At 72.0% G+C, this 102,899-nt stretch carries 96 protein-coding genes and 1 pseudogene (1 of these 97 cut by a window edge); 41 read left to right on the top strand and 56 right to left on the bottom strand.

Going from position 1 to position 102,899, the window contains the following annotated elements; genetic code table 11:
- A pseudogene (locus AB0B76_RS34305) lies at positions 1-746 on the bottom strand (hypothetical protein); the annotation flags it as partial.
- Between the two features lie 77 nt (positions 747-823).
- Positions 824-1,519, bottom strand: coding sequence for a Clp protease N-terminal domain-containing protein (locus AB0B76_RS34300; protein WP_360383153.1), 696 nt, complete (start codon positions 1,517-1,519; stop codon positions 824-826).
- Between the two features lie 161 nt (positions 1,520-1,680).
- Here AB0B76_RS34300 and AB0B76_RS34295 point away from each other — a divergent pair, with 161 nt between their 5' ends.
- From AB0B76_RS34295 to AB0B76_RS34265, 7 genes are all read left to right on the top strand, one after another.
- Positions 1,681-2,856, top strand: coding sequence for an NAD(P)/FAD-dependent oxidoreductase (locus AB0B76_RS34295; RefSeq protein ID WP_360383151.1), 1,176 nt, complete (start codon positions 1,681-1,683; stop codon positions 2,854-2,856).
- A gap of 7 nt (positions 2,857-2,863) precedes the next feature.
- The gene (locus AB0B76_RS34290; RefSeq protein ID WP_360383150.1) at positions 2,864-5,941 is read left to right on the top strand and encodes a BTAD domain-containing putative transcriptional regulator; all 3,078 of its coding nucleotides are present in this window, start codon (positions 2,864-2,866) and stop codon (positions 5,939-5,941) included.
- A gap of 60 nt (positions 5,942-6,001) precedes the next feature.
- Positions 6,002-6,391 (top strand): GntR family transcriptional regulator, encoded by a 390-nt coding sequence (locus AB0B76_RS34285; RefSeq protein WP_360383148.1) that lies wholly within the window; start codon positions 6,002-6,004, stop codon positions 6,389-6,391.
- Positions 6,388-7,260, top strand: a complete 873-nt coding sequence (locus tag AB0B76_RS34280; RefSeq protein ID WP_360383147.1) for an ABC transporter ATP-binding protein — start codon at positions 6,388-6,390, stop codon at positions 7,258-7,260. The genes AB0B76_RS34285 and AB0B76_RS34280 overlap by 4 nt, the downstream gene beginning before the upstream one ends.
- Complete coding sequence (locus AB0B76_RS34275) at positions 7,257-8,312, top strand: ABC transporter permease subunit (protein ID WP_360383146.1); 1,056 nt, start codon at positions 7,257-7,259, stop codon at positions 8,310-8,312. The genes AB0B76_RS34280 and AB0B76_RS34275 overlap by 4 nt, the downstream gene beginning before the upstream one ends.
- A gap of 183 nt (positions 8,313-8,495) precedes the next feature.
- On the top strand, positions 8,496-9,869 hold the full coding sequence (locus AB0B76_RS34270; protein WP_360383144.1) for a hypothetical protein: 1,374 nt from the start codon (positions 8,496-8,498) through the stop codon (positions 9,867-9,869).
- A gap of 77 nt (positions 9,870-9,946) precedes the next feature.
- Positions 9,947-10,090: a helix-turn-helix domain-containing protein gene (locus AB0B76_RS34265; protein WP_360383143.1), complete on the top strand. Its 144-nt coding sequence runs from the start codon at positions 9,947-9,949 to the stop codon at positions 10,088-10,090.
- Positions 10,091-10,092: 2 nt separating this feature from the next.
- Here the strand turns inward: AB0B76_RS34265 and AB0B76_RS34260 are convergent, their stop codons facing one another.
- Both AB0B76_RS34260 and AB0B76_RS34255 read right to left on the bottom strand, forming a co-directional pair.
- Positions 10,093-10,452, bottom strand: a complete 360-nt coding sequence (locus AB0B76_RS34260; RefSeq protein ID WP_360383142.1) for a hypothetical protein — start codon at positions 10,450-10,452, stop codon at positions 10,093-10,095.
- Positions 10,453-10,623: 171 nt separating this feature from the next.
- The gene (locus AB0B76_RS34255) at positions 10,624-11,112 is read right to left on the bottom strand and encodes a nuclear transport factor 2 family protein (RefSeq protein WP_360383162.1); all 489 of its coding nucleotides are present in this window, start codon (positions 11,110-11,112) and stop codon (positions 10,624-10,626) included.
- 138 nt (positions 11,113-11,250) lie between these two features.
- On the opposite strand from AB0B76_RS34255, the gene AB0B76_RS34250 reads away from it, so the two are divergent.
- Complete coding sequence (locus tag AB0B76_RS34250; RefSeq protein ID WP_360383141.1) at positions 11,251-11,772, top strand: hypothetical protein; 522 nt, start codon at positions 11,251-11,253, stop codon at positions 11,770-11,772.
- A 342-nt stretch (positions 11,773-12,114) separates the two neighbouring features.
- Entirely contained in the window at positions 12,115-12,921 is an 807-nt protein-coding gene (locus tag AB0B76_RS34245) for a methyltransferase domain-containing protein (protein ID WP_360383139.1), read from the top strand.
- On the opposite strand, the gene AB0B76_RS34240 is transcribed toward AB0B76_RS34245, so the two are convergent.
- The 3 genes from AB0B76_RS34240 to AB0B76_RS34230 all read right to left on the bottom strand — a co-directional run bounded on the left by AB0B76_RS34240 (position 12,846) and on the right by AB0B76_RS34230 (position 14,522).
- Complete coding sequence (locus AB0B76_RS34240; protein WP_360383138.1) at positions 12,846-13,403, bottom strand: SRPBCC family protein; 558 nt, start codon at positions 13,401-13,403, stop codon at positions 12,846-12,848. The two genes, AB0B76_RS34245 and AB0B76_RS34240, sit on opposite strands and share 76 nt — an antisense overlap.
- Positions 13,400-13,732: a metalloregulator ArsR/SmtB family transcription factor gene (locus tag AB0B76_RS34235; RefSeq protein ID WP_360383136.1), complete on the bottom strand. Its 333-nt coding sequence runs from the start codon at positions 13,730-13,732 to the stop codon at positions 13,400-13,402. Before AB0B76_RS34235 ends, AB0B76_RS34240 begins: the two co-directional genes overlap by 4 nt.
- A gap of 76 nt (positions 13,733-13,808) precedes the next feature.
- Positions 13,809-14,522, bottom strand: coding sequence for a TetR family transcriptional regulator (locus AB0B76_RS34230; RefSeq protein WP_360383134.1), 714 nt, complete (start codon positions 14,520-14,522; stop codon positions 13,809-13,811).
- 99 nt (positions 14,523-14,621) lie between these two features.
- On the opposite strand from AB0B76_RS34230, the gene AB0B76_RS34225 reads away from it, so the two are divergent.
- The 3 genes from AB0B76_RS34225 (at position 14,622) to AB0B76_RS34215 (ending at position 17,154) form a co-directional block, all read left to right on the top strand.
- A complete protein-coding gene (locus AB0B76_RS34225) occupies positions 14,622-15,542 on the top strand; it encodes an NADP-dependent oxidoreductase (RefSeq protein WP_360383132.1) in 921 nt (306 codons plus the stop codon).
- Between the two features lie 35 nt (positions 15,543-15,577).
- A complete protein-coding gene (locus AB0B76_RS34220; RefSeq protein ID WP_360383130.1) occupies positions 15,578-15,826 on the top strand; it encodes a DoxX family protein in 249 nt (82 codons plus the stop codon).
- Positions 15,827-16,119: 293 nt separating this feature from the next.
- The gene (locus tag AB0B76_RS34215) at positions 16,120-17,154 is read left to right on the top strand and encodes a Clp protease N-terminal domain-containing protein (protein WP_360383128.1); all 1,035 of its coding nucleotides are present in this window, start codon (positions 16,120-16,122) and stop codon (positions 17,152-17,154) included.
- On the opposite strand, the gene AB0B76_RS34210 is transcribed toward AB0B76_RS34215, so the two are convergent.
- From AB0B76_RS34210 to AB0B76_RS34195, 4 genes are read right to left on the bottom strand one after another with little or no spacing between them, the layout of a single operon-like run.
- Positions 17,155-20,877, bottom strand: coding sequence for an FtsK/SpoIIIE domain-containing protein (locus tag AB0B76_RS34210; protein WP_360383126.1), 3,723 nt, complete (start codon positions 20,875-20,877; stop codon positions 17,155-17,157).
- 7 nt (positions 20,878-20,884) lie between these two features.
- Positions 20,885-21,568, bottom strand: coding sequence for a WXG100 family type VII secretion target (locus tag AB0B76_RS34205; protein WP_360383124.1), 684 nt, complete (start codon positions 21,566-21,568; stop codon positions 20,885-20,887).
- Positions 21,558-21,878: a hypothetical protein gene (locus AB0B76_RS34200; protein WP_360383122.1), complete on the bottom strand. Its 321-nt coding sequence runs from the start codon at positions 21,876-21,878 to the stop codon at positions 21,558-21,560. The genes AB0B76_RS34205 and AB0B76_RS34200 overlap by 11 nt, the downstream gene beginning before the upstream one ends.
- Positions 21,875-22,165, bottom strand: coding sequence for a WXG100 family type VII secretion target (locus AB0B76_RS34195; RefSeq protein ID WP_360383120.1), 291 nt, complete (start codon positions 22,163-22,165; stop codon positions 21,875-21,877). Before AB0B76_RS34195 ends, AB0B76_RS34200 begins: the two co-directional genes overlap by 4 nt.
- 187 nt (positions 22,166-22,352) lie before the next feature.
- Between AB0B76_RS34195 and AB0B76_RS34190 the strand changes: the two genes are divergently transcribed.
- The 4 genes from AB0B76_RS34190 (at position 22,353) to AB0B76_RS34175 (ending at position 26,666) form a co-directional block, all read left to right on the top strand.
- Complete coding sequence (locus AB0B76_RS34190) at positions 22,353-23,261, top strand: hypothetical protein (protein ID WP_360383118.1); 909 nt, start codon at positions 22,353-22,355, stop codon at positions 23,259-23,261.
- Positions 23,262-23,429: 168 nt separating this feature from the next.
- A complete protein-coding gene (locus AB0B76_RS34185) occupies positions 23,430-24,281 on the top strand; it encodes a protein phosphatase 2C domain-containing protein (protein ID WP_360383116.1) in 852 nt (283 codons plus the stop codon).
- Positions 24,278-25,810, top strand: coding sequence for a hypothetical protein (locus AB0B76_RS34180; protein WP_360383114.1), 1,533 nt, complete (start codon positions 24,278-24,280; stop codon positions 25,808-25,810). The genes AB0B76_RS34185 and AB0B76_RS34180 overlap by 4 nt, the downstream gene beginning before the upstream one ends.
- A 46-nt stretch (positions 25,811-25,856) precedes the next feature.
- On the top strand, positions 25,857-26,666 hold the full coding sequence (locus AB0B76_RS34175; protein ID WP_360383160.1) for a glyoxalase: 810 nt from the start codon (positions 25,857-25,859) through the stop codon (positions 26,664-26,666).
- Between the two features lie 34 nt (positions 26,667-26,700).
- Here AB0B76_RS34175 and AB0B76_RS34170 read toward each other — a convergent pair whose 3' ends face one another.
- The 3 genes from AB0B76_RS34170 to AB0B76_RS34160 all read right to left on the bottom strand — a co-directional run bounded on the left by AB0B76_RS34170 (position 26,701) and on the right by AB0B76_RS34160 (position 28,492).
- Positions 26,701-27,327: a hypothetical protein gene (locus tag AB0B76_RS34170; RefSeq protein ID WP_360383112.1), complete on the bottom strand. Its 627-nt coding sequence runs from the start codon at positions 27,325-27,327 to the stop codon at positions 26,701-26,703.
- A gap of 209 nt (positions 27,328-27,536) precedes the next feature.
- On the bottom strand, positions 27,537-28,040 hold the full coding sequence (locus AB0B76_RS34165; protein WP_360383110.1) for a hypothetical protein: 504 nt from the start codon (positions 28,038-28,040) through the stop codon (positions 27,537-27,539).
- A 254-nt stretch (positions 28,041-28,294) separates the two neighbouring features.
- Positions 28,295-28,492, bottom strand: coding sequence for a hypothetical protein (locus tag AB0B76_RS34160; protein WP_360383108.1), 198 nt, complete (start codon positions 28,490-28,492; stop codon positions 28,295-28,297).
- A 178-nt stretch (positions 28,493-28,670) separates the two neighbouring features.
- Here AB0B76_RS34160 and AB0B76_RS34155 point away from each other — a divergent pair, with 178 nt between their 5' ends.
- Positions 28,671-29,249 carry a dihydrofolate reductase family protein gene (locus AB0B76_RS34155; protein WP_360383106.1) on the top strand — a complete coding sequence of 193 codons (579 nt, stop codon included), beginning with the start codon at positions 28,671-28,673 and terminating at the stop codon, positions 29,247-29,249.
- Here AB0B76_RS34155 and AB0B76_RS34150 read toward each other — a convergent pair.
- Genes AB0B76_RS34150 through AB0B76_RS34140 form a run of 3 tightly spaced genes read right to left on the bottom strand, consistent with a single transcriptional unit; the run spans position 29,227 to position 34,990 of the window.
- The gene (locus AB0B76_RS34150; RefSeq protein ID WP_360383104.1) at positions 29,227-30,396 is read right to left on the bottom strand and encodes an ROK family transcriptional regulator; all 1,170 of its coding nucleotides are present in this window, start codon (positions 30,394-30,396) and stop codon (positions 29,227-29,229) included. The two genes, AB0B76_RS34155 and AB0B76_RS34150, sit on opposite strands and share 23 nt — an antisense overlap.
- Positions 30,397-30,443: 47 nt before the next feature.
- Positions 30,444-32,657 (bottom strand): DUF4832 domain-containing protein, encoded by a 2,214-nt coding sequence (locus AB0B76_RS34145; protein ID WP_360383102.1) that lies wholly within the window; start codon positions 32,655-32,657, stop codon positions 30,444-30,446.
- Positions 32,657-34,990 carry a carbohydrate-binding protein gene (locus AB0B76_RS34140; protein ID WP_360383100.1) on the bottom strand — a complete coding sequence of 778 codons (2,334 nt, stop codon included), beginning with the start codon at positions 34,988-34,990 and terminating at the stop codon, positions 32,657-32,659. Before AB0B76_RS34140 ends, AB0B76_RS34145 begins: the two co-directional genes overlap by 1 nt.
- Positions 34,991-35,163: 173 nt before the next feature.
- Here AB0B76_RS34140 and AB0B76_RS34135 point away from each other — a divergent pair, with 173 nt between their 5' ends.
- Genes AB0B76_RS34135 through AB0B76_RS34115 form a run of 5 tightly spaced genes read left to right on the top strand, consistent with a single transcriptional unit; the run spans position 35,164 to position 40,265 of the window.
- Positions 35,164-36,108, top strand: coding sequence for a sugar ABC transporter permease (locus tag AB0B76_RS34135; protein ID WP_360383159.1), 945 nt, complete (start codon positions 35,164-35,166; stop codon positions 36,106-36,108).
- Positions 36,109-36,134: 26 nt separating this feature from the next.
- Complete coding sequence (locus tag AB0B76_RS34130) at positions 36,135-37,016, top strand: carbohydrate ABC transporter permease (RefSeq protein ID WP_360383098.1); 882 nt, start codon at positions 36,135-36,137, stop codon at positions 37,014-37,016.
- Between the two features lie 36 nt (positions 37,017-37,052).
- Positions 37,053-38,393, top strand: coding sequence for a sugar ABC transporter substrate-binding protein (locus tag AB0B76_RS34125; protein ID WP_360383096.1), 1,341 nt, complete (start codon positions 37,053-37,055; stop codon positions 38,391-38,393).
- A 29-nt stretch (positions 38,394-38,422) separates the two neighbouring features.
- Positions 38,423-39,910, top strand: coding sequence for a glycoside hydrolase family 36 protein (locus AB0B76_RS34120; protein WP_360383094.1), 1,488 nt, complete (start codon positions 38,423-38,425; stop codon positions 39,908-39,910).
- Positions 39,911-39,926: 16 nt separating this feature from the next.
- On the top strand, positions 39,927-40,265 hold the full coding sequence (locus tag AB0B76_RS34115; RefSeq protein WP_360383092.1) for a DeoR family transcriptional regulator: 339 nt from the start codon (positions 39,927-39,929) through the stop codon (positions 40,263-40,265).
- Between the two features lie 24 nt (positions 40,266-40,289).
- Here the strand turns inward: AB0B76_RS34115 and AB0B76_RS34110 are convergent, their stop codons facing one another.
- Positions 40,290-40,988 carry a hypothetical protein gene (locus AB0B76_RS34110; RefSeq protein WP_360383090.1) on the bottom strand — a complete coding sequence of 233 codons (699 nt, stop codon included), beginning with the start codon at positions 40,986-40,988 and terminating at the stop codon, positions 40,290-40,292.
- Positions 40,989-41,187: 199 nt separating this feature from the next.
- Between AB0B76_RS34110 and AB0B76_RS34105 the strand changes: the two genes are divergently transcribed.
- Positions 41,188-41,718: a universal stress protein gene (locus AB0B76_RS34105; RefSeq protein ID WP_360383088.1), complete on the top strand. Its 531-nt coding sequence runs from the start codon at positions 41,188-41,190 to the stop codon at positions 41,716-41,718.
- Here AB0B76_RS34105 and AB0B76_RS34100 read toward each other — a convergent pair.
- The 4 genes from AB0B76_RS34100 to AB0B76_RS34085 all read right to left on the bottom strand — a co-directional run bounded on the left by AB0B76_RS34100 (position 41,715) and on the right by AB0B76_RS34085 (position 46,414).
- Positions 41,715-43,733 carry an APC family permease gene (locus tag AB0B76_RS34100; RefSeq protein ID WP_360383086.1) on the bottom strand — a complete coding sequence of 673 codons (2,019 nt, stop codon included), beginning with the start codon at positions 43,731-43,733 and terminating at the stop codon, positions 41,715-41,717. The genes AB0B76_RS34105 and AB0B76_RS34100 overlap by 4 nt on opposite strands.
- Entirely contained in the window at positions 43,730-44,212 is a 483-nt protein-coding gene (locus AB0B76_RS34095; protein ID WP_360383084.1) for a hypothetical protein, read from the bottom strand. The genes AB0B76_RS34100 and AB0B76_RS34095 overlap by 4 nt, the downstream gene beginning before the upstream one ends.
- 101 nt (positions 44,213-44,313) lie before the next feature.
- Entirely contained in the window at positions 44,314-44,994 is a 681-nt protein-coding gene (locus tag AB0B76_RS34090; RefSeq protein ID WP_360383082.1) for a response regulator, read from the bottom strand.
- Position 44,995: 1 nt separating this feature from the next.
- Entirely contained in the window at positions 44,996-46,414 is a 1,419-nt protein-coding gene (locus tag AB0B76_RS34085; RefSeq protein ID WP_360383158.1) for an ATP-binding protein, read from the bottom strand.
- Positions 46,415-46,631: 217 nt separating this feature from the next.
- Here AB0B76_RS34085 and AB0B76_RS34080 point away from each other — a divergent pair, with 217 nt between their 5' ends.
- Positions 46,632-48,605: a potassium transporter Kup gene (locus AB0B76_RS34080; RefSeq protein WP_360383080.1), complete on the top strand. Its 1,974-nt coding sequence runs from the start codon at positions 46,632-46,634 to the stop codon at positions 48,603-48,605.
- A gap of 414 nt (positions 48,606-49,019) precedes the next feature.
- The gene (locus tag AB0B76_RS34075; RefSeq protein ID WP_360383078.1) at positions 49,020-50,186 is read left to right on the top strand and encodes a D-alanyl-D-alanine carboxypeptidase; all 1,167 of its coding nucleotides are present in this window, start codon (positions 49,020-49,022) and stop codon (positions 50,184-50,186) included.
- A gap of 59 nt (positions 50,187-50,245) precedes the next feature.
- On the opposite strand, the gene AB0B76_RS34070 is transcribed toward AB0B76_RS34075, so the two are convergent.
- On the bottom strand, positions 50,246-55,060 hold the full coding sequence (locus AB0B76_RS34070; protein ID WP_360383157.1) for an NAD-glutamate dehydrogenase: 4,815 nt from the start codon (positions 55,058-55,060) through the stop codon (positions 50,246-50,248).
- Between the two features lie 332 nt (positions 55,061-55,392).
- Here AB0B76_RS34070 and AB0B76_RS34065 point away from each other — a divergent pair, with 332 nt between their 5' ends.
- Positions 55,393-55,827, top strand: coding sequence for a hypothetical protein (locus AB0B76_RS34065; RefSeq protein WP_360383076.1), 435 nt, complete (start codon positions 55,393-55,395; stop codon positions 55,825-55,827).
- A 106-nt stretch (positions 55,828-55,933) separates the two neighbouring features.
- Here AB0B76_RS34065 and AB0B76_RS34060 read toward each other — a convergent pair whose 3' ends face one another.
- The 5 genes from AB0B76_RS34060 to AB0B76_RS34040 all read right to left on the bottom strand — a co-directional run bounded on the left by AB0B76_RS34060 (position 55,934) and on the right by AB0B76_RS34040 (position 62,171).
- Entirely contained in the window at positions 55,934-58,030 is a 2,097-nt protein-coding gene (locus tag AB0B76_RS34060) for a beta-galactosidase (RefSeq protein WP_360383074.1), read from the bottom strand.
- A 4-nt stretch (positions 58,031-58,034) separates the two neighbouring features.
- A complete protein-coding gene (locus AB0B76_RS34055) occupies positions 58,035-58,880 on the bottom strand; it encodes a carbohydrate ABC transporter permease (RefSeq protein ID WP_360383072.1) in 846 nt (281 codons plus the stop codon).
- A complete protein-coding gene (locus tag AB0B76_RS34050; RefSeq protein ID WP_360383070.1) occupies positions 58,877-59,752 on the bottom strand; it encodes a sugar ABC transporter permease in 876 nt (291 codons plus the stop codon). Before AB0B76_RS34050 ends, AB0B76_RS34055 begins: the two co-directional genes overlap by 4 nt.
- Positions 59,749-61,059: an extracellular solute-binding protein gene (locus AB0B76_RS34045; RefSeq protein WP_360383068.1), complete on the bottom strand. Its 1,311-nt coding sequence runs from the start codon at positions 61,057-61,059 to the stop codon at positions 59,749-59,751. Before AB0B76_RS34045 ends, AB0B76_RS34050 begins: the two co-directional genes overlap by 4 nt.
- 89 nt (positions 61,060-61,148) lie before the next feature.
- Positions 61,149-62,171 (bottom strand): LacI family DNA-binding transcriptional regulator, encoded by a 1,023-nt coding sequence (locus AB0B76_RS34040; RefSeq protein WP_360383066.1) that lies wholly within the window; start codon positions 62,169-62,171, stop codon positions 61,149-61,151.
- A gap of 121 nt (positions 62,172-62,292) precedes the next feature.
- On the opposite strand from AB0B76_RS34040, the gene AB0B76_RS34035 reads away from it, so the two are divergent.
- Together AB0B76_RS34035 and AB0B76_RS34030 are read left to right on the top strand one after the other, a co-directional pair.
- Positions 62,293-64,062 (top strand): RICIN domain-containing protein, encoded by a 1,770-nt coding sequence (locus tag AB0B76_RS34035; RefSeq protein ID WP_360383064.1) that lies wholly within the window; start codon positions 62,293-62,295, stop codon positions 64,060-64,062.
- A gap of 76 nt (positions 64,063-64,138) precedes the next feature.
- Positions 64,139-64,354, top strand: a complete 216-nt coding sequence (locus AB0B76_RS34030) for a hypothetical protein (protein ID WP_360383062.1) — start codon at positions 64,139-64,141, stop codon at positions 64,352-64,354.
- A 5-nt stretch (positions 64,355-64,359) separates the two neighbouring features.
- Here AB0B76_RS34030 and AB0B76_RS34025 read toward each other — a convergent pair whose 3' ends face one another.
- On the bottom strand, positions 64,360-65,199 hold the full coding sequence (locus AB0B76_RS34025) for a helix-turn-helix transcriptional regulator (RefSeq protein WP_360383060.1): 840 nt from the start codon (positions 65,197-65,199) through the stop codon (positions 64,360-64,362).
- 85 nt (positions 65,200-65,284) lie between these two features.
- Here AB0B76_RS34025 and AB0B76_RS34020 point away from each other — a divergent pair, with 85 nt between their 5' ends.
- Complete coding sequence (locus tag AB0B76_RS34020) at positions 65,285-66,223, top strand: SDR family oxidoreductase (RefSeq protein WP_360383058.1); 939 nt, start codon at positions 65,285-65,287, stop codon at positions 66,221-66,223.
- Between the two features lie 5 nt (positions 66,224-66,228).
- Here AB0B76_RS34020 and AB0B76_RS34015 read toward each other — a convergent pair whose 3' ends face one another.
- The gene (locus AB0B76_RS34015) at positions 66,229-66,447 is read right to left on the bottom strand and encodes a hypothetical protein (protein WP_360383056.1); all 219 of its coding nucleotides are present in this window, start codon (positions 66,445-66,447) and stop codon (positions 66,229-66,231) included.
- Between the two features lie 19 nt (positions 66,448-66,466).
- Positions 66,467-67,189, bottom strand: coding sequence for an SDR family oxidoreductase (locus AB0B76_RS34010; protein ID WP_360383054.1), 723 nt, complete (start codon positions 67,187-67,189; stop codon positions 66,467-66,469).
- Between the two features lie 154 nt (positions 67,190-67,343).
- Here AB0B76_RS34010 and AB0B76_RS34005 point away from each other — a divergent pair, with 154 nt between their 5' ends.
- Both AB0B76_RS34005 and AB0B76_RS34000 read left to right on the top strand, forming a co-directional pair.
- Entirely contained in the window at positions 67,344-68,192 is an 849-nt protein-coding gene (locus tag AB0B76_RS34005; RefSeq protein ID WP_360383052.1) for a helix-turn-helix transcriptional regulator, read from the top strand.
- A 152-nt stretch (positions 68,193-68,344) separates the two neighbouring features.
- Positions 68,345-69,040, top strand: coding sequence for an RICIN domain-containing protein (locus AB0B76_RS34000; RefSeq protein WP_360383050.1), 696 nt, complete (start codon positions 68,345-68,347; stop codon positions 69,038-69,040).
- Positions 69,041-69,196: 156 nt separating this feature from the next.
- Here the strand turns inward: AB0B76_RS34000 and AB0B76_RS33995 are convergent, their stop codons facing one another.
- Positions 69,197-70,027, bottom strand: a complete 831-nt coding sequence (locus tag AB0B76_RS33995) for a cytochrome c biogenesis protein CcdA (RefSeq protein ID WP_360383048.1) — start codon at positions 70,025-70,027, stop codon at positions 69,197-69,199.
- Between the two features lie 2 nt (positions 70,028-70,029).
- Positions 70,030-70,608 (bottom strand): redoxin family protein, encoded by a 579-nt coding sequence (locus AB0B76_RS33990; protein WP_360383046.1) that lies wholly within the window; start codon positions 70,606-70,608, stop codon positions 70,030-70,032.
- Between the two features lie 175 nt (positions 70,609-70,783).
- Between AB0B76_RS33990 and AB0B76_RS33985 the strand changes: the two genes are divergently transcribed.
- Positions 70,784-71,578 carry a polysaccharide deacetylase family protein gene (locus AB0B76_RS33985; protein ID WP_360383044.1) on the top strand — a complete coding sequence of 265 codons (795 nt, stop codon included), beginning with the start codon at positions 70,784-70,786 and terminating at the stop codon, positions 71,576-71,578.
- A gap of 21 nt (positions 71,579-71,599) precedes the next feature.
- Here the strand turns inward: AB0B76_RS33985 and AB0B76_RS33980 are convergent, their stop codons facing one another.
- The 7 genes from AB0B76_RS33980 to AB0B76_RS33950 form a co-directional block, all read right to left on the bottom strand.
- Positions 71,600-72,427: a carbohydrate ABC transporter permease gene (locus AB0B76_RS33980; protein ID WP_360383042.1), complete on the bottom strand. Its 828-nt coding sequence runs from the start codon at positions 72,425-72,427 to the stop codon at positions 71,600-71,602.
- Complete coding sequence (locus tag AB0B76_RS33975) at positions 72,424-73,380, bottom strand: sugar ABC transporter permease (RefSeq protein ID WP_360383040.1); 957 nt, start codon at positions 73,378-73,380, stop codon at positions 72,424-72,426. Before AB0B76_RS33975 ends, AB0B76_RS33980 begins: the two co-directional genes overlap by 4 nt.
- Before the next feature lie 76 nt (positions 73,381-73,456).
- A complete protein-coding gene (locus tag AB0B76_RS33970; protein WP_360383038.1) occupies positions 73,457-74,767 on the bottom strand; it encodes an ABC transporter substrate-binding protein in 1,311 nt (436 codons plus the stop codon).
- A gap of 66 nt (positions 74,768-74,833) precedes the next feature.
- Complete coding sequence (locus tag AB0B76_RS33965; protein ID WP_360383036.1) at positions 74,834-76,957, bottom strand: glycoside hydrolase family 36 protein; 2,124 nt, start codon at positions 76,955-76,957, stop codon at positions 74,834-74,836.
- Between the two features lie 147 nt (positions 76,958-77,104).
- A complete protein-coding gene (locus AB0B76_RS33960) occupies positions 77,105-78,160 on the bottom strand; it encodes a LacI family DNA-binding transcriptional regulator (protein ID WP_360383034.1) in 1,056 nt (351 codons plus the stop codon).
- A 31-nt stretch (positions 78,161-78,191) separates the two neighbouring features.
- Entirely contained in the window at positions 78,192-78,554 is a 363-nt protein-coding gene (locus tag AB0B76_RS33955; protein ID WP_360383032.1) for a hypothetical protein, read from the bottom strand.
- Complete coding sequence (locus AB0B76_RS33950) at positions 78,554-79,543, bottom strand: hypothetical protein (protein ID WP_360383030.1); 990 nt, start codon at positions 79,541-79,543, stop codon at positions 78,554-78,556. The genes AB0B76_RS33955 and AB0B76_RS33950 overlap by 1 nt, the downstream gene beginning before the upstream one ends.
- A gap of 144 nt (positions 79,544-79,687) precedes the next feature.
- Here AB0B76_RS33950 and AB0B76_RS33945 point away from each other — a divergent pair, with 144 nt between their 5' ends.
- Positions 79,688-80,476, top strand: coding sequence for an NPP1 family protein (locus AB0B76_RS33945; RefSeq protein WP_360383155.1), 789 nt, complete (start codon positions 79,688-79,690; stop codon positions 80,474-80,476).
- Between the two features lie 45 nt (positions 80,477-80,521).
- Here AB0B76_RS33945 and AB0B76_RS33940 read toward each other — a convergent pair whose 3' ends face one another.
- From AB0B76_RS33940 to AB0B76_RS33920, 5 genes are all read right to left on the bottom strand, one after another.
- Positions 80,522-81,478, bottom strand: coding sequence for a hypothetical protein (locus AB0B76_RS33940; RefSeq protein ID WP_360383028.1), 957 nt, complete (start codon positions 81,476-81,478; stop codon positions 80,522-80,524).
- Positions 81,475-81,639, bottom strand: a complete 165-nt coding sequence (locus tag AB0B76_RS33935) for a hypothetical protein (protein WP_360383026.1) — start codon at positions 81,637-81,639, stop codon at positions 81,475-81,477. Before AB0B76_RS33935 ends, AB0B76_RS33940 begins: the two co-directional genes overlap by 4 nt.
- Positions 81,640-81,744: 105 nt before the next feature.
- Positions 81,745-82,527, bottom strand: coding sequence for an ABC transporter permease (locus AB0B76_RS33930; RefSeq protein WP_360383024.1), 783 nt, complete (start codon positions 82,525-82,527; stop codon positions 81,745-81,747).
- Positions 82,524-83,465 carry an ATP-binding cassette domain-containing protein gene (locus AB0B76_RS33925; protein ID WP_360383022.1) on the bottom strand — a complete coding sequence of 314 codons (942 nt, stop codon included), beginning with the start codon at positions 83,463-83,465 and terminating at the stop codon, positions 82,524-82,526. The genes AB0B76_RS33930 and AB0B76_RS33925 overlap by 4 nt, the downstream gene beginning before the upstream one ends.
- 23 nt (positions 83,466-83,488) lie before the next feature.
- Positions 83,489-84,382, bottom strand: a complete 894-nt coding sequence (locus AB0B76_RS33920) for a DUF4097 family beta strand repeat-containing protein (protein ID WP_360383020.1) — start codon at positions 84,380-84,382, stop codon at positions 83,489-83,491.
- Positions 84,383-84,448: 66 nt separating this feature from the next.
- Here AB0B76_RS33920 and AB0B76_RS33915 point away from each other — a divergent pair, with 66 nt between their 5' ends.
- Together AB0B76_RS33915 and AB0B76_RS33910 are read left to right on the top strand one after the other, a co-directional pair.
- Entirely contained in the window at positions 84,449-87,526 is a 3,078-nt protein-coding gene (locus AB0B76_RS33915) for a BTAD domain-containing putative transcriptional regulator (protein ID WP_360383018.1), read from the top strand.
- A gap of 71 nt (positions 87,527-87,597) precedes the next feature.
- Positions 87,598-91,089, top strand: a complete 3,492-nt coding sequence (locus tag AB0B76_RS33910; RefSeq protein WP_360383016.1) for a helix-turn-helix transcriptional regulator — start codon at positions 87,598-87,600, stop codon at positions 91,087-91,089.
- Here the strand turns inward: AB0B76_RS33910 and AB0B76_RS33905 are convergent.
- Complete coding sequence (locus AB0B76_RS33905) at positions 91,044-91,571, bottom strand: isochorismatase family cysteine hydrolase (protein ID WP_360383014.1); 528 nt, start codon at positions 91,569-91,571, stop codon at positions 91,044-91,046. The genes AB0B76_RS33910 and AB0B76_RS33905 overlap by 46 nt on opposite strands.
- A gap of 99 nt (positions 91,572-91,670) precedes the next feature.
- Positions 91,671-92,528 carry a helix-turn-helix transcriptional regulator gene (locus AB0B76_RS33900; protein WP_360383012.1) on the bottom strand — a complete coding sequence of 286 codons (858 nt, stop codon included), beginning with the start codon at positions 92,526-92,528 and terminating at the stop codon, positions 91,671-91,673.
- 101 nt (positions 92,529-92,629) lie between these two features.
- Here AB0B76_RS33900 and AB0B76_RS33895 point away from each other — a divergent pair, with 101 nt between their 5' ends.
- On the top strand, positions 92,630-93,136 hold the full coding sequence (locus tag AB0B76_RS33895; protein WP_360383010.1) for a cyclophilin-like fold protein: 507 nt from the start codon (positions 92,630-92,632) through the stop codon (positions 93,134-93,136).
- A gap of 487 nt (positions 93,137-93,623) precedes the next feature.
- On the opposite strand, the gene AB0B76_RS33890 is transcribed toward AB0B76_RS33895, so the two are convergent.
- From AB0B76_RS33890 to AB0B76_RS33875, 4 genes are all read right to left on the bottom strand, one after another.
- The gene (locus AB0B76_RS33890; RefSeq protein WP_360383008.1) at positions 93,624-94,328 is read right to left on the bottom strand and encodes a DUF998 domain-containing protein; all 705 of its coding nucleotides are present in this window, start codon (positions 94,326-94,328) and stop codon (positions 93,624-93,626) included.
- 13 nt (positions 94,329-94,341) lie between these two features.
- Positions 94,342-94,884 carry a dihydrofolate reductase family protein gene (locus AB0B76_RS33885; RefSeq protein ID WP_360383006.1) on the bottom strand — a complete coding sequence of 181 codons (543 nt, stop codon included), beginning with the start codon at positions 94,882-94,884 and terminating at the stop codon, positions 94,342-94,344.
- Between the two features lie 23 nt (positions 94,885-94,907).
- Entirely contained in the window at positions 94,908-95,693 is a 786-nt protein-coding gene (locus tag AB0B76_RS33880) for an alpha/beta hydrolase (protein WP_360383004.1), read from the bottom strand.
- Positions 95,694-96,030: 337 nt separating this feature from the next.
- Positions 96,031-96,798 (bottom strand): DUF998 domain-containing protein, encoded by a 768-nt coding sequence (locus tag AB0B76_RS33875; RefSeq protein ID WP_360383003.1) that lies wholly within the window; start codon positions 96,796-96,798, stop codon positions 96,031-96,033.
- A gap of 91 nt (positions 96,799-96,889) precedes the next feature.
- Here AB0B76_RS33875 and AB0B76_RS33870 point away from each other — a divergent pair, with 91 nt between their 5' ends.
- The gene (locus AB0B76_RS33870; RefSeq protein ID WP_360383001.1) at positions 96,890-97,525 is read left to right on the top strand and encodes a TetR/AcrR family transcriptional regulator C-terminal domain-containing protein; all 636 of its coding nucleotides are present in this window, start codon (positions 96,890-96,892) and stop codon (positions 97,523-97,525) included.
- Positions 97,526-97,803: 278 nt separating this feature from the next.
- On the opposite strand, the gene AB0B76_RS33865 is transcribed toward AB0B76_RS33870, so the two are convergent.
- From AB0B76_RS33865 to AB0B76_RS33845, 5 genes are all read right to left on the bottom strand, one after another.
- Positions 97,804-98,451 carry a GntR family transcriptional regulator gene (locus tag AB0B76_RS33865; RefSeq protein ID WP_360382999.1) on the bottom strand — a complete coding sequence of 216 codons (648 nt, stop codon included), beginning with the start codon at positions 98,449-98,451 and terminating at the stop codon, positions 97,804-97,806.
- Between the two features lie 118 nt (positions 98,452-98,569).
- Positions 98,570-98,761 carry a hypothetical protein gene (locus AB0B76_RS33860; RefSeq protein WP_360382998.1) on the bottom strand — a complete coding sequence of 64 codons (192 nt, stop codon included), beginning with the start codon at positions 98,759-98,761 and terminating at the stop codon, positions 98,570-98,572.
- 87 nt (positions 98,762-98,848) lie between these two features.
- Positions 98,849-99,430 carry a dihydrofolate reductase family protein gene (locus tag AB0B76_RS33855; protein WP_345128216.1) on the bottom strand — a complete coding sequence of 194 codons (582 nt, stop codon included), beginning with the start codon at positions 99,428-99,430 and terminating at the stop codon, positions 98,849-98,851.
- Positions 99,431-99,493: 63 nt separating this feature from the next.
- The gene (locus AB0B76_RS33850; RefSeq protein ID WP_360382996.1) at positions 99,494-100,384 is read right to left on the bottom strand and encodes a helix-turn-helix domain-containing protein; all 891 of its coding nucleotides are present in this window, start codon (positions 100,382-100,384) and stop codon (positions 99,494-99,496) included.
- Between the two features lie 239 nt (positions 100,385-100,623).
- A complete protein-coding gene (locus AB0B76_RS33845; protein WP_360382995.1) occupies positions 100,624-101,052 on the bottom strand; it encodes a hypothetical protein in 429 nt (142 codons plus the stop codon).
- A 35-nt stretch (positions 101,053-101,087) separates the two neighbouring features.
- On the opposite strand from AB0B76_RS33845, the gene AB0B76_RS33840 reads away from it, so the two are divergent.
- The 4 genes from AB0B76_RS33840 to AB0B76_RS33825 all read left to right on the top strand — a co-directional run.
- Positions 101,088-101,291 carry a hypothetical protein gene (locus AB0B76_RS33840; RefSeq protein ID WP_360382994.1) on the top strand — a complete coding sequence of 68 codons (204 nt, stop codon included), beginning with the start codon at positions 101,088-101,090 and terminating at the stop codon, positions 101,289-101,291.
- Between the two features lie 5 nt (positions 101,292-101,296).
- The gene (locus AB0B76_RS33835) at positions 101,297-102,328 is read left to right on the top strand and encodes a histidine kinase (protein WP_360382992.1); all 1,032 of its coding nucleotides are present in this window, start codon (positions 101,297-101,299) and stop codon (positions 102,326-102,328) included.
- Positions 102,325-102,735, top strand: coding sequence for a response regulator transcription factor (locus tag AB0B76_RS33830; protein ID WP_360382991.1), 411 nt, complete (start codon positions 102,325-102,327; stop codon positions 102,733-102,735). Before AB0B76_RS33835 ends, AB0B76_RS33830 begins: the two co-directional genes overlap by 4 nt.
- Positions 102,736-102,849: 114 nt before the next feature.
- Positions 102,850-102,899: the 5' portion of an ATP-binding cassette domain-containing protein gene (locus tag AB0B76_RS33825; protein WP_360382989.1), read on the top strand. 616 nt of this gene lie beyond the right edge of the window; the window shows 50 of its 666 coding nt (coding positions 1-50); its start codon is at positions 102,850-102,852; its stop codon lies off the right edge, out of view.

Raw genomic sequence — 102,899 nt, 5'->3', positions numbered from 1 at the left:
TCCCACGCCGTCCCCACCACCGACGCCACACCCACCTTGTGCGGATACGCGTACAAACCCCCATCAGCCTTCCGACCGATCAGCTCCGGCAGACCATCACCGTTGAGATCCGCCAACTGCCGGCCCGGCTGCACCTGCACTTCCGGGGTGTCGTCGACGATCTTCTTGTACCGGCGCGCGACGTAGTCCGACATCGGGTGGCTGCCGATCGTGTCGTCGCTGAAGGACTTTCCGGTGTACTTCACGATCGGGGTGCCGCCGAAGCTGTAGATCCAGAAGTGCGTCTTCGCCGCGTCCTCCCAGCCGCCGAAGATGACGACGTGGTCCGAGGACTCGTCCGAGTGGCGCACGACGTCGTCGAGGATGTCGCCGGGCAGGAGCTGGCTCCGGCTGATGGCGACGGTGACGTCGGAGTCCATGAGGCCCGTCGTGTTCGGGTCCGAGCCCAGGTGCCAGGCCATGTCCACGTAGCCGGAGCAGTCCCGGCGGTACTCGCGCGAGTGCGTGCCGTCCCAGGTCTTGAGCCCCTGGTCGTAGGTCAGGTCCGAGTCGTTGCGGCGGTTGTACCAGTTGGTGGCCCGGCTGATCACCTCGGAGCGGGTGATCGTGCCGCCGATGCTGCTGGCCGCGGCGGCCGGCTGGGCATCGATCGTGAACTGCACCACGACGGCGGCGAGGCTCGCCACCACCAGGGCGGTCGTCGACGCGAGCACACGCCGTGCGCGCCGGGGACCGGGGTTGTTCATGTCGTCTCCCTTCGACAGAGAGACGATGTTCGATGCCACTGCAGTTCCGCTGTAACGGCGCTGCAGCGGCATCGCACCTATGCCAGGGCGGCACCGATCGACGCCTCGGCGGTGGCCTTGTCGAGGCCGAGGGCGGTGAGGATGCCGGTACCGTCCTCGAGCTCCAGCAGCCCGAGCAGGATGTGTTCGGTGCCCACGTGCTGGTGGCCCAGCCGCAGCACCTCCCGGAACGCCAGCTCCAGCGCCTTCTTCGCCTGGGCGTCGAACGGGATGAGCGCGGGCAGGGACTCGGCGGCCGGCGGCAGCGTCGCGGTCGCCGCCCGCCGGACGGCGTCGAGCGACACGCCCTGCGCGACGACGGCCCGGGCGCCGAGCGCGGCCGGGTCCGCCACCAGGCCGAGGATCAGGTGCGCGACGCCGATGTGGTCGCTGCCCCGGGTGCGGGCCTCCTCCTGGGACGCCACGACGACCTTGCGGGCCCGGTCGGTGTACCGGCTGAACTGCTGGGCGGCGTCCTCGCCCTTGGCCACGAACCGCTTCTGGGCCGCCTGCTTGGTGACGCCCATGCTGCGGCCGATCTCCGTCCACGAGGCGCCGGAGCGGCGGGCCTGGTCCACGAAGTGGCCGATGAGGTGGTCGGCCACGTCACCGAGGTGGTCGGCGGCGAGCACGGCGTCGGAGAGCTGGTCGAGCACGGCGGGGTGGGTCTTCTTGATGGCCTCGATCAGGTCGTCGAGCCGGATCGCGTTGGTGACGGGTTCGGTGGGCGTCATGCGTCAACCATAGGTTGACGCATCCGAGACGTCAACCCGAGGTTGACGCAGTGACTATGTACTTCTCGGGCCCGAACGTCACGGCCCGGGCGCGGCGTACAACCGACCACGTGTCGGTGCCGTGTCGCCGCCGTGTCGGCGGGACCGTGCACGGTTCCCGCATGAACACACCGGTCACGATCGTCGGCGCCGGGCTCGGCGGCCTCACCCTGGCCCGCGTCCTGCACCTGCACGGCATTCCCGCAACCGTGTACGAGGCCGAGGCCTCCCCCACGTCCCGCGCCCAGGGCGGCATGCTCGACATCCACGAGTACAACGGCCAGGTCGCGCTCGCCGCGGCCGGACTGACGGCACAGTTCCACCGCCTCGTGCTGCACGGCCGTGAGTCATACCGTGTCGTCGACCGGGACGGCACGGTGTTGTACGACAAGCCCGACGACGGCTGCGGTGACAGCCCCGAGGTCCAGCGGGCCGCGCTGCGCCGGCTGCTGCTCGACTCGCTTCCGGCCGGTACCGTCCGCTGGGGTCACAAGGTCGTCGCCGTGAACGCTCCCGGCCGCAGCGGCGCCGCCGTGAACGCTCCCGGTCACCCGGCCTTCGCCGTGAACGCTGCCAGCGAAGGCCGCCACGAGGTGCACTTCGCCGACGGCACGTCAGTCGTCACGGCCATGCTCGTCGGCGCCGACGGAACCTGGTCCCGGGTGCGGCCCCTGCTCAGCGACGCCGTGCCGCAGTACGGTGGCGGCTCGGCGGTTGAGACCTTCCTGTTCGACGGCGACAACCGCCATCCGGCCACGGCGAAGGCGGTCGGCGGCGGGTCGCTGTTCGGGTTCGACCAGGCCGCGAGCGGGAAGCTGTTCCTGGTGCACCGGGAGAGCGACGGGAACCTGCACGCGTACCTGTGGCTGGCCCGGCCGCTGGAATGGTTCGCCGCCATCGACTTCACCGATCCCGCCGCGGCGACCGCCCGGATCGCGCAGGAGGTGGAGGGCTGGGCCCCCGAGCTGACCGCGCTGATCACGGCGAGTGACACGGCCCCCGTCCACCGGCCCCACTTCGGGCTGCCGGTCGACCACCGGTGGGAGCGGAAGGCGGGGGTGACCCTGCTCGGCGACGCCGCCCACGTGCAGCCGCCGAACGGCGAGGGGGCCAACCTGGCCATGCTCGACGGGGCCGAGCTCGGCGCGGCCATCGCGGCGGGCTCCGAGGCGGCGCTCGGCGCGTACGAGGAGGCGATGTTCGCCCGCAGCGCCGCGGCCGCCGCCGAGGGCGTCGCCATGAACGCCGTGCTCCTGGGCGACAACGCCGCCCGGAACCTGATCAACCTGCTGCGATGATGGGAGCGTGCGGATCACGACGCTCGGCCCCCTCGCGGTGGACGGCCGCCCCGTGCGGGGCGACCGGCTCGCCGCCGTGATCCGTGAGCTCCTCGAGGCCCGGGGCCGCGCCGTCTCGACCGGTGCGCTGGTCGCCGCGGTCTGGCTCGGCGAACCGCCCGACGACGCCACCGGCGCGGTGCAGGCCCTGGTCGGCCGGGTACGGCGGCTCGGCGTGCCGGTGCTCACGGCGCCCGGCGGGTACCGCATCCCGGCCGACGAGGTGCAGATCGATGCCGTCACGGCCCGCGGGCTGGCCGACCGGGGACGGCGGGCGCTGGCGGAGGGCGACGCGGCCCGGGCGCGGGGTTGGGCCGACGAGGCGCGGGCGCTGTTCCCGGACGTACCGGAGCTGGACGACGGCGGCACCGCCCGGCTCTTCGGCGACGTTGTGACGCTGCGGGCCGAGGCCGCGCTGGCCGCCGGCGGCCCGTTCGAGGAGGCGGATCTGCGCCGGCTGGCCGCCCGGGTGCCGCCCGACGAGCCGGCCGCTGCGGCACTCGTGCGGGTGCTCGCGGCGCAGGGGCGCGACGCCGAGGCCCTCGACCTGGTCGAGCGGGTGCGGGCGGAGCTGGCCGAGCGGTACGGGGCCGACCCGTCGCCCGCGCTCGCCGAGGCGCACCTGGCGCTGCTGCGCGGCAAGCTGACGCCCGCGCGGCCGCACCTCCCGGCCGCCTGGCGCCGGGCCATGACGCCGCTGGTGGGCCGCGACACCGATCTCGCCGCCGTCGGCCGGGCGCTGCGCGCGGCGCCGCTGGTGACCGTCGTCGCGACCGGCGGGGCCGGCAAGACCCGGCTGGCCGCCGAGATCGCCCGCACCGTCGGCGGGTCCCGGCCCGTCCGCGTCGTCGAACTGGCCGGCCTGCGCTCCCCCGCCGAGGTACGGCCGGCCGTCCTCGCGGTCCTGCCCGACCCCCGCGGGCCCGGCGATCTCGACGGGCTCCTCGTGCTCGACAACTGCGAACACGTCCTCGACGCCGCCGCGGCCGTCGTGGCCGACCTGCTGGCCGCGGCGCCGCCCGAGTTCGGCGTGCTCGCCACGAGCCGGGCGCCGCTGGGCCTGGTCGGCGAGGTCGTCCACCGGCTGCCCGCGCTGCCCGACGACGAGGCGCTCGCCCTCCTCGACGCCCGCGTACGGGCCGGGGGCGCGACGCCGGCCTGGCGGCGCGACCGGGCGCTGGCCCTCTGCCACCGGCTCGACAACCTGCCGCTCGCCCTCGAACTCGCCGCGGCGCGGCTGCGGCACATGCCGATCGAGGACGTACTGGCGGGGCTCGGCGACCGGTTCGCGCTGCTCGACGACGCGCTGCGCGGACTGCCCGACCGGCACACCAGCCTGTGGGCGATGGTCGACTGGAGCCGCGAGCTGCTCGAGCCCGCCGAGCGGGACCTGCTGGAGCGGCTGGCCGTCATCCCGGCCCCGTTCACCACGGATCTCGCCCTCGCCGTTACGGGCGCTCCGGGTGTACCGCGGGGGCTGGCGATCCTGGCCGAGCAGTCCCTGCTGCGTCTCGAAGGGGACCGTTACCGGATGCTGGAGACGGTCCGCGAGTACGGCGAGGCCAGGCTCGACGCCGCCGGCGGGCGCGAGGACGCCTTGGCCGGTCTCGCCGGGTGGGGCGTGCGGCGGGCCGTGGCGCTGGCCGCCGACCTCATCGGCCCCGCCCAGATCGAGGCCCTGCAAGGCTGCGCGGCCGACCAGGACAACCTGGTGGCCGCCCTGCGGTGGGCGCTGGAGCACGACGACGAACCGGCCGCGGTCGACATCGCCAATGCCCTGTTCCACCTGTGGACGGTGCGCGGCCAGCACCTCGAGGCCAGCGCCTGGGCGCGCTCCCTGCTGCACCTCGACGACCCGGCCGCGCGGCGGCGCTCGGCGATCCGGCACGGTGCGGCCGCCGGGCGCCCGCTGCCGCACGCCGACCGGCTCGCGTGGCTGTGCGTGCTGATCGGCGTCAACGCCGGCAACACGGGCCCGCTGCGGCTCAGCGCGCTGACCCGCCGCGCCCTGCGCGTCGTGCTCGCCGAGCGCCCCGGCGACATCTCGCCCCGCACCGCCGCGCTGGCGTCGACGCTGCCGGGGCTGGAGCAGGCGGACCCCGACAAGAGCCTGGCCGACGCCGCGGCCCTCATCGCCCACCCCGACCCGTACGTGCAGGGCATGGGCCACTTCATCCGCGCTGTTCTCATCGAGAACACCGGCCCCCGCCCGGACGCGGCCGGCGACGCCGAGCAGGCCTACCGCCGCTTCGAGGCCGTCGGCGACCACTGGGCGATGGGGATGGCCGCCCAGGCCGCCGGGCACGCGACGAGCGCCGGCCCCGACCCGCGCACCGACGAGTGGCTGCGGCGCAGCCAGCGGCACCTGGAACTGGTCGGCGCGGCCGAGGACGCCCGCTGGGCCCGGGTGTTGCGCGACACCCAGCTGGCCCTCGCGGGCGACACCGAGGCCGAAGGCCGGCTGCTGTCGATCGCCGGTGCGGAACCGGTCGACGAGGTCGACGCCTGCCAGGCCGGGCTCGGCCTGGCCCACCTCGCCTGGCAACGCGGGCGGTACGACGAGGCGCTGGCCCGGGCCGACGCGCTGCTGCGAGCGACCGCGGGCGTGGGCGCGGCCGACCCGGCGCTGCCCCGAACCGTGTTCCGGGTCGCGGCCGCCGTCATCCACCTGTGGGTCGCCGACGCGCGCCCGACGCAGGGGCCGACCGCGGACGCCGACGCGCACGCCACCGACGCCCTGCGCCGCTGTCGCGCCGAAGTCCTCGCCGCCCACGACCGCCCGCTGCTCGGAGCGTGGGCGATGGGCGGCGCCGAGCTCGCCGCCTTCCGCGGCGACGACACCGCCGCTCGCGAGCTGTGGGCGATGGCGACCCGCGTGGGCGCGAACGTCAGCCTGTTCTTCCCGCTGGGCCGCGGCGCACGGCTCGCGGCCGCCCTGGGCGACGAGACGAGCCGCGAGCCCCTGCTGGCCGCGGCGAATGGCGTGACCGGCGCAGTCGCCTACGGCCGCATCGGCGCGCTCACCTGCTCGCGTAAGCCGGCTTGACACACCCCCCGCCCCCGTCCATCCTCATTTCACTAGTAACCTAGTGGAACAGGATTATGGGTGATCGACTTCCACCTCGACGCGCGCTCGGGGATCGCCCCCTACCTGCAGCTCGTCCGGCAGGTGCGGCAGGCGCTGCTCCTGGGGCTGCTCACCGAGGGCGACAAGCTGCCCACGGTCAAGGAAGTGGTCGCGAAGGTGGCGATCAACCCGAACACCGTGAGCAAGGCGTACCGCGAGCTCGAGCACCAGGGCCTGGCCGCGGCCAAGCCCGGCGTCGGCACGTTCATCACCCGATCGCTCGGCCACGCATCGCTCACCGAGCACGGTCCGCTGCAGCAGGAGCTGCGCGCCTGGATGGGCAAGGCCCGCGCGGCCGGGCTGACCGAGCCGGGCATCGAGGCGATGTTCCAGAACACCCTGCGCGAGAGCGCCGAAGAGGAGACATGAACGCGATCCTGCAAGCCCATGCGCTGGGCAAGCGCTACCGTCAGCGCCAGGCGCTGGCCGACTGTACCCTCGAGCTCCCGCCGGGGCACGTGGTCGGTCTCGTCGGGCCCAACGGCGCGGGCAAGACCACGCTGCTGAAGATCGCCTGCGGCATGCTCGCGCCGACCGCGGGGCGGATCGAGGTGCTGGGCGAACAGCCCACCGGCGGCACGGCGCAGCTGGCCCGCGTCGGGTACGTCGCCCAGGACACCCCCACCTACCCGGGCCTGTCCGTCGCCGACCACCTGAAGTTCGGCGCCAAGATGAACCCGGGCTGGGACGCGAAGCTCGCCCAGGACCGCGTCGAGCAGCTCGGCCTCAACCCGAAGCAGAAGGCGGGCAGGCTCTCCGGCGGCCAGCGCGCCCAGCTGGCCCTGACCGTCGCGGTGGCCAAGCGGCCCGAGCTGCTCATCCTCGACGAACCGGTCGCGAGCCTGGACCCGTTGGCCCGCCGCGGTTTCCTGCGCCACCTGATGGAGTCGGTCGCCGAGCACGGCACCAGCGTCATCCTCTCCTCGCACCTGGTCTCCGACCTCGAGCGCGTCTGCGACTACCTGGTCGTGCTGGTCTCCTCCCGCGTCCAGCTCGCCGGCGAGACCGACGACCTGCTCGCGCAGCACCACCGGATCGTGTGCTCGCGGCGCGAGGCGTCCGAGCTGCCGGCCGGGGTCGAGGTCATCTCGGCGGAGCACACGGACCGGCAGTCGCGGTTCGTCGTACACAGCGAGCGCGAGCTGCCCGCCGGGGACTGGTCCGCCGAACACCTCGAGCCGGAGGACCTCGTGCTGACGTACATGGAACGGTCGCAACCGACGGGAGCAGCACGATGATCTGGGTGACCTGGCGGCAGTTCCGGGCCCCGGCCCTCACCGGCGCGGCCCTGGTCGCCGCGGCCGCGATCGGCTTCCTGATCACCGGGCTGCGGATGCACCACAGCTACGCCGCGGACCTGGCCGCGTGTGCCCCGCTGCACGCCTGCGACGGCACCACCCCGGCCGCGCGGGCGCTGGGGGCCCGGTTCTCCCAGCTGCAGCGCGGCTACGAGCCCATGTTCGAGCTCCTGCAGCTCCTCGTGGTCGCGGTACCGGCCCTGCTCGGCCTGTTCTGGGGCGCGCCCCTGGTCGGCCGGGAGCTGGAGACCGGTACCCACCAGCTCGCCTGGGGCCAGACCGTCACCCGCACCCGCTGGCTCGCGGTCAAGGTCGCCGTCGTCGGCGCCGCCGCGGTCGCGACCGCGGGGGTCTTCAGCTGGCTGCTGACGTGGTGGGCCGGCCCGCTGGACGAGCTCAACGGGGGCCGGTGGGCGGCGATGACCTTCGCGTCGCGTGGCATCGTCCCGCTCGGCTACGCCGCGTTCGCCTTTGCCCTCGGTACCACCGCGGGCCTATTGCTGCGCCGGACCATCCCGGCCATGGCCGTCACCCTCGCGGCGTTCGTCGTCATCCAGATCTTCTTCCCGGCCGTCGTCCGGCCGCACCTGCTGCCGCCGACCACCGTCAGCTACCCGATCAACCAGGACGTCGTGAGCCGGGCCCAGGGCATCGACTTCCGCAACGACACGGCGGACATCGCCCTCCTCAACCTGCCGGTCCCACCGGGCACGTGGGTGACCGACGCCCCGCCGATCGAGGACTCCTCCGGTCACGCGGTCGCCGCGGCCGCGCACCCCGAGTGCTTCCCGGGCCTGGGCTCCGACGAGGTGACGACCGACTTCGCCGACAGCGGCACCTGCCTCGCCCAGTACGACCTGCACCAGACCGTCTCGTACCAGCCGGCGAGCCACTACTGGCCCATGCAGTGGGCGGAGACGGGGATCTTCCTCGTGCTCGGCGCGGCACTGGCCGGCTTCTCCTTCTGGTGGATTCGCCGCCGGCAGAACTGAGGTAGCCGGCCCGGCCGGCTGGGCAGTGTTGAAGCAGCGGACGCATCGGCTGGAGCCGTTACGTCCGTGGAACGTCATGTATCTTGTGGCGTGCCCAAACGCCTGACCCCTGCGGCCATGTCCCTTGCGGTGGCGGCACCATTCGTGTATCTGGTCCAAGCCGTGGTCCGGCGGTGGGTCAATGTGCCGTTCAATGACGACTGGGACTTCTACTGGATCGTGAAGGCCCAGCACGACGGCCGGCTCGACTTCGGGGTCTTCTACGCCCAGCACAACGAGCATCGAATCCTGTGGCCCAACCTGGTCATGTTCGGGCTGGCGTCGATCAGCAACTGGGACATCCGGGTCCAGCTGGCGTTCAGCCTGTTCGTCGCCGCGCTGACCTTCGTCCTGCTCGCCCTGATGATCCGGCACACGATGACCGGCCCGGACGGCACCGGGCGGGAGCGGGGACTGCGCTGGTGGCAGTTCACCGCCATGTTCCTGACCAGCGTCATCGTCTTCGCCCCGACCGCGGTGCAGAACTGGCTGTGGGGCTGGCAGATCGAGTGGTTCATGAGCGTCGCCGGGATCGTCCTGGCCGTCTGGGCGCTGGGCTCCTGGCGGACCGCACAGCCGTGGAAGCAGGTCCTGGTCGCGGTGCTCGGCGCCACCCTGGCCACGTTCTCCCTCGGCGGCGGCCTGCTGGTCTGGGTCGTCGGCCTGCCGCTCTTCGCGTTCGCCCGCCGGCTGTGGCGCTGGTCCCTGGTGTGGGTCGCCGCCGCCGCGATCGAGATCAAGCTCTACTACACCGACTACTTTGACATGGGCGGCGAGTCGCCCCTCCACGTGATCCTGACGCAGCCGGTGGGACTGGCCCGGTACGGCGCGGTGTACCTGACCCGCGTGCTGATGGGCCCGTTCGACCAGCACCGCTCGAACGTGCTGGCCCTCGGGCTGGTGCTGCTGCTGATGGTCAGCGTCGGGTACGTGCTGCTGCGACACCGTTCGCAGTTCGTCACCCTGGTCCCGTGGCTGTGCATCGGCCTGGTCGCGACCGGCTCGGCCGTCGTCACCGGAGCCGCCCGGCTGGTCTACGGGTACCACCAGGCGTTCTCCAGCCGCTACACCACGATCTCGCTGCTGTTCGTCGTGGCCATCCTGGTGATCTCGACCAAGGCGGCCCAGCTCGCCTGGACACCGGCCCCATCCGACCAGGCCGATGCGCCGGAGCCGGACGCCGACGCCGAGCCGGCCCCCGCAGGTGCGGGGGTGGCGGTGGCCGTGGCCACCGCCGTGCCGGTCAAGGCCCGCCCGAGCGTCGTCACCCGGACCGCGCAGGTGGTGCCGGCCCTCGGCATCCTGACGATGATGCTGGCGTACGCGCAGTGCCACGGCGCGGTGATGCAGGATATGGACGGGTTCTCCTCCTACCAGCATCGCGCCCAGGACTGCGCGAGGACCGCCTCCAGCCCCGCCGACGGATGCCTCCTGCTCCTCTATCCGGTCCAGGACATGGCCTGGGAACGGCTGGAGTTCATGCGTTCGATCGGCTGGGTGGTACCGAGGAGCCGGTAAAAGTAGCGGGCGGCACGCCCGACGGCATCGCCGCCCGCAGCGGCGTACCCCGCGCCACCGAGCTGCTCGACCGGCGGGTGCTGGCCCTGCTGCTGGCCGGCCTGAGCGACCAGGCCATCGCCGGGCAGCTCGACACCAGCCTGCGCACGGTACAGCGGCGCATCCACGCCCTGACCCGCATCCAGCTGGGCTGGCACGCGGCGCGCAAGGGCTTTCCCTGAAACTACGAGTGCCAGCCGCCCGGCCCCCCGGACCCGGGCCAGCCGGTCGGTGCGGGCGAGATGGGCGGGAAGCTCGGCGCGGGAGAGCCCGGCGGGAAGCTCGGCATCGCGGACCCGGGCGGGAAGCTCGGCATCCCGGACCCGGACGGGAAGCTGGGCATGGTGGACCCGGACGGGAAGCTGGGCACGGTGGACCCGGACGGGAAGCTGGGCAGGCTCGAACCCGGCGGGAAGCTCGGCGGCACGGACGGCGAGGTGACCGGCGGCGCCGACGAAGGACCGCCGGCCCCGTCGATAGGGTCACAGGCCGCAGCCAGCAACAGCAGCGGCGCGAGCACCAGAACAACGGCACGGTTGGGCATCGGAGTTTCTCCCTGCGTCGATGTACTTCGGACGCCTCTTACGACGCGGAGGGACGGGCCCGCGGTTGACGGCTGTCGAGTTACCGACCGATCACCCGACGTCGACCATTACAAGAAGAGGTCTTCGAGGGAGCGCGGCGCACCGGTCAGCGCTCCAGCGCATGCCACGGCTCAGCCGGATGTTCTCCCGGCACCACCACTTGAATCCCTGACCACCGGCCCTCCTCCGCGGGCCAGCGCCGACAGCTGCGCATGGTCGATGGTGTGCACCAGGGCGTCAGCGTGCCGGTGCACCAGCCGCCACTCGCCGTCGTCGCGGCGGAAGACCAGCGTGACCCGCAGCGACCAGTCCTGCGCCGGGAGCCCGCCGACCACGCCGTGCTGCCGTTCGATCGCCACGATCACCGCCATTTCCCCCGCACGGTACGTCTGCACGACCTCGAGCTCCGCCTCGCCGCCCTGGAACCAGGCCGCGGTCGCGTCGAGGGACGCGTCGGAGTGGTCGAAGCCGTGCGCGACGCCGCCGTACGGTGACATGAGCGTGTAGTCATCCGCGTGCGGCAGCAGGGCCACATAGGTACGCATGTCGCCGCGGATAAAAGCAGAGGAAGCGTCTGCGGTACGTCGAACCAGCGCCGCGAGTTCCCCGTCGCCTTCCATCGTCATGCCCAGACGAACGCGCCCGACTCCTCAAGCGTTCAACGACGGCAGGGGCGCGTGACTGCCGGGCGGCGCGATGAGGGATCATAGTTGCATGGAATTCGTCCAGATCGTCCGTTCGTACGCCGGGCAACAACGATGAACGCCCGTGGACGGAGCGTCGACGAACCGGTCAACTGGGTGCCGATCGCCGGGCTCACCGAGCTCGGCCGCGCGCTGCTGGGCGACCGGCGTGGTGATCGAGACGTGATTCCGGAGCATGTCCGCGACCGGGTCACGGCCCTGGCCGAGCAGTGGGCCGCGCACGGGTTCACCGCCGAAACGGTGCACGCCTGGAAGGACCTGAACCCGGCGACCGCCGGGCAGCTCAAGGCCCACGGCGTCAGCCCGGCCGCACTGCAGCGGCACACGGTCGTCACCGCGACGGGCCGCATCAGCCTGTGGCAGGCCGTCAACTCCGGCACGCTGTCGGCCGCCGAAGCCGTCAACGAGATCCAGCCCGCAGGGCCTCCCGAGCCGGCCGCTCGGCCGTCAACGCCCGCACCGTCCGCGCCGCGACCGGCGCCGGCGTTGTTCTCCCACCCGGAGACCGCACTCGACCCCGACACCGGCGACCGTCGCGAAAGGTCGACGCCGCTACATACGCCTTTTCAGACCTGACGCCGGGCGGCACTGCGGGCGCGAGCCACGCCATCCGGCGAAGCTGCGGGTGGATACGCGCCCACGTCCACGTCGCCGCCTGCTCGGACAGTGCGGATCGACCGACATCGGCGATGCCGCGCCACGGCCGGGTCGAATGCGCGAGCAGGTCGGTGATCTCGACGCCGTAGCGGTCGCGGACCGGCGCCGGGCAGATCGCCATCGCGAGGCGGATCAACGTCGCGCGCATCAGGCGGTCGCCAATCGACGCGAGCCCAATCCAAAAACCGCCACTGAACGCGCCGAGTCGGACTGTTCGCGGCCTTCGGCGGTACCTGCCGGCTCGTGGGGTTGAATTGCGCTATGACGGCACCTGAGCGCTACGGTGAATCGGTTCTCAGCCCCGAGTGGGACGGCGAGCGGGAACGACTCGTCGCCATGGCCGAGGTGGCCGACGCCACGACCCTGCGGATTCTGCGGGACATCGGGCTCGGCCCGGACTGGGACTGTCTCGAAGTCGGCGCCGGTGCCGGCACGGTCGCGGCCTGGCTTGCCGGCCAGGTGCCCGACGGCAGCGTCCTGGCGACCGACATCGACACCCGATGGCTGCCGGCGATCGGCGCGCCCACCCTGCGCGTCGCTGAGCACGACATCGTCTCGGACCCGTTGCCGGAGTCGGCGTTCCACCTCGTCCACGCCCGGTTCGTGCTGGAACACCTGCCCGAACGCGATGCGGTCCTGGCCAGGTTGTGCCGGTCCCTGCGCCCCGGGGGCGTGCTGATGATCGAGTCGATCGCGAGCTTCCCGATCGCCTCCGGCGGCACGCCGGCGTTTCGCGACGCCATGCACGCGGTCGAGTCGACGCTGGCCGCGACCATCGGCACGGACGCGCGATGGCCGCGGACCTTTCCCTCGCCCCTGCTGGCGCACGGCCTGACCGGGGTGTCGGCCTCGGTGCATGTCCCGGCGACCGGGGGCCGGAACGCATCGGCGCGATGCTGGGCGTACACCCTCACGCAATTGCGCCCCCGCATCCTCGACCACATGCCCGAGGCCCGGCCGGCGGTCGACGAGGCCCTGCGTCTCCTGGACCGTCAGGAGTTCTTCGAGTTGTCCTTCGCCACCGCGGTCTGCTGGGGCCGCAAGCCGGCAACGGCCGGGGCGGCCTGATAGGACGGCATGAGCTCCTCCCAGCGTGTCTTCGCGTCGCAGCGTTGACGACCGGCGAGGTGGGCGGCGAGATCTTCGACGTGGACCTGGACTCCGGCGCCGTACGCGGCGAGCTGGTCCACGGGCATGCCCCGCTCCTCCCAGACCAGGATGGTCTGGTCGCCGTCGGCGGTCAGTCTGACCTCGATGAAATGCTCGTCGGACTGGCCGGGGTGCATGGTCTGCAGCAGCAGCCGGTGCGGGGGCTCGCACGCCTGCACCCGCCCGGTACCTTTCCAGCCGCTGGCGAAGAAGTGGGCGCGGAACTCACCGCCGAGGCGGAGGTCGCCGTCTATCTCGCCCATCCAGCGGGCGAGGCGGCCCGGATCGGTGAGGGCTGACCACAGGTCGTCGACGTCGGTGTCGAAGCGGTCTTCGACACGCACGACGCCCTTGTCCAGACTGCCCAGGATACGGACGTCCTGGCGTGAGTTGCCGGTCATCTGCTGCTCCTTCGTTCGCGTTTGCCCCGGGCGACTTCAGTGCGCAGGGCGTCGAGCCGCTGCGTCCACAGGGCCCGGTACTGCGCCAGCCAGTCGTCGATCTCGGCCAGCGGTTCCGGGCGGAGGCTGTAGATGCGTCGTTGCGCCTCCTGGCGGACGTCGACCAGCCCCGCCTCCCGCAGGACCCGCAGGTGGCGCGAGACGCCGGGACGGGCGATCGGCAGCAGTGCCGCCAGCTCGCCCACGGTTGCCGGACCGCGAGCCAAGGTGTCGAGCATTTTCCGCCGGCTCTCATCGGCCAGCGCCTGCAGCACCGCTTCCACGAGCATGAATGTAACAGGTCGGGTACGTAACCGACAAGGTACATACCCACGGGCCGGAAGTGCCGACCCCGAGGGCGCCGACCTACGCGCCGGCCTCGTGGGATGAGGCGCCTTTCGCCGGGCGTCGCTCACGTTGATGCCGGGTGGCGCGGAGCATCGCCCGGTACATCTGCCGGGGCTGGGGCGGGTCGGGCAGCGGCTCGGCGGCGTGCGCGGCGCACGCCTGGATCAGGTACCCGACGAGCCTGCGCCAGGTGTCGGGGGCGGCGTCGGCGGTGGCGGTGAGCACACCGGCGTTGGCCATGAGGAACATCGGCATGTCCTCGGTGACGAAGTCCGCGCGAAGCTTCCCGGCGGCCTTGGCCCGGTCGACGAGGGTGGAGAAGTCCTTGTAGGCGCGGTCGCGGTCGGCCTCGAACTGCTTCGCCGTCGGGAACGTCATGGTGAGCACGGTGGTGAAGCCGCGGTCGCCGGCCTGCATGCCGCAGATCCGCTCGACATAGCCGCAGAACCCGCGCCACGGGTCCGGGTCCGCGAGGGCCTGGCGCGCGGCGGCGGCGTAGGCGTGCATCTTCTCCTCGAACGCGGCGGCGATGAGGTCCCCCCGGGTGGGGTAGCGCCGGTAGAGGGTGCCGACCCCGACGCCGGCACGGCGGGCGATGTCCTCCATCGGCACGTCGAGCCCGAGTTCGGCGAACACCTCCCGCGCGGCGGCAATGACGCGCTGCCGGTTGCGTTCCGCGTCGACCCGAAGTCCGGCGGCGGGCGGGGTGCGGGGCGCTGGCGGCGAGGTCACGCACATCACTGTACGTCAAGTGGAAGGCAGCGTCCACTTGCGTGCTACGGTGAGTGAGGTTAGTGGAGGAAAGCTTCCACTTCTTGCCTGGAGGTTGTCATGCGTGCAGTCGTTCTTGCCGAGCAGGGTGCCCAGCCGGCGCTGACCGAGGTCCCCGCCCCCATCCCGGGCGCCGGTGAGGTCCTGGTCAAGGTGCAGGTGTCGTCGGTGAACGGCTTCGACCTGTCGGTGGCCGCCGGGCACCTGGCCGCGATGATGGAGCACCGCTACCCGGTCGTGCTCGGCAAAGACTTCGCCGGCATCGTCGAGGCGGTCGGCGAGGGGGTCACCCGCTTCACGCCCGGTGACGCCGTGTACGGCGTGGTCACCAAGCCACACCTCGGCGAGGGCGGCTTCGGCGAGTACGTCACGGTGCTCGAGGAGATCGGCATCACCGCGTTGCCCGCCGGCGTCGACCCCGCCGCCGCGGGTGCGCTGGGCCTGGCCGGCACGGCCGCCGCCGACTCCCTCACCGCGACGTCCCCGCAGACCGGCGAGACGGTCGTCGTGTCCGGCGCGACCGGTGGGGTCGGCGCGATCGCGGTCCAGTACGCCGCCGCGGCCGGCGCCCGCGTGATCGCCACCGCCCGCCCCGGCGAGGAGGCCGACTTCGTCCGCGGGCTCGGCGCCGCCCACGTCGTGGACTACACCGGCGACGTCGAGGCGCAGATCCGCGAGATCAGCCCCGACGGGGTGGACGTGGTGCTGCACTTCGCCGGCGACGGCGCCGCCCTGGCCGCCCTCCTGACCGAGAAGGGCCGCCTGGCCAGCACCCGCGGCTACGGCGCCGACCAGCACCCGGCCGCCACGTTCATCATGGCCAACCCGACCGCGGACACCCTGGACCGGCTCGTCGCCGACGTCGCCGCCGGACGGCTGAGCGTGCCGGTCGAGCGCACCTACCCCCTCGCCGAGGTCCCGGCCGCGTTCGCCGCGTTCGGCACCGGCACCCGCGGCAAGATCGTCATCTCGGTCGCCTGAACCACCAACCCCTCGGTACGGAGACCACGCTGCTCATGAACGTGACCCTGTGGATCGTCCAGATCCTGTTGGGCGCCGCCTTCGTCCTGGCCGGCGTCATGAAATCGACCCAGCCGAAGGAGAAACTGCAGCCCAACCTGCCGTGGGTGGAGGACCTCTCGCCCGGCACCGTGCGGTTCATCGGCGTCGCGGAGCTGCTCGGCGGCCTCGGCCTGATCCTGCCCGCCGCGTCCGGCATCCTGCCGGCACCGTCTTCAGCGCCACCGGCGCCATCGGATCCCTGACCGTCGCCGAACTGCTGGAACGGGGCCTGGACCGGACCATCATCCGGTTCATCGCCTCGGAGAACATCCCGAAGCAGCCGTACGTCCGCATCGGGTTCTTCGGCACCGACAACCTCGGCTTCGCCGTCAGCCGTGCCGACATCGCCGCGTTCACCACCGCGCAGGTCGACGACACCACCTACGTCCGCCGCGCCCCCGCCATCAGCAACTGAACCCCCTGACCCCACCGGCAAGCTCGGCGGTCTCAAGGCCCGGGTTTCCGTAGGCCGGACCGGTCGGGTAGACAATGCCTCGTGTTCGAACGGTTCACGGCCGAGGCGCGGCAGGTGGTGGCGCTCGTGCCCCACTACGCCGTCGCCGCCGGCCGGTCGGAGATGACCCCGGCCGATCTCGCCGCCGCGCTGGCCGCCCGGCCGGTCGGCAACACCGCCGGCATCTGGACATCGCCCCGGCCCGAGCCCACGAGCACCCGAGGTGGGCGCCGGCCGCCGGAGGCGCCGCACCGGTTCGATGCGGCGGCACGGGCCGTCCTGACGCAGTCGTTGTATGTCGCGATGGCCGAGGCCGCCGCGCACATCGGCACCGAGCACCTGCTTGCCGCGCTTGTGCGCAGCGGGCCGCCGGACGTCGTGGCGGGGCTCGGCGCGCGGGGTGCGACGGCCGGGGCCGTTGATGCGCTGCTCGCCCGGCTGGCCGGAGGGCCGGGCACCGAAGGGCCGCCGGAGGAGCCGCGGGCCGTCGAGGGGGCGGGCTCGGCCCTGAGCTACACGCGCCTGACGGTCGACGCGCGCGCCGTCGTGCGGGAAGGCGCCGCGCTGGGCCGGGCCGCCGGGCGCGCCAACGTGACGCCGGTCGACCTGGCCACGGCGCTCGCCCTCTACGACGGGGGCAACGTGGCCCGGGTGTGGACCGCGCCGCCGGTACCGCCGCCGGAGCCCGCCGCACCGATCGAGAACGTGGCCTCGCTGGCCGGGCCGGCCGAACGGGTACTCGCGGCGGCCGCGGTGATCGCGCGGGAAGCGGGCTCCGCGCAGGTGGGCACCGAGCACCTGCTTACGGCGCTGATCCGGTACGACCATCCCGACGTCGTGACGCTGCTGGCCGAGCGGGGCGGCACCGCGGAGGCCGCCGACGCCCTGCTCGCCGAGCTGGCCGGCGGTCCCGGTGCCGAGACGCCGCCGGAGCCCGCCCCGGGCCCTCCGCCGACCGCCCGGCGGACCGCGCTGCGCCCGGTGACCGGACGGCAGGCGACCCTCGCGCTGGCCGCCCTGCTCGCGCTCCTCCTCGTCGTGGTGGTCTGCGTCCTGGGCCCCATCTTCGGCCCGTGATCAGGCCTCCGGACGCCTCGGCGGCAGGGTCTGGATGAGCGCCTCCCGCTCGCCGGGCCGCACGAGCCGGGCCACCGCGGGCGGCAGCAGCCGGCCGGTCGCCCCGGGCGGCGCCTCCGTGCGCAGCGCGGCCGAGAACACGACCTGCGCCGCCTCGGCCTCCACGGCGCGGGCGGTCAGCGTCTCGCGCATCGACGTGGGTACGGTCTGGTTGAGCACGAGGCTGAACCGCAGCTCCCGCCCCATCCGCAGCAGCGGCGCCAGGCTGTCGAGCGGGCCGTTGCGGGCCCCGGCCAGCGCCAGAACCAGGTCGTAGTCGTCGACGACGAGCAGGACCGGGCGGTCGTCGCCGCCGCCGTTGAGGCGCGGGTCGAGCCGGTCCTGGACCTTCCTGGCCAGGCCGCCGACGTCGGCGGGGGTGCGGGCCGCCCCTTCCGGCTTCGGGATCGCGGCGAGCAGGCCGCCGCGCAGGTCCACGACGTAGGCGTCGGCCAGGTCGCCGTCGTGGGCGAGGGTCAGCAGGCGGGCCAGGGAGCGGGTGCGGGCGGTGTGCTGGTCGCCGAGGTACAACAGGTGCCCGTCCTTCCCCGGCCGGAACGGCACGGGCGAGAACGCGGCCTCGTCGATGCCGAGGACGAGCGCGCCGGCGGCGGGCGGCGTGCGTTCGGCGGCGGCGAACCGGTCCGGGGTCAGGTCGTCGAGCAGCAGCAGCGGCTCGGCGCGGGCACCGTCGTGGCGGGCCGCCAGGTCGGCCCCGACCCGTTCGACGGTCTCGGCGAGCGCCTGCGGGCCGGACGGCGTGGCGCCGGTCAGGACCGGCGCGGCGAACTGGGCGACGAGCCCGCCGGGGCCGAGTGCGCGGCCGGGGCCGGCGGCGGCGAGCAGGGCGCCGCGGGCGCGGCCGTGCCGGGACTCGGCCGGGTCGTGCAGGCGCAGCTCGAAGCGTTCGCCGACGGCGTCGAGGCGGCGCAGGCCGAGGTCGTTCCAGCGGGGCGTGCTCACGTGCAGGTGCAGACCGTGGGCGGCGCCCTCGGCGAGCAGCCGGTCGATCACCGGCAGGTGCTCGGGGCAGCGGGCGGCGAACACGGCGAAGTTGTCGATGACGAGCACGATGTCGCCGCGGCGGCCGTCGCGGGCCCGGCGGTCGAGCTGGATCGGGATCTCGGCGACGATCCGGCCGACGCGGCGGGCATCCACCGGCGTCGCGTACGCGGCCACGTTCGGCAGCCCGCGGACCGGCGACAGGGCTCCGCCGCCGAAGTCAAGGACAAGATATTGCAGTTGGTACGCCGGGTGCGCCCGCGCCGCCCGCAGGATCTCGGTGGCCAGCAGCGCCGACTTGCCGGTCTGCGGGGCGCCGACGACGGCCAGGTGCCCACCGCCGGCGGCAACGTCGACCGTCAGCGGCCGCTGGGCCCGCCGGAGCGGGTCGTCGAGGAGCCCGACGGTGACCGGCAGCCCGTTCCCGGCGGCCGGCGCGTCGGCGTCGAGGCGCGGGTCGTCGAGGCGCAGGTACTCCATCCGCCGCGGGTCGGGCAGCGGCTCGAGCCACAGCTTCGGCGCGGCCGGCAGCGGCCGGGTCCACGCCACGATGCGGGCCAGGTCGGCCGGGCCGCCGGGGTCCTGGGCCTGGAACACCTGGGCGGCCCGGAAACGCTGCAGGGTCCCGCCCGCCCGCACGAAGCCGTGGCCGGGCACGATCGGCAGGTCGGCGGCGACCCGCGAGCCGATCACCGCGACGCTGTCCTCGGGGGTGAACGTGCGGAGCGCGATGCGGTACCCGAGATGGCCCTCCAGGCCGCGCAGCCGCCCGCTCTCGAGGCGCTGCCCGGCGAGCAGCAGGTGCATGCCGACGCTGCGGCCGAGGCGGGCGATGGAGACCAGGGTGTCGGAGAAGCCGGGGTCGGCCTCCATCAGCTCCGCGAACTCGTCGATGACGATGAGCAGGTACGGCAGCGGCTCCTGCGCCCCCGAACGCTCCCAGTAGGCGCGGATGTCGCCGATGTCGGGCCCGGCCGCGGCCAGCCGCCGCTGCCGGGCGACGAGCTCGCCCTCCAGCGCGGCGCGGACGCGGGCGACGAGCGCCGGGTCGTCGAGGTTGGTGACGAGCCCGGCGCAGTGCGGCAGGCCGGTGAGCGCGTCGAAGGCGGCGCCGCCCTTGAAGTCCACGAACGCGACCCGCAGCCAGTCCGGGCTGTGGGTGAGGGCCAGGGAGGCGACGAGCGAGCGCAGCAGCTCGCTCTTGCCGGAGCCGGTCGCGCCGACGAGCAGCCCGTGCGGGCCGACGCCGCCCTGGCCGCTCTCCTTGAGGTCGAGCACGAGGCGGGTGCCGTCGGCGAGCACGCCGATGGTCGCGGCGAGCAGCCCGGCCGGCGGCGGCCACGCCCAACCGGGCGGGCCGGCCAGGGCGGCGCGGGCGCCGATCAGGTCGAGCAGCGGCTCGTCGCCGCGCTCGCCGGCGAAGGACAGGTCGGTGACGGGCCATTGCCCGTGGATCCGCGCGGCGATGGCCCCGGCGACCGTGGCCGGGACGAGGTTCGGGGTGAACGGCGTCTCCGGTTCGGGGCTGCGGACGGGGCGCAGGACGCCGCGGCCGTGCGCGTCGAGGGTCAGCAGGATCGTGGACTCGGCCGGGCCGGTCACGCCCGGGCGCGCGGCGGCGAGCACGGTGACGCCGAGGGTGACGGCGTCGGCGAGGACTTCACGCAGCAGCGGTACCCCCTCCAGCACCGACAGCGGGCGGTAGTCGGCGACGACGACGAGCAGCAGCGGCAGCCCGGCCTCGCGGGCGGTGGTGCGGCTCTCGTCGCGCAGCCGGATGCGGGGCGTGACCGCCCGGGCCAGCGCCGCGGCGAACGCTGCCGGGTCGGTCGCGACCCCGGCGACCGGTGCGCCGTCGCCGGGCCGGGTCCAGCGCAGCGCGTGCGGGACCTCGGCGGCCCACGCCCAGTCGCCCGCGTGCGACTCGGGGGCGGCGACGAGCAGGGTCAGCTCGTCGGGGCCGCAGCACACGAGGGCCTCGAGCAGCATCGCGCGGGCCAGCCCGGCGACGGCGGCCCAGGGCCCCTCGATGCCGACGACGCCGGCCTCGCGCAGCGGCACGACGAGCGGCGCGCCGCCCAGCGCCGTCGCCGCGGCGGTGACGGCGCGGGTCTCGGCCTCGAGGTCGGGGTGGGGGTCGGCGTCGGCGGTGGTCGCGGCCACGGTCAGCGCCAGCCCGGACGGGATCCGGCCGGTGCCGGCGGCGACCGCGGCGAAGTCGTCGTCGGTGGCGCGGCGCTCCCACAGCCGGTCGGAGGCGGCCCACGCGTCGAACCGGTCGGGGGCGGGGTGGGCGTCGTCGAGGGCGGCGCGGACCGCGTCGCCGGCGGCGCGGACGTCGGCGGCGACGACGGCCAGCCGCGCCACGTAGCGGCGGCGGCGCCGCTCGTCGCGCCGGCGGGCGGCGCGGATGTTGGCCCAGTAGGTGACGAACGGCGTGACGACCGCGCCGAGGCTGACGAGCAGGCCGGTCCAGATGAGGTACTTCTGACCGGTGGCCAGCCCGATGAAGGCGACGGAGCCCGTGGTGAGGGCGGGCACGAACACGGTCGCCCACTGCGGCGGCCGCACGACCTCGGGGGCGGGTACCGCCGGCAGGTCGTAGGCGGTGGCGGCCGGGCGGGCCTTGAGCAGGCGGGGCCGGCGGTGGACCGGCCGGCGGTGCGGCTCCGGGTGCGTCACGTGGCCCCTACAGCTTCCGGCCGGTGGTGTTCGGGCGGGGGTGCTGGTGGCGGACCTCGCCCATCGCGGTTTCGAGGGCGTCGCCCGGCTGGAGGTGCCCGATCGGGTTGTGGTCGTCGTACACGATCATGCTCATCGCGGCCTGCCCGGCGAGGTCGGTGGCGAAGTTGATGGCGAGCAGGCGCACGGCCTGCATGGCGGTCTCGAGCGCCGCGGCGGCGATCGCGGCGGTCTCCTCGGCGATGCCGATGGCGACCATGAGCTCCTCGATGAGCCGCGCGAGGACGGCGACCTCGGACGCGCCGAAGCTGACGACCGCGCTGAACGTTGCGAGCACGCCCATGGCGGCGGCGCCGGCGATCGCGACGTCGTAGGCGAGCCGGGCGGCCTCGATCCCGTCGGCGGCCCCGCGCAGCGCGGTGGCCACGTCGCCGAGCTGCCCGACGCCGTGCGTGACGGCGTTGGTCAGCTCGTCCCACCGCTGGTCGAACAGCACCCGGGCGTCGTGGTTCCACGTGCCGCGGGCCGCGTCGACGCGGGCACGGGCGGTGTCGAGGTGCTCCTGCAGCTGGCTGCCGGCGTAGTCCCACCGTGTCGCGGCGGCCCGCAGCTCCCCCGGGTCGCCGCCCGGGTAGTCCGGCAGGCGCCCGATGAGCTCCTCGGCGAGCCCGAGGATGCCCTCAGCGCCCATGGCCGCGATCCGTGGCCGGGGTGACGGCGGCGGCGCTGCCGGCCTCGCCCTGCTCGTAGTCGACCGCGACGTCGGCGACGGCCACGGCCAGGGCGGCCAGCCCGGCCGCGAGCCGGTCGAGGCCCGAGACCCAGTCGTCGTGCAGCGAGGCGTAGCCGGCGGCGACGCGCGGGTCGCCGGACACGCCCGGGTCCTCCGGCTCGGTGATCGCGGCGACGAGGCCCCGCACGGCGGCGACGTCGTCGCCGAGCGCGGCGACGGCGGCCGAGACGTCGTGGACGTCGCCGGTGACGGTTCGGATCGTGGTCATCGAGTCACGCGACTGACGGCGTCCTGACCCGCCGTCTCGTAGATGTCGGCGACCTCCCGCATCCGGGCGACGATCGCGGTGAGCGTCTCGTGCAGGTTGCGGGCGTCGTTGTCCCACTGGGCGTAGAGGTCCTGGAAGCGCTGCGAGGCGTCGCCCTCCCAGCTGTCGACCAGGCCGGCGACCTCGTTGCGCAGGGACTGCAGCCGCTGCTCGATGTCGGCGGCGCCGTCGTCGACCCGCGTGGCGGAGTCCCTGACGGCCTCGACGGATACCCGGTAATCCACCATTGTGCGACTCCTCCGGAAAGGCTTGCGCGACTGGCTACAGTCTACGTATACAACGGGCCGTCAAGCGCACGCCGAGGCATTCCGGGAATGAGCCGGAATGGCATCCCCCGAAATGCCGACACGCCCGACCTACGGTGGAGTTGGAATGTTGCTGCTCGCTCCTGGTGGAACGTCCGCAAAGGTCGAAATGGCCCAGCATGTCCGGATCTCCACGCTCCGGGCGGAGATCGCCCGGGCGGTCGGTTTCCCGCCCGAGGCCAAATTCACGCTCCGGAAACGCGACGGCAGCCCGATCGACCAGCGCATTTCATTCGCCGAGTCCGGGATCGGCCGCGACGGGATCGTGCTGGTCGAGCAGAATGGCACCGGACCGCACTTCCCGACCAATCTCCCGTGGCGCCGAAACACATTCCGGGGCCCGTCCGCCTATCGGGTACTGCCGATCTACCTGGCCATTGACACGTCGTGGACGATGAACGTCGACATCATGGACCGGATCAACGAGGAGCTGGCCGAACTGCGGCTCACCATGCTGCGCGAGCCCCGCCTCTGCGAGATCTGCCACGTGTCGGTGCTGACGTTCGACGACACCGCCCGGGTCGCGCTGCCGCTCACCGACGTCTCCCGGGTCACGATGCCGCCGCTGCACGCCGACGGGCGGGGCACCGCCTACGGCCCGCTCTTCGAACTGCTCCGCACCACGATCGCCGCCGACCTGTACGACCTGATGCGCTCCGGCCGCCGCCCGTACCGCCCCGCCGTGTTCTTCCTCAGCGACGGCCAGCCGACCGACGACGACCGCGCCTGGCGCGCCCGGCACAGCGCCCTCACCGACCCCCGCGGATTCCACGGCGCGCCCCATGTGGTCGCGTTCGGCTTCGGCGAGGCCACCGCCGCCACCATCCGCGCCGTCGGCACGCTGCGGGCGTACCGCCGGCCGGCCGCCGAAATCACCTCGTTCATGGACGTGCTGCTCACGTCGCTGCTGCACTCGACCCGCCGCGCCGGCCCCGGCGACGACCCGTTCGAGCTCGACGACGACGCACCCCCGGGCTGGGAACGGCTCCCGGACGCCCCGCCCGAGGAGGACGCGTGAGCGGTCCGGAGCGGAGCGGAGCGGCCGCTCACCATGGGCACAGTGTCGTCGCGCCGGCGCCGGAGCGTGCGGAGGTGACGGCGTGAGCGGTCCGGAGCGAAGCGGAGGGGCCGCTCACCATGGGCACAGTGTCGTCGCGCCGGCGCCGGAGCCTGCGGAGGTGACGGCGTGAGCGTATGGCGGCGCCGCCCGGCCCCGCCCGCCACGGTCGGCGCGGCGGTCGAGCCCGGCCGGGCCGCCGACCCGCTCGGCAACACGGCGTGGACGACCCAGCCGCGGCTCAGCGCCGACGGCGGCAGCACCGGCGCGCTCACCGTCCGCGCCGCGTCGGTGATCGGCCGCGCCCACGCCGCGGCCGGCCACACCCGCGAGGACGCGTTCGCGCTCGGGCGCGCCGCCGACGGTACCGCCGTCATGGCCGTCGCCGACGGCCTCGGCGACCCCGCCGCCCACCGCTCGGCCCTCGGCGCCCAGCTAGCCGCCATGGAGGCCTGCCGGCTGGTCCGGGCCCGCCTCGACGGCGACGCCGCGATCGACGCCGTCGCGCTGTGCGCCCAGGTCGGCGCGGCGGTGCTGGCCGCGGCCGCGCGGATCGCCGGCACGTCCCTGCCCCCGCGGGCCCTGTCCACCACCCTCACGGTCGCCTGGGTCGCACAGGACGGCCGCTACACCGGCGTGACGCTCGGCGACGGCGGCGCCTACGTCCTCGGCCGGCGCGGCCTCGACCGGGTCAGCGGCGAAGAAGACGGCTTCGACGGTACCGTCGCGCTGCCCGGCGGCCACGCGGCCGCGGCCGGGTTCACCGGGCGGCTCGACCCCGGCGCCGCCCTGCTGCTCGCCACCGACGGCCTCGCCGGGCCCGCCGCCGCACCCGACGTCCGCCACTACCTGAGGCGCAGGTGGCGCCGCCCGCCCGCGATCGCCGAGTTCCTCGGCGACCTGTCGTTCCACCGCCGCGGCGAGACCGACGACCGCACCGCCGCCGGCGTGTGGTTCCAACCCCGGGAGGACCCGCGATGACCGCACCCGAGCGCCGCCCGATCGGCCGCGGCGCCTCCGGCACCGTCTACCCGGTCGACGACCGCACGGTCTACAAGCAGTACCGCCGCCCGGTCCGTCCCGACCCCCTCGCCGAGCTCATCGCGTGGCGCGAATCCATGCCGCGCGGAGCTCGCGAGTTCCTCGACGCGCACTGCGCCTGGCCGATCCGGCTGCGCCTGGAGCACGGCCTCGCCACCGGCTACGAGATGTACCGGGCGCCGAACGAGTTCTGGGCCGACATGCAGGGCGAGGCGCACACCGTCGAGCTGCAGCACCTGCTGCACCCGCGGCTGCCCGGCCTGACCGTGCCGCCGCCGCAGTCCCCGCCGCGGCTCGCCCTGCTGCGCAGTCTCGCCGGGCTGATGGAGCTCTTCGAGGAGAACGGCCTGGTGTACGGCGACGTCGGCGTCAAGAACGTCCTGTGGACCCTGCGCGGCCGGCCCCGCGTGTACCTCCTCGACTGCGACAACGCCCGCTTCACCGCCTCGTCCGCCCCGCCCGGCGACGTGGCCGCCCCCCGTGACGACTGGGCCGACCCGCGGCTGAACCCCGGCGAACGCCCCGGCCCGGACAGCGACCGCTGGGCCCTGGCCCTGTTCTGCCACCGCGTGTACTACGGCGCCACCGACGCCCTCGACCCGGACCGCCCGCCCGCACCCCCGCGTGGCGAGGGCCGCCACCCCGAGCTGTACCGGCTCATGCTGCGGGGCCTGACCGGCGCGGACCGCCCCACCGCCCGCGAGTGGAAGGACACCCTCGACGGCATCCTGCACCCCGCGCCTCCTCCCCCGCCGGTGGCGCCCGCGCCCGGCCCGTGGTGGCGCCGCCGACGGATCGCGGTCGCCGCGGGCGCGGCCGCCGCGGTGCTGCTGGCCGGCGGCGTGGTTGCGGCCCTGACCGGCCCGGGCCACGAGACCCAGCCCGCGATTCCACTGGTGCTGCCCGGCACCTTGCAGTCGTGGGCGGCCGGCGGCGTACAGATCACGGTCCGGCACTACTTCGCCGCCGTCGACAGCCCCATGACCGTCACGAAGGTCGCCGGCTGGGTCGCCCTGCGCGTGCAGATCCGCAACGGCACGGCCGGACGGCTGGACCTGTCGGCCGCCCCGGACCACCTGGTCCTGCTCGCCGACACCGACCCGCGCGGCTTCAACGCCCCCGGCGTCGCCGCCGAGGGCGAAATCTCCGGACCGTCGGGCTTGAAGCTGTACACCATCGGCTTCATCGCCCGCCGCCAGAGACTCACCCACGACCAGCAGCACTACGACGCCGGCTGGGACGCCTACGCCCTCGGCACCGGCGGCGTCTTCAGCGCCTATGACAAGGGCCGTGACAGCGCGATCTACCTCCTCCCACCACCCGCCGCCGCACCACCGGACGGCACCCTGACCCCCCGCGCCCTGCACATCCTCGGCGTCGCCTGGGTCGAACACGGCCAGGTCCTCGGCTTCACCCCGGTCTCGGCCTGGACGGGCCCGAACAGCTTCGACGCCTTCATGCAGGCGTAACCGGCACGCGCCGCCGGTTCTTGCCACATCGGTTCACTTCTTGCATGTGCGCGTTCGTCGCGGCTTTGCCAAACTGCAACGTTGTCGAGGCCGTTACGACGAGGGACAGCTGATGCTTGACGGACCTGTCCAGCCGAACGAGACCACCGTGCCGCTGCTGCCCTGCGTCACCCCGGACGAAACCCTGACCTTCTGGCGGGCATTGGGCTTCACCGTGACCTACGAACAGAAAAAGCCCTATCTGTACCTGGCGTTCCGTTGGCGCGGGTTCGACCTGCACTACAAGCGAGCGGCCGACGGCGTGGACCCCGCGATGGAGGACACCGGCGGATGCCTGGTAATGGTCGACGAGGTCGCCCCGTACCACGCAGCGTTCACCGAGGCGATGCGCCGCGAGTACGGAAAGGTACTTTCCAAGGAGCTGCCCCGGATCACGCGGTACCGCCCCGGCGCCTCCCGGTTCACCGTCATGGACCCGTCGGGAAACTCCATCATCTTCATCCAGCGCGACGAGCCGGCGGACCTGGAGTACGGCGGTTCCAAACAGCTCCGAGGCCTTGCCCGGGTCCTGGACAACGCGCGAATCCTGCGCGAGTTCAAACACGACGACCGCGCCGCCTACCGGACCCTGAACTCAGGCCTGCGCCGCCACGGCGACCGCGCACCGGCGGTAGAACACGCGGTCGCGCTGGCCGTACTCATCGAGGTGGCAACGGCACTGGAGGAGCTGGACCGGGTACCGGAATGGGGAGCCAGGCTCCGGCAACTGGCCCTCACCGACGAGGAGCGCCGTCAGGTCGAGTCCGCCGTCGCCGACCCCACGCTGATCGAGCCGTGGATGCCCACCACGCCCTGACGCGCCCAGCACGTACCGCGCCGCGGAACCGGCGTCAGAGGACCTTCTCCTCCAGCGTCTTCACGCGCCGCGCAAGGTCCAGGTTGTTGTCGAAGTCCACCTTGTGGTCTTCGCGCTGCTTCGTGATCTGGCTGTCGAGATCGGTCCTGATCTTCCGCAGGACCGCGACCTCGTCCCGCAGTCGGCTGACCTCGCCGCGGAGGGCATCCACCTGGCCGGCCAGGTCGCGCAGCGATACGCCGACGTCGAGGCCGTCGGCGGTCAGCCTTCTCGTCACCACGACGTTGCCGTCGAACACGCCGGCATCGTTCGCGCTCTTCGCGTACAGCGCGGCTCCGCCGGCCTCGTTCAGGGCGACGACCCCGCCGTGGTCGGCGGACTTCGACAGGCCGCGGACGCCCTCGTACTCGGCGCTCTCGCCGTACACGCCGATCCACTTGCGGGCGAGTCCGACCACGCCGGAGCCCTGGTCGGACTCGCCGACGACCGCGTGCTGGCTGACGCTGTGGCCGTAGACGCCGTACCAGGCGGTGCTCCGCCCGATGACACCGGAGCCGTGGGCGGCCTCGCCGTACACCCCCATCGCCTGGTCGTTTGCGGTGCTGACGCCCTGAACAGCGCCCTCGTTGGGATTCGCGGAGTCTCCTCGGATGACTGGCATCGGTACCCCCTTCAGGTCATCTGATGGTCGGACGCCCCGAACAGGGTTTTGATACACCAAATCCTGCCCGCGCTGCGGCGTTGCCGACTCCTCGCCGCCGAACGCCGCCCCCGGCGCCATCCTTGCCCCGTCCTGAGGACAGCGGGCGGTCGGGGGTAGCGGAAGCGCGCGAATCCTGCACGGTGCACGCCCGGCTGTAGCAGCGCGCATCATCCAGTCGGGCGGTGGTTGCGGGCTGACCTGCGGCGCCGGACGGCGTTCTCCCATTTGATCGCCACCGGCATGACGAGGAAGATCGAGACGATCATCGTCATCAGCGCGACTACGAGCACGAGCAGGTAGGCCAAGACGGCCGCGCTCAAGGCGTCGGTGAGTCGCCATTGCTCCTCGGTGTGGCCTCGGGGAGGGTAGTGCACCGCCAACGACGCGGCGAGAAACGCGATCACCCAGACGGCGGCAACCCGCCGGCACCACTTGTTCGCCGCGGAATCCCTGTCGTAGCGCCCGGCCCTCTCGGCCCGTTTGGCACTGGTGAGCCACCATGCGATGAGACCGACACTCGAGACGCCGAGCACGACACCAACAATTGTTGCTGCGCCCATCGGCCATCCGAACGTCGACACGGCCACGACCAGCCGGCCGACATCGCCGTACGCCATGAGTCCCGGCAACACCAGCAGGAACAGCCCGCAGAACATCGGATGCCGGTCCACAACGCTGCCTGAGCGAGCCCTCGCTGACACCAGCCGAGTATGTGCGCCGAGGTCAAGGTCCAGAACGGGCCGCGACGGAACCGCGGCCGCCCGCCCGAAGATCAGCGCGCCCGCGGTAACGCTGGACGGCCGCCACGAGCACCGGGTGATCGACGCCGGCCACAACCTGCCGCAGGAAGCACCCGGGGCGTTCGCGGACGCCGTGCTGACCGTGAGGGCCTGACGGTAACGCCAGGACCACAGTTCCGGGCCGTTCAGGCCGCTGTTGTACCCGCGGCTGCGAAGCCTTCCGGGCGCTCCAGCGGTACAAAGTGTCCACAGTCGACAGACAGGACCCGGACGTCGGCGAAGAACTGGTCCTTGCCGGGCACGGCCTCGTCCGCGTCGGCACTCTTGCCGCCGAGCGAGACGTACGAACTCAGCATCAACTTCCGCATTCCCGATTTCTCCATGTTTCACACCCTATGGAAGCGGCCCGCCCGGCGCCTCCAACCGCAGACCGATATTTCGTCTCCGCCTTCAGAGTGAGAAGTGCAGGTGTCGAGAACGTGATGTCGGCTCCGTCCCAGGGGCACGAGCGACCCCGACCGGCCGTTCGCGCACGTAACGAGACGAGGAGTGGTTGACGTCATGCGCAAGCTCATCGCCCAGCAGTGGGTCACCGTCGACAACATCGCCGCCGAGGAGGACGGCGGGCTCAGCTTCGTGTCCGGGGAACCCATCTCCGAGAAGACCGACCCCGCGTTCAAGGCCAGCGTGATGGCCCTCATCGAATCGGTCGACACGATGCTGCTCGGCGCGAACACCTACGTCCAGCACCGGGACTACTGGCCGCACGCCACCGAACAGGGCGAGTACGGCCAGTGGCTCAACAATCTCACCAAGTTCGTCGCCTCGACGACGCTGCACGACGCGCCCTGGGGTGACTTCCCCGCCGCGACCGTGACGCGCGACCCGGCCGCCACCGTCCGGGAGCTCAAGGCGCAGGACGGCAAGGACATCTGGCTGTGGGGCAGCCTGACGCTCATGCACTTCCTGCTCGACGCCGGGCTCGTCGACGAAGTCCGGATGATGGTCTGCCCGGTGTCGCGCGGCAAGGGCACCCGCGTCTTCGCGGACCGGCAGGACCTGAAGCCGGTCGAGGCCACCCTGTTCGACAACGGGATCGCGCTGCTGCGGTACGGGATCAGTCGCGGCGCGGGGCGATAGGGGCGCTCAGGCCCGCGGTGAACAGGCGGCGGTCGACCTCGTTCAGGGCCAGCCGCAGCGCGCCCAGAGCGACGGAGTCCGCGCCCAGGGTCGAAGCGCGTACCTCCGGCATGCGCAGGCACAGCTTGGCCAGCTCGCGCCGCAGGGTGTCCAGGACCAGGTCGGACGAGCGGGAGAAGCCGCCGCCGAAGATGACGACCTGCGGGTCCAGGGCCAGGACGAGGGCCGCGGTGCCGATCGCCAGGTCCTTCACGTACCGGTTCACCGCCGTGCGGGCGTCCCGGTTGCCGGCCCGCGCCGCGTTGAAGACCCACGCCGCGGCGTCGTCCGGGCCGACCGACGCCGGGACGCCCGGGCAGCGCTGCAGGTGCTCGGGAGCGGTCAGCCAGCGCACCGCGCGCAGGGCGCCGATCTCGCCCGCGGCGCCGCCGTAGCCGCGGCGCAGGATGCCGTCGATGATGAGGCCCGCGCCGGTGCGCATGCCGGCCAGGACGTACACGATGTCGTTGGCGTCGTTGGCCGCGCCCTGCCAGCGCTCGGCCAGGGCGGCGAGCTTGCAGTCGTTCTCGACCACGATCGGGCAGGTGAAGCGGTCGCTCAGGTGGGCCGCGAGGTCGACGGTCTGCCAGCCGGGCAGCGGGGTGAACAGGGTCGTCTTGCCGGAGGCGTCGACCGGGCCGGTGACGCCGACGGACACGGCCCAGATGTCGTCGGCGCTCTTCTCCCCCTCCTGCAGCACGTCGGCGAGCACGTGGTCGAGGGCGGCCAGGCGCTCGGCCGGGTCCGCGTCGGCCGCTACCGAACGGCGGGCGGTGTACACGACGTTGCCGTCGAGGTCGGCGAGCAGGGCGAGCACCTTGTGGGCCCCGACGTCGACGCCGATCACGTGGCCCGCCGTGGCGCGGAACCGGTAGCGGCGGGCCGGGCGGCCCACGACGCTGCTGCCGCCCGGCTCGACGATGGTGGCCCATCCCCCGGTGACGAGCCCCTGCGCGATCACGTCGACCGCGGGGCGCGACAGGCCGGTCAGCTTGGCGAGCTCGGTGACGGTGGCCGGGGGCTGGTCCCGCAGCGCCCGGACCACCGACAACGAGTTGAGCTCACGCAGCCGCGACAGGTCGGTACCGGTGATGACCTGATCTGTCACGGTTCTGCCCCTCCGCTCGCCAATATTGCTAGGAACTTTACAAACTACTATTGGAAACTGATGCTGTCGACGGTGACCGTGCTGTTGCCGCCGTACCAGAAGCCGAGCGCGAGCTGGGACGGGCTCGCCCGGTTGATGCCGTTCGCGACCATCGGGAGCCTGATGTCCTGATACGCCGTCGTGATCGCCGGGTGGCCGCCGCCGTCGAGCGTGAAGTCGCCGAAGACCTTTGTCGTACCGCCGACGCTCAGACTGAAGTGCGCCTGCTCCCCGCCGCTCGTGCCCTTGATGCGCACGACGAGGTAGGTGTACCCGGACACGTCCTGGCCGACGTCGGAGCCGAACCAGCCGCAGTTGTTGTACTGCAGTGCCAGGGAACCGCCCGTCACGACACCGTTGCCGCTCCCGTTCAGGAAGCAGTTGCCGCCGGTCCACCGCCCCAGGTCGTTCTTGGCCGCGGACGGGTAGGCGGGCGTGCCGTCGAAGTCGTCCAGGACCAGGCCCACCGGCGGCGGCTGGGTGGGAGCGTTCACGGTGACCGTGACCGGGTTGCTGGCCGGCGACTCGTACCCGGCCGCGTCCCGGGCCGTGACCGTGTACGTGTGCGACCCGGCGGGCACGGTCGTGTCCGTGTACGACGTCCCGGTCGGGGTCGCCACCGCCGTGCCGTCCCGGTACACGCGGTACCCCGTGACGCCCACGTTGTCCGTCGCACCGCTCCAGGACAGCGGCACGGACTGGCCGTTCACCGTGCCGGCAGACAGCGTCGGCGCGGTCGGCGCCGTGCAGTCCCCCGTGCACGCCCCGACGCTCACGGCGCCGGCGAGCACGTTGTACCCGTTGGCCGCGTCCCACGTGCCGGTGTTGGCCAGCCGCACGGAGTACGCCGGGTTGGCCCGCAGCCCGGCGGCCTGGTCCGGCAGCCACAGCGCCAGCCTGTACGACCCGGACACCATGGCCGGGAGCGTCACGGTCTGCGTGGGCACCGTGAGCGCTCCCGGCTTCCACGTGCGCGGGTCGACGCCGGGCAGCGCCACGTTGTACCGGTGCGTGCCGTCGTCGAACACGAGGTACACCGGCCGCGGTTTGATGATCCCGGCGTAACCGTCGTTCGACAGGTGCGCCGAGAACGTGAACGCGGCCCCGGGCGCGGCCGGGCTGCTGAACGTCGCATCGGTGAGCCGCAGCCGGTAGCCGAGCTTGCGCTTGATGCGCGTGAACAGCGTCTCGGCCGGATCGCTGCCCGACGCCGCCACCGCCGTGCTCTTCCACAGGTCGGTGTTGACGGCCGCGTAGTCCTCGTTGATCTCGGTCCAGTGCTGGTGGCCGAGCTCGTACTGCGCGTTGACGCCGGCCGCGTCGTTGCCGCCGCTGGCGTTGCAGGTCTCCCCTCCGACGATCTTGTTGCCGCCGGTGGAGGTCGCGTAGTCGTACACCCACTGCTTCTTCTGGGCCACGTCGAACCAGCCGAGCCAGGAGTTCTGGTCGTACGTGCCCATGTCGGCCGAGTCCGCCAGGAAGCAGTCGTCGTGGAAGCCCAGCCGGTCGAGGTCCTGCGTCGTCATGGTCGTGCCGTGCGCGAACTCGTAGTTGAAGATGGGGTACCGGATGGCGATGGGCATCGAGGCCGGGGTGCTGGTGAGCAGTTTCTTCACCAGTGCGGCACGGACCGGCGCCTGGCTCTGCTCGGACGCGGCGGTGTAGGGCGACTCGTGCCACTCGCCCCAGGCGCCGAAGAACCCGGCCTCCAGGTGCATGATGACGTCGGCGTTCGCGGACAGCACCGGCGCCAGCTGGTCGATGTGCCGCTCCATCTGCGGCTCGGTGACCGCCGAGTAGCCGTCCCAGACGTAGGCGACCCGCAGCACGATCTTCAGCCCCTGGGCCCGGATCGCGGCCAGGCCGGTGGTCAGGTTGTCCAGCAATGGCTGCGGCAGGTCGCTGGTCTGGTACTTGTCGAGGTGGACGTAGGAGTGGATGAGCGTGTCGCCGTCGGCCTTGGCCCGGGCGAACGTCCGGTCGAGCATGTCCGGGTTGAAGCCCGGGATCGTGTTGCTGGCGTAGTCGTTGACGGCCGGGTCGTTGATAATCTCGTACCGGTTGTGGAAGCCCCGCTCGGGGTTCGTGAACACGGTGGCGTAGTCGCCGGTGAAGGCGACGGTGGCGGTGGCTGCGGCGGCCGGGCGGACCGGGCCGGTCAGGGAGAGGGCCAGGACGGCCGCCGCCACGGCGGCCGCCCGGACCCGAAGGGTGTGCTGCATCAGTTGCTGAAGGAGAAGCTGTCGATGGTGATGGCGCTGTTGCCGCCGTACCAGAAGCCCATCGCGAGCTGCGCGGGGCTGGTGCGGCTGATCCCGTTGGCGGTCATCGGGATCTTGATGTCCTGGTAGGCGGTGGTGATGGCGGGGTGGCCGCCGCCGTCCAGGGTGTAGTCGCCGAACACCTTGGTGGTACCGCCGAGGCTCAGGTTGAACTGCGACTGTTCGCCGCCGCTGGTGCCCTTGACGCGCACGACGAGGTACTTGTACGCGGACACGTCGGTGTTGACGTCGGAGCCGAACCAGCCGCAGTTGTTGTACTGCAGCACCAGAGAACCGCCCGTCACGACGCCGTTGCCGCCGCCGTTGAGGAAGCAGTTGCCGCCGGTCCACTTGCCGAGGTCGTTCTGGGCCGAGGACGGGTAGGCGGGCGTGCCGTCGAAGTCGTCCAGCACGAGGCCGGCCGGCGTGGTGGAGGCCTGCGTCGTCACGGTGATCGACGACGAGTCCGTGGACGTGTTGCCGGCGGCGTCGTAGGCCCGCACGGTGTACGTGTAGGCCGTCGACGCGTTCAGCCCGGAGTCGGTGTAGGCGGTCGTCGCCGAGGTGCCGACCTGGGTCCCGCCGCGCATGACCTTGTACCCGGCCACGCCGACGTTGTCCGTCGACGCGTTCCAGGTCAGCGACACGCTGCTGGCCGTCTTGGCCGGCGACGCGAGCCCGTTCGGGACGGTGGGCGGCGCGGTGTCGGCCGTGCCGCCGCCGACGCCGATGCCGCCCAGGCCCAGCCACCCGTCGGCGTTCTGGGTGGCGTTGCCGAAGCGCAGCTTCTTCGCGGCCGGGCTGAGCGCCTCGAGCGGGTTCTTGACCCGCAGGACGAGCTGGTAGGAGCCGCTGGCGACGCCGGCGAGGCTGACGTTGGACTGGAAGTACTGCGGGTAGCCGTAGTCGCGGTAGGTCGGGTCGGCGCCGACGTTCCAGTCGGGGAAGGCCCGGATCTTCAGCGGCTGGACCGTGCGCAGGTCCCAGGGGGTGTCCCAGGTCTTCACGACGGTACCGGCGGCGTCCTTGAGCCCGAGCGTGACCGTCCAGGGGTAGTAGAACGGGGCGACGCCGTTGTTGGCGAGCGTGACGCCGACGGTGGCGCTGCCGGTCACGCTGTTGGTGTAGTACGCGTGGGTCGCGCTGAGGTCGTAGCCCATGAGGCGTACGGCCGCGGCGACGTTGGGGTCGGTGGACGAGTAGCTCTGGCTGGTCTGGTTGATCTTCCAGGTGGTGTGCTCGAGCTCGATGCAGGCCTTCATGTTGTCGACCTGGCCGGAGCCGCCGGGCCACGACGTGAACGCCGAGCTCTGGATCTCCGGGCGTACCTCGCCGCCCATCGAGTCGGTGACCCACTTGTTCTCCACGCCCATGTTCAGCGCGCGCTGCAGCTGGGCGTAGTCGGCGCCGCCGAGGGACTGGGGCAGGGTCACGCCCTTGAGCGGTGAGCCTTCCTTGTAGCAGAAGGAGTCGTCGTGGTACCCGATGTCGCGGGCGTTGGCGGCGCCGCCGGCCGAGTCCGGGTACCGGATCTCGAGTTTGGTGGTGTTGAAGGCGTTGTCGAAGGCGGTGACGATCTGGGCCGCGTGCGCGTCGGTCGGCATCAGGTTCGGGTAGCCGTCGGCGGTGTCGGTGTCGAACGGCCACGTGTGCCACTCGCCCCAGAGGCCGACGAGGCCGAGGTTGATGAAGCCGATGCGCGGGTCGCCGTCGTAGCGGGCGCCGAACGCGGCGATGAAGTTCGTGACGGCACTGAGCAGGTAGGCGCTGTCGTAGTCGGGGCTGACGGTGCCCCAGTAGGTGTTGTTGCGGTAGGTGACGTGCCCGTCGAAGCAGTGCGGGATGGCGTTGCCGGGGTGGCTGCCGGTGCCGCCGGGGTACTCCATGTAGAAGCGGATGGCGGCCTGGTTGCCGTACGAGGCGATCTCGTTGAGCGCGTTGTCCACAATGGACCAGTTGTACGAGCCGCAGTCGGTCGCGCTGGTCATGACCTCGGAGAGACCGAAGTAGCTCCAGGCGAGCGAGCGCGGGTAGCCGGAGTTCTGGTTGTCGCCGGGGAAGTAGAAGCGGGCGAAGCCCTTGAGCGGGTTGTCCAGCGGGCTCGGGGCGGCGGTGAGCGGGTGGTCGGTCAGGCCGGGGCTCGGCGAGGCCGGCGGGGCCGGTCGGGCGGGGACGCCGGCGGGCACCGGGGTGAACGCGGCCGCGTTGTGCGGGGCGAACACGAGCACGGCAGTGGCGGCGACCGTGCAGAGTGCGACGGCGCGAGCGAGGCGCCGCCGCAGGGGTGTGCGCATGGATGAACCTCCGGTTCGAGGGGGGCGGAGTCTCCTCGTTCGCCATATCGATACGAGGAGGTGTTGACAAACTTTCCATGAGCTTCATCATTATTAACGGCCACACACCCCCCGCCGCAAGACGCTAAATCTTGAAGATCTTCGATCAATGGAAACGAGGTCGGATCGTGACGATGCGTGATGCCGTTGCGGTACCCGCCGCGACGGCGCCCGATCCCCCCGCCGGGCCGGCCCCGCTCCGGCCGCGCCGCACACGAGACGACCGCCGGGTCGCCTGGCTGTTCCTGCTGCCGGTGCTCCTCGGCTTCGCGGTGTTCTACCTGTACCCGACCGTGCGCGGCGTCTGGTACTCGCTCACCGACTACAGCCTGCTCAACACCCCGAAGTTCGTCGGCGCCGACAACTACGCCGAGCTCGTCTCCGACGGGCAGTTCTGGGACTCGCTGAAGGTGACCGCCTACTACGTCGTCATCAACATCGGCTCGCAGACCCTGCTGGCGCTCGGCCTGGCCGCGCTCATGCACCGGCTGACCCGCTCGGTCCTCGTGCGGGCGATGATGCTGCTGCCGTGGCTGGTGCCCAACGTGACCGTCGCCCTGCTGTGGATGTGGCTGCTGGACGCCGATCTGGGCTTCTTCAACCACCTGCTGGGCCTGGTCGGCGTCGAGCACCGCACCTACCTCAACTCGCCGCTCTGGGCCATGCCCGCCGTCGCGCTCGTCAACACGTGGGCGTACACCGGGTACACGGCGCTGCTGCTCTACGCCGGCATGCTGCAGATCCCGTCGCACCTCTACGAGAGCGCGGCCCTGGACGGCGCCGGCGAGTGGCGGATGTTCCGGCGGATCACGCTGCCGCTGCTGCGCCCGATCCTGGCCCTGGTGCTCGTGGTGTCGCTGATCGGCTCGTTCCAGATCTTCGACACCGTCGCGGTGACCACGAAGGGCGGCCCGATGGGGGCGACCCGGGTCATCTACTTCTACATCTACCAGCAGGCGTTCACGTACTTCCACATGGGCTACGCCTCCGCCGTCGCGATGGCGCTCGTACTGATCCTGGGCGTGCTCACCTTCGTGCAGATGCGCCTGCTGCGCGCCTCCCGATCCGACCTGACGTGACCCGACCTGATGCGAAAGGCGTCGCGATGAACCGCCGCTACACGCCGGGCCGGATCCTGGCCTGGTTCGCCCTGATCGCGTTCCTGGTGCTCACCATCGCGCCGTTCTACTGGATGGTCCGCACGGCCCTCACCCCCGCCGGCGACATCTACAGCGAGTCCGGGGCCCTGTTCCCGTCCCACCCGACAATGATCAACTTCTGGCGGATTCTCGGCCTCGTCGACGCGCAGACCGCGCGTGACGCCGGGGGCTCCGGCGCACAGATCAACTTCCTGCGGTACACCCTCAACTCCATCGTCTACTGCGCACTCATCGCCGGCGTGCAGACGTTCTGCTGCGCCATGGCCGGGTACGCCTTCGCGCGCCTGCGCTTCCCGGGCCGCGACCTGCTCTTCGGGGTCATGGTCGCGGCGCTGATGGTCCCGCCCATCTTCACGCTGCTGCCCAACTTCACGCTCGTGAAGAGCCTCGGCGCCATCGACACCTTCGCCGGCATGGTCGCCCCCAACCTGCTCATGACCCCGTTCGCGGTGTTCTTCCTCCGCCAGTTCTTCCTGTCCATCCCGCGCGAGGTGGAGGAGGCGGCGACCATCGACGGGGCCGGCCGGTGGGGCGTCTTCTGGCGGGTCATCGTGCCGATGAGCCGCGGGCCGCTCATCACCATCGCCCTGACCACGTCCGTGTGGGCGTGGAAGGACTTCCTGTGGCCGCTGCTCGTCGGCCGCGGGGAGCAGACCCGGGTGCTCACCGTGGCCCTCGGGGTGTTTCTCCAGCAGTCCCCCAACACCCAGCCGGACTGGACCGGGCTCATGGCCGCCTCCACGCTGTCCGTCCTGCCGGTCCTCGCCCTGCTCATCTTCCTGGGCAAGCGGCTGGTGCAGTCCCTCAGTTTTACCGGCCTCAAGTGATTCTACCGGCCTCAAGTGATCGTGAAAGGGAAACCGATGTCCAAACGATCCCGCACGGCGGCGGCGATGGTCACCGTCGCGGCGCTCGCCTTACCGCTGCTGGTCGCGTGCTCGGACGAGTCCGGCTCCGGCGGCGGCAAGGTCACCCTCGAGTACTGGCTGTGGGACGACAAGCAGCAGCCCGCCTACCAGGCCTGCGCCGACGAGTTCACGAAGGCCAACCCGAACGTCACCGTCAAGATCTCGCAGACCGCGTGGGCGCAGTACTGGCAGAACCTCACCACCCAGCTGGCCAGCGGCAGCGCGCCCGACGTGTGGACCGACCACGCCTCGTACTACCCGCAGTTCGTGACGAGCAACCAGATCCTCGACATCCAGCCGTTCGTCGACAAGGACAAGGTTGACCTGGGCCAGTACCAGGCGGGCCTGGCCGACCTGTTCGTCAAGGACGGCAAGCGCTACGGGCTGCCGAAGGACTGGGACACGATGGCCCTGGTCTACAACAGCAAGTACGTCACCGACACCAGCGGGCTGGACAAGCTCACCTGGAACCCGGCCGACGGCGGCACCTTCGAGCAGGCGATCGCCAAGGCCACTGTGGACGCCAACGGCAAGAACGGGCTCGACCCGGCCTTCGACAAGACCAAGGTGAAGGTGTACGGCTTCCTGCCCGAGTGGGCCGACGGCTCGCAGGGCCAGAACGGCTGGGGCGACCTGGCGGTCTCGAACGGCTTCACGTACCTGGACAAGAACCCGTGGGGCACGAAGTACAAGTACGACGACCCGAAGCTCGCCGAGACCATCGCCTGGTTCAAGCACCTCACCGACGCCGGCTACGCGCCGAAGTTCGACAAGCAGTCCACCCTCGGCCGTGACGCCGTGATGGACGCCGGGCAGGGCGCGTTCACCATCGTCGGCTCCTGGACGATCAGCTCCTACCTGGGCGCCGGGGCCAAGCAGCAGTACGCGTTCGCCCCGCTGCCCACCGGCCCGAACGGGCGCAAGACCGCCATCAACGGCCTCTCCGACGCCATCTACGCCGGCACCAAGCACCCCAACGAGGCGTGGGCGTGGGTAAAGTTCCTGGGCTCGTCGGCCTGCCAGGACATCGTCGGCGACAAGGCCGTCGTCTTCCCGGCCATCAAGTCCGCCGCCGACAAGGCCCTCGCCGCCCACAAGGCCGCGGGCCGCGACGTGCACGTCTTCACCGACGAGGCCGCGGCCTCCGGCGGCACGTTCTTCCTGCCGATCACCGACCACGGCAACGAGGTCAGCCAGATCGTGCAGGACACCCTGCAGGGCGTGATCCTCGGCCAGACCAGCCCGGCCGACGGCCTGAAGAAGGCCAACGACCAGGTCAACGCGCTCTTCAAGTAACCCTCGACGTTCTTCAGGTAAGGAGCACCATGGCACAGGTCGTCGAGCTCGGCGGTCGTCACTTCGCCCTTCAGCACACCGGCGACGGGACGCCGCGGCCCGTACCAGGAGGCATGCTGCTGCCGCCCGGCCGGGTCGCGATCCTGCACGGGCTCGGCGACGCCTCCTTCTACCGGCACGGCCACAACTCGTGGAGCCCGTGCGGCTGGCGGCGGCTCAGCGAGCCGCCGCTGCGCATCCCCAACCCGACCCGGCTCGTCACCGCGGACGACCCCGCGTTCGACGACCCGGCCCGCCACCACGGCTCCGCGGTCGCCGCGCTCCAGGGCCCCGACGGCGGCACCCTGCTGCTCGGCGCCCTGGGCCTGGACACCCCGCGGCTCACCGCCGACCACGACACCCTCACCGGCTGGTACGCCACCGGCGGCGCCGAGTGGTTCCTCGCCTACGGCCCCGAGGAGGAGGTGTTCCGCGCCTACACCGACCAGCTCGCCCAGCGCTTCGGCACGAGCCGCCGCCGGGCCGGCAACGTCTGGTGCAGCTGGTACGCGTACTACGAGACCGTCACCGAGGCCCAGCTGCACAAGGACATCCAGGACCTCGAGGGCCTGCCGTTCGACGTGGTCCAGATCGACGACGGCTGGGAGGAGCAGGTCGGCGACTGGCAGCCCAACGCCAAGTTCCCCAGCGGCATGCGCAGCCTCGTCGAGCGCATCACCGACGCCGGCTTCGTCGCCGGGCTGTGGCTGGCCCCGTTCATCGCCCTGCCCGGGTCCCGGGTGGTCGCCGAGCACCCCGAGCTCCTGCTGCGCGACGCCTCCGACCGGCTCGTCGTGGCCGGCTACAACTGGGGCGGCCCGTACTACGCGCTCGACCTGGCCCGCGCCGACGCCCGCGAGCACGTGGCCGCGCTCGTCCGCACCGTCGTGCACGAGTGGGGCTTCAAGTACCTCAAGCTCGACTTCATCAACGCCGCCGCGGCCTTCCTGCCCGGCCGCGACCGCGAACGCATCTACCGCGAGGCCCTGCACGTCATCCGCGAGGCCGCGGGCGAGGACGTGTACCTGCTGGGCTCGGGCGCCATCCTGCTGCCCTCCCTGGGCCTGCTCGACGGCCTGCGCAGCGGCCCCGACGTGGCCCCGATGTGGGACAACTACGCCTCGGTCGACCCGTCGGACGCGACCGCCCGCAACGCCGTCGTCAACAGCGTGCACCGGCTGTGGCAGACCCCGCTCGCCGAGGTCGACCCGGACGTCGTCTACTTCCGCAGCAAGCTGAACCTGCTCACCCCGCAGCAGCTGCAGTGGCTGCGCGACCTGGCCGACGTGTGCGGCTTCCGCGCCGTGTCCGACCCGCCGGCCTGGCTGACCCCGGCCGAGCTCGAGGAGCTGCGAACCTACCTCGAGGCGTCCCCGACGATCCGGCGGCTGAGTCGGTACCGTTTCAGCCTCGACGGCCGCGAGGTCGACTTCGCCCCCGCCGTCGCAACGGACGGCCAGCTCTACCCCATCTCATGAAAGGCCACCCGCTCTCATGACCGCCCCGCCGCCGTTGCTGCCGGCCGTGCGCCGGCACCGGATCGTGGAACTGGTGACCCAGCGCGAGTACGTCACCGTCGACGACATCCGCGCGGCGACCGGCGCCAGCCTGGCCACCACGCACCGCGACCTGCACGTGCTGGCCCGGACCGGCGCCGTGACCCGCATCCGCGGCGGCGCGACCCGGCCCCCGGCCGCACGCGGCGAGGAGCGCCTCCTCGCCGCGTGCCTGGCCCGGGTGCGGCAGGCTCTGGAGCGCAAGGACCTGACGACGGTGGAGACGGCGCTGCAGCAGGCGTTGGACGCCTGCACCCGCCTGCGCCGCGCCTCCTGAGGCGTCCAGCGGGAAGTGGCCGCCCTAGCCGAGGTCGATCGGGAAGTCCTGGGCCGCGGGGGCCTTCGCCCAGCTCGACGCGTACCGCACGTCGCGCTGCACGGCCTCGACCGTGCCGCTCGGCGCTATGTGCAGGGTCGCGGTGCGCAGCGAGTCGGGAACGTCGAACATCACGGGCGTCGCGGACGAGTAGGTACCCCCGAAGGTGGTTGTCGAGTCCTTGCCGGCGCGGGCCCGGATCTGCTGGCCGCCCGGCAGCACGAGGGTGTAGGTCGACGAGTTCTGGATGTCGAAGAACACGCCCAGGGCGCCGGCCTTGGTGTACCCGTCGAAGCCGTCGGCGGTGTCGAGCTGAGCGACGACCAGCCGATGACCGGGCGCGGCCACCAGCGCCCGGTTGGCCGTGTCCTCATCGCTGACCCGAAGGTGCTCGTGCTCGAGCGGCTCCAGCCGGTCGGTGACCCGGGTCCGCTTCAGCTTCAGCTGCATGAACGGGCTGCGCAGCACGCCGTCGGCCGGCTGGGTCCCGCTGAGGTCCACGCCGCCGCCGTTGAGCGACTGGGCGTAGTCGGCCGGCACAGCGAACGGCGGCCCGGCCGGCACCGCGCTCACACTCGCGCTGGGATCGCCCGCGCCGCCACTCGGCCCGGCCGCCGGCGCAGCACCGGATCCACAGCCCGCGGCCAGCAACACCACGACAGAAAGCACAGCGGCGAAGCGCACTCATGGAATGTACTCGATACCGCTCTCCATCACTGCCTCCTTCGAGGTCACGTCGTGGGCCCTCCGTCCGGCCCCGGTGCAAGTGAAATCCGGCTGGTTCGGCCTGCCCAGGTCCCTTGACGGAATCCATACGCCCCCTACCGGTTTTTGACGCTTTCTAGATGCCATCGGGGCCATGACGGCCGCTACCGTCGCAACTGTGGTCGTACGCGAACGCCGCATCGTGGTCGGCGTATCCCAGTCCCTGGCCGGCCTGGCCGCCCTGCGGCACGCCGTCCGTGAAGCCCGCCACCGCGAGGCACCGCTGTACGCGGTCCGCGCCTGGGCCCTGCCGTCGCACTGGCGCGGGCCCGCCGCGACCGCCTGGCAGCGGGAGCTGCGGGCCGAGGCCCGCCGCTACGTCGTCGAGGCGTTCCACGCCGCGGGCGCGGGCTCATCCGATCTCGACGTCCTCGTCGCGACGCCGAACGGGCGCGCCGACGAGGTGCTGGTCGAGGCCGCCGATCACGAGCGCGACCTGCTGGTGCTCGGCGGACCCGGCGGCCGGCTGGGCCGATGGCCCGGCTGGATCGTTCGCGGCTGCCTCGCCACCGCCGCCTGTCCCGTGATCGTCGTGCCGCCGCCCCACGTCCTGCGGTCGACCCGCCGCTTGACCCGGCGGCGGCTGGCCCGCGAACTCGACGGTCTGGGCGCCGACACCGGCCCGGCCCGCGGATCGCCGAACCGCTAGATCTGCTCCGGATCGACTACGGCACCGTGCCGGAGCGAGCTGCGCGCGGCCTGTTGCCGACCCGCCCGGCCGAGTCGTTCGCCGCGGACTTCGGCGGAGGCGAGCTGCCAGGGCACGCTGGTGACCATGACGCCCGGCTCGAACAGCAGCCGCAGTTTGAGCCGCAGCGCGCTCTGGTTGTGCAGGAACTGCTCCCACCAGCGGCCGACGACATATTCGGGGATGTAGACGGCGATGATGTCACGGGGGGCAGCCGTGCGCAGGTCGCGGATGTGGTCCAGGATCGGGCGGGTGATCTCGCGGTACGGGGAGTCGATGAGGGTGAGCGGGATGCTGATGTCCCACTGGCGCCAGTCTTCCTGGAGCCGGCGCGTGTCCTCCTCGTCGATGCTCACGGCGATCGCGGTGAGGGTGTCGGGGCGGGTGGCTCGGGCGTAGGTCAGCGCCCGGACGGCGGGGCGGTGCAGCCGGCCGACCAGGACGAGGGCGTGGACCCGGGCGGGCAGGATCATGTCGGCGCGCTGCGGCAGCAGCTCCCGGCCGACCCGGTCGTAGTGGCGGCGGATGGCGGACATCAGCAGCACCAGGACGGGTACCGCGATGACCACCAGGTAGGCGCCCTCGGTGAACTTGGTGAGCAGGACGACGCCCAGTACGACGCCGGTGAGGACTCCGCCGACGGTGTTGATGGTCTGTGAGCGGCGAGCCCGGCGGCGGGCGACGGGGTCGCGTTCGGTGGCCAGGGTCCGATGCCAGTGGCGCACCATGCCGAACTGCGACAGGGTGAAGGCGGTGAAGACGCCCAGCACGTACAGGTGGATGAGCGCGTCGACGGAGGCCTTGTAGGCCAGCAGCAGCCCGGCCGCGGCCAGCGCCAGGGCGACAATGCCGTTGCTGAAGGCGAGCCGGTCACCGCGGGTGTGCAGCTGCCGGGGCAGGTAGCGGCGCTGGGCCAGCAGCGCGCCGAGTTGGGGGAATCCGTTGAAGGCCGTGTTGGCCGCCAGGACCAGGATCAGCGCGGTGGCCGCCTGGATGGCGTAGAACGGGATCGAGCCGGCCCCGAAGACGGCGGCGGCGAGCTGGGCGATGACGGTGCGCTGCGGCGTGGCGGCGCAGTCGCCGGCGAAGCCGACGAGGTCGCAGGTGTTGTCGGCGTACCGCACGTGCGCGCCGATGGCCAGCAGGGTGATGCCGCCGAACATGACGATCGCGATGACGCCGATGAGGCCGAGGGTGATCGACGCGTTGCGGCTGTTGGGTCGGCGGAAGGCCGGTACACCGTTGGAGACGGCCTCGATGCCGGTCAGGGCGGTACAGCCGGAGGAGAACGCGCGCAGGGTGACGAACACCAGGGCGAGTCCGGCCAGGCCGGCGGCGTGGGGCGCGATCGTGTACCGCGCACTTTCGGCGACCGGCGGGTGCCCGTTCAGGTAACGCAGGGCGCCGACGACGATGGTGGCGACGATGCCGGCGATGAACGCGTAGGTGGGGATGGCGAAGGCCTTGCCGGACTCCCTGACCCCGCGCAGGTTCACCGAGGCCAGAACGAGGACGGTGGCCAGGGCGATCGGCGCGCGGTACGGGTTGAGCGCCGGCGCGGCCGAGATGACGTTGTCGATGCCGGAGGCGACCGAGACCGCGACGGTGAGGGTGTAGTCGACCATGAGGGCGCCGGCGACGACCAGGCCGGCGAGCGGCCCGAGGTTGCGCGAGGCCACCTCATATGAGCCGCCGCCGCCCGGGTAGGCATGCACGACCTGCTGGTAGGAGATGGCGACGACGCCGAGCAGCACGACGACGCCCAGGGCGACCCAGGGGGTGAGGTAGAGCAGCGCGAGCCCACCGACGGCGAGGACCCGCAGAATCTCCTGGGTGGCGTAGGCGACACTGGACAGCGCGTCGGAGGCGAAGATCGGCAGGGCCAGCCACTTGGGCAGCAGGGTGTGGCCGAGCCGGTCGCTGCGCACGGGACGGCCGACGATGAGGCGCTTGGTCAGCCCCGGCACGGAGGTCACGCGCGGCCGCCGGGGTCGCGACGGCCGGTCGGCGTGTACTCCCGACGACCCCTCGACGGGCGATCAGCGCCGGGCACCGGGACGTCGTCGAGCAGCATGCGGAACGGATGCATGAGCCGATGCCGGCGCCAGGCCAGCCGGGCCTGGCCCAGCGACAGACCGAGGGCCGCCCCGCCGAACAGCGCGAGGGTGAACGGGTAGTCGATGGATGCGCTCCACACCAGGTTGCCGGTGTGGTTCTGCAGGAAGCCGTTGCCGAGCGCGAACGCGAGTACGGCGCAGCCGAGGGCCGGCCGCGGGTCGACGGTGCGTTCGGCGACGACGGTGACCGCCGCGGCGAGCAGCGCCAGCCTCGTGCCGGTCGTGTCGATCAGCCACGAGTCGAGGCAGATGAACGCCGTCAGGGTCAACGCGGCGGTAAAGAGGTTGATGGCCCATGCCGCGTCGTCGGGGGTGGTGTCGGGTGTGCTGGTGCTCACTCGCCAAGCGCAACACCCCGGGCCCGCCACCCGGCGATTCCTAACGCCGTCTTGACGGCGGCGGCCCGGATTTTGACACTTTCTTAATGCCGGTCGCGCGGTCAGGGTTCGAAGCGGTACCCCATGCCCGGCTCGGTGACCAGGTGCCGGGGCCGGGCCGGGTCGGCCTCGAGCTTGCCGCGCAGCTGAGCCAGGTACACGCGTAGGTAGTTGACCTCGGTCTCGTACTGTGGCCCCCACACCTCGCGCAAGAGCTCACGGTGGGTGACGAGCTTGCCGGCGTTGCGGACGAGGACCTCCAGGAGGTGCCACTCGGTCGGGGTGAGGCGGACCGGCGCGCCGTCGCGCTGCACCCGCTTGGCCGCCAGGTCGACGGTGAATGTCTCGGTGCGCACGACCGGCTCGTCGGCGTCGACGACGGGAGCGCCGCGGCGCAGCGCGGCCCGGACGCGGGCGAGCAGCTCGTCGATGCCGAACGGCTTGGTGACGTAGTCGTCGGCGCCGGCGTCCAGCGCGTTGACCTTGGCTTGTTCGGCGTGCCGGGCGGACAGCACGACGATCGGGACGCCGGACCAGCCGCGGATGCCGGTGACGACGTCGATGCCGTCCAGGTCGGGCAGCCCGAGATCGACGATGACGAGGTCGGGGCGGTGCTGGCCGGCCATCGCGAGGCCGGAGCGGCCGTCGGGGGCCAGCAGCACCTTGTAGCCGCGGGCGGTGAGGTTGACCCGCAGCGCGCGCAGCAGCTGCCGGTCATCGTCGACGATCAGGACGGTGCTCAACTCACGCCTCGCCGGTGGCGGCCAGGGGCAGTTCGATGGTCATGGTCAGGCCTCCGCCGGGGGTGTCCGAGGGGTACAGCCGGCCGCCCATGGCGTCGGTGAAGCCGCGGGCGATGGCCAGCCCGAGACCGAGCCGCCCGTCGGCGGACTGGTCACCGAGGCGCTGGAACGGCGCGAAGATCCGCTCCCGCTCCGCGGCGGGAATGCCCGGGCCGTGGTCGACGACGGCGAGGCGCACGGTGTCGTCGTGGACGGCGGCGCGCAGCGCGATCCGGTCTCCGCCGCCGATCCGCACCGCGTTGTCGACCAGGTTGGCGATCACCCGCTCCAGCAGGCCGGGATCGGCGCGGACCCACGGCAGGTCATCGGGCACGTCGATGGCGAGCCGGCCGGGGCCGACGCTCAGCGCCGCGCGGGCGACGATCTCGTCGAGCGCCACGGGGCGCGGCTGCGCGGACAGGACCCCGGCCTGCAGCCGCGACAGGGCAAGCAGGTTCTCGATCAGATCGTCGAGCCGGTCGGCGGACTCCACGACGGTGGCCACGAGCTCGGCCCGATCCCCCTCGGTGAACGTCACGTCCGGGCTGGCCAGGCTCGACGCCGCCGCCTTGATCGCGGCGAGCGGGGTGCGCAGGTCGTGCCCGACCGCCCGCAGGATCGCCGTGCGCAGCCGATCGACCTCCGCGAGCTGCTCGGCCCGGGCCGCCCGCACGGCGAGGCGCTGAGCTTCCAGGGTGCGGGCCGCACCGGCGGCCAGGCGGGCCAGCAGCGCCCGGTCCTCCCCGATCGTCGCCGGGGACTCCGCGACCAGCAGCAACCGGTTGCCGGCGTCGACCCGCAGCGTCGGCGGCCCGGTGAACCCCGGCCCGGCGTGCGCGACCGGTTCATCGCCCTCCCACAACGCCAGGGCGGTGAACCCGAACGTGGCGCGCAGTCGCTCCAGCAGCCGCTGCAGCGACTGCTCCTCGACCGGCTCGGCGGTGATCCGGGCCAGCAGCCGGGCCTCCAGGCCGCTGCGCACCGCGGCGGCCCGCTGGGCGGCGGCCAGGTTGACCAGCACGCTGACCGTGACCGCGACCAGCACGTAGACGACCAGCGCGGTGACGTTCTCCCGGTGTGCGACGGTCAGGGTGTGGTACGGCGGCGTGAAGTACCAGTTGATCAAGGCGTCGCTGGCGACGGCGGCCGCGATCGCCGGCCACGTCCCCCCGACGACCGCGACGACCACGACCGCGACCAGGTACACCAGCACCGCGGAGGGCAGCGCGACACCGGCGCTGTCGCGCAGCCGCAGGCCGATGACGGTCACCACGCTGAGCATGACCGCAGCCGCGAGCAGGCCCCAGCCGGGACGCGGCCGCCAGATGAACCCCGCCGACGGCCAGGTGGCGGCTTCGCGCAGACTCCCCTCCGCCGGCATCACGGTGCACTCCCTCCCCAGGCCGCCACGACCCCCGTCCCCGATCCTACGAACCCCGGCAGTTCCTCACCTTCCTCCTGGACGCGCCCACCGCGGAGCACGGTGGACGTTAAGAAGTCATCAAGATCCGACCGCGGCCCACCTCGGCCGGGCAAGGTGACTTGAGCAGCCCCCGCACCGGGCGGGGCGGAACTGCCGCATGGACCGTGGACGGAGCGTGTCGAAGCTGACCAGCACCGGGCAGGGCAGGCCCACCACTGCGGATCGCGCCGAATCCACGCCACGCCCGGCGCGCTGGGCCTCGACCCGGCGCGGCGCCGGGCTGGCATTGACGCTGGGCGCGCTGGGTGTGGTCTACGGCGACATCGGCACCAGCCCGCTGTATGCGATGCAGACCGTCTTCGCCCTCGACGGCGGCATCGTGCGCCCGACCGCGGCGGACGTCTACGGCGTGGTGTCGCTCGTGTTCTGGTCCATCACCCTCATCGTGTCGATCAAGTACGTGGTGTTCATCCTGCGCGCCGACAACGACGGCGAGGGCGGGGTGATGGCCCTGGCGGCCCTCGCCCGTGACGTACTGCACAGCGCCAAGGGGCGGCGCCTGACGGCGGTGATGACCCTCGGCGTGCTCGGCGCGGCATTGTTCTACGGCGACAGCGTCATCACCCCCGCCATCTCGGTGCTGTCGGCGATCGAGGGGCTGGAGGTCACCTCGCCACGGCTCGAGGTCGTCGTGCTACCGGTCGCCGCCGTAGTACTGACGGTGCTCTTCGCCGGGCAGCGGTGGGGCACCGGGCGGGTCGGGGCCATCTTCGGGCCTGTCATGGTGGTCTGGTTCGGCTGCCTCGGCCTGGCCGGCGCCGTGGAGGTGCTGCGCCACCCCCGCATCCTCGCCGGGCTGTCGCCCAGCTATGCGGTGCTGTTCATCGTCGACCGGCCGTTCATCGCGTTCGTCGCCGCCGGAGCCGTGGTGCTGGCAATCACCGGCGCGGAGGCGCTCTACGCCGACATGGGCCACTTCGGCCGCGCCCCGATCCGCCGAGCCTGGTTCGCCGTGGTCTTCCCCGCCCTGACCCTGAACTACCTCGCCCAGGCCGCGCTGATCCTGCGCGCCCCGGACAGCCGCAGCAACCCGTTCTTCCTGCTGCTGCCCGGCTGGGCCCGGCTGCCGATGGTTCTGCTCGCCACCGCCGCCACCGTGATCGCCTCCCAGGCGGTCATCTCCGGGGCGTTCTCCGTCTCCCGCGAGGCGATGCGCCTGGGCTTCCTGCCGCACCTGCGCATCCGGCAGACGTCGCGGCGCGAGTACGGCCAGATCTATGTGCCCGGCGTCAACTGGGGCCTGTTCGTGGCGGTCCTGGTCGTCGTGTTCGCGTTCGGCTCGTCCACCCGGCTCGCCACCGCCTACGGCGTCGCGGTGACCGGCACGTTCCTGATCACCACCACCCTGTTCCTCGTCGTCGCCCGGGCCCGCTGGCGGTGGCCCAAGTGGCGGGTCGCCCTCATCGGGTTGGTGTTCGGCAGCATCGAACTGACCTACTTCGCCGCCAACCTCACCAAGGTGGCCCACGGCGGCTGGCTCACGCTGCTGCTCGGCGCGATCGTCTTCACCGCGATGGTCACCTGGCAGCGCGGCCGGCAGCTCGTCACCGCCCGCCGCGTCGAGCTCGAAGGCCCGCTGCCGGAGTTCATCGACCAGCTCCACAAGGCAAACGTGGTGCGTGTTCCGGGCACCGCGGTGTTCCCGCACCCGAACAAGGACACCACCCCGCTGGCGCTGCGGGCCAATGTCGCCCACAACCACGTCCTGCACGAACGCGTGGTGATCATTTCCGGGCGCACGGCGAACGTCCCGCACATCCCGTGGGACGAGCGACTGGTCATCGACGACCTCGGCGACCCCCACGACGGGATCATCCACATCGCGGCCACCTTCGGATTCCAGGACCCCACGGACTTCCCCGAGGTGCTGCGCCGCGCCGCCGGCCACCCCCTCGCCGAGGGCGTCGACCCCGAGCGGCCGTCCTGGTTCGTCTCGAAGATCACGCTTCGGCGCACCGCCCGGAAAGGGCTGGCCACCTGGCGCAAGCGGCTGTTCATCGCCTTGGCCCACAACGCCTCGAGCCAGGCCGAGTTCCTGCATCTGCCCGAGGAGCTCACCGTCATCCTCAGCACGGAGGTTCCCGTCTAGACAGACCCTTCGTGCGTCTCAGGTGCCGTCGGGGTTCAGGTACCGGGCCGTACTTCGACGAGGACCCGCACGTCCCCGTCGGCGCAGTCCACCGGCGCCTCCACCCGGTTCCGGGTCCAGGACCAGTTGTGCAGGAACCGGAGCCGGCGACCGGTGACCGGCCCTCGCGCAGGCGGCGCGACGAAATCACGCCGCCAGCTTCCGGAGAGCCGGGAGCCGATGGCTCGCTCGAGACGTTAGCCAGCGGTCAGATCGGGTAGGGCGCATCGCCGCCTTCATGCGCGGCTTGCCTGTTTGAGCGATCGTCCGTGGGAGTTCGGGTTGACCAGTAGTACGGAAGTGGGGCCGGAGGCCGTCGTCGTGCCACCGCCGGCTCGTCGTCGAAGGCTGTGGTTGTGGCTGTCCGTAACTGCGGTGGTCACGGTCCTGGCAGCCGGCGGGTTCGTCACGTTCGCGCTCGGCCGCCCGGTGCCGGCGCCGCGGGTGGTACAGACCGTTCCGCAGATGTACGCGATCCCCGGCGCCACGCCGGTGTTGCCGTGGCCACAGGCCGGGCAGGCCGCGCTCGAGGTCGCCGGGCTCGGCCGGATCGGCGGCTCCGGCGGTTCGCGGCCCGTGCCGATCGCCAGTGTCGCCAAGGTGATGACCGCGTATATCGTCCTGCGTGACCATCCGCTGCGCGTGGACGAGGACGGCCCTACGCTCACCGTCACGGCCGCGGAGGCCGCTGCCTACCCGGCCCAGGTCGCCCGCGGGGAGTCGCTGATCCCGGTGGCGGCCGGTGAGGAATTCACCGAACGCCAAGCGCTCCAGGCCTTGCTGCTGCCCTCGGCCAACAACATCGCCCACATCCTCGCCCGCTGGGACGCCGGCAGCGGTACCGCGTTCGTGACCGAGATGAACCAGGCCGCGGCCAAGCTCGGGATGGCCGACACGCACTACACCGACCCGTCCGGGCTCGACCCGGCCACGGTCAGCACGGCCGCCGATCAGGTCATCCTCGCCCACGCCGCCATGCAACTGCCGGTGCTGGGCCAGATCGTGGCGATGCCGCAGGCCACGCTCCCCGGAGTCGGCCCGGTCAAGAACGTCAACACCCAGCTCGGCAAGGACGGGATCGTCGGCATCAAGACCGGCTCCACCGATCAGGCCGGCGGCTGCCTGCTCTTCGCGGCCGAGATCACCGTCGAAGGGCAGCGGCTGAGGATCCTCGGCGCCGTGCTCGCGCCCGGCCCGAACATGGCCGACGCGTTCGACGCCAGCCGTCACCTGATCCAGGCCGCCACCGGCCTGCTGCACAAGTACCAGTTGGTGCGGGCCGGCGAGGTCGTGGCGACCGTCCAGGGACCGAGGCACAGACGCACCGCACTCGCCGCAATTAGCGATGTGGACGTGCTCGGCTGGCCCGGCCTGACCTACCGGATCGAGACCCCGACGGCGGTACCGGGCCGGATCGCCGCGGGCGCTGGTGTAGGCACGCTCAAGCTCACCGCCTCGGACACGACCGTTACCGGCGCCCTGCGGGCCACCAACGCGCTCACACCACCCAGCCGGTGGGAGCGAATCGCCTACGAAAGGTGATGAACGCCGGAACGTCCCGGCGCATGGACAGCCTCGCGGTGACGCTAGCCGTCGTACGGTTAGGCGGCGGACGTGCGGACCAGGGTGCGGATCTGGCGGAGCAGCACCGAGGTGGCGGCCAGGTCGCCCCGGGACTCGCCGAACTCGCCGATCGCGTTACTGGTGCGGGCGATCGACGTGGCGTTGCTCTGCTCCCACTCGTGGACCCGGGCCTCGGCGTCGTCGTCCGGCGCCGTCGCCTTGAGGACCTCCGCCGTCAGGGCGGCCAGCGCGGCGTAGAGGTCGTAGCGCAGCGCCATGCGGGCCAGCGTCTGCCAGCGGTCCTCGCGCGGCAGGTCGGAGATCCGCGACAGCAGGTCGTAGACGCGGAACCGGTCCGACAGCACGTAGTAGACCGCGGCGACCTCGCTGACCTCCCAGCCCGTCTGCGACGCGACCTCGACGATGTCGAGGAGACCGAAGCCGTACATGATCCGGGTTGTCGCGTCCGCGATCTCCGTCGGCAGGCCCAGCCCGCGCAGCGTGGCCGTGTTGGCGTGCAACGCCTCGCGCTCCTGTCCGCGGAACAGCGTCTCCAGCTGCGGCAGCAGGCGCGAGACGCCGGGGCGCAGCCGGGCGATCTCACCCGGGACGTCGATCGGCAGCCGCCGGTTGGAGACCAGCCAGCGGACCGCCCGGTCGAGCAGCCGCCGGGTCTCCAGATAGACCGCCGTCTCCACCTCCGGCGGGACCTGGTTGTCGAGGGACTCGACGGCGCGGCGCAGCTCGCGCAGGCCGTACACCTCCTGGATCACCACGTAGGCCCGGAGGATGTCCGCGGCGCCGGCCCCGGTCTCCTCGGCGGCGCGGTAGAAGAACGTCGTGCCGCCGCGGTTGACGGCCTGGTTGACCACCTGCGTGGCGACGATCTCGCGGCGGAGCGGGTGCTCGGCCATCGCCTCCACGAAGCGCTCCCGCAGCGGGGTCGGGAAGTAGTCGATGAGCACCTCGTTGGTCCAGTCCTCGTCGGGCAGGTTGGACTCGAGGATCTCGTGCTCGATAACGATCTTCACGTAGGACAGCAGGACCGCGAACTCGGGTGAGGTCAGGCCGCCCCCCGCCTCGGCGCGCGCGTCGAGCTCCTCGTCGGTCGGCAGGTCCTCCAGCGCGCGGTCGAGCTGGCCGCGGCGTTCCAGGTCGGCGATGAGCCGCTTGTGGACCGGCAGCAGCGAGCGGGACTGCGCGCGGGAGTTGCCCAGGGCCGCGGCCTGGTCGTAGTTGTCCTTCAAAACCAGCTCGCCGACCTCGTCGGTCATCCCGGCGAGTAGCGGGTTGCGGTCCTTCGGGTCGAGCGCGCCGTCGAGGACCGCGCGGTCGAGCAGGATCTTGATGTTGACCTCGCGGTCGGAGCAGTCGACGCCGGCGGAGTTGTCGATGAAGTCTGTCGCGATGCGGCCGCCGCCGAGCGCGAACTCGATCCGGCCACGCTGGGTCAGGCCCAGGTTGCCGCCCTCGCCGACGACCTTGGCGCCCAGCTCGCGGCCGTTGACCCGGATGTGGTTGTTGGCCTTGTCGCCGACGTCGGCGTGGGACTCGCCGGTGGCCTTGACATATGTGCCGATGCCGCCGTTCCAGAACAGGTCGACGGGGGCCGACAGGATCGCGTGCATCAGCTCGTTGGGCGTGAGTGCAGTGACTGACACCGGGATCCCCAACGCGGCCCTCGCCTCCGGCGAGATCGGGATCGACTTCGCCGCCCGCGAGTAGACACCGCCGCCGGCCGAGATCAGCGACTCGTCGTAGTCGTCCCAGGAGGACCGGGGCAGCGCGAAGAGCCGGGCCCTCTCCTCGAACGATGTCGCGGCGTCGGGCTGCGGGTCGACGAAGATGCGCCGGTGGTCGAACGCGGCCACGAGCCGGATGTGCGGCGAGAGCAGCATGCCGTTGCCGAAGACGTCGCCGGACATGTCGCCGACGCCGACGACGGTGAACTCGGTCGTCCGGGTGTCGACGCCGAGCTCGCGGAAGTGCCGCTTCACCGACTCCCAGGCACCCTTCGCGGTGATGCCCATCTTCTTGTGGTCGTAGCCGGCCGAGCCGCCGGAGGCGAACGCGTCGCCGAGCCAGAACCCGTACCGCAGCGAGATCTCGTTGGCGATGTCGGAGAACGTCGCGGTGCCCTTGTCGGCCGCGACCACCAGGTAGGGGTCGTCAGGGTCGTGGCGCACCACCTCGGGCGGCGCCACGATCTTGCCGCCGTCAAGGTTGTCGGTGACGTCGAGCAGGGCCGGGATGAACAGCTGGTAGCACGCCAGGGCCTCGTCGCGGTCGCCCGGCTTCTCCTTGAGGACGAAGCCGCCCTTGGCGCCGGTCGGCACGATGACCGCGTTCTTGACCATCTGCGCCTTGACCAGGCCGAGGATCTCGGTCCGGAAGTCCTCGCGCCGGTCGGACCAGCGCAGACCGCCCCGCGCGACCGAGCCGAAGCGCAGGTGCACGCCCTCGAACCGCGGCGAGTAGACGAAGATCTCGAACTGGGGCCGGGGCGCCGGCAGATCGGGGATCGACTGCGGGTCGAGCTTGAAGGCCGTGTACGGCTTGGGGCGCCCGGTCTCGCCGCGCTGGAAGAACGACGTGCGCAGGGTGGCCTGGATCAGGTGCAGGAAGGAGCGCAGGATGCGGTCCTGGTCCAGGCTGGTGACCGTGTCGAGGTCCTCGTTGATCGCCGCGACCATCTCCTTCGACCACTCCGACCGCGCCGTCTCGGACAGGTGCAGCCGCGGGTCGAAGCGAGCCGTGAACAGGTCCACGAGCTTCGCGGCGATCGAGGGGTAGGCCAGGAGCGTCGTCTCCATGTAGTCCTGCGAGAACACCGTGCTGGCCTGGCGCAGGTATTTCGCGTAGGCCCGCAGGATGACGACCTCGCGCCAGGTGAACCTGGCCTTCAGCACGAGGGTGTTGAAGTTGTCGACCTCGGCCTCACCGTGCCAGGTGGCGGAGAAGGCGTTCTCCAGGTTGGGACGGACCTCGACGATCGCCCGCGAGCCCGGCGGCAGTTGCAGGCCGAAGTCGTAAAGGTAGATGGTGCCATCGGAGCGGACGATCTCGTAGGGCCGCTCGTCGGTGACCGTCACGCCGAGGGAGTGCAGCACCGGCAGGACGGCGGAGAGGATCATCGGCTCGCCGTAGCGGAACACCTTCAACCGGATGTCGCTTTCGGCCTGGCGGCGAAGGTAGACGTGCATCACGAGCTGGCCCGGCTCGTCGAGCAGCTCCAGCTTGGCGACGTCCTTCACCGCTTCGTTCGGCGTGTGCTCGTCCTTGTACGTGTCCGAGAGCGCGCCGCAGTAGCGCTCGTGGAGTTGCTTGGCCTGGTGCTCGTCGTTGAGCTTGCGCTCCAGCACCATGCGGAAGTCGTCGTCCCACAGCCGGGTGGCGTCGGCGAGGCGCTCGGTGAGACGGTCGACGTTGATGTGACCGGGCGGGTTGCCGGGCTCGGTGCGGACGATGAGGTGTACGCGGGCGAACTTCGACTCGCTCACCCGGATGGTGTAGTCGACCCCGACGCCGTTGAGCTCCGCCAGCAGGATCTGCTGGATGCGCAGCCGGTTGGCGGTGGTGAACCGGTCACGGGGCAGGTAGACCAGGCAGGAGATGAACCGGCCGTAACCGTCCCGGCGCAGGAACAGCCGCGGCTGGCGGCGGCCGGCCAGGCGCAGGACACCCATGACGGCCCGGTAGAGCTCGTCGGTGGTGATCTGGAACAGCTCGTCGCGCGGGTAGGTCTCCAGCGTCTCCAGCAGGTCCCTGCCGGAATGGCTGCGCGGCGACAGCCCGGAGCGCTCGACGACCTCGGCGACCTTGCGCTTGACGACCGGCAGGTCACGAACGCTGGTCCGGTAGGCGGCCGACGAGAACAGGCCGAGGAACCGCTTCTCCCCCACCACCTCGCCGTTGACGCCGAACTGCTTGAACCCGATGTAGTCCAGGTAGGCCGAGCGGTGCACGGTGGCACGCGAGTTGGCCTTGGTGATGATCAGCAGCCGCTTCTCCAGCGCCTTGGCGTAGGCCTCAGCGGTCATCGAGCTCAGCACGAGCGGACGGGTCTGGTCGGACCGCAGGATGCCCAGGCCCGAGCCGAGCACCGCCTGTAGCAGCTCCTCCCCGTCGTCGCCCCTCGTCAACCGGTACTCCCGGTAGCCCAGGAACGTGAAGTGGTCGTCCACCAGCCAGCGCAGCAGCTCGACGGAGTCGGTGATGTCCTTGTCCGGCACCGGCAGCTGCGCGCTGCCGAGCTCGTCGGCCAGGATCAGCGCCTGCGTGCGCATCTTGGGCCAGTCCTCGACCGCCTCGCGCACGTCGTCGAGCACCCGGGCCAGGTCGTTGCGCAGCCTCTCGAAATCGGCCTCGTCCAGGACCCGGTCGACCTCGATGCGGATCCAACTCTCGACGATGTCACCCGGCGCGGCGTCCTCCGGCTCCAGGCCGACGCAGACCTCCTCCAGCGCGCCCAGCGGCGCCCGCCGCACGACGACGAGCGGGTGCACCAGCATGTTCACGTCAAGATTGCGCGCCGACAGCGCACTCGTGACCGAGTCGACGAGGAACGGCATCTCGTCGGTGACGATCTCCAGCGACGTGCCGCCGGCAACACTCATGCCCAGGCGCAGCTTCAGCTCGCCGGGCACCCGCTGCCGGGTCAGCTCCAAGTGCGACTGCGTAGCGGCAACCATCTTCGCCACCTCGCAGCCGGCGAGCTCCTCGTCCGGCACGAGGCGCCAGTAGCGCGCGACCAGCTCGGGGTCGGCGTCCTGGGCTGCCGCCACGACCACCGCCTCCGCGACCAGACGCTCCGCATCGGGCACGTGCTGCATGTCTAGCTCGTCGTCCTCGATCGCAGGTCGGCGGTGCTGTCGCTCACCCGGGTGGCCGTAGGCCGGTTCATCGGTTGTTCTCCCCTCACCCACGACGCAGCCTCACCAGCGGACCGATTACCCGGCCAAGGTCGGGGTAATCCGGGGTGGCGGATCTGTACTCAAACATCCGTTCGAGATCGAAGGTGACTGTTCACTTCCCGCGTCCAGGCCCTCCCCGGTGCGGCGAATCTCGGCAACACCGGGTCAATACCGATCGCTGCACCTCCCCAGGCGCCCGCCGGCCCGCACAGCCAGAGCAGCCACCGCCGCTCGCAAACCGCCGCCGGCAGACAGGGCTCACCATGCCCGAGATGATCTTCCCGTTGGGCGAGGTCCTCATCCTTGTCGAACACGCCGCGGCCGCCCCGGCCAACGCCGAGCCCGTCGCCGGCGAGGCCCCCGGCCCGGCGCTGCTGCTGGTTGCCGAAGACGGCATCTACCTGCTGTCCAACGGCCTGCCACAGCTCGACGCCGCACCCGGACAGCCGCAGGCGTACGGCATGCGCGCCGTCTACGCCGAAGGTTGCGGCCCCGGCACCCCGGCCGCCGTCCACGACGCCGCGATCGGCTTCGCCGGCGCGACCCTCACCGGAGTTCCCATCTCACTGGCCGTCCTGCTCCGTCTGCGTGCCGCCACAGCCGACTACGACCTGTTCACCATCACGCTGTCCGCTACCCGCGCCACGATCTGCGCAGCACGCCGCCGTCCCGGCGGCGCCGCGCACACCACGCCGGCCGACCGGTAACCCCGCCTGTCCAGGTTGCCCTGGGCCAGGGGCACGACCCGTGCAACTCGGCCGGCGCATCGGCCCCCGTTCCCCCATGGCGCGGAGCAGGAGGTGCCGTCGGGGTTCAGGTACCGGGCCGTTCTTCGACGAGGACCCGCACGGCCCACTCGGACAGGTCGATCGCCGTTCCGGCCGGGATCTCCTTGCCCGTGAGCACGTCGGCGCAGTCCACCGGCGCCTCCACACGGGTCCGGGTCCAGGACCAGTTGTGCAGGAACCGGAGCCGGCGGCCGTCGGCGGCGGTCGCGCCGGTGCCGGTGACCGTCTCCGGCAGGCCGGTCCAGGATGCCGGTTCGGGCACCGCCCACCGCATGAGCGCCTCGGCGAGGCGCTGATCGGGGACGGTGCCGACGTGGGTGATGCGGCCCCGGCCGAAGGCACGGGTGGTGATCGCGGGCCAGCGGCCGAAGTGCGGGTGGCGGTAGCCGGCCAGGACGGTGGCGTCGGTGGGCTGCAGTCCGTCGATCCAGCGGGTGGCGGCGGCGCCGTCCGGGACCGGGAAGCCGGGGTCCGCCGCGACCAGCGGGACCGGCGTGTGGATGGTACTGAACTCGTCGTACCAGGCGCCGGCGGCGTCGGCCAGGCGCGCGGGCATGCGGTCGGTGCGGGCACGGGCCTCGTGGTCCGCGTAGCCGGTGCGGGGGCCGATGACGAGGTGGCCGCCGGCGTGGGCGTACTCGCGCAGGCGGTCGAGGGTGGCGTCGTCGGCGACGTAGAGACCGGCCGCGACGAGCACGGGGTGGGTGCGGGCGAGCTCGCCGGCGGGCGGGAGCTGCGCGGTGTGCAGAAGCCGCGCCTGGAGGCCGGCGTCGAAGGCGCCGCGGTAGAAGGGTTCGATGATGCCCTGGTAGGCGCGCTCGTCGGGGGTGCCGTCAGGGTGGGACAGGGCCGGGTACCGCTGCATGATCCAACGGCTCGGCAGGTCGAACACGATTGCGACGTCGGCGTCGGGGGTCAGGCCGTCGAGGACGTCCGCCGCGGAGCGCAGTTCGCCGCCGACGCGGGCGAGCTCCCAGAAGGTCCGGCCCGGGCGGCCGCTGTGGGGCAGGATGCCGCCCCAGTACGTCTCGGTGCCGAAGTGCAGGGTGTGCCAGTGCCAGTAGCCGATCATGCGGGCGCCGCGGGCGACGAGGGCCCAGGCGGCCTGGCGCCATTGGCCGTCGTACGCGGGGCGGCTGTCCCAGGAGAAGCCGATGCTTGACGCGTTGGTCTCGGTGACGAGGAACGGGGCCTGTTTGCCGGAGTACATGCGGTCGGCGCTGAGGTACAACGCCCAGACGCCGTCGGTGGTCCACGTCTGCGCCGGCGTGCGGGTGTCGGGCCGGGCCAGGCCGTCCTGCATGACGTAGTAGGCGTTGCCGGACACGACGTCGAGCTCGGCGCCGATGCGTGCGTCGTCGAAGGCGGGACGGTCGTAGGCCAGGCAGGTGGTGACGAACTGCTCCGGGGTGGCGTACTCGCGGACGACGGCGGCCTGCCAGGCGATGAGCTCCTCGGTCTGACGGGCCTGGAAGCGCCGCCACGCCAGCTCGTACTGCGGCTGCGCGTTGCCGTCCGGCCGCCACAGGTCCGCCCACGTGGACAACCGGTGCGACCAGTAGACCAGGCCCCACTCCTCGTTCAGCCGCTCGACGGTGCCGTAGGTGCGGCGCAGGTCGTCGACGAAGCGCTGGAACACGGCGTGGTTGTGCAGCAGCTCCAACCCGGGTTCGTTGTCGACCTGGAAGCCGATGACCGCCGGGTGGCCGGCGTAGCGCTCGAGGATGCGGCGGACGACGCGCTCGGCGTGGAAGCGGAACGCCGGGTGGGTGAAGTCGGCCTCCTGCCGGGCACCCCACGGGATCGGCCGGCCGGTCGCGCGCTCGCCGGCGATCTCCGGGTACTGGCGGGCCAGCCACGGCGGCACGGCGTAGGTCGGGGTGCCGAGGATGACGGCGATGCCGCGGTCGTGGGCGCCGTCGAGGACCGGCCGCAGCCAGTCGAGCTCGAACCGGCCGTTCTCCGGCTCCCAGGTGGACCACACCGACTCGCCGACCCGGATGACGGTGAAGCTGGCGTCGGCCATCAGGTCGAGGTCGGTGCGCAGCCGCTCGGCGGGCTGGTACTCGTGGTAGTAGGCCGCCCCGAACAGGACGCCGGCGGGCAGGTGCGGTGGTGCCATGTGATTACTCCTTGACGGCGCCGGCGGACAGGCCGGACTGCCAGTACCGCTGCAGCAGGACGAACGCGGCGATGAGCGGGACGATGGACAGCATTGATCCGGTCACGACGGAGGCCAGCAGATCGGCGTTGGCGCCGCTGCCGCCGACGGCCTGCGCCGACCAGTTCGCCAGCCCGACGGTGACCGGGTACAGCTTCGGGTCGTTGAGCATGATCAGCGGCAGGAAGTAGTTGTTCCAGGTCGCCACGAGGGTGAACAGCAGCACGGTGACGAAGCCGGGAACAAGGCTGCGCAGGGTCACCCTGAAGAAGATCTCGAGCTCGCCGGCGCCGTCGATGCGGGCCGCCTCCAGCAGGCTGTCGGAGATCGCGTCGCGGGCGTACACCCACATGAGGAACAGCCCGAACGGGCTCACCAGCGACGGCAGGATCACCGCCCACGGCGTGTTCACCAGGCCGGCCCGGCTGAACAGCAGGTACGTCGGGATGGCCAGCGCCGTCGTCGGCACCATGATGGTGCCGAGCACCAGGCCCAGTAGCGGGCCGCGGCCGCGGAAGACGTAGCGGGCGAAGCCGTAGCCGGCGAACGTGGCCAGGGCCGCGGCCCCGACGGAGCTGACGACGGCGTACAGCAGGCTGTTGAGCAGCCAGCGGCCGTACTCGCCGTGGTTGTGCGTGAACGTCGCCCGGACGTTGTCGAAGAACGCGAAGTCGCGGCCGAACCACAGCCCGAACGTGGAGAACAGGTCGGTGGTGTTCTTCGTGGCCGCCACGGCGAGCCAGAACAGCGGGAAGACGAAGTAGGCGAGCAGGGCCAGCATCGCCAGCGTCAGGAAGTTGCTCCTCCTCATCGGCGGGCCTTCCGTCCCGCGGTCGCCAGCACCACGTACGACACGACCAGGATCACCAGGCCGAGCAGGAAGGAGACGGCGGCCGCGTAGTTCACCTGCTGCGAGGTGAAGGCGAGGCTGTACGCGTAGAGGTTCGGGGTGTACGCGGAGCTGATCACCGTCGGCGCGAGCCGCTGGATGAGGTTCGGCTCGACGAAGAGCTGGAAGCTGCCGATGACCGAGAAGATGAGGCAGAGCAGCAGGGCCGGGCGCAGCGCCGGGATCTTGATGTGCCAGGCGATCCGCCACGCGTTGGCGCCGTCGACGGCGGCCGCCTCGTACTGCTCGGTCGGCACCGTCCGCAGCGCCGCGTACAGGATGATCATGTTGTAGCCGACGAACTCCCAGGTGACGACGTTGCCCAGCGCGGGCAGCATGAGCCCGTCGCCGAGCAGGTCCGGCGCGGTGAACCCGAGCCGGTCGCCGAGCTGGGCGAGCGGGCCGAAGTCGGGCCCGTACAGGTAGCCCCACATGAGGGTGGCCACGACGCTGGGCACCGCGTACGGCACGAAGATCCCGAGCCGGACGAGGCCGGCCAGGCGCAGCAGGCCGCTGTCGACGGCCAGGGCGGCCGCCAGCGCGATCAGCAGCATGGCGGGCACCTGGACGAGGAAGAACAACGCGACCCGGCCGACGCCGCCGAGCAGCCGCCCGTCGGTGAGCGCGCGGGCGTAGTTGTCGAGCCCGACGAAGACGGTGCCGCCGACGAGCTGGTCCTTGAACAGGCTCAGGTAGGCGGCGTAAGCCAGCGGCAGCAGGAACAGCAGCAGAAAGCACAGCAGGAACGGGGCGACGAAGATGTAGCCGGCCCGATGGTGCCGGACGGTGCTCACTTGACGGTGAAGCCCTGGTCTTTGGCGTACGTCGTCAGGCGCGACTGCCACTGGTCGGTCGCGGCGGCGACGTCGCCCTTGTCGGCCAGGGCCTTGCCGGCCGTCTCGGCCCAGTCCTTCACCGACTGGTCCAGGAACGGCGGCCACTGGAAGCCCGGGTCGACGGTGCCGCTGATGCCGGCGAACACGGCGTTGACGGTCTGGTCGCCGAAGAACGCCGACTGCTGACCGGCGAACGACGGGTCGGACAGCAGCGCCTTGGTCGCCGGGAAGAAGTTCTGCACCGAGTTGAACATCTTGGTCGTGTCCGGATCGGTGTTGAGGAACTCGGCGAACTTCGCCGCGGCGATCGGGTTCTTCGTGCCCTGGATGACCGCGGTCGTGGAGCCGCCCCAGTTGCCCGACACCGGCTTGGCCGCGTCCCACTGCGGCAGCGGGGCGGCGCGCCATTTGCCGGCCGTGGTCTTGGCGCTGCCGCTGAGGAACACCGGGCCCCAGGCCGCGGTGAGCCAGGTGGCGTACTTACCGGAGCTGAAGCCCTGGAACCAGTTGTCGGTGAAGTCCGGGTCGGTGCTGACCACGCCCTCCTTGGCCAGCCCGCCCCAGTAGCCGGCCACCTTCTTGGACCCGGCGTCGTTGACCGTCAGGCCGACCGTGGTGCCGTCCACGCTGTACGGCTTCGAGCCCGCCTGCCACATGAGCCCGTGCCAGCCGGCGGTCTCGTTGGCCGACATGTTGGTCAGGAACACGTTCGGGTCGGCTGCGTGCAGCTTGCGGGCCGCGGCGGCGAACTCGTCCCATGTCTTGGGCACGGCGATGCCGTACTTGGCGAAGATGTCCTGCCGGTACAGCATGCCCATCGGGCCGGTGTCCTGCGGGTAGGCCAGGATCTGGCCGCCCGGGCCCGTCACCTGGTTCCACGTCCAGTCGACGAACTTCGACCGGTTGGCGTCCGCGCCGTACGGGCGCAGGTCGACGAGGCTCTTGGTGATGGAGAACGTGGGGATGTACTGGTACTCGATCTGCGCCACGTCCGGCGCCCCGGCCCCGGCCTTGAGGGCGGTGCGCAGCTTGGTGTAGGCGTCGGTGCCCTGCCCGACGTTCTGCACGTTCACCTTGATGGCCGGGTACTTCTTCTGGAACACCGCCACCTCCTGGTCGATGTTCGGCACCCAGGTCCAGAAGGTGAGCGTCGTCGGGGCGCTCATCGCCCTGTCGACGTCGGCCTGGCTGACCGGACCGGCCGGGGCCGGGTCCGCGCCCGGCGACGAGGTGCAGCCCGCGAGCACGGCTGCGGTCGCGGTCACTGTGAGCGCTAACATCGAGCGCCGGTTGATGGCAGTACTGAAAAAGCGCATGGGGTATCGATCCTCCGAGCAGAAAGTGGCGGGCCGCGTCAGACGGTCGGCGCGGTGGAGTCCCGCAGCATCAGCTTGTGCAGGTGCTTCGGGGGTTGCGCCGGCGGGGTGTCCGGCGCGTCGAGGTACTCGATCAGGTAGCCGAGCCCCGCCGCGGCGAGGTCGGCGTTGTCGGAGCTGACCGTCGACAGCGGCGGCCACACGTGGGCGGCCACCGGGATGTCGTCGAAGCCGGCGACGCTCACGTCACCGGGCACCGAACGGCCGGCCGAGTGCAGTGCGTGGATGACGCCGATGGCCATCTCGTCGTTCGCGGCGAAGATCGCGGTCACGCCCGGATCGCGGGCCAGCGCCCGGCCGGCCTCGAAGCCGCTCGCCGCGGTCCAGTCACCTTCGGGGACCGCCGGCACCTCGGCGCCAGCCTCGACGAGGGTGTCGTGCCAGTGCTGGCGGCGCTCCCGCGCGGCCCACCAGCGCTGCGGCCCCGCGACGTGGTGCACCGTGCGATGCCCGAGCCCCAGCAGGTACCGGGTCATCTCCGCCGCGGCGTCACCGCCCTCCGCGGCGTGCACGGACAGCACGATCGGCGCATGGACCGCGGGGGCGGCGCCGAGGGTGAGCACCGGGACGTCGACCGTGAGCGGCTCCCCGGAGTCGACCGGCTCGGACAGGATTATCGCGTCGACGCCCTGGACGAGCAGGTTGTCCACGGCCGCGGCCAGGGCGCTGGGGTCCTCCTCGAACGTGTTGGCGATGCTCAGCGAGTAGTTGATCCGCCGCGCTTCGCGTTCCAGCGCGACCAGCAGCGAGGACGGGCCGAAGTGCGCCGTGCCGAGCGAGACCACGCCGAGGCGGTGGGTCCGGCCGGTCAGCAGCGCGCGGGCGGCGCCGTTGGGGCGGTAGCCGAGCTCCTGGGCCGCGGCGAGCACCCGGATGCGGGTCTCCTCCGTGACGCTGGGCTCGTTGTTGAAGACCCGCGAGACGGTCTTCTGGGACACGCCGGCCAGCCGGGCCACATCGGTGCCGCCGGGGCGGCGTACCCGGCCGTTGCCTACGTCCATGGGTCCAATGTCTACGTAGTCACGCACCCGATGTCAAGTACCTTCGACCTCTTGACATCCGGCCGATGACTACGTAGACATGCTCACCGATGACTACGTAGGCACCCGCTGAGGAGCAGCCATGCACCTTCGCCACAGACGCCGCTGGGCCACGATCGCCGGTGGCGCCACCCTCGCCGCGGCCGGACTGGCCGGGATCGCCCCGGCGGCGGCCTCGGCCGTGACGCCTGGAACCCTCTTCCAACTGCCCGCCAACGCCGCCTGCCTGAAGGGGCACGGCAACTGCTCGGTGTACCCGAAGGCGGCCGCACTGCCGGGCGGACGCCTGGTCGCCGCGTTCGAGAAGGCCACCGTCGCCCCGTCCGGCTCGGCCGACGGCGAGCCGATCCCGCTGTACAAGAGCGACGACGACGGCACGACGTGGCAGTACCTGACCGACGTCAAGGCGCCGCGTTACCTGTCGGACGACGCCGCCTACGCCAGGTACGTCAGCAACTGGACGAACCCGTACCTCTACGTCCTGCCGCAGGCCGTCGGCAGCCTCGCCGCCGGCACGCTGCTGATGGCCAGTGTCGTGTCCGGCGACGACGCCTACTACCTGCAGCAGAAGGCGGCGAACCCGGGCTGGACGCCGACGGACGACGGCGACCGCCGCGACATGGCGATCGCGCTGTACCAGAGCACCGACTCGGGCGCGACGTGGAGCGTCGTCAACATCATCACGAACGGCGGCTGGCAGGGCGGCAACGGCGCGAACATCGCCGCCGCGAACACCTCCCGCCAGCGGGACCCGGTGTGGGAGCCGTACCTGATGGTCTACGACAACCAGCTCGTCGCCTACTACTCCGACGAGATGGAGTACACCGCCTACAACGCCGGCACCGGCGTGCTGACCGTGGCGCCGAACAACACCACCGGCGCGGACCCGGGCGGGCAGGTCATCGCGCACCGCACCTGGAACGGCACCGGGGCCTGGAGCGCGCCCGTCCTCGACGTGGCCGGGGGCACCGGCACCTATCTGGGCGGCGGTCGGCCCGGGATGCCGAACGTCGTGCCCACCAGCGACGGCAAGTGGCTGATGACGTACGAGTACTGGGGCGGCGGCGACAACGTCCGGTACAAGGTGTCGGGCAACCCGCTGAACTTCTGGAGCGCCGGCGGCGACGCCGGCACCGGCATCACCTCGCTGCCGGTCACCGCCGGCTCCGGGGCGATCACGACCGGCGGCAGCCCCGTGCTCCTGCGGCTGCCGAACGGGCGCATCCTGTACAACTCCAACGCCGGCGGCGGCGACGTCTGGGTCAACGGCAGCGGCAGCAGCACGGGCGCCTGGGCGCAGGTGCACACCACGCAGGGGTCGGCCTACAGCCGCAACCTCACCTACGCCCCGCGGACCGGCCGCGTCGAGATCATCGGCGGCACGACACGGATCGTGTACTCCGACGTCGACTTCGGCAACTCGGCGGGCCCCTACTACAAGCTCGTCAACCGCAAGAGCAGCAAGGCGCTCGACGTGTACCAGAACAACCTCGTCGACGGCGCCGGCGTCGTGCAGTGGGCCGACAACGGCGGCGCCAACCAGCAGTGGCACCTGACCGACATCGGCGGCGGCTACCGCACCCTGCTCAACCGCAACAGCGGCCGGGCCCTCGGTATCTGGCAGGGCAACCAGGCCGACGCCGCCATCGCCGTGCAATGGGTCCAGACCGGCGCCGACGACCAGGCCTGGCAACTCGTCGCCGCCGGGTCGTACTACAAGCTCATCGACCGCCACGCCGGCAAGGCGCTGACCGTGGCCCAAGGCTCCGCCGCGGACGGCGCCCAGGTCATCCAGTGGCCGGACCAGAACCTCCTCGAACAGCAGTGGTCGCTGGTGCAGGTTTCCTCGTGAGAACGGGCCGCCCCCAGAGGCGGCCGCGCTGGGCGTCGCGCTGTCCGGGGCGCTCAACCTCCTCGACATCGGCACCGTGCTGCTGGGCGGCAGCTTCTCGCTCCTGTCCTCGTGGCTGACGGCCAACGCCCGGGCCGAGATCGACCAGTGGGTCCTGTCGGCCGGCTGGGCCCCGATCGCCCTGCGCCCGGCGCTGCTCGGGCCGGACGCCGCCGTGATCGGGGCCGTGCTGACCTCCGTCGACCACGTCCGGCAGCATCCGGCCGCCTGGCTGCTGCGGGCCGGCCGGTAGCCCGCTCAGCCGACGCGCTGTGCCCCGATGACCGCCAGCAGCTGGAGCTTCTCGTGGCTCTCGCTGCCGGGCACCGCCGTGTACACCAGCAGGGAGTGCGACTGGTCGGGGTCGACCAGGGCCTGGCAGGTCAGCTCGAGCAGGCCGACCTCGGGGTGGATGAAGCGTTTGACGTCGTTGTAGCGCACGCCGATCTCGTGCTCGTCCCACACGGCCCGGAACTCCTCGCTGTGCGCGAGCAGGAGCCGCTGGAGGTGGGCGGCGTAGGAGTCGGGCCCGCGCAGCGTGACCCGCGCCCGCAGCCCGGCGGCGAAGACGCGCGAGTGCAGCGGGTGGTCGTCGGGGTGGTACAGCGCCCGGCAGGCCGGGTCGGTGAACCACCGATAGCCGATGCTGCGGGCCGGCCCGGTGTACCTCGTCAGGTCGCCGGTGAGCGCGACGCCCAGCGGGGTCTGCCGCAGCGTCTCCCCGACCTCGGTGACGACCTCGGCCGGGGTGTCGGCGAGCCGGTCGAGGATGCGCAGCAGGCCCGGGCTGATGTGGGCGCTCGTCGTCCCCCGCGCCGGGGGCCGGTGCCCGGCGAGGCGGAACAGGTGGTCCCGCTCGTCGAGCGACAGGTGCAGGCCCTGCGCGATCGAGGCGATCATCTGCTCGGACGGGTGCGGCCCGCGCTCCCGCTCCAGCCGGCTGTAGTAGTCGGCGGAGATGTGGCAGAGCGTGGCCACCTCCTCCCGGCGCAGCCCGGCGGTCCGGCGTCGCTGCCCCCGCGGCAGGCCCACGTCCTTGGGCTGCAGCGACTCGCGACGCCGGCGGAGGAACTCGGCCAGCCCGGCACGGTCGATCATGTGTCGGTTCTACCACCGCCGCCGGCGCGCAGCCTGGGATTGACAGGCCGTGGATACCGCCGCGGATCGGGTCCACCGTGGTGGCATGACACGCCAACGACCGGACATCACCGTTCCCGACCTCACCGGCAAGCTCGCCGTCGTGACCGGCGCCAGCGACGGCGTCGGGCTCGGCCTGGCCGCACGGCTCGCCGCCGCCGGCGCCGAGGTCCTCATGCCGGTGCGCAACCGGCGGAAGGGCGAGGCCGCGGTGGCGAAGATCCGGCAGCGGTACCCGAACGCCGCCCTCTCGCTCCGCGAGCTCGACCTGTCGTCGTTGCGCTCGGTCGCCGCGCTCGGCACCGCGCTGCGCGACGAGGGCCGCCCGATCCACGTCCTCGTCAACAACGCCGGCGTGATGACCCCACCGGACCGGCAGACCACCGCCGACGGGTTCGAGCTGCAGTTCGGCACCAACCACCTGGGCCACTTCGCCCTCGTCGGCCACCTGCTGCCGCTGCTGCGCGCCGGACGCGCCCGCGTGACCTCGCAGATCAGCATCGCCGCCAACCAGAACGCCATCAACTGGGACGACCTCAACTGGGAGCGGTCCTACGACGGGATGCGCGCGTACAGCCAGTCGAAGATCGCCTTCGGCCTGTTCGGGCTCGAGCTCGACCGGCGCAGCCGGGCCGGCGACTGGGGCATCACCAGCAACCTCGCGCACCCCGGCGTCGCCGCCACCAGCCTCCTGCAGGCCCGGCCCGAGGTCGGCCGGGCCCGGCCCACCGCCGGCGGCCGCCTCATCCGCGCCCTCGGCCGCCGCGGTATCCTCTTCGGCACCGTCGACACCGCGCTCCTGCCCGCCTTGTACGCGGCCACGTCCCCGGACGCCCGCGGCGGCCGCCTCTACGGCCCCGGCGGTTTCCAGCACATCTCCGGCGCCCCGGCCGAGCAGGAGCTCTACTCCCGCCTGCGCGGCGAGGACGAGGCCGGCCGCGTCTGGCGCGCCTCCGAGCAACTCACGCAGCCGATCGCGGCCTGAAACCCTCAGTACCGGAACCGCTGGACGGTGCGGCGGAGGTTCCCGGACAGCTCGGCGAGGGTGGCGACGGAGCCGTGACTCGCGTCGGCCGTCGCCTTGCCGGCGCTGGCGGCGTCCGCGATCGCGGTGACGTTGACGGCGATCTCGGCGGTGATGGTGGCCTGGAACTCGTTGATCGTCTCGATGATCCCCGATCGGGGTGCCCCGCCCGTGGATGGGGACACCCCGGATCGGCCTTGCCTGCTACATGGAGCCCATCTGGCGTTCGAACGCCGCCGGGTCCTCGCGCCACGCCCGGTGGCCCTGCTGCGCCATCGGGTCGGGGTAGATGTACTCCTCCCCCGCCTCGACCCCGTCGAGGATCGCCGCGGCGACGTCGGCCGGGCTGGTCTTCGGGATCGGGAAGTCCCGGATCATGTCGGTGTCGACGGCCCCCGGGAAGACCCCGTGCACCGTGATCTTCCGGTCGACGAGCTGCGCGCGCAGCGCCTGGGTCGCCGACGCCGACGCCGCCTTCGAGGCGGCGTAGCCGCCCATCGCCGGCACCGATCCGAGCACGACCAGGCTGAGCACGTTGACGATCGCGCCGCCGCCGTTGCCCTCCAGCACCGGCACGAACGCCCGGGTCAACGCGAGCGGGCCGACGAAGTTCGTCCGCAGGTCCGCGTCGATCGCGGCGAGGTCGCCGGCCAGCGGGTCGGCGAAGTTCAGCGAACCGCCGTTGTTGATCAGCAGCGTGGCGTCGCCGGCCACCGAAGCCGCCCCCGCGACCTGCTCGAGGTCGGTCAGGTCCAGCTGGACCGGGACCACACGCCGGTCGGTACCGGCCAGATCCGCCGCGGTCTCCACCCGGCGGGCGGCCGCGTAGACCTTCTCCGCGCCCCCGGCGAGCAGTGCCGTGACGAGCGCGCGGCCGAGGCCGCGGTTCGCCCCGGTCACGAGCGCGATAGTGCCATTGACCTGCATTCGAGTCTCCCGATTCGATGAGTGTTCGCTTCCGGGAACCACCGTCGCCCGGTCGGCGGTCGGCGCCCATTCCCCTGTTCGACCCTGGTCGCGCCCGAAGGTAGGTCTGGCCGAACCAGGCGGCGGCGATTCCGGCCCGGCCATACTTGGCGACATGGACCGACGAACGGAGCTGGCCGAGTTCCTCCGTTCGCGCCGCGCCCGGATCGACCCGGAGACCGCCGGCGTCCCGCCGTACCACGGCCGCCGGCGCGTCAGCGGGCTCCGGCGCGAGGAGGTCGCCCAGCTCGCCGCCGTCAGCGTCGACTACTACGTGCGCCTCGAGCAGGGCCGCGCCACAAACGTCTCCGAGGCCGTCCTCGACGCGGTCGCCCGCGCGCTGGGCCTCGACGCCGAGGAGCGCGCGCACCTGCGCCGGCTGCTCCGGCCGGCCCGCGGCGTGAGACGTCCGCCTCAGCGGGTCCGTCCCCAGGTACAACATCTGCTGGAGGCCATGACCGACGCCGCCGCGTACATCGTCGGTCGACGCACCGACGTGCTCGCCTGGAACCGGCTCGGCGCCGCCCTGATCGCCGGCCTCGACACCGCGCCGCCCCGGCAGCGCAACTTCGCCCGCCTCATGTTCGGCGACGAGCCCGCCGCGCAGGCGCTGTTCGCCGACTGGCCGGCCAAGGCCCGCGACCTGGTCTCGTTCCTGCACGTCGACGCCGGCCGCCACCCGGACGACCCCGCCCTGGCCGAACTGATCGGCGACCTGTCCCGGCACAGCGAGCTGTTCCGGCGGCTCTGGTCGGAGCACCCGGTCCACGACAAGGGCCACACCACCGCCACGCTCCGGCACCCGCTGGTCGGCACGGTCGAGCTGGCGTACGAGGCGCTGCGGCTGCCCGACGACCCGGAGCAGATGCTCGTCACCTACAGCGCCCCGCCGGACTCCGACGCCGCCGCCGCGCTGCGCCTGCTCGCCTCCTGGCACGCCACCCCGCCGGCGAAGCGCACCTGATCCCCCGCACCCGCGCGGGCCGACGTGCCCGCGCCTGAAAGTTTCCCGGCGCGCTGAGGCCCCGGACATCCGTCGCGAACTATTCGTAATGCCGATGCCGAGGGAGGCACCTACCTATCGACCGAACTCCACACCCCTCGGGAGGATCCCCCGTGCAACCACCAGAACCGGCGCGGCGACGCCGGCTCGCCGTCCGCATCGGCGGCGCCGTCGCGGCGATGCTGGCCGTGCCCGCCGCGGTGCTCGCCCTGTCGGCGTGGCCCTCGGAAGCCGCGAGCACCCCCGCGGCCGGCGGCGTGTACACGCTGGCCAGCGGGGCCAGCGGCAAGTGCGTCGACGTCGCCGGCGCGTCCGCTTCCAACAGCGCGCTGCTCGTGCAGATCGCCTGCAGCAGCGCGGCCACCGACCAGCAGTTCTCGGTGACCACGCAGGGCAGCGCGTTCAACCTCGTGAACACCAACAGCGGTAAGTGCGTCGACGTGCCGTCCGCGAGCACCACGTCCGGGACGCAGCTGTGGCAGTACACCTGCGGGGTCAGCACCAACCAGCAGTGGACCTTCACCGCGTCCGGGGCCGCCGCCGGGAAGTTCGTCGTGAAGAGCGTCTCGTCCGGGCTCTGCCTGAGCGACAAGGACGGCTCCACGGCCGGGAACAACCCGATCGTGCAGGAGACCTGCTCGGACATCGCGCGCATGCAGTGGTCGTTCAACTACGTCTCCGGCGCGACCACCGGGCCGCCGCCGACGACCGGTGGCGGCGGCACGCCCACGGTCGCGGCGGACGGCAGCGGGAAGTACAAGGAAGTACCTGGCCGGCTCCGACGGTTGGAACCCGATCTGACGCACTGAGGTTCGTGCCCGCCGGCCGGGAGGCCGGCGGGCACGCGGCTCAGGGATCGAAACGCAGCGCGTCGTCGTCCACCCGGCCGCGGAACAGCGGGCGGTCCTTGGCGTAGTGCTGGTGAGCATGGCTCGCATCCGGGCGGGACGGCGGCGGCCGGGCGGTCAGCCCGGGCGGCGGCGGGTCAGCGCCAGGCCGGCCACCAGCAGCGCCGCGAACACGACCGACACCGCCGTCATCCCCGCGGCGTCGAGGCCGCCGGCCAGCCACTGCTGGACGGTGCCGGCCGCGCGCACGACCGGGTCCCGCAGCGCGCGCGGGCCGTCGCTCGCGAGCCGGAGCTCGTACCAGCCGTAGTAGGCGACGTAGGCGCCGGCGAGCAGGGTCAGGACGCCGGCGGCGCGGGCGAGCGCCGGACCGGACCGGCGGACCCGGGTGAGCAGCGAGGTGCGCAGCAGCGCCACGGCCAGGGCGGCGGCGCCGACGACCAGGCCCATGCCCGCGGCGTACGCCAGGAAGAGCGCTATCCCGCCGAGCGCCGACGACGCCTGCAGGCTCGACCCGACGATGGCCAGGAACGGGCCGATCGTGCAGCTCAGCGACGCGAGGGCATACGCGGCGCCGAAGAGCACCATCGACGGTAGCGTTCGGCTCAGCGCGGGCGCCCGCGCCGGGCGCCAGGGCAGCGCGGGCGCGCGCCGGCCGGCCGCGAGCCAGCCGCCGAGCACCACGAGCACCAGCCCGAGGCCCATCGTGAACCAGGGCAGCCGCGCCGGCAGCCAGGCGACCGTCGAGGCGAGGACCACGCCGACCAGCCCGAAGACGCCGGCGAACCCGGCGGTCAGGCCCAGCGTCGCCAGCAGCGCCCGGCCGATCGCCCGCCGCCGGCCCGCGTCCTCGTCCACGACCAGCAGCGAGAGGTACGCCGGCAACAGCGCGAAACCGCAGGGGTTCACCGCGGCGAGCGCACCGGCCGCGAGCGCCAGGACCAGCATGCTCAGTGCTCGTCCAGGTAGGCGACCCACTTACCGAGCGTGACCGTGTCCTGGTACCCGTTCTGCATCACCTTGCCGGACCGGTCGATCATCACGAAGACGCTCTGCTCCTTGATCCCGAACTTCCGCCAGACCACGCCGGCCTGGTCGTTGAGGTGTGTGACGTTGCCGACCTCGCCCTGCGCGACGAACTCGTTCATCGCGTTCGTACTCTGGTCGAGCCCGGCGACGCCGATCATGGCGACCTTGCCGTCGTACTGTTTGGCCAGGTCGCCGACCGTCGACGCCTGCCCGAGGCACACGGCGCACCAGGGTGCCCAGAACCACAGCACGACCGGGCCGCCGGCGAACTTCGCCGCGTCGAACGCCTTGCCGTCGAGCGTGGTACCCGTGAACTTCAGCGAGTCGGGAACGACCGCGGGCACGACCGGCTGGGTCCGCGAGGCCGACACAGCGGGCAAAGCGGACGCGGTGGCCGGCGCGGCGGCCGCCGGCACGGCCGGCCCGGCAACGCCGCCACAGCCGGCGGGCAGCAGCGCCAGCAGGGCGAGGAACGGAACCATCATTCGCCTGACCCGCATGCGAGCCCCCTTCGGTGAGCCTCCACGGACTCGTACGGAGCGCCGCTCGCGAGGGTTCAGCACCGCACGATTGCGGACCTTCGGATGAATTCGAGGCGAATGACGGGTGTCTGGAAACGGGGCCCACGTGATCGAATACGGGGTCGGAGACGTTGAGGCGACGGGGGATCAGATCTTGAACAGGCGTGCACTGTTCCGACGCGGCCTACTGCTGGGCGCCGGCGCCGCCCTCGGCGCGTCCGCCGTGACGGTCCCGCAGGTGTGGCCCCGGCGTCACCTACCGTTGGACGGCGGCTACGCACCGGCCGCCGACCGCGCCGAGTACGACGTCCACGGGCGCGTGTCGGTAACCTGGCACGTGGAGACGACCGAACCGGTGGTCGCGTTCACGTTCGACGACGGCCCGGGCCCGAAGTGGACCTCCGAGGTGCTCGACACGCTCGAACACTTCCAGGTGCCGGCGACCTTCTTCCTGGTCGGCCAGAACGTCGCGGCCCACGGCGACCTGCTGCGCGGCCGGCTCGACCGGCACGAGGTCGGCAACCACACCTGGTCGCACCCGGACCTGGCGACGATGGACGCCCCGGCGATCGGCAAGGAGCTGACCCGCGCCCACGACACCATCCGGGCCGCGACCGGCCGCGAGCCGAAGCTCCTCCGCCCGCCGTACGGCCACCTCGGCGGCTCGACCCTCATGGGCGCCGACCAGGCGGGCTACGACGTGGTGCTCTGGTCGACGAAGATGAACGAGGACCTGTACGTGAAGAACCCGCCCGGGCAGGCGCAGGACATCATCGAGCACGCCCGGCCCGGCCAGATCATCCTGGCCCACGACGTCGGCTCGGCCAACCGGCACGTGGCGCTCAGTCAGCTCGGCGCCATGTTCACGGGGCTGCGCCAGCGGGGCTACCGGTTCGTCACCGTGTCCGAGCTGATGGCCCTCAGCCAGCCGACCCCGCCGAAGGGCTGACCGGGGGCCACCGCCATTCGGCTACTTGACCGCGCCGCTGGTGATGCCGGAGATGATCCGGCGCTGCGCGACGGCGAACACGACGACCAGCGGCAGGCTCATCAGGATCACGTAGGCGAAGATGAGGTGCCAGTTGTTGAGGTACAGCCCGGCGCTGGCGACCCGGAACAGGTTGAGCGGCAGCGTGTCCACCCGCCCGCCGATGACGAAGAACGCGTAGAACACGTCGTTCCACACGTACAGGCAGATCAGGATCGTGGCGGTGGCCAGCACCGGGCGCAGCAGCGGCAGGACGACCCGGACGAACACCCGGACCGGGCCGGCCCCGTCGATCTGCGCGGCCTCCTCCAGCGAGGGCGGGATGGTGCGCACGAAGCCGGTGACGAAGAAGATCACGGTGGACATGTAGATCCCCATGTACACGCCGATCATGCCCCCGGCGGTGCCGGCGAGCCCGAGCTGGCGCAGCAGCAGCACGAGGGTGACGACCGCCGGGGGCAGCACGATGCCGCTGATGGCGACGGCGTAGAGCACGGCGGCGAGCCGGCCGGAGCGGCGGGCCAGCACCCAGGCGGCCATCGAGCCGAGGATCAGGACGCCGGCCACGGCGGGCACGACGACGAGCAGGCTGCCCAGGAACGCGGCCGGGATGTGCCCGTCGGTCCAGACGGTCTGCAGGTTTGACCACAGCTGCCAATGCCGCGGCGGGGACAGGTTCGGCGTGAGGGCCTCGCCCCGGGACTTGGCCGCGGTGGCCACGACGAGCCACAGCGGGATGCCGATGACGGTGGCCACCAGCAGCGTGGTGACCACCGGCTGCAGCCGGGTCCAGATCCGGGCGTCGCTCACAGGACCTCCTCGCGCCGGCGCAGGATGCGGATGACCGGAAACGCCATGATCGTCACGGCCAGGAACAGCATCAGGCTCATGGTGGTGGCCTGAGCGAAGAGGCCCTGGCCGAAGGTGCGGTAGATGAAGATGTTGAGGATCTCGGTGGTACGGGCCGGGCCGCCGCCGGTCGTGGCCTGGACGATGTCGAAGCCGTTCATGGAGCCCAGCAGCGCCGTGGCGACGTTGAAGGTGATCGCCGGGGCGAGCAGTGGAAAGCGGATCGCCCAGAACGTCCGCCAGCGGGAGGCGCCGTCGGTGCGGCCGGCCTCCATCAGGTCGACCGGGACGGTCTTGAGCCCGGCGAGGTAGATGAGCATGGACAGCCCCATCCACTTCCAGGCGTGGATGACCGAGACCGTGACGATCGTCCAGGTCGGGTCGGCCAGCCAGGCGTAGTCGACGTCGTGGCGCAGCAGCGTACCGAGCACCCCGTTGAGGCTGCCCTCGGGCTTCAGCAGGGCCTGGAAGATGTAGCCGACCGCGAGGGCCGACATCAGCACCGGAATGAGCAGGCACACCCGCGCGATGCGGTTCACGGCGGTGTCGCGCTCGAGCAGCACCGCGAGCAGGAAGCCGAACAGGTTCTGGAAGACGGCCACCAGGATCGCGTAGACGATGGTGATCCGCAGCGCCCTCAGCAGGGTGCCGTCGGAGACGAGGCCGGCGAAGTTGTCGAGCCCGACCGGATGGATCTGCGACTTGAAGCTCGACCAGTCGGTGAAGGCGTAGACGAAGTTGAAGACGGTCGGCAGGAAGAAGAACACCAGCAGGATGGCGAAGGCGGGGGCCAGGAACCACATCGGGTGCGTGGCGCGCGCGACGCTGCGCCGGGCCCGCGGCGCGCCGCGATCGGGGCGCGCGGACCGGCCGGACTGCTGGGCCGTCGCGGGGGTGTCGACGGTGGTGGGCACTGGGAACTCCTCGCTGTCGGATCGGCGCCGCCCGTGCGGCGGCACCGGTCCTCCATGAGTGCGGATCCGGCGGGGGTCAGAAGCCGGGTGCGCCGGCGGCCTTGGCGAGCTGTTCGAACTGCGCCTGGGTGGCCGAGGCGACCTTCTCCGGCGACATCGTGCCGGTGATCATGTCGGCGAGGTTGATGTACAGGTCGGGGTTGGCCACGGCGAGGGCCTGCATCGAACCCACCGCCGTGCCGAGCGACTTGTGCACGTCCAGCAGCGCCTGCGGTACACCGGCCGGGCTGGGCACGGACGGCTCCAGCGAGACGGTCTTGCGGTCGGCGACGAAGTCGGCGTACCCGGGGCCCATCCAGTAGGCGAGGAGCTGCCGGGCCGCGGCCTCGCGCTTGCCGTCACCGGTCCTGAACGCGACGAGCGCGTTGCTCTGATCCGGGATGAAGGTGCCGACGTTGCCCGACGGCGAGATCGGGAAGAACCCGATCCTCTTGTCCAGCGTGGCCGTGTCCGCGGTCGCCTGCAGCTGCCCGAAGAACGAGTTGACCTGCACGACCATGGCGGCCTTGCCGTCCAGCAGCGCCTTGCCCTGGTCCTCGAACTTCGCCGTCTTGATGTCGCCGTTGAACAGCCCCTCGTCGATCAGCGCCTTGTACTGCTTGATGGCGTCGAGCACGACCGGGCCGCCGAACGTCTCCTGCTTCGTGTTGATCTTGTCCCACAGGCCGCTCCTGGCCGCGTCGGCGAGCTGGATCTGCACCCACCACTGGGTGGCCCAGCGATCCGCGCCCATCTCGTAGAACGGCGTAACGCCCTTGGCCTTCAGCGCACGGGCGTCGGCGACCATCTCGGCGAAGTTCTTCGGGGTGGCGGTGACGCCGTTGGCCGCGAAGACCTCCTTGTTGTAGTACACGCCCTCGACCGCGGGGCTGGTGACCAGCGCCGCGTACCGGGTCTTGTCGAGGATGCCGGTGATGTCCTTGAGCTCCGGTGACAGCTGGCCCAGCCAGGGGGCGTCGGTGAGCGGCTGCAGGTTCGTCTTCGCGTTGATGGCGGTGAGCATCGAGGCGGTCGGCTGCCAGAACGCGAGGTCGGGCTTGTCACCGGTGGCGACCCGGGTCTGCACGCCCTGTTCGTAGGGGTCCGGGATCGTCACGACGTTCACCTTGGCGCCGGTGGCGGCCTGGAAGCCCTCGATGACCTTCTTCGGAACGGTGTTGCTGTTCTGGGCGGCCCAGATCGTCAGGCTGACGCCGTCGAGCTTGGCGGTCGGGGAGGCCCAGGTCGCCGGGCCGCTGTCGGTGGCGGTGTCCGCGCCCGGGTCGCTGCAGGCCGCGGTGCCGAGCACCAGGCAGGCCGCGAGGGCGAGGGCTGTCCTTCGCTGCATCGTGGGGTTCCTTCGTGGTTGTGGGGTGTGGTGCCGCGCTGCGGTGCAGGGCGGCGATCGGGTCGGTCAGGCGGTGCGCTGGTCGAGAGCCCGGATGCGCAGCAGCCGGGCCGCCACGGGGTCCGGACCGCGCCGGTCGACGGTCAGTCGCCCGTCGCGCGGGTCGAAGTCGTGGGTGAAGGGCGGCAGGCCGGGCGGGTAGAGCGTGTCGATCTCGACCCGGCGACCGGCCAGGTGCGGCAGCCGCAACCCGGCCGGCGGGCCGGGCTCACCGCGGTGCCAGACGGTCAGGTAGGTGGTGTCGCCGGCGACGAGGGCGAGGCTGGTCCACGGATCCGACCAGCCGGGCAGTCCGAGCGGCCACACCGGCACGGACGCGGCCAGGTCGTGCCGGATGGCCTCGTACACCGCGACGCCCGCGCGCACCAGCCCGCGCTGCGCCGCGGACATGTGGTCCAGGTGCCCCGAGAGGTACAGGCGACCGGCCAGGCCGGTGCACATCGTGTGAGCGATCGCCTCGTCGGACATGCCGGGCTGCGGGTAGGCCCAGTTGGCGGCCTGCTCGGGCAGGACCGACAGCGGCGCGGCGGCGGCGATCGGCGGGTACCGTACCGGGTCCTGCTGGTCGCTGGTGGACTGCAGCTGCATGCGGGCGAGCAGCGCGTAGTCCATCCGCATGGCGCCGGAGGCGCAGTTCTCCAGGATCAGGTCCGGGTGCCGCGCCAGGACGGCGTCGAGCCACGCGAGGTGCGCCCGGTTGTGGGCGAGCAGGCCGGCGCCGGCGCTGTCCGCGTCGAGGTCGGTGCCGACGCCCGGGTCGATGTTGTAGTCGAGCTTGAAGTAGCCGACGCCCAGCTGCTCGACGAGCCGGTCGACGGTCTCGTCGAGGTGGGCGACGGCGGCCGGGTGGCGCAGATCGAGGTGGTACCGGTCGTGCTCGACGACCCGCACCCCGTCGCGCTGCAGGAACGCCTCCGCCGGCAGCTTGTCGGCGACCGGGCTGCGCACCCCGACCACCTCCGGCTCCAGCCACAGCCCGGCGACCATGCCGCGACCGCGGATGCGGGCGACGACCTCCTCGATGCCGCGCGGGAACCGGCTCTGCGACGGCTCCCAGGCGCCGACGCTGTCCCACCAGTCGCCGCCGTCGTCGTACCAGCCCGCGTCGATGCAGAACACCTCGGCGCCGGCCTCGGCCGCGGCGTCGACGAGCGGCAGCAGCTTCTGCGTGGTCGGGTCGCCCATGAGCGTGTTCATGTAGTCGTTGAACACGACCCGCAGCGCCGTGCGGTCCGGGTGGTCGCGGCGCAGCGCCCGCCGGTGGGCGGTCAGGCTCGCGGCCGCGCCGTGCAGGCCGGCGCCGCTGACGGCGAGCGACGCCGGGACGGTCGTGAAGGACTCGCCCGGCCGCAGGCGGCATTGCCATTGGTGGTCGATGTCCGTCGGACCGGTCACCGCCACATAGGCGCCGTCGAGGCGCTCGCCCACCTCCCACCGCCACGCGCCGTTGTGCTCGGCCTGCCACAGCCACGCGTGCCCGGTCCGGCGATCCACGAGCCCGCCGGTGGGCAGCCCCTGGCCGGTGGACCAGGTTCCGTTGCTCACCGCGGCGCTGCGGCCCCGGCCGTCCTGCCCGTGGCGGGGCAGCGCCAGGTCAACGGCGGCGCCGGCGCGCAACGGCTCCCGCCGCCAGCGGCCCTCGCCGAGCCACTCGCTGTCGCCGCGGACCAGGTCCAGGTCCTCGACGGCCAGGCCGCCGAACCCCGCGGACAGCGAGGTGACCCCCAGCAGCGTCGCGACGGCCGGGCCGTCGTTGCGCACCGTGGTGGTGGCCTGCAGGGCGGCGACGCCGTCGGCCGAGCGCAGCAGTACGCGGACCGCCAACCCGGTCGGCTCGTCGTGCAGGTCCAGGCGCAGCTCGTGCCAGGCGCCCGTGCGGGTCGCGGTGTGGCCGTCGAGCGTCAGCCGCCGCCCGATCGTCGTCTCGGAGAACCGGTGCGACGCCCGCGCCCGCCCGGTGCCCGCGGTGAGCAGCTCCACCAGCGGCTGCACGGTCCGCCCGGGCAGTGCGCCGGCCGACGGGTCGGCGATGGCGCGCAGCGTCACCGGGCGGCCGGGCTCCGCGTCGATCACGACCGAGAGTGCCCGGTGGCCCCACACGACGGGGTTGTTGCTGGCGGATGCCGTCACTGTCGATCCTTCGCCTCGGTGCCGAGCGGCGCGTCGATCACGCCGCCGCGCGACCGGCCAGCCGTGTGACCGGTCACATGGGCGAGTGTGATCGCTCACATCGCGCTTTGGGAAGTGGCCGTTACGAGTTTGTTACCTTGGCGGCGTCTACCCGCGCGACGGCGGAGCGGTGGACTCACGCACCACGAACTGCGGCGGCGTCAGCGCGAGGGACGGCGGCGGCGTGTCGTCCAGCTCGGCGATGAGCGCGGCCGTGCAGACGCGCCCGAGCTCGTCGAAGTCCATGCGGACGGTCGTCAGCGCCGGCGTCCAGTAGGCCGCGCCCGGCACGTCGTCGAAGCCGACGATGCTCACGTCGCCGGGCACGTGCCGGCCGGCGTCGTAGAGGGCCCGGCGCACGGCGAGCGCGGTGTCGTCGTTGCCGCACAGGATCGCGGTCACGGACGGCTCGGCGGCCAGCCGACGGCCGGCCGCGTAGGCCGACGGTGCGTCCCAGCCGGCCGGCACCACGTCCGGGATCGTCACCCCGGCCTCGGTCAGCGCCTGCCGCCAGCCGGCCTCGCGGCCCCGGGTCACCGACTCCGACGGGATGGCCACGTGGTGCACGGTCCGGTGGCCGAGCGCCAGCAGGTGGCGGGTGGCGTCCGCGGCCGCCGGCCGCTCGTCCAGGCAGATCATCGTGCGGTCGGTGTCGGGCAGGGCGCCCGGCTCGATCGCCGCGACCGCGGGAACGTCGGCCGGCAGCCGGCGCAGCACCTCGACGCCCGCGGCATCGAACGCCACGACGACCACGCCGCCCGCGGTCGGGTCGCTGACGTACTCCACGGTCTGCTTGACGTCACGCTCGTCGACGGACTCGATCACCCGGACCCCGACGGCCAGGCCGTGCTCCCGGGCCCACTCCTCGACACCCTGGAGCGTAGAGGCGTAGCCGTAGAGCGTCGTGTTGGAGGTCACGACGGTCACCGCCCGGGCCCGGCCGAGCCCCAGTGCGCGCGCGGCCCGGTTGGGCCGGTAGCCCATCCGCTCCATGACGGCGAGCACCTGTTGCCGCGTCTCGGGCCGCACCCGCGGCGAGTCGTTCAGCACCCGGGACACGGTCTGGTACGACACACCGGCGGCGGCCGCCACGTCCCTGATGCTGGGCACCGCGTCCCCCCGGCGGCGCTCACGAGCCCCGACCGGGCGCAACGGGTCAATCACCCCTCCATCGTGGTGGCGGCACCCGCCGCGGTCAAACCGCCGCTCCCCCGCGCTCTCCGGCGGCTTCCCCGTGCGGACCGGGGCCTCCGGCGGAGCAGAGCGGGCACGTCTCGGCCGGGCCGCCGAGGCGTTGCCTGTGGTGCAGTACCGCCTCCGTCCCGTCCGGGGCGATGACCTCGACGTGCGCGGCGCCGGGATGGTCGACGTACCACCAGCGCTCCTGGTGCCCGTAGTACGAGAACCCGCCCGGGCCCTCCGGGGCGGCCAGGATGCGGGTGCCGTCCGACTTCACGACGATGATCGTCCAGCCGTCGGCGGTCCCGCCCGGGGGCAGGACCACGTGCAGGTCGGCGTCGAGGTCGTGCCTGAACTGCAGGTCGTCCGGGGTCGTCATCAGTCGTCCGCCCAGTTCAGGCCCAGTCCGAAGGCGTCGAGCCGGTAGCCGTTGTGGGAGCCGGCGCGGTAGCGCAGCTCGTCCGGGCCGATCAGGTTCCACGTGTAGATCTCGGCCAGGGCCAGCTCGGCGATGTGCAGCCCGTCCTGGGCCGTGGGGTTGACGATCTGGACGCCGGCCTGTTCCTCGCTCCGCTCGCTCGCGCGGCGCCAGTCGTTGCGCGTCTCGATCACCGCCAGGCGGTCGCCCTGCCGGGTGCCGAAGTGGCCCTGCACGTACTCGTCGCGGCCGTCGGCCGGCTCGATGACCCAGGTGACCTCCCAGGCGTACCCGTCCAGCACGGGCAGGTCGACGGGCAGCGTGGCGAGCAGCTCCGACAGGTTGCGCTCGAACTCGCTCCAGTCCTCGGCCGGGCGGTGCGCGTACGTCATCATCCCGAGCAGCGTCCCGTGGGCGGGGTTGGGGTGCGGCGCCGTGGAGCGCCAGCTGTAGAACGGGGCCCAGTGCTCGGCGTACTCCCCGTTCTGCCGGTCGTCGCTCTCGGTGCCCTCGCGCGGCATGACCGTCAGCGCCAGGTGCGAGCGCGGGTAGGCGGCGACCCGGGCCGGCTCGGCGCCGCTGAGCTCCACGATCGTCTGCGGCAGCCGCCAGCGCGCCCAGGGGCCGGGGCCGCCGACCAGGCCGGGGTCGCCGAGGACCGCCACGACGTCGGCGAGCGCGGCCCGGTACGCGTCCGGGTGCTCCTCCGCCGCCACCTCCCGGCGCACCTCCAGCGACGTGTACTCGCCGAAGTACCCGCGGTCGTCCCACGATCTCCGGCGGTCGGCGCGCACCTGGTACGGCCCGTCGGCCTCGACCAGCGTCGTGCGCCACTTGTCGTCGGCGCCGAGCCGCCAGCCCAGCCCGGTCGCCACGCGGTCGACGTCGTCGCGGCCCCAGGCGCCGAGGTCCGCCTGCAGCAGGGCGGTCAGTTGCTCCGTCGGTATCACACCCGCAATCTTGGCAGCCGCCGGTCACGGGATGTTCACACCGGGGCGGTCGCGCCGCATACTCGTATCCGTCGATATTTGCGGTGGCCGCCGCGATCCGGTGGCCGACGAACGTCGATCATCGAAAGGGAAGCCTTGGAACACGTGTCCTCGCCGCCGGTTCGCCGGCGCCGCCGCGCCGCGTCCTACGTCGTGGCCGGGCTGGCCGCGCTCGCTGTCCTGCTGCCCGCGACCGCGGCCTACGCCGAGTCGCTGCCCAACCTGCCGCAGAACGCGGGCGGCCTCGAGCAGTCGTTCTCCCCCGCCTACGACTACGACACCGACGGCTGCTACGCCGTCGCCGCCATCAGCCCGACCGGCACCCTCAACGCGGGGCTCAACCCGACCGGGGCGCTCAACGGCAACTGCCGGGACCAGTCCGACCTGGACAAGTCGCAGACGTACGCCCGGTCGAAGTGCAACAACGGCTGGTGCGCGATCGTGTACGCCAGCTACTTCGAGAAGGACCAGGCCCTCCCCGGCATCAGCCTCGGCGGCCACCGGCACGACTGGGAGCACGTCATCTCCTGGGTCAACCAGTCGACCAACCAGGTCGAGTACGTGACCACGACGCAGCACAGCAGCCAGGTGACGTACGCGCGTTCCCAGGTGCGTTTCGACGGTACCCACCCCAAGACCGTCTACCACAAGGACGGCGCGTCGACGCACTTCTTCCGGCTCGCGAACTCCAACGACGAGCCGCCGGAGAACCACTACCACAACTGGCGGTACCCCCCGCTCGTCGACTGGAACGGCTGGCCCACCACGGAGCTGCGCGACCGGCTGATGACCGCCGACTTCGGCTCGGCCACCATCAAGATCAACGATGGCCGGTTCGTGCCGCTGCTCACCGCGTCGAAGCCAACCGGCATCCCGTTCGACCCGAACGCCTGACCTGAACCCGGTGCCGCCCGGCCCGCGCCGGGCGGCACCGGCGGATCAGCGCCCCGACCAGGTCAGGCCGGCCCCGAAGTCGTCGAGCCGGTAGCCGTCGTCCGACCAGGCCTGGTAGCACAGGCCGTCCGGCCCGGACAGCTCCCAGGAGCGGATCTCGGCCAGCGCCAGCTCGGCGACGCGCAGCCCGTCCGGCCCGGTCGGGTTCAGGATCTCGGTGCCGGGCGAGTCCGGCGCGCGGCGCCACTCCTCGCGCGTCTGCACGACCGCGACCCGGTCGGCCTCGCGGCGGCCGAAGTAGCCCTGCACGTACGCGTCGCGGCCGTCCGCCGGCTCGATGACCCAGGTGACGTCCCACGCGTACTCCCGCAGCACCGACAGGTCGCATGCCAGCGACGCGAACAGGCTCCCCAGGTTGCTCCCGAGCTCGTCCCAGCCAGCGGCGTTTCGGCGCTGCCAGGACATCATCCCGTCGAGCGTCCGGCTCGCGGGAGTGCCGGACGGGGCCGTGGCTCGCCAGGAGTACCACGGCTCCCAGTCCTCGTTCCACTTCGCGTTCCAGGACTCGTCGTTCTCGGTCGCGTCGCGCGGGGCGACCTCCAGCCGCAGCGTCGACCGCCCGCGTCGCCGCGACAGCGAGCCCTCCAGCGTCACGACGGTCTTCGGCAACCGCCACCGCGCCCAGGCGTCCGGGCCGCCGACCAGAGCCGGCGGGCCGAGCACCGCGGCCACGTCGGCGAGCGCGGCCCGGTGCGCACCGGCGTGCTCCGTGGCGCTCGCGGCCTCAGGCGTGCCCCGGTGAACCGTCAGCGACGTGTACTCCCCGAACCACCCGCGATCGTCCCACTCCGGCCGCGGACGGGCCGTCACTCGCATTGGCCCGTCCGCCTCGTCCGGGTCGAGCCGCCAACCCAGCCCGGACGTCACCCGCTCCACGTCGTCACGGCTCCAGGCGCCGAAGTCCGCCTGCAGCAGTGCGGTCAACTGATCGGTCGATATCACGCCGGCAATCTTGTCAGGGGCTGCCGCAGCCGATCGGGGACGGGACCCGCCGCCCGGCAGTCGTAGCCGGTCTGCGTCGCGAGGGAGGACGCGTCGGAGGAGACGCCCCGGTCGAACACGCCGTTGTAGTACACGACGCCGCCGGTGCGGGTTGGCCGCAACCTCGTGCGCCGCGGCCACGATCATCGTGGCCGCGGCGCAGACCGCCAGTGCTGTCACAGGTCCGGCGATTGATGGGGGTCAACATATGGCGGGTACCGGAGCTTTCAACGCGTGGACTCGCGGTTGAAGAGCTTCTTCGACCACAGGTAGCCGCCGAGGGCGATCGCGGCGCACCAGGCGACCGCGATGGTCGCGCTGTTGCCGATCGGCGTGCCCATCAGCAGGCCGCGGATCGTCTCGATGAGCGGGGTGAACGGCTGGTACTCGGCGAACCAGCGCAGCGCGGTCGGCATCGAGTCGGTCGGGACGAAGCCGCTGCCCAGGAACGGCAGCAGGATCAGCGGCATGCCGACGTTGCTCGACGACTCCACGGTCTTGCTGGCCAGGCCGAGCGCGACCGCCAGCCAGATGAAGGCGAACGCCATCAGCGCCAGGACCCCGAACAGGGCGAGCCAGTCGAGCGGGCCGGCGGTGGGCCGGAAGCCGATCAGCAGCGCGACGCCGGTCACCACCGCTATGCCCAGCATCGCCTGCACGAGGCTGCCGACGACGTGCCCGGTGAGGACCGAGACCCGGGCGATGGCCATGGTGCGGAACCGGTCCACGATGCCCTCGGTCATGTCCATGGCGACCGAGATGGTCGTGCCCTGCACCACGGCGGTGATCGTCATCAGGATGATCGCGGGGGTGACGTAGTTGACGTACTCCGAGCGCCCGCCCGACGGGCCGCCGAGGCCGGCGCCGAGCGTCCCGCCGAAGACGTAGACGAACAGCAGCAGGAACACGATCGGCATGCCGACGAGCGTGATGGTCATTCCGGGGTACCGCAGCATGCGCTTGAGGTTGCGGCGCACCATCGTCGCCGAGTCGGTCAGTGCGTAGCTCATCGCGAGGCCACCTTGTCGTTGTCGGGGTTGCCCGTCAGGGCGAGGAACACGTCGTCGAGGTCGGGGGTGTGCACGCTCAGCGAGTCGACGGCGACGACGTCCTCGTCGATCCGGTTGAGCAGGGCCTTCAGGGCGCGGAGGCTGCCGTCGTGCGGCACCCGCAGCGTGAGCGCCTCACTGTCGCGGGACGCCTGTCCCACGGCCCGCGCGGCGGACTCGAGGCCGGCGGGGTCGGCGAAGCGCAGCTCGACGTGGCCGCCGGGGATGCGTCGCTTGAGCTCGTCCGCGGTGCCCTCGGCGACGATCCGCCCGTGGTCGAGCACCGCGATGCGGTCGGCGAGCTCGTCGGCCTCCTCCAGGTACTGCGTGGTGAGCAGGATCGTGACGCCGCCCGCGACCAGGTCCCGCACGATCTGCCACATGGCGCGGCGGCTGCGCGGGTCCAGCCCCGTCGTGGGCTCGTCGAGGAAGATGACCTCGGGCGAGCCGACCAGCGTCATCGCCAGGTCGAGCCGCCGGCGCATGCCGCCGGAGTAGGTCGACGCCGGCTTGCCGGCCGCCTCGACCAGGTCGAACTGCTCGAGCAGCTCGGTGACCCGGCGCCGGCCGGCCGCGCGGCCCAGGTGGTGCAGGTCGGCCATCAGGGCCAGGTTCTCCCGGCCGTTGAGCAGGTTGTCGACCGCGGAGAACTGGCCGGTGACGCCGATCGCGGCGCGGACCGCGTCGGGCTCGGTGGCCACGTCGTGGCCGGCGACCCGCACGGTGCCGCCGTCGGCCCGGATCAGCGTGGACAGGATCTTGACCGTGGTGGTCTTGCCCGCGCCGTTCGCGCCGAGCAACGCGAAGATCGTGCCCTTCGGGACGTTCAGGTCGATGCCGTCGAGCACGACGTGGTCGCCGAACGACCGCTGCAGCCCGGTGGCGGAGATGCTCATCATGGTGGTTCCCCTTCTGGCGGAAGTCAGGCGCGGTGGATGGTGATGTCGCCGAACCCGGTGTGGGCCCGGACCTCGACGGTGTGCACCGGCTCGGCCGGCAGGCCGTTGCTGACCCGGCCGTGGCCGGTCTTCAGGTCGAGCCGCGCGGCGGCGCCGGCGGCGACGCCGACCTCGAGGTCACCGGCCGAGGTCTGCACGCTTACCGAGTCGCGGGCCACCTCGCCGATGCGGATGTTGCCGTTGGAGGTCTTCGCGTCCACGCCGGCCTCGGCCCGCTCGACGCTGATGTCGCCGTTGGCCGTGCGCACCCGCAGCGCGCCCGTGACGGTGCCGAGGTCGGTGGGGCCGTTGGAGTTCTTCACGGCCACGGCCCCGTCGACCTCGCCGATGCGCACCCGGCCGCTGCCGGTGCTGACCTCGGCGTCGCCGACGACCGCGTCGACCGTGACGTGCCCGGTGGTGTCCAGGCGCAGCCGGCCGGTCCGGGCCAGGCGGAAGTGCCCGACCGAGGTCTTGAAGCGGTACTCGCCCAGCACGCCCGTGCTGTCGATGTACCCGACCGCCATGTCGCCGTGCACCGCGGAACCGGTGGGCAGCTCGACGTGCACGGCGACCGAGCGCGTCTTGCGGGAGAAGTCGAAGATCGGCGACCGCGGACCGCGCACGGTCAGCGTGCCGTCGGCGAACCCGACCTGGGTCTGCGCCGCGGCCTCGACGTCGGAGTCGTCGGCGGCGTTGCTCGGCCGCACCTCGATGACGGTGTCGGTGCGGTCGCTGGCGACGAGCGTCACGTCGCCGACGGACAGGTCGATGGTGAGGGAGATGGGCTCGGGGGTGGTGAAGGTCGGCACCGGGTGCTCCTCGGGTTCGGCGGGCTCGTTCGGGTACACAAGGAAGATGACCGGCGGCGCGGACACGGCTCTGACAGCCGGCCAACACGGCGGCGGACACCGTGTCAGCGGACGGTCTGCGATCATGCATCGGTGCAGGTTGTGTTGCTTGGTCCGGTGTCGGTGGCGGCGGTCGACGTGCCGGGTGTCCGGTTGAAGATGCTGCTGGCGCGGCTCGCCCTCGAGGCGGGCCGGCCGGTGCACGCCGACACGCTCATCGACGACCTGTGGGGCGAGGAGGTGCCGGCGGGGGCCGCGGCCGCGCTGCAGACGCTGGTGTCGCGGCTGCGGCGGGCGCTGGGCGGCACCGGCTCGGTGGAGCTGGCCGCGGGCGGGTACCGGCTGCCGGTCAGCGCCGCCGACGTGGACGCCCACCGGTTCGAGGAGCTGGCCGGGCGGGGCCGCCGGGAGCTGGCCGCGGGCCGGGCCGGCGAGGCCGCGTCGGTGCTCCGGGCGGCGCTGGAGCTGTGGCAGGGCCCGGCCCTCGCCGACGTGCTCGAGGCGCCGTTCGCCCGCAACGCCGCCACCCGCCTGCAGGAGCTGCGGGCCGGCGTCGCCGAGGACCGTTTCGAGGCCGAGCTGCAGCTGGGCCGGCACGCGGAGGTGCTGGCCGACCTCGGCGCGGCGGCGGTGGAGCGCCCGCTCGGCGAGCGGCTGGCGGTGCTGCGCATGCGGGCGCTGTCGGCGGCCGGGCGGCAGTCGGACGCGCTGGCCGTCTTCGAGGAGATGCGGGGCCGGCTCGGCGAGGAGCTGGGCGTCGACCCGTCGCCGGAGCTGCGGGAGGTGTACCTGTCCCTGCTGCGCGGCGAGCTGGAGCACCCCGCGGAGCAGCCGGCGCAGGCCCCGCCCAGCCGCCTCCCGGCCGGCGTGACCAGCTTCGTCGGCCGGGAGGACGAGCTCGGCGCGCTGGCCCGGCTGATGACCGCGGCCCGCCTGGTCACCATCGTCGGGCCCGGCGGCGCCGGCAAGACGAGGCTCGCGCTGGAGGTGGCGGCGCGGGAGCCGGCCTACCAGCGGGGCCGGCTGTGGTACGTGCCGCTGGCCGGGCTGAGCGAGCCGGACCGGCTGGCCGACGCCGTGCTCGGCGTGGTCGGCGCCTCGGACGGGCGGCTCTACGACGGCGGGCAGCCGCGGCTGGCCGCGGTCGACCGCGTGGCCGAGCTGCTCGACGTCGGTGACGCGGTGCTCCTGCTCGACAACTGTGAGCACCTCGTCGACGCCGCCGCCGAGCTGGCCGACGCGCTGCTGGCCCGGCTGCCGCAGCTGCGGATCCTGGCCACGAGCCGGGAGCCGCTGGCGATCAACGGCGAGGCGCTGTGCCACCTCGGCCCGCTGGCGCTGCCGACCGGCTTCGCGCTCGAAGAGGCGGCCGGGGCCGCGGCGGTGCGGCTGTTCGTCGAACGGGCCGCCGACGTCCGCCCCGGCTTCGCGCTCGACGAGTCGACCGTGGACGCCGTGGTGGAGATCTGCCGCCGGCTCGACGGCATGCCGCTGGCGATGGAGCTCGCCGCCGCGAAGCTGCGCTCGATGCGGGTCGAGCAGGTCGAACGCCGCCTCGACGACCGGTTCCGCCTGCTGACCTCGGGCAGCCGCGCCGCCCTGCCCCGCCAGCGCACCCTGCTGGCGATGGTCGAGTGGAGCTGGGACCTGCTCGACGAGGCCGAGCGGACCCTGGCCCGCCGCCTGTCGGTGTTCCCCGGCGGGGCGGACCTGGCCGCGCTGGAGGACGTCTGCTCGGACGCGGCGCTGCCGGCCGCGGACGTGCTCTACGTCGTGGACTCGCTGGTGGAGAAGTCCATCGTGCAGCAGGCCGGCGACCGGTACCGGATGCTGGAGACCGTCCGCGCCTACATGGCCGACCGGCTGGCCGAGGCCGGCGAGGACGTCGCCCCGCGGCTCGCCGGCTACTACCTGGCCCTGGCCGAGCGGCACGAGCCGCGGCTGCGGACCCGGGAGCAGCTGCAGGCCATCGCCGTGTTCGACGCCGAACAGGACAACCTCGTCGCCGCGCTGCACGCCACCCTCGACGCCGGCGACGCGGCCCGGGCCTATCGGCTCGTGCGGGCCCTGTTCTGGTACTGGGCCAACCGCGGCCTGAACACCCAGCTGGAGACGTTCATGGGCGCGCTGCTCGAGCTCGGCGACGCCGTACCGCCCGAGGCCCGCCGCGCGTTCGACCTGCTGCACTCCGCGTCGGGCGCTCGTGAGGTACACCCGGCGCGTCTGCTCTTCATTTCCCAGCGGGCCTTCTCCGCCGAGGCCACCGACGTCCTGGGCGCCCTGGCCGCGGCGGACCCCTGGGTGCGCGCCACGGCCAACTGGGCGCACAACTTCACCCTGGTCGAGGCCGGCGACCTCGACGGCGGCGCCAAGGCCCGCGACGTGGCCCTGCGCGGCTTCGAGGAGGTCGGCGACCGCTGGGGCCTGGTGATGAGCCTGCTCGCCCTCGGCCGCGGCCCGTCACTGCGCGGCGACTTCGCCACGTCGATCGCCGCGTTCGAACGCGCCGTCGCGATCAGCGCCGAGCTGGGCACCGAGGAGTACCTGTACTGGACCCGCAACCGCCTTGCCCGCGAGCGCATGCGCGCCGGCGACCTCGAGGGCGCGGGCCGCGACCTGCGCGCGATGCGTGAGCGGGCCGCGGCCCTGGGCCACCGCCGCCGCGCGGCGAGCCTGCAGTTCAGCCTGGCCAACTGGCACCGCCGCGCGGGCCGGCTGGACGAGTCCGAGGAGACCCTCGACTCGCTGGAGGGTCAAGTGCAGCGCCTGCCGTACCCCGAGCAGATGGCCCGGGACCTGATCGCCGGCACGAGGATGATGAACCGCCTCATGGCCCGCTCGGCCGCCGAGGCGCGCGCCCTGCTGCCCGGGGCGGTCCGCCCCAACTTCACGCGTGCCCAGAGCAACGGCCTGGCCTGGGCCGCCGAGCAGGTGGGCGAGCTGCTCGCGCTGGAGGACCGCCCGCGGGATGCGGCCATGGCCCTGGGCCTGAGCGAGACGATCCGGGGCGCCTTCGACCACGGCGAGCCGGTGCTGCGCACGCTGGTTTCCGCGCTCGTCGCCGGCCTCGGCGAGGACGCCTACCGCTCGGCCTACGCCGAGGGAGCCCGGCGGCCCCGGCCGGATGCCCTTCAGCGGCTGGCCGAGCTGACCGCCCGGTCGGCGACCTGAACCGTTCGCGCACCCGTGGGCGTGGCCGGCGATCGATACGATGGCGGCGGTACCGATCCGCGGGAGGCCGTGTGCGCCGAGATCCGGCTCTGAGCTTTCGCGGTGCGCTGGCCATCCTGGGCCACCACGAGCAACCCGCGATCGAGAAACTCGACCGGCTGCTGGGCGCGGTGATCCTCGGCGGCGGCGCGGCGGCGGTGACCGCGATCGCCGGCGTCACGGCCGTGCCGCTCGCGCTGGTGACCGCCGTGTGGGGCTGGGTCGACCAGAAGAACGAGGCGGTGCGACTGCTGCGCGAGCTGGTCGACCGCGTCGCCGGGCGGCTGACCGGAACCGCCGGGTACGAGCGCGGCCGGCTCATCGCGGCCGCACACACCACGATCGTGATCGCTGCCTACTTCGAGGCACTCCGCGAGCACCTCGGCGGCCCCGCCTACGCACAGCTCAGGCTAACCCGCGCCGAACAGCAGGCTCTCACGATCGGCGACGCGCGGGCGACGGGCGCGTCCGTGTACGAGGCCCTGTACTCCGCGGAGATACCCGCCCCGTCGCCGGCCCGCGGGTACGTCGAGAACCTCGCAGCCGTACGCGCGTTTCTGACCACCCTGTCCGGCGAGGTCGACTCCTTCCTGGGCACGACCGCGGCCTGGACGCTGGTCCGTCCCCCGCTGGAACCGGTTGTCGACGCTGCGCTGGAGCGCTACCAGTCGCATTACCTCGCCCTGGCCGCCGAGGTTCCGGAGTTCTACATCTGGGCCGTACTGGGCGAGCACGCGGCGACCCGCGCGGAGCTACGCCGTGTGCGCCCGGCAATCACCACCGCGATCGCCGCCGAAGCGTCGGCGCTGCGGCGCATCGAGACGATGCTGGCCACGCTCACCGACGCCGCTGTCGTGCCCGACATGTGCGATGTGCTGCGCCGCGCCAATCGCGGCGAACTGAGCCGGCCGATCCTGACCACCGCCTATGGCCCCGAGATCCGCTTTCCGACCGTTGAGCAGATCTACGTCAATCCGCGGTACCGCACCGCGCGCGCCGAGCGCGGTGCGGCACTGGCCAGCGAGGCTTGGTGGGACAGGCGACCGGCCGCCGACGACCTCGACCTGGCGCTCGCCGGCCTGGTGATGGCGCCGGACGCGGCCCGGCTGCCGCTGCTGGTCCTGGGTCATCCCGGCGCCGGCAAGTCACTGCTCACCCGAGTGTTCGCGAGCCGGCTGCCGGCGGCGATGTGCACCGCGGTCCGGGTGCCGCTGCGGGAGGTCGACGCCGACGCGCCTGTCGTCGACCAGATCCAGGAAGCCCTGGATCGCACGACCAACCACCGGGTCGACTGGGCCCGGCTGGTCGAGCAGAGCGCCGCGACGATCCGAGTGGTCCTGCTCGACGGCCTGGACGAGCTGCTACAGGCCACGGGCTACCAGCGCTCGGGCTATCTCCACGAGGTCATGGAGTTTCAGCGGCTCGAGGCGGAACAGGACCGGCCGGTCGTGGTCGTGGTGACCGCGCGCACGGTGACGGTCGACAAGCTCGACCTCCCCCGCGAGACCCCGGTTTTCAAGATCGACGACTTCGGGCCCAAGGAGATCGAGCGGTGGCTGACCGCGTGGCGCGCGGCCAACACCGGCGGCGATGTCAGGGCCCTCTCGCTCGCCGACGCCCTGCGCCAGTTCGACCTGACCCGTCAGCCGCTGCTGCTGCTCATGCTCGCGCTGTACTGCGCCGATCCCGCCGTACCACCGCCGGACGAGCGTTTGTCGACGACCGAGCTGTACGAGGAGCTGATCCTTGGCCTGACCCGCCGGGAGATCGGCCGGCGCAACGGCAAGCGGATTCCTGGCACCGATGCCGAGCGCGCGGTCGCCGGGCACCTCACCCGTCTTTCGGTCGCCGCATTGGCCATGTTCAACCGCGGCCGGCAGCATGTCACCGAGCCGGAGCTGGCGGCCGACCTGGCCGCGCTCGGCGACAGCCCGGAGCAGGCCGCCGAAGTCGGCCGGCGCCTGCTCGGTGAGTTCTTCTTCGTGCACGTCGCCGAGGCCCAGCAGGAGCTCGACGGACGGCCGGTGGTCACCCGGGCCTACGAGTTCCTGCACGCGACCTTCGGCGAGTACCTCGTCGCCCGCCGCCTGACCGAGCTCCTCGCCGGCCTGCCGGACGAACCCGCCGCCGATCTGCTGTTCACGCTGCTGTGCCACGCACCGCTCGCGGTCCGCCGACCGATCCTGACCTTCACGGCCGAGATGTTCGACCGGCTGCCGGAAACGGACTGCGAGCGGGTCCGGCAGGCGCTTGTCGTCCTCCTGGCCTCGGCCCGGGAGCGACTGCCCCCGCCGCGTTACGCCGGCTACCGGCCGGTCCCGGTGGATCAGGTGCGTCGTACCGCTGCGTACTGCGCCAACCTCCTGCTGCTGCGCGTGCTGCTCTCCCCGGACGGCGCACCTGCGACCGACCTGAATTCATCGGTCGAGCACCTCTGGCGCGCCGGCCTCGACGCGGAGGACGTGACAGCGGTACTCCGCACGCTGCGCCGGACGGGCGACCGCATCCGCCTCACGACCGAACGCGGCCGTTCCGAGCCGGCGCTGGATCCGCAGGCTGTCCTGGCCGCCCTGCTCCGCTCCGAGCGTCAGGAGGCGGGCGTCACGCAGGGCACGCTCGGCCACGCTCTCGGCGTCGGCGCGTCACTCGTGTCCGCATGGGAGCGCGGACGAGCGGTTCCATCACCGGCACGCCTGTCCGACCTCGCACGGTTCTTCGCCGGTCCGTCCGCGGAGGGCCTGCGCAGCGATGCCGACCTCACCTGGGCGGAACAGCTCCGGTTTCAACAGCTCGAGGCGCAGTTCCTGCAACTGGCCGAACTGATCACCGGTCAGGCCCTCCCCGACTCGCTGGTTCTGCCGCGCCGCGGTCCGCTTCGCTTTCCCGAAGGACAGCCGATCGCCATCGTGCCGGGACTTGTGCCGGGAGACGTTGCCTTCGCGGAGCAGGACCATGTCGAGCACGTCCAGGCCTACCAGCACGCGGACCTGGACGCGTTGATCGATCTGTACGGCCACGTGCGGGCCATGAACCCGCAGACCGGGACGTTGATCCGCAGCAGTGGAGCCGTACACAGCGACGACTTGACGCGCAACCTGCTGCTCATCGGCAACGAGCAGCGAAACCCGGTGGTCCAGGAGCTGATGCGCTACCTGGACGTACCGGTCCCCGTCGAGCTGATGGCTCCCGTGCTGGAGGGCACGGACGGGGGACGTGTCCTCGTCGAGGACGTAGGCTTGATCATCCGGGGCTTCAATCCGTTCAACCGCCTCCGGACCGCCATGATCTTCGCCGGCACCTTCGGCCGCGGCGCCCTCGGGGCGGTCCGCGCGCTCACCGACGCGCGGTTCGCCCCCCGAAACATCGAGTACCTCGAGCAGCGCTTTGCCACCGCAGACCGGTTCGGCCTCCTGGTCCGGGTCCGGGTCCTCGCGGGCGAGGTACTGACACCGGACCTGACCAATCCCGCGAACCGGCTCTACGAGTGGCCGGACCAGTCCGCGACCGAGGTCACCTCGGCCTGACGGGGGAAGACCTTCTCGGTCAGGACGCGGTGGACCTCGGGGTCGTCGTCCAGACAACCGTCGGCCAGCACCGTCAGCCCGAAGTCGAGGTCGGCGGCCTGGCGCAGCGTCGAGAGCACCACCCCGCTCGTCGCGATCCCGGTCAGCACCAGGTGGTCGATCCCGCCCGCGCGCAGCAACATGTCCAGGTCGCTGCCCGCGAAGGCGCTCACCCGGCGCTTCGTGACCAGGATGTCGCCCGGCTCCGGGGCCACCTCCGGCTGGATCTCCATCGCCGCGGTCTCGGCCGGCGACACCGGGGCGCCGGCCAGACGGCCGAACATCTTGTTGCGCGGGCTGATCTCGGGGCGGCCGGGGCGAAACCCGACCACGACGTAGATCACCGGGGTCCCGCCGGTGCGGGCCGCGTCGATCGCGGTGCGCAGGCGGGGCAGGTACGCGGGGTCGGGGTAGCGCGCGACGACGGCGCGCTGGACGTCCATTACGACCAAAGCACTGGTGGGCACGGCATCTCCGGCAAGTCATCAGGTGATTACTTGTGTACCGTACTCACCCACGTCCGGGTCGGCGCCGGCGGAGGCCTACCCAGCCCGGGATGCCGGCGCCCAGGAGGCGAGCAGGGTGAGGGCGTGGGCGGTGGAGGAGCCGGGCTCCGCGCTGTAGACGGTCATCGTGAGGCCGGGCTCGGCGCGCAGGTCGAAGCTCTCGTAGCCGAGGGTGAGCTCGCCGACGACGTGGTGGCGGAAGCGTTTGACGCCGGCCCCGTGGGTGCGGACGTTGTGGGTGCCCCAGCGGCGGCGGAAGTCGTCGCTGCGGGTGGAGAGCTCGCCGACGAGGTCGTGCAGGACCTTGTCGTGGGGGTCTTTGCCGGCGGCGGTGCGCAGGTTCGCGACGGCCACGTCGGCGGCGTCGTCCCAGTCGGGGTAGAAGTGGCGGGCGGCGTCGTCCAGGAAGGTGTACCGGGCGAAGTTCGGCGGTTGGCCCGGCTGCGTGTAGAGGTCGCTGAAGATGGCGCGGCCGAGGTGGTTGACGGCGAGCAGGTCGAGCCGGTCGTTGCCGACCCCGGCCGGGGCGGTGATGGCGTCGAGGGCCCATTGCAGGGCCGGCCGGACGACCCACTGCTTCGGGCGCCGGCCGGTGCGCAGGATCGCGTTGCTGCCGTCGGCCTCGTGGGCGAGCCGCAGCAGGTGGGCCCGTTCGGCGTCGTCGAGCTGCAGGGCGCGGGCGACCGCGTCGAGGACGCCGGAGGAGACGCCGCCCAGCGAGCCCCGTTCGAGCTTGGCGTAGTACTCCACGCTCATCCCGGCCAGGGTGGCCACCTCGCTGCGCCGCAGTCCGGGCACGCGGCGCTGTCCGGCCGTGGGCAGGCCGGCCCGTTCCGGCGTGAGCCTGGCGCGGCGTGAGGTGAGGAACTCGTGCACCTCGACTCGGTTGTCCACGACACCGACGGTACGGCGCGGGAAGGCCACGAGCGACGTACTGCGAGTACACCCATCGTCAGTGACTTCTCCGGCGCGGCGCGGGCGGCTGTGCTTGACGCATGACCACGACCGTCCGCCCGCGCCGAAGCCGCCGGGCCGCCGCCTGGCTGGCCGCCGCCCTGCTCACCGTCGCCGCCGGCTGCTCGACCCCGGCCCGGCCGGCGACGCCCCCGCCGGACGCCGCGGCCGGCATTGCGGTGCTGCTGCACGTCGGTGGCCGGACCGCACCCGCGGTGCTGGCGGACACCCCGCCGGCGCGGCAGCTCGCCGCGATGCTGCCGGTGACCGTCGACCTCCGGGACGTGTGGGGCCAGGCGAAGGCCGGTCCGCTGCCCGGCGCGCTCACCGCCGAAGGCACGGTTCCCGTGCACGATCCCGCCCCGGGCGGCATCTACTTCTGGGCCGAGACCGACGTGATCGCCATCTACTACGACGACCTGGGCCAGGCGGTGCCCGACCCGGGCCTCATCCGCCTCGGCACCGTCGGCCCCGGCCTGGACGCCATCGCCGAGGCCGGCCGCCACCTCACCGTCCGGATCGAACGGGCCCCCGAAGCCCGGCCCTGACCGGCCCGTCCGCGAGTTCGACCAGGAGAAGCCCGATGACCTTTCCCCCCGGCCGTTGGCACGGCCACTGGATCGCGGCGAACCGGCCCGACTTCGACATCGACCCGCTCAGCGTCGGCGGCGACCTGCCGCCGGCCGGGTTCTCCCGGGTGCAGGCAAGTTATGTCCGCTTTTGCGAGCATCATCAGTGCCGGTTGATACCAACCCGTCCGGATCGTCGTCCAGATTCAACGGCGGACTCCACGACGGCGGATCGAGTCCAGAGACGGCGGAGCACACGACTAACACAGCCGGATCCACTGTGGACACCCGACGGGGCAGCGCACGAACGGGTCGCTAGCGTTCAGCGACTGACGAGCGAGTCGAGTATCCCATGCAGCAGGAGGTTGTCTCCACGAAGCAGTTCGAATCGCGTCGAGGTGGCGGGACGTCTGCGCAGGCACGGTGTTCGGATACCGTGCCTGTGCGTGCGGTTGAAGAGTTGATGTCAGGTGGCCGACGCCTCGGTGATCTCGCGGCGCAGCCGGAGCGTTGTTGCGGAGAGCCAGAGCCAGCCCGCCGCGATGGCCACGGTGAAGGTGATGTTGATCAGTGCGTTGCCGGCTCCGGATGCGATGCCGACGAAGGCGGCGAGAAAGAAGATGCCGGTGACCCGGCTGTAGACGGCCCAGCCGGAGCGTCCGGCCCTGGTGAAGCGCCGCGCCATCACCAGACATGCGCCGATCAGGCCGATGAAGCCGATGCTCCCGCTGACCAGGTGCAGCATGCCGTGCCAGCTGACTGCGCCCTGACCGTCGGGGGTGCCGGGCGGGAACCCGAACGACGGGTCGGCGCGGAAGATGCCGGCGGCGATCAAGCCCACACCGTAGAGGGCGATCATGCGTGGTGCCCATGTGCCGCCGGGTGCGCCACGCAGTGCGCGTCGGACACCTGTGGCGGCGATGATGGTCAGGACACCGGTGAGCAAGAAGTTCGTGATCTGGATCCAGCCCAGTCCGCCGTTGCTCAACAGGCTCAGGGCGTGCTGGCGGATGTCGAATCCGTCGCGGAAGACTGCCTGCGCCGTGCCGAGCACGACATACAGCGGCCCGGCGACCGCGCCGTACCACAACAGGGTTCTGGTCGTTTGTTCTGGTCCTTCGCTCGGCGCGACCGGCGTCGGCGTCGCGGGTGCCGGCTGGTTCTGGGTCATCGTGTGCGTCCTCTCAGCGACTGGTGCGATAGGTGTGCTGCACGATTCCGGACTCGTATGTAGTGGTGTGGATGTGTTCCAGGTCGAGCGGGTGATCACGGAAGAGCGGTTTTCCACGGCCCAGTACGGTGGGGTGGATGGCCAGGTGGAACTCGTCGACGAGGCCCAAGCGGGTGATGGCCTGCACCAGCGTCGGTCCGCCGGACAGGTAGATGTCCTTGCCGGACCGGTGTTTCAGATCGGCGATCTCCGCCGCCATGTCTGCGGCTGCGAGCCGGGAGTTGTTCCAGGCGAGCGTGTCCAGGGTGGTGGAGAAGACAACCTTGGTGTGACCGTTCATGAGCTCGGCCATCTCGGTGCGCTGCTGCGGCCAGGCGGCCGCCTGCTCCAGATAGGTGGTGCGGCCGAGGAGGACGGTGTCCACGGTGTGCAGATACTCCGTGGTCCATTTCTCCAGGGCCGGGTCCATGCGTCGGAACAACCAGTCGAGCTGCCCGTTGGGTCCCGCTACGTAGCCGTCGAGGGTGACCTGCATTGTCAGGCTTACCTTGCGCATGACGCTCCCGTCTGCGCGGTGGCTCACGCCGCGCCGTGGTTGAAGAACTCGGCCAGTGCCGGTGCGATTGCGGCGGGATCGACGTTGTGCGGCTGGCCGGGCAGCGTGCGGTGCCGTGCATCGGGCAGTGTGCCGGTCACCGCGCGTGCGGCATTGCTCAGCCACAGGGTCGTCCCGCCGTCGAGCACGAGTGTGGGGATGGCGACGGCGGCGATCCGCTGGGTCGGCAACGAGAAGTCCCCGGTGAGCATCGCGTCGTAGACGAGGGTCGGCGCGAGCTCCTCCATCGCGGGCCAGAACGGCGACTGCCGCATCGGGCTGACGAACTCCGCGGGGAGGTTGGCGGCCTTGGTGAAGAACAGCTCGAGCATGTCGCCCCGGCGTCCGGCGGCCAGCAGGTCGACGAGTTGCTGGTGGTAGTCTGCCGGTACGGGTGGGCGGGTGTCGTCGACGATGTAGGGCGGCTCCCAGACCACCAGTCTGGTGATGGCCAGGCCGCGGGCGGCCGCCTCGAGAGCGATCATCCCACCGCCGGAGGTGCCGTAGACGTGCGCGGACCCGCCGGCCACCGCGATGATCGCTTCGAGGTCCTCGTACTCGCGATCCGCCGTGTAGGGCGGGGTGTCGCCGCTGTCACCGTGCCCGCGACGGTCGTAGTTGAACACGCTGAATGACGGCGCCAGCAGCTCAGCGACCGCGGTGTTGACCGCCCGCGTGGTCGGGCCGCCGCCGACAACGATGACCGCCGGCCCCTCCCCCACCTGGTCGAACGCGATCGCCGTACCGTCCTTCGAAGTTGCCTTGTTCATGATCGTTTGCCTCCTTTCGATGTCATACGATTGGTATGTCAGGAATATTTCAGCGGTACATCGGGCTGCGATTCGCTGCAGAGGCATCGAAGAAAAGACCGAGAACGATGACCGGGACGCGCGGAACGCGACCGCGGTCCGGCCCATCGCGCGGTGCCAAAGGGGGCACTGGGAGGTGCGCCGCCGCGTCTGGACGCGCGGCGATCTCGGCGGGGAAGCGGCAGGATCACCAATGGCGAAGATGCCGCGGCGAGCAGGCTGTGCTGGTCGCCCCGTGATGGCCGCTCCCTGACCGAGGAGTGGCCGATCTTCGGACAGCTCGTTGCCGATCGATGCGTCAGAGCGCGGCTAGCCGTCGTGGGCTTTCGGACATGTCTCGCCGTGGAGCGCTCACAGGCGACGAACTGGTGTGGTCGCGAAGGAGGCGCAGTGCGAGCGCGCCGAGCCAGCCGAAGCCGATGGTCAGGCTGATCCGTTGGAAGAGGCCGTGATAGTGGCCGGTCTGGGTGGCGAAGTCATACAGGGCCGCGCTGGTCACGAAGGCTGCCGGCACGAGGATTCCGGCGGCGATGCTGCACCACATCCAAGGACGCGGTGCCGGTTCGGTGGCGAATCGACGGGCCATGACGAAGGTGAGCGCGGCGAGGGACAGAAAGACGGCCATGGGGGCGTAGCCGTGGACCTGACCGTGCAGGGTCGGGTGCGCGGGCACGGTGCTGCCGACGGGGAAGCCGGGAGAAGGATCCATGCTGAAGGTCCCGGCCACCAGCAGCCCGACGCCGCAGACGCCGGCGAGGATCGGGGCCATCGGGGATCCCCGACCACTGGGCCGGCGGTGGACGTCCAGGTCCTCGGCGCGCATTGCCCGGCGCAGGCCGAACGCGAAGCCGCACAGCGCCACTCCGGTGACGATGAAGTTGGCGATCTGGATCCACCCGAACTCGCCCAGGCTGAGCTCGCTGGCGTACCGGTGCATGGACTGATAGCCGGGTCGGACGGCACCGTCGACGAGCGTCACCAGGACGAACAGCGGCGCGGCCAGACCGCCGGCCAGCAGGTACCGCGTCGTACGTGATGAGCGGGATGAGGCAGTAACAGTCGGCATGACATCTCCTTAGCGTTGCTAAGTGGTGACTTCACCGAGCATGCCTTAGCAGTGCTAAGGTGTCAACCGTCGAAGTCAAGGGGGAACCCGCGTGGATCGCGAAGTGATCGTCACCGCGGCGTTGGAGCTGCTGGACGAGGCGGGACTGGACGGCGTGACCGTCCGGCGGCTCGCCGCGCGCCTGGGCGTGCAAAATCCCGCGCTGTACTGGCATTTCCGCAACAAGCGGGCCTTGTTGGACGAGATGGCCCAGGCGTTGCAATCGCGGCAGGACTTCGGGCCGCCGCACGAGGGCGAGAACTGGCGGCAGTGGTTCACCCGCCGGGGCCGCGAGCGCCGCGAGATCCTGTTGTCCCATCGGGACGGAGCCCGGCTCGTGGCGGGCACCCGGCCTGGGCCCGAGCTCATCGTCCGATTCGAGGCGGAACTCGGATCACTTGTTGAGCAAGGGTTCACCCCGACGCAGGCGTTGCTGGCGATCGGTACCCTCACCCGGTTCGTCAACGGATTCGTGCTGGAGGAGCAAGCCCTTCACCAGCGTCAGATCGATACCGACGGGCCGGATGCGGAGGCGCCGCCCGGCGCATCCCCCATCGACGCGTTCAAAGCCACCCCGATTCTGGCGGCCGCCATCCGCGGCAGCGGCGACACTGACGCCTCCTTCGAGCACGGGCTGCGCATCGTCGTCGACGGCATAGCCGGCAGCCTTGACGAGGTGAAGCCATGAACGGCCGGCTCCGCAGCAACTCCACCCCGGGCACCACGCGGTGGGCCGCGCGGCGGGCGCAGTGGACCGCGATAGCATCAGCGGGGAGGATCAGGAGAAGCCGAAGATCGCGGTTGTCGACGCCTCCTCGCAACTTTCGGTTCTGCTTCATCCACCTCGACGAACTGGCCACGCACGTGGCCGGCGCGAGCCTGGCCGTGATGACCGGCATCACGCGGTTGGCGCTCGCCGTAGGCCCGGAGACGGCACACCGTGACATCGTCATCGGCGCTCGCGGGCTACCGGTGGTGCAGGGTCCGGTAGGCGAACTCGGTGAGGTAGTCGTTGAGCCGGAGTGACGCCTCGGCCGCCTTCTCGGCGTCGGCCTGGCAGATCGCGCGGAGGATCCCGCAGTGCAGGTCCCGCCCGGCGCGGATCTCGCCGGCGACGTCGCGGAGGTTGGCGAACCAGAACCGCCGTGACAAGCCCTGCAGCGGTGCCACCGCGACCGACAGGTACTCGTTGTGGGCCGCCATGGCGACGAGGTGGTGCGACTGCGAGACCAGCGGGCGGAACGCTCGGATGTCCTCACCGGTGAAGGCGGCCAGCGCCTCGTCGAGGGCGAGCATCGCTTCGATCTGCGCGGCCTCGGCCCGGTCGGCCGCGAGCCGGACCGCCAGTACTTCGATGCTGCGCCGCAGTTCGAGCAGGCGGAGTTGCGACTCGATCGACAGCTGGGCGATGAACACCCCCCGGCGGGGACGGATGTCGACCATGCGCTCCCGGGCCAGGCGTTGCAGCGCCTCCCGCACGGGCGTCCGGCCGTAGCCGGTGCGGTCCATCAGCGCAGCCTCCGAGACGAGGCTGCCCGGCGCCAGCTCCTGGAACGTGATCATTGCCTCCAGAGCCCGGTACGCCTGCTCCGCCCCGTTGTCCTGCGCGCTCATGTCCCGCGTTTCCTGGTCGCTGGACGGCGTGGACAGCCCCGTCCCCATCCGGTTCGTGGCGCTCGACGCGACGGAGACGACGGCCCCCGCGGGGACCCGCACCTTCCGGCTCTGAGCGTCAGCGGTGGTGGGGCGTGCGCTCCGGGGCGGGGGCCGGGGTCGCGGCCCAGCTGGCGAGCGGCTTGAGCCGTTCCTCCGCGGTGGTGCCCGGCTCGGCGCTGTAGACGGTGAGGTCGTGGACCGCCCGGCCGGCGATGGGCAGATCCAGCGACTGGTAGGTCAGCTCGAGCTCGCCGACGCGGGCGGGCACGTCGTCGCCGCGCTCGCGTCCGGCTTCACGCTGCCCGATCTCGTGTCACAGTCGCAGCGGTCTTCTTCGCGTACCCACTCAGATCGGTCAACGGCGCACCCGATAGCGCAGGTGAAGCACCCGGTTGCCCTGAACAACTACGTCTGGGCCTTCCAGCAGGTGTTGCGCGTCGACGGAGCCGAAGTAACGCTTACCGGACCCGAGCACGACGGGTGCGACGTCCATGCGTACCTCGTCGACCCAACCTGCGGCGAGCGCCTGGCCACCGACGTCGCCAGCAGCGAACTCGACAGTGCGGTCACCCGCAAGCTCCCGCGCCTTGGCCACGGCCGCCTCGATGCCGTCGACAAAGTGGAACGGCGCCTGGAGGTCCCAGCCCTCGGGCGCACCACGGTGACTCACCACGACCACATGGTCGATCCCACTCGGAGGCGTCCCATCCCAGCCGTCGGTGATGTCGAAGGCGTGACGGCCGGCAATGGTCACCCCGACCTCGTCCCAGTACGGCCGGACGTAGTCGAACGAAGCCTGCGACACCTTCAGAACGCCACTGTCGTCCAACGGCACGTCACCGCTGACCAGCCACTCGAAGATCGGACCGGGGTCGTCGTTCTCAGCCGCGATGTAACCATCCACCGAAACCGACGCGTTCATGACCACTTTCCCCATGGATTCCTCCTCTGTTTGGAGTCCCAAGTCTTGTGCGGCGTGAGCTGTCGCTCTTGTACGAAATCAATCGGCCGGGAGCGGCCAGCCGTCCAGGACGTGGTCGGGATGATCGCGCAGGAATCGCCGCCGGACTTCGGCGTACCGGGTCGGCGTGAGCCCGGTGAACTCCCGGAACTCGCGCACGAAGTGGGCCTGGTCGAAGTAGCCCGCGCCAGCGGCAACGTCTCCCCAGTCGATCGGTGCAGCCACGTCGAGCGCCAACACGGCGGAGCTGAAGCGGTAGCTGCGAGCCAGCCGTTTTGGCGTGACACCGACTACGGCCTTGAACCGCTTCGCCAAATACGTGCTGCTGGCGCGGGCCGCCACACCGATGTCGCTGATCGGCACTGTCCCGCCTGTCGCCGCAACGGCGCTGCTCATCTGGCGGACCAGGTCAAGACCGTCGATCACCCGCAACCGTCGCACCAGTTCCTCCTCGAGCAACATCAGCATTTCGTGCGGTGCGTCCGCCAAGGTCAGTCGGTGTCGCAAGTCAGCGATAGCGGGCTGGCCCCAGATCTGCTCCACCGTCGCAGGTCGGTCGCACAACTCGGCCGCGGGCATCGGAAGGAACGGTGCCAGGCCCCACGGCCTGAAGTGGACGCCCACCGACCGGGTCGGGGTTGGGTAGCTGAACTCCCACGCACGCGTGGGCGTGGTGACCGCGCAGCCGTCGGCGTACTCCACGGCGTCTACGTCGGTGCCTGCGCGGATGAGAAACGGCGCCCCGAGGTTGACGATGAGCAATGGCGCGGGCGCCGCCGGCAGCATCAACCGGGAGTACGGCGGGGCGCCCTCCAGGTAGTAGAGGTCGTCGATCAGCCCGTCCAGCGGCGGACCGGGCACCCTGGACACATACTCCACGCCGACATCATCGCCGACGGCCCATCCGGCATCGCGCGCCGCCGCCAGCATCGAGCCGGCGCCGATCCCTGACGGGCGCCCCGGCGCATTTCGGTCCCCAACTACACCCCACGTTGTGAAGGGCCCTCATCCGTTCCTGAGCTGCGCTGTCAGTCGTCGAACTCGAGGCCGCGCTCCTCGGCCAGCGCAACGACCTCACTCATCCGCGCGGGTCGTTCGTCGAGCCGGCGTTGAGCAGCAGCGGGTGATTCCCCGGGCGAGTCTCGACGATCTTCAGCGGATTCACGCCCTCAGCATATGATCGGAGCCGCCCGAGTCACGGGGAGGTCGGCATGCAGCTCGAGGCGCTCGTGGACGGTCTTTCCGCCAACCCGGCACTGCCGTCGGCGATGGTCGAACGGCTGCTGCGGTACGGCAAGGGCTTCGGCCGTGTCGCCGGCCGGCCCGATCTCAGCGCCGGGCAGGTCGAGGCGATCCTGGAGTCCACGCACCCCTGGCTGCGGCACACCCTCGCGCTCAACGAACACCTCGACGCGGCGGTACGACTCCGGCTCGCCGCCGACGACGACCCCGTCATCCGCCGCGCAGTGGCGGGCCGCGCCCCGGCGTCGGCGCGCGAACTGTTCGAGCGCCTGATCGGCGACCCCGCGCCGGACGTGCGCCGCGAGCTCGCCTGGACCGACCGGGTGCCGGACGACCTGCGGGCCCGGCTGGCGCACGATCCCGACCCCGGCGTGCGGGCCGAGCTCGCCAAGTGCTGGACGCAGGCCCCGCGCTGCTGTCCCGCGATCCGGACGCCGGGGTCCGCAAGGTGGTCGCCGCCCACCCGAACCTGCCCGGGCCGGACCTCGTCCGCCTGCTCGACGACCCGTCGGAGTCGGTCGCCGCAACGGTCGCCGCCTCCCCGGCCCTTCCGGCCGCCGAGATGGAGCGCATCCTGACGCTGGCGGGGGTCTGACGCCCATGGGCCGGCGTTTCCGGCTCGACCTGGCCGTCGCCGTCGTGGTGGTCGGCGGTTTCTGGGTGCCGCCGGCCCTGACCGCGGGCGGCGCGCGGGCCGTGGCCGGGCTCGCGCTCGGGGCGCTCGCGGGCGCGGCGGTGCTGCTGCGGCGCCGGGCGCCGGTGGCGGCCGTGCTCGTGGCGGCGGCCGTGACCGTGGCGGGTGGGGTGCTCGGCGTGAGCCAGGACCCGATGCTCGCCGCGGCCTGGTGCCTGTACCCGGTCGCGGCCGAGCGGGCCGGCCGCGCCCGTGGTGCGGCCGTCGGGGTTGTGTGCGGGATTGCGGTACTCGGGGCGACGGTCGCGATGCCGGAGGGCGCCACGCGGCTGTTCGTGGCCGCGTTCGTGCTCGGCGGGGCCTGGCTGCTCGGGACCGCGGCCGGGCGGCAGGCGCGCGCGGCCGAGGCGCTGGAGCGGGCCCGGGTGCAGGCCGAGGTCGCGCGGGACGTACACGACGTGGTCGGGCACGCCCTCGCGGTCATCGCGGCCGAGGCCGGGGTCGCACGGATGCTGCCCGACGCCGACGAGGTCGAGCTGCGGCAGAGCCTCGCGGACGTGGAGGGGCATGCGCGGGGGGCACTGCAGGAGGTACAAACCCTGGTGCGAGCGCTCAGAGATCTGCCCGTGCCCGTCGCGCCCGCCCGGGAGCGGCTGCTGGCCGTGCTCGCGGCGAGCCGGGCCGCGGGGATCACGGTCGACGAACGGATCGACGGGGACCTGCCCGAGCCGGCCGGAACCGTGGTGGTGCGGGTCGTGCAGGAGTCGCTGAGCAACGCGCTGCGGCACGCGCCCGGGGCGGTGTGCCGCGTCCAGGTGACGGCACGGGCGGACGCGGCGGTCGTCGAGGTGCACAGCGCCGGTGGTCCCCGGCCCGCGCCCGGCACCGGGGTGGGCCTCGAGGGGCTGCGCGAGCGCGTCGGGCTGGCCCGGGGCGAGGTGCGGTGGGAGGAGCCCGCGGCCGGGGAGTTCCGGGTGCTCGCGCGGGTGCCGTTGTGATAGGCGTGTTCGACCTCGACGAGTACGTGTACCGCGCGCTGTCGCTGGGCGCGTCCGGCTTCCTGCTGAAGAACGCCGCCCCGGCCGAGGTGCTGCGGGCCGTGCGAGCGGTGCACGACGGTCACGCGATGCTGGCCCCGGAGGTGACCGCGCGGCTCGTCCGGCAGTTCGCGCCGCCGGCGAAGGCCCACCCGTTCGCGACGACCGTACTGTCCACAAGGGAGCTACAGGTGGCCCGGCTGGTGGCCCGCGGGCTGTCGAACCAGCAGATCGCGGACGAGCTGCGGTTGAGCCTGGAGACGGTGCGCACGTACATGCGGCGCATGTTCGCCAAGCTCGGCGTCAACGACCGCACGCACCTGGCCGTGCTCGCCCACGAGGCCGGACTGCTGCACGATCCGCGCTGAGTCGCTGTTCGACCCCTTCGCGTCTCCTTTCGCGTCTCCTTTCGCGTCTCCGTTCGGGGGACGCGGGCCCGATCTGCCCACCGCCAGGCTGGGCCGGTGATCGAAGTGATGGGTTTGCGAAAACGCTACGGATCTCTGCCGGCGGTCGACGGCATCGGCTTCGT

Source organism: Dactylosporangium sp. NPDC049140 (genome assembly GCF_040648435.1).
The sequence above is the reverse complement of the archived record's forward strand: the minus strand, read 5'-3'. Positions and strand labels throughout refer to the sequence as shown.

What these genes read in the sequence shown, in the direction of transcription:
- AB0B76_RS34220 (WP_360383130.1), top strand. Translation starts at nt 15,578, where the DNA reads ATGAACGTGACCCTGTGGATCGTCCAGATCCTGTTGGGCGCCGCCTTC.
- AB0B76_RS34260 (WP_360383142.1), bottom strand. Translation starts at nt 10,452, where the DNA reads ATGCCCAACCGTGCCGTTGTTCTGGTGCTCGCGCCGCTGCTGTTGCTG.
- AB0B76_RS34140 (WP_360383100.1), bottom strand. Translation starts at nt 34,990, where the DNA reads ATGCGCACACCCCTGCGGCGGCGCCTCGCTCGCGCCGTCGCACTCTGC.
- AB0B76_RS33995 (WP_360383048.1), bottom strand. Translation starts at nt 70,027, where the DNA reads ATGCTGGTCCTGGCGCTCGCGGCCGGTGCGCTCGCCGCGGTGAACCCC.
- AB0B76_RS33855 (WP_345128216.1), bottom strand. Translation starts at nt 99,430, where the DNA reads ATGGGGAAAGTGGTCATGAACGCGTCGGTTTCGGTGGATGGTTACATC.
- AB0B76_RS33865 (WP_360382999.1), bottom strand. Translation starts at nt 98,451, where the DNA reads ATGAGCGCGCAGGACAACGGGGCGGAGCAGGCGTACCGGGCTCTGGAG.
- AB0B76_RS33955 (WP_360383032.1), bottom strand. Translation starts at nt 78,554, where the DNA reads ATGACGACCCCGGACGACCTGCAGTTCAGGCACGACCTCGACGCCGAC.
- AB0B76_RS34300 (WP_360383153.1), bottom strand. Translation starts at nt 1,519, where the DNA reads ATGACGCCCACCGAACCCGTCACCAACGCGATCCGGCTCGACGACCTG.
- AB0B76_RS33875 (WP_360383003.1), bottom strand. Translation starts at nt 96,798, where the DNA reads ATGCCGACTGTTACTGCCTCATCCCGCTCATCACGTACGACGCGGTAC.
- AB0B76_RS34005 (WP_360383052.1), top strand. Translation starts at nt 67,344, where the DNA reads ATGGACCGACGAACGGAGCTGGCCGAGTTCCTCCGTTCGCGCCGCGCC.
- AB0B76_RS34155 (WP_360383106.1), top strand. Translation starts at nt 28,671, where the DNA reads ATGCGCAAGCTCATCGCCCAGCAGTGGGTCACCGTCGACAACATCGCC.
- AB0B76_RS34035 (WP_360383064.1), top strand. Translation starts at nt 62,293, where the DNA reads ATGCACCTTCGCCACAGACGCCGCTGGGCCACGATCGCCGGTGGCGCC.
- AB0B76_RS34235 (WP_360383136.1), bottom strand. Translation starts at nt 13,732, where the DNA reads ATGCTCGTGGAAGCGGTGCTGCAGGCGCTGGCCGATGAGAGCCGGCGG.
- AB0B76_RS33925 (WP_360383022.1), bottom strand. Translation starts at nt 83,465, where the DNA reads ATGATGAGCATCTCCGCCACCGGGCTGCAGCGGTCGTTCGGCGACCAC.
- AB0B76_RS34145 (WP_360383102.1), bottom strand. Translation starts at nt 32,657, where the DNA reads ATGCAGCACACCCTTCGGGTCCGGGCGGCCGCCGTGGCGGCGGCCGTC.
- AB0B76_RS34160 (WP_360383108.1), bottom strand. Translation starts at nt 28,492, where the DNA reads ATGGAGAAATCGGGAATGCGGAAGTTGATGCTGAGTTCGTACGTCTCG.
- AB0B76_RS34125 (WP_360383096.1), top strand. Translation starts at nt 37,053, where the DNA reads ATGTCCAAACGATCCCGCACGGCGGCGGCGATGGTCACCGTCGCGGCG.
- AB0B76_RS34085 (WP_360383158.1), bottom strand. Translation starts at nt 46,414, where the DNA reads ATGCCGGCGGAGGGGAGTCTGCGCGAAGCCGCCACCTGGCCGTCGGCG.
- AB0B76_RS33905 (WP_360383014.1), bottom strand. Translation starts at nt 91,571, where the DNA reads ATGGACGTCCAGCGCGCCGTCGTCGCGCGCTACCCCGACCCCGCGTAC.
- AB0B76_RS34190 (WP_360383118.1), top strand. Translation starts at nt 22,353, where the DNA reads ATGGCCCAGCATGTCCGGATCTCCACGCTCCGGGCGGAGATCGCCCGG.
- AB0B76_RS34195 (WP_360383120.1), bottom strand. Translation starts at nt 22,165, where the DNA reads ATGGTGGATTACCGGGTATCCGTCGAGGCCGTCAGGGACTCCGCCACG.
- AB0B76_RS34010 (WP_360383054.1), bottom strand. Translation starts at nt 67,189, where the DNA reads ATGCAGGTCAATGGCACTATCGCGCTCGTGACCGGGGCGAACCGCGGC.
- AB0B76_RS34245 (WP_360383139.1), top strand. Translation starts at nt 12,115, where the DNA reads ATGACGGCACCTGAGCGCTACGGTGAATCGGTTCTCAGCCCCGAGTGG.
- AB0B76_RS34130 (WP_360383098.1), top strand. Translation starts at nt 36,135, where the DNA reads ATGAACCGCCGCTACACGCCGGGCCGGATCCTGGCCTGGTTCGCCCTG.
- AB0B76_RS34020 (WP_360383058.1), top strand. Translation starts at nt 65,285, where the DNA reads ATGACACGCCAACGACCGGACATCACCGTTCCCGACCTCACCGGCAAG.
- AB0B76_RS33930 (WP_360383024.1), bottom strand. Translation starts at nt 82,527, where the DNA reads ATGAGCTACGCACTGACCGACTCGGCGACGATGGTGCGCCGCAACCTC.
- AB0B76_RS34055 (WP_360383072.1), bottom strand. Translation starts at nt 58,880, where the DNA reads ATGAGGAGGAGCAACTTCCTGACGCTGGCGATGCTGGCCCTGCTCGCC.
- AB0B76_RS33895 (WP_360383010.1), top strand. Translation starts at nt 92,630, where the DNA reads ATGACCACGACCGTCCGCCCGCGCCGAAGCCGCCGGGCCGCCGCCTGG.
- AB0B76_RS34180 (WP_360383114.1), top strand. Translation starts at nt 24,278, where the DNA reads ATGACCGCACCCGAGCGCCGCCCGATCGGCCGCGGCGCCTCCGGCACC.
- AB0B76_RS34295 (WP_360383151.1), top strand. Translation starts at nt 1,681, where the DNA reads ATGAACACACCGGTCACGATCGTCGGCGCCGGGCTCGGCGGCCTCACC.
- AB0B76_RS34205 (WP_360383124.1), bottom strand. Translation starts at nt 21,568, where the DNA reads ATGGGCGCTGAGGGCATCCTCGGGCTCGCCGAGGAGCTCATCGGGCGC.
- AB0B76_RS34200 (WP_360383122.1), bottom strand. Translation starts at nt 21,878, where the DNA reads ATGACCACGATCCGAACCGTCACCGGCGACGTCCACGACGTCTCGGCC.
- AB0B76_RS34170 (WP_360383112.1), bottom strand. Translation starts at nt 27,327, where the DNA reads ATGCCAGTCATCCGAGGAGACTCCGCGAATCCCAACGAGGGCGCTGTT.
- AB0B76_RS34065 (WP_360383076.1), top strand. Translation starts at nt 55,393, where the DNA reads ATGATCTTCCCGTTGGGCGAGGTCCTCATCCTTGTCGAACACGCCGCG.
- AB0B76_RS34255 (WP_360383162.1), bottom strand. Translation starts at nt 11,112, where the DNA reads ATGGAAGGCGACGGGGAACTCGCGGCGCTGGTTCGACGTACCGCAGAC.
- AB0B76_RS33835 (WP_360382992.1), top strand. Translation starts at nt 101,297, where the DNA reads ATGGGCCGGCGTTTCCGGCTCGACCTGGCCGTCGCCGTCGTGGTGGTC.
- AB0B76_RS33890 (WP_360383008.1), bottom strand. Translation starts at nt 94,328, where the DNA reads ATGACCCAGAACCAGCCGGCACCCGCGACGCCGACGCCGGTCGCGCCG.
- AB0B76_RS34225 (WP_360383132.1), top strand. Translation starts at nt 14,622, where the DNA reads ATGCGTGCAGTCGTTCTTGCCGAGCAGGGTGCCCAGCCGGCGCTGACC.
- AB0B76_RS34135 (WP_360383159.1), top strand. Translation starts at nt 35,164, where the DNA reads ATGCGTGATGCCGTTGCGGTACCCGCCGCGACGGCGCCCGATCCCCCC.
- AB0B76_RS33990 (WP_360383046.1), bottom strand. Translation starts at nt 70,608, where the DNA reads ATGCGGGTCAGGCGAATGATGGTTCCGTTCCTCGCCCTGCTGGCGCTG.
- AB0B76_RS34040 (WP_360383066.1), bottom strand. Translation starts at nt 62,171, where the DNA reads ATGGACGTAGGCAACGGCCGGGTACGCCGCCCCGGCGGCACCGATGTG.
- AB0B76_RS33880 (WP_360383004.1), bottom strand. Translation starts at nt 95,693, where the DNA reads ATGAACAAGGCAACTTCGAAGGACGGTACGGCGATCGCGTTCGACCAG.
- AB0B76_RS34250 (WP_360383141.1), top strand. Translation starts at nt 11,251, where the DNA reads ATGAACGCCCGTGGACGGAGCGTCGACGAACCGGTCAACTGGGTGCCG.
- AB0B76_RS34060 (WP_360383074.1), bottom strand. Translation starts at nt 58,030, where the DNA reads ATGGCACCACCGCACCTGCCCGCCGGCGTCCTGTTCGGGGCGGCCTAC.
- AB0B76_RS34115 (WP_360383092.1), top strand. Translation starts at nt 39,927, where the DNA reads ATGACCGCCCCGCCGCCGTTGCTGCCGGCCGTGCGCCGGCACCGGATC.
- AB0B76_RS33970 (WP_360383038.1), bottom strand. Translation starts at nt 74,767, where the DNA reads ATGCAGCGAAGGACAGCCCTCGCCCTCGCGGCCTGCCTGGTGCTCGGC.
- AB0B76_RS33885 (WP_360383006.1), bottom strand. Translation starts at nt 94,884, where the DNA reads ATGCGCAAGGTAAGCCTGACAATGCAGGTCACCCTCGACGGCTACGTA.
- AB0B76_RS34120 (WP_360383094.1), top strand. Translation starts at nt 38,423, where the DNA reads ATGGCACAGGTCGTCGAGCTCGGCGGTCGTCACTTCGCCCTTCAGCAC.
- AB0B76_RS34240 (WP_360383138.1), bottom strand. Translation starts at nt 13,403, where the DNA reads ATGACCGGCAACTCACGCCAGGACGTCCGTATCCTGGGCAGTCTGGAC.
- AB0B76_RS34025 (WP_360383060.1), bottom strand. Translation starts at nt 65,199, where the DNA reads ATGATCGACCGTGCCGGGCTGGCCGAGTTCCTCCGCCGGCGTCGCGAG.
- AB0B76_RS33850 (WP_360382996.1), bottom strand. Translation starts at nt 100,384, where the DNA reads ATGCTGGCGGCGGCGCGCGATGCCGGATGGGCCGTCGGCGATGATGTC.
- AB0B76_RS34275 (WP_360383146.1), top strand. Translation starts at nt 7,257, where the DNA reads ATGATCTGGGTGACCTGGCGGCAGTTCCGGGCCCCGGCCCTCACCGGC.
- AB0B76_RS34280 (WP_360383147.1), top strand. Translation starts at nt 6,388, where the DNA reads ATGAACGCGATCCTGCAAGCCCATGCGCTGGGCAAGCGCTACCGTCAG.